The 115,343-nt window shown below is 38.5% G+C and carries 93 protein-coding genes and 1 tRNA gene (2 of these 94 running past the window's edge); 46 read left to right on the top strand and 48 right to left on the bottom strand.

Features of this window, described 5'->3' with window-relative positions:
* From RBH95_RS15670 to RBH95_RS15720, 11 genes are all read right to left on the bottom strand, one after another.
* On the bottom strand, nucleotides 1-1,115 hold the 5' portion of the coding sequence (locus RBH95_RS15670) for a DUF885 family protein (protein WP_307900503.1). The gene continues 631 nt to the left of window position 1, outside the view; only the first 1,115 of its 1,746 coding nucleotides appear in the window; it begins with the start codon at nucleotides 1,113-1,115; the stop codon falls past the left edge of the window.
* A 1-nt stretch (nucleotide 1,116) separates the two neighbouring features.
* Complete coding sequence (locus RBH95_RS15675) at nucleotides 1,117-2,700, bottom strand: aldehyde dehydrogenase (NADP(+)) (protein WP_307900504.1); 1,584 nt, start codon at nucleotides 2,698-2,700, stop codon at nucleotides 1,117-1,119.
* A 461-nt stretch (nucleotides 2,701-3,161) separates the two neighbouring features.
* Nucleotides 3,162-3,740, bottom strand: a complete 579-nt coding sequence (locus tag RBH95_RS15680; protein ID WP_307900505.1) for an alkylphosphonate utilization protein — start codon at nucleotides 3,738-3,740, stop codon at nucleotides 3,162-3,164.
* 92 nt (nucleotides 3,741-3,832) lie between these two features.
* Nucleotides 3,833-4,660, bottom strand: coding sequence for a hypothetical protein (locus RBH95_RS15685; RefSeq protein ID WP_307900506.1), 828 nt, complete (start codon nucleotides 4,658-4,660; stop codon nucleotides 3,833-3,835).
* A gap of 210 nt (nucleotides 4,661-4,870) precedes the next feature.
* On the bottom strand, nucleotides 4,871-5,230 hold the full coding sequence (locus RBH95_RS15690) for an MmcQ/YjbR family DNA-binding protein (RefSeq protein WP_307900507.1): 360 nt from the start codon (nucleotides 5,228-5,230) through the stop codon (nucleotides 4,871-4,873).
* A 2-nt stretch (nucleotides 5,231-5,232) separates the two neighbouring features.
* Nucleotides 5,233-5,580: a DUF4260 domain-containing protein gene (locus tag RBH95_RS15695; protein WP_307900508.1), complete on the bottom strand. Its 348-nt coding sequence runs from the start codon at nucleotides 5,578-5,580 to the stop codon at nucleotides 5,233-5,235.
* 1 nt (nucleotide 5,581) lies between these two features.
* Complete coding sequence (locus tag RBH95_RS15700; RefSeq protein WP_307900509.1) at nucleotides 5,582-6,328, bottom strand: cyclase family protein; 747 nt, start codon at nucleotides 6,326-6,328, stop codon at nucleotides 5,582-5,584.
* A gap of 111 nt (nucleotides 6,329-6,439) precedes the next feature.
* Nucleotides 6,440-7,576 carry a radical SAM family heme chaperone HemW gene (gene hemW / locus RBH95_RS15705; RefSeq protein ID WP_307900510.1) on the bottom strand — a complete coding sequence of 379 codons (1,137 nt, stop codon included), beginning with the start codon at nucleotides 7,574-7,576 and terminating at the stop codon, nucleotides 6,440-6,442.
* Nucleotides 7,577-7,618: 42 nt separating this feature from the next.
* Nucleotides 7,619-7,972, bottom strand: a complete 354-nt coding sequence (locus tag RBH95_RS15710; protein WP_307900511.1) for a four helix bundle protein — start codon at nucleotides 7,970-7,972, stop codon at nucleotides 7,619-7,621.
* A 19-nt stretch (nucleotides 7,973-7,991) separates the two neighbouring features.
* On the bottom strand, nucleotides 7,992-8,549 hold the full coding sequence (gene ruvC / locus RBH95_RS15715; protein ID WP_307900512.1) for a crossover junction endodeoxyribonuclease RuvC: 558 nt from the start codon (nucleotides 8,547-8,549) through the stop codon (nucleotides 7,992-7,994).
* Between the two features lie 7 nt (nucleotides 8,550-8,556).
* Nucleotides 8,557-9,195: an outer membrane beta-barrel protein gene (locus RBH95_RS15720; RefSeq protein ID WP_307900513.1), complete on the bottom strand. Its 639-nt coding sequence runs from the start codon at nucleotides 9,193-9,195 to the stop codon at nucleotides 8,557-8,559.
* 27 nt (nucleotides 9,196-9,222) lie between these two features.
* Between RBH95_RS15720 and RBH95_RS15725 the strand changes: the two genes are divergently transcribed.
* The 3 genes from RBH95_RS15725 to RBH95_RS15735 are packed head-to-tail and all read left to right on the top strand — an operon-like array spanning nucleotide 9,223 to nucleotide 12,250.
* A complete protein-coding gene (locus RBH95_RS15725) occupies nucleotides 9,223-10,194 on the top strand; it encodes a hypothetical protein (protein ID WP_307900514.1) in 972 nt (323 codons plus the stop codon).
* Nucleotides 10,191-11,315, top strand: a complete 1,125-nt coding sequence (locus RBH95_RS15730; RefSeq protein WP_307900515.1) for a glycosyltransferase — start codon at nucleotides 10,191-10,193, stop codon at nucleotides 11,313-11,315. Before RBH95_RS15725 ends, RBH95_RS15730 begins: the two co-directional genes overlap by 4 nt.
* Nucleotides 11,316-11,368: 53 nt before the next feature.
* Nucleotides 11,369-12,250 carry a hypothetical protein gene (locus tag RBH95_RS15735; RefSeq protein WP_307900516.1) on the top strand — a complete coding sequence of 294 codons (882 nt, stop codon included), beginning with the start codon at nucleotides 11,369-11,371 and terminating at the stop codon, nucleotides 12,248-12,250.
* A 7-nt stretch (nucleotides 12,251-12,257) separates the two neighbouring features.
* Here RBH95_RS15735 and RBH95_RS15740 read toward each other — a convergent pair whose 3' ends face one another.
* Nucleotides 12,258-12,734 carry a hypothetical protein gene (locus tag RBH95_RS15740; RefSeq protein WP_307900517.1) on the bottom strand — a complete coding sequence of 159 codons (477 nt, stop codon included), beginning with the start codon at nucleotides 12,732-12,734 and terminating at the stop codon, nucleotides 12,258-12,260.
* Nucleotides 12,735-12,989: 255 nt separating this feature from the next.
* On the opposite strand from RBH95_RS15740, the gene RBH95_RS15745 reads away from it, so the two are divergent.
* Nucleotides 12,990-13,490, top strand: a complete 501-nt coding sequence (locus tag RBH95_RS15745) for a DUF456 domain-containing protein (protein ID WP_307900518.1) — start codon at nucleotides 12,990-12,992, stop codon at nucleotides 13,488-13,490.
* A 229-nt stretch (nucleotides 13,491-13,719) separates the two neighbouring features.
* Here the strand turns inward: RBH95_RS15745 and RBH95_RS15750 are convergent, their stop codons facing one another.
* The 3 genes from RBH95_RS15750 to RBH95_RS15760 all read right to left on the bottom strand — a co-directional run bounded on the left by RBH95_RS15750 (nucleotide 13,720) and on the right by RBH95_RS15760 (nucleotide 16,738).
* The gene (locus tag RBH95_RS15750; RefSeq protein ID WP_307900519.1) at nucleotides 13,720-14,391 is read right to left on the bottom strand and encodes a response regulator; all 672 of its coding nucleotides are present in this window, start codon (nucleotides 14,389-14,391) and stop codon (nucleotides 13,720-13,722) included.
* Nucleotides 14,392-14,395: 4 nt separating this feature from the next.
* Nucleotides 14,396-16,318 carry an ATP-binding protein gene (locus RBH95_RS15755; RefSeq protein ID WP_307900520.1) on the bottom strand — a complete coding sequence of 641 codons (1,923 nt, stop codon included), beginning with the start codon at nucleotides 16,316-16,318 and terminating at the stop codon, nucleotides 14,396-14,398.
* Nucleotides 16,319-16,570: 252 nt separating this feature from the next.
* The gene (locus RBH95_RS15760; RefSeq protein WP_307900521.1) at nucleotides 16,571-16,738 is read right to left on the bottom strand and encodes a hypothetical protein; all 168 of its coding nucleotides are present in this window, start codon (nucleotides 16,736-16,738) and stop codon (nucleotides 16,571-16,573) included.
* Between the two features lie 495 nt (nucleotides 16,739-17,233).
* Here RBH95_RS15760 and RBH95_RS15765 point away from each other — a divergent pair, with 495 nt between their 5' ends.
* The gene (locus RBH95_RS15765; protein WP_307900522.1) at nucleotides 17,234-18,166 is read left to right on the top strand and encodes a glycoside hydrolase family 5 protein; all 933 of its coding nucleotides are present in this window, start codon (nucleotides 17,234-17,236) and stop codon (nucleotides 18,164-18,166) included.
* A 41-nt stretch (nucleotides 18,167-18,207) separates the two neighbouring features.
* On the opposite strand, the gene RBH95_RS15770 is transcribed toward RBH95_RS15765, so the two are convergent.
* From RBH95_RS15770 to RBH95_RS15800, 7 genes are all read right to left on the bottom strand, one after another.
* Nucleotides 18,208-19,218 (bottom strand): LacI family DNA-binding transcriptional regulator, encoded by a 1,011-nt coding sequence (locus RBH95_RS15770; protein WP_307900523.1) that lies wholly within the window; start codon nucleotides 19,216-19,218, stop codon nucleotides 18,208-18,210.
* Nucleotides 19,219-19,250: 32 nt separating this feature from the next.
* The gene (locus RBH95_RS15775) at nucleotides 19,251-20,456 is read right to left on the bottom strand and encodes a glycoside hydrolase family 27 protein (RefSeq protein WP_307900524.1); all 1,206 of its coding nucleotides are present in this window, start codon (nucleotides 20,454-20,456) and stop codon (nucleotides 19,251-19,253) included.
* An 84-nt stretch (nucleotides 20,457-20,540) separates the two neighbouring features.
* The gene (locus RBH95_RS15780; RefSeq protein WP_307900525.1) at nucleotides 20,541-23,024 is read right to left on the bottom strand and encodes a glycan-binding surface protein; all 2,484 of its coding nucleotides are present in this window, start codon (nucleotides 23,022-23,024) and stop codon (nucleotides 20,541-20,543) included.
* A 51-nt stretch (nucleotides 23,025-23,075) separates the two neighbouring features.
* Nucleotides 23,076-24,161, bottom strand: a complete 1,086-nt coding sequence (locus tag RBH95_RS15785) for a hypothetical protein (RefSeq protein WP_307900526.1) — start codon at nucleotides 24,159-24,161, stop codon at nucleotides 23,076-23,078.
* Between the two features lie 10 nt (nucleotides 24,162-24,171).
* Nucleotides 24,172-25,755, bottom strand: coding sequence for a RagB/SusD family nutrient uptake outer membrane protein (locus tag RBH95_RS15790; RefSeq protein ID WP_307900527.1), 1,584 nt, complete (start codon nucleotides 25,753-25,755; stop codon nucleotides 24,172-24,174).
* Between the two features lie 11 nt (nucleotides 25,756-25,766).
* The gene (locus tag RBH95_RS15795) at nucleotides 25,767-28,868 is read right to left on the bottom strand and encodes a TonB-dependent receptor (protein WP_307900528.1); all 3,102 of its coding nucleotides are present in this window, start codon (nucleotides 28,866-28,868) and stop codon (nucleotides 25,767-25,769) included.
* 354 nt (nucleotides 28,869-29,222) lie between these two features.
* Nucleotides 29,223-30,101 (bottom strand): AraC family transcriptional regulator, encoded by an 879-nt coding sequence (locus tag RBH95_RS15800; protein ID WP_307900529.1) that lies wholly within the window; start codon nucleotides 30,099-30,101, stop codon nucleotides 29,223-29,225.
* Nucleotides 30,102-30,259: 158 nt separating this feature from the next.
* Here RBH95_RS15800 and RBH95_RS15805 point away from each other — a divergent pair, with 158 nt between their 5' ends.
* From RBH95_RS15805 to RBH95_RS15830, 6 genes are read left to right on the top strand one after another with little or no spacing between them, the layout of a single operon-like run.
* The gene (locus RBH95_RS15805) at nucleotides 30,260-31,390 is read left to right on the top strand and encodes a glycoside hydrolase family 26 protein (protein WP_307900530.1); all 1,131 of its coding nucleotides are present in this window, start codon (nucleotides 30,260-30,262) and stop codon (nucleotides 31,388-31,390) included.
* Nucleotides 31,391-31,393: 3 nt separating this feature from the next.
* Nucleotides 31,394-33,232, top strand: a complete 1,839-nt coding sequence (locus RBH95_RS15810; RefSeq protein WP_307900531.1) for a sodium:solute symporter family protein — start codon at nucleotides 31,394-31,396, stop codon at nucleotides 33,230-33,232.
* A 1-nt stretch (nucleotide 33,233) separates the two neighbouring features.
* Nucleotides 33,234-34,421: a glycosidase gene (locus tag RBH95_RS15815; RefSeq protein ID WP_374047797.1), complete on the top strand. Its 1,188-nt coding sequence runs from the start codon at nucleotides 33,234-33,236 to the stop codon at nucleotides 34,419-34,421.
* On the top strand, nucleotides 34,421-35,608 hold the full coding sequence (locus RBH95_RS15820; RefSeq protein WP_307900532.1) for an AGE family epimerase/isomerase: 1,188 nt from the start codon (nucleotides 34,421-34,423) through the stop codon (nucleotides 35,606-35,608). Before RBH95_RS15815 ends, RBH95_RS15820 begins: the two co-directional genes overlap by 1 nt.
* Before the next feature lie 4 nt (nucleotides 35,609-35,612).
* Nucleotides 35,613-37,160 carry a glycosyl hydrolase gene (locus RBH95_RS15825; RefSeq protein WP_307900533.1) on the top strand — a complete coding sequence of 516 codons (1,548 nt, stop codon included), beginning with the start codon at nucleotides 35,613-35,615 and terminating at the stop codon, nucleotides 37,158-37,160.
* A gap of 10 nt (nucleotides 37,161-37,170) precedes the next feature.
* Nucleotides 37,171-38,514, top strand: a complete 1,344-nt coding sequence (locus RBH95_RS15830) for a beta-mannanase (protein ID WP_307900534.1) — start codon at nucleotides 37,171-37,173, stop codon at nucleotides 38,512-38,514.
* 36 nt (nucleotides 38,515-38,550) lie between these two features.
* Here RBH95_RS15830 and RBH95_RS15835 read toward each other — a convergent pair whose 3' ends face one another.
* From RBH95_RS15835 to RBH95_RS15845, 3 genes are read right to left on the bottom strand one after another with little or no spacing between them, the layout of a single operon-like run.
* Nucleotides 38,551-39,918 (bottom strand): sialate O-acetylesterase, encoded by a 1,368-nt coding sequence (locus RBH95_RS15835; protein ID WP_307900535.1) that lies wholly within the window; start codon nucleotides 39,916-39,918, stop codon nucleotides 38,551-38,553.
* On the bottom strand, nucleotides 39,911-40,909 hold the full coding sequence (gene mgrA, locus RBH95_RS15840; RefSeq protein ID WP_307900536.1) for an L-glyceraldehyde 3-phosphate reductase: 999 nt from the start codon (nucleotides 40,907-40,909) through the stop codon (nucleotides 39,911-39,913). Before mgrA ends, RBH95_RS15835 begins: the two co-directional genes overlap by 8 nt.
* 6 nt (nucleotides 40,910-40,915) lie before the next feature.
* Complete coding sequence (locus tag RBH95_RS15845; protein WP_307900537.1) at nucleotides 40,916-42,016, bottom strand: SGNH/GDSL hydrolase family protein; 1,101 nt, start codon at nucleotides 42,014-42,016, stop codon at nucleotides 40,916-40,918.
* 175 nt (nucleotides 42,017-42,191) lie between these two features.
* On the opposite strand from RBH95_RS15845, the gene RBH95_RS15850 reads away from it, so the two are divergent.
* From RBH95_RS15850 to RBH95_RS15860, 3 genes are read left to right on the top strand one after another with little or no spacing between them, the layout of a single operon-like run.
* Nucleotides 42,192-42,785, top strand: a complete 594-nt coding sequence (locus RBH95_RS15850; protein ID WP_307900538.1) for a YceI family protein — start codon at nucleotides 42,192-42,194, stop codon at nucleotides 42,783-42,785.
* Between the two features lie 36 nt (nucleotides 42,786-42,821).
* The gene (locus RBH95_RS15855; protein WP_307900539.1) at nucleotides 42,822-44,114 is read left to right on the top strand and encodes a hypothetical protein; all 1,293 of its coding nucleotides are present in this window, start codon (nucleotides 42,822-42,824) and stop codon (nucleotides 44,112-44,114) included.
* Between the two features lie 43 nt (nucleotides 44,115-44,157).
* Complete coding sequence (locus tag RBH95_RS15860) at nucleotides 44,158-44,745, top strand: YceI family protein (RefSeq protein WP_307900540.1); 588 nt, start codon at nucleotides 44,158-44,160, stop codon at nucleotides 44,743-44,745.
* On the opposite strand, the gene RBH95_RS15865 is transcribed toward RBH95_RS15860, so the two are convergent.
* From RBH95_RS15865 to RBH95_RS15885, 5 genes are all read right to left on the bottom strand, one after another.
* Entirely contained in the window at nucleotides 44,738-45,601 is an 864-nt protein-coding gene (locus tag RBH95_RS15865; protein ID WP_307900541.1) for an N-acetylglucosamine kinase, read from the bottom strand. The genes RBH95_RS15860 and RBH95_RS15865 overlap by 8 nt on opposite strands.
* 1 nt (nucleotide 45,602) lies before the next feature.
* Nucleotides 45,603-47,582, bottom strand: coding sequence for a beta-N-acetylhexosaminidase (locus RBH95_RS15870; RefSeq protein ID WP_307900542.1), 1,980 nt, complete (start codon nucleotides 47,580-47,582; stop codon nucleotides 45,603-45,605).
* 69 nt (nucleotides 47,583-47,651) lie between these two features.
* Complete coding sequence (nagB, locus tag RBH95_RS15875; protein WP_307900543.1) at nucleotides 47,652-49,580, bottom strand: glucosamine-6-phosphate deaminase; 1,929 nt, start codon at nucleotides 49,578-49,580, stop codon at nucleotides 47,652-47,654.
* 94 nt (nucleotides 49,581-49,674) lie between these two features.
* Entirely contained in the window at nucleotides 49,675-51,264 is a 1,590-nt protein-coding gene (locus RBH95_RS15880; RefSeq protein WP_307900544.1) for a RagB/SusD family nutrient uptake outer membrane protein, read from the bottom strand.
* Nucleotides 51,265-51,270: 6 nt separating this feature from the next.
* A complete protein-coding gene (locus RBH95_RS15885) occupies nucleotides 51,271-54,360 on the bottom strand; it encodes a SusC/RagA family TonB-linked outer membrane protein (RefSeq protein ID WP_307900545.1) in 3,090 nt (1,029 codons plus the stop codon).
* Between the two features lie 240 nt (nucleotides 54,361-54,600).
* Here RBH95_RS15885 and RBH95_RS15890 point away from each other — a divergent pair, with 240 nt between their 5' ends.
* From RBH95_RS15890 to RBH95_RS15960, 15 genes are all read left to right on the top strand, one after another.
* Nucleotides 54,601-55,641, top strand: a complete 1,041-nt coding sequence (locus RBH95_RS15890) for a sensor histidine kinase (protein WP_307900546.1) — start codon at nucleotides 54,601-54,603, stop codon at nucleotides 55,639-55,641.
* Complete coding sequence (locus RBH95_RS15895) at nucleotides 55,638-56,360, top strand: LytTR family DNA-binding domain-containing protein (protein ID WP_307900547.1); 723 nt, start codon at nucleotides 55,638-55,640, stop codon at nucleotides 56,358-56,360. The genes RBH95_RS15890 and RBH95_RS15895 overlap by 4 nt, the downstream gene beginning before the upstream one ends.
* 21 nt (nucleotides 56,361-56,381) lie before the next feature.
* Complete coding sequence (locus tag RBH95_RS15900) at nucleotides 56,382-57,710, top strand: sugar MFS transporter (protein WP_307900548.1); 1,329 nt, start codon at nucleotides 56,382-56,384, stop codon at nucleotides 57,708-57,710.
* Between the two features lie 11 nt (nucleotides 57,711-57,721).
* On the top strand, nucleotides 57,722-58,807 hold the full coding sequence (locus RBH95_RS15905; protein WP_307900549.1) for an acyltransferase family protein: 1,086 nt from the start codon (nucleotides 57,722-57,724) through the stop codon (nucleotides 58,805-58,807).
* 257 nt (nucleotides 58,808-59,064) lie between these two features.
* Nucleotides 59,065-59,520: a 50S ribosomal protein L13 gene (rplM, locus tag RBH95_RS15910; RefSeq protein ID WP_053976244.1), complete on the top strand. Its 456-nt coding sequence runs from the start codon at nucleotides 59,065-59,067 to the stop codon at nucleotides 59,518-59,520.
* The gene (gene rpsI / locus RBH95_RS15915; protein ID WP_307900550.1) at nucleotides 59,520-59,906 is read left to right on the top strand and encodes a 30S ribosomal protein S9; all 387 of its coding nucleotides are present in this window, start codon (nucleotides 59,520-59,522) and stop codon (nucleotides 59,904-59,906) included. Before rplM ends, rpsI begins: the two co-directional genes overlap by 1 nt.
* Nucleotides 59,907-60,049: 143 nt before the next feature.
* A complete protein-coding gene (rpsB, locus tag RBH95_RS15920) occupies nucleotides 60,050-60,820 on the top strand; it encodes a 30S ribosomal protein S2 (RefSeq protein ID WP_307900551.1) in 771 nt (256 codons plus the stop codon).
* 90 nt (nucleotides 60,821-60,910) lie between these two features.
* Entirely contained in the window at nucleotides 60,911-61,885 is a 975-nt protein-coding gene (gene tsf, locus RBH95_RS15925; RefSeq protein ID WP_307900552.1) for a translation elongation factor Ts, read from the top strand.
* Between the two features lie 195 nt (nucleotides 61,886-62,080).
* Complete coding sequence (pyrH, locus tag RBH95_RS15930; protein ID WP_307900553.1) at nucleotides 62,081-62,788, top strand: UMP kinase; 708 nt, start codon at nucleotides 62,081-62,083, stop codon at nucleotides 62,786-62,788.
* A 47-nt stretch (nucleotides 62,789-62,835) separates the two neighbouring features.
* On the top strand, nucleotides 62,836-63,393 hold the full coding sequence (frr, locus tag RBH95_RS15935; protein ID WP_307900554.1) for a ribosome recycling factor: 558 nt from the start codon (nucleotides 62,836-62,838) through the stop codon (nucleotides 63,391-63,393).
* Nucleotides 63,394-63,503: 110 nt separating this feature from the next.
* Nucleotides 63,504-64,724 (top strand): hypothetical protein, encoded by a 1,221-nt coding sequence (locus RBH95_RS15940; RefSeq protein WP_307900555.1) that lies wholly within the window; start codon nucleotides 63,504-63,506, stop codon nucleotides 64,722-64,724.
* 73 nt (nucleotides 64,725-64,797) lie between these two features.
* On the top strand, nucleotides 64,798-67,191 hold the full coding sequence (locus RBH95_RS15945; RefSeq protein ID WP_307900556.1) for an RND family transporter: 2,394 nt from the start codon (nucleotides 64,798-64,800) through the stop codon (nucleotides 67,189-67,191).
* A gap of 227 nt (nucleotides 67,192-67,418) precedes the next feature.
* Nucleotides 67,419-68,852, top strand: coding sequence for an asparagine--tRNA ligase (gene asnS, locus RBH95_RS15950; protein ID WP_307900557.1), 1,434 nt, complete (start codon nucleotides 67,419-67,421; stop codon nucleotides 68,850-68,852).
* 93 nt (nucleotides 68,853-68,945) lie between these two features.
* Nucleotides 68,946-70,412, top strand: coding sequence for an RNA polymerase factor sigma-54 (gene rpoN, locus RBH95_RS15955; protein WP_307900558.1), 1,467 nt, complete (start codon nucleotides 68,946-68,948; stop codon nucleotides 70,410-70,412).
* A 197-nt stretch (nucleotides 70,413-70,609) separates the two neighbouring features.
* Nucleotides 70,610-71,167, top strand: a complete 558-nt coding sequence (locus tag RBH95_RS15960) for a hypothetical protein (protein ID WP_307900559.1) — start codon at nucleotides 70,610-70,612, stop codon at nucleotides 71,165-71,167.
* On the opposite strand, the gene RBH95_RS15965 is transcribed toward RBH95_RS15960, so the two are convergent.
* The 8 genes from RBH95_RS15965 to RBH95_RS16000 form a co-directional block, all read right to left on the bottom strand.
* Nucleotides 71,162-71,857, bottom strand: coding sequence for a porin family protein (locus tag RBH95_RS15965; protein ID WP_307900560.1), 696 nt, complete (start codon nucleotides 71,855-71,857; stop codon nucleotides 71,162-71,164). The genes RBH95_RS15960 and RBH95_RS15965 overlap by 6 nt on opposite strands.
* A 116-nt stretch (nucleotides 71,858-71,973) precedes the next feature.
* Nucleotides 71,974-72,453, bottom strand: a complete 480-nt coding sequence (locus tag RBH95_RS15970; RefSeq protein WP_307900561.1) for a biopolymer transporter ExbD — start codon at nucleotides 72,451-72,453, stop codon at nucleotides 71,974-71,976.
* 21 nt (nucleotides 72,454-72,474) lie between these two features.
* Nucleotides 72,475-73,077: a biopolymer transporter ExbD gene (locus RBH95_RS15975; protein WP_307900562.1), complete on the bottom strand. Its 603-nt coding sequence runs from the start codon at nucleotides 73,075-73,077 to the stop codon at nucleotides 72,475-72,477.
* Between the two features lie 2 nt (nucleotides 73,078-73,079).
* Nucleotides 73,080-73,529 carry a hypothetical protein gene (locus RBH95_RS15980; RefSeq protein ID WP_307900563.1) on the bottom strand — a complete coding sequence of 150 codons (450 nt, stop codon included), beginning with the start codon at nucleotides 73,527-73,529 and terminating at the stop codon, nucleotides 73,080-73,082.
* 22 nt (nucleotides 73,530-73,551) lie between these two features.
* Nucleotides 73,552-74,331, bottom strand: coding sequence for a MotA/TolQ/ExbB proton channel family protein (locus RBH95_RS15985; RefSeq protein ID WP_307900564.1), 780 nt, complete (start codon nucleotides 74,329-74,331; stop codon nucleotides 73,552-73,554).
* Nucleotides 74,332-74,404: 73 nt separating this feature from the next.
* Nucleotides 74,405-74,492, bottom strand: a tRNA-Ser gene (locus RBH95_RS15990).
* A 73-nt stretch (nucleotides 74,493-74,565) separates the two neighbouring features.
* Nucleotides 74,566-75,597 (bottom strand): asparaginase, encoded by a 1,032-nt coding sequence (locus RBH95_RS15995; RefSeq protein ID WP_307900565.1) that lies wholly within the window; start codon nucleotides 75,595-75,597, stop codon nucleotides 74,566-74,568.
* Between the two features lie 2 nt (nucleotides 75,598-75,599).
* Nucleotides 75,600-76,367, bottom strand: a complete 768-nt coding sequence (locus RBH95_RS16000; RefSeq protein ID WP_307900566.1) for a TatD family hydrolase — start codon at nucleotides 76,365-76,367, stop codon at nucleotides 75,600-75,602.
* Between the two features lie 51 nt (nucleotides 76,368-76,418).
* Between RBH95_RS16000 and RBH95_RS16005 the strand changes: the two genes are divergently transcribed.
* Nucleotides 76,419-76,862 carry a TIGR02281 family clan AA aspartic protease gene (locus RBH95_RS16005; protein WP_307900567.1) on the top strand — a complete coding sequence of 148 codons (444 nt, stop codon included), beginning with the start codon at nucleotides 76,419-76,421 and terminating at the stop codon, nucleotides 76,860-76,862.
* Nucleotides 76,863-77,660: 798 nt separating this feature from the next.
* Here RBH95_RS16005 and odhB read toward each other — a convergent pair.
* Both odhB and RBH95_RS16015 read right to left on the bottom strand, forming a co-directional pair.
* Entirely contained in the window at nucleotides 77,661-78,878 is a 1,218-nt protein-coding gene (gene odhB / locus RBH95_RS16010) for a 2-oxoglutarate dehydrogenase complex dihydrolipoyllysine-residue succinyltransferase (RefSeq protein ID WP_307900568.1), read from the bottom strand.
* Nucleotides 78,879-78,907: 29 nt separating this feature from the next.
* Nucleotides 78,908-81,664 carry a 2-oxoglutarate dehydrogenase E1 component gene (locus RBH95_RS16015; RefSeq protein ID WP_307900569.1) on the bottom strand — a complete coding sequence of 919 codons (2,757 nt, stop codon included), beginning with the start codon at nucleotides 81,662-81,664 and terminating at the stop codon, nucleotides 78,908-78,910.
* 137 nt (nucleotides 81,665-81,801) lie between these two features.
* On the opposite strand from RBH95_RS16015, the gene RBH95_RS16020 reads away from it, so the two are divergent.
* On the top strand, nucleotides 81,802-82,323 hold the full coding sequence (locus tag RBH95_RS16020) for an alpha-ketoglutarate decarboxylase (protein WP_307900570.1): 522 nt from the start codon (nucleotides 81,802-81,804) through the stop codon (nucleotides 82,321-82,323).
* Here the strand turns inward: RBH95_RS16020 and RBH95_RS16025 are convergent.
* Together RBH95_RS16025 and RBH95_RS16030 are read right to left on the bottom strand one after the other, a co-directional pair.
* Nucleotides 82,320-82,670: a hypothetical protein gene (locus RBH95_RS16025; RefSeq protein WP_307900571.1), complete on the bottom strand. Its 351-nt coding sequence runs from the start codon at nucleotides 82,668-82,670 to the stop codon at nucleotides 82,320-82,322. The two genes, RBH95_RS16020 and RBH95_RS16025, sit on opposite strands and share 4 nt — an antisense overlap.
* Nucleotides 82,670-83,644, bottom strand: a complete 975-nt coding sequence (locus RBH95_RS16030; protein ID WP_307900572.1) for a polyprenyl synthetase family protein — start codon at nucleotides 83,642-83,644, stop codon at nucleotides 82,670-82,672. Before RBH95_RS16030 ends, RBH95_RS16025 begins: the two co-directional genes overlap by 1 nt.
* Before the next feature lie 123 nt (nucleotides 83,645-83,767).
* Here RBH95_RS16030 and RBH95_RS16035 point away from each other — a divergent pair, with 123 nt between their 5' ends.
* The 8 genes from RBH95_RS16035 (at nucleotide 83,768) to RBH95_RS16070 (ending at nucleotide 94,663) form a co-directional block, all read left to right on the top strand.
* Nucleotides 83,768-84,376, top strand: a complete 609-nt coding sequence (locus RBH95_RS16035; RefSeq protein WP_307900573.1) for a TetR/AcrR family transcriptional regulator — start codon at nucleotides 83,768-83,770, stop codon at nucleotides 84,374-84,376.
* Nucleotides 84,376-85,722 (top strand): TolC family protein, encoded by a 1,347-nt coding sequence (locus RBH95_RS16040; protein ID WP_307900574.1) that lies wholly within the window; start codon nucleotides 84,376-84,378, stop codon nucleotides 85,720-85,722. Before RBH95_RS16035 ends, RBH95_RS16040 begins: the two co-directional genes overlap by 1 nt.
* Before the next feature lie 30 nt (nucleotides 85,723-85,752).
* Nucleotides 85,753-86,925, top strand: coding sequence for an efflux RND transporter periplasmic adaptor subunit (locus tag RBH95_RS16045; protein WP_307900575.1), 1,173 nt, complete (start codon nucleotides 85,753-85,755; stop codon nucleotides 86,923-86,925).
* Between the two features lie 10 nt (nucleotides 86,926-86,935).
* A complete protein-coding gene (locus tag RBH95_RS16050; RefSeq protein ID WP_307900576.1) occupies nucleotides 86,936-90,472 on the top strand; it encodes an efflux RND transporter permease subunit in 3,537 nt (1,178 codons plus the stop codon).
* 86 nt (nucleotides 90,473-90,558) lie between these two features.
* Complete coding sequence (aspS, locus tag RBH95_RS16055; protein ID WP_307900577.1) at nucleotides 90,559-92,313, top strand: aspartate--tRNA ligase; 1,755 nt, start codon at nucleotides 90,559-90,561, stop codon at nucleotides 92,311-92,313.
* Between the two features lie 46 nt (nucleotides 92,314-92,359).
* Nucleotides 92,360-94,147, top strand: a complete 1,788-nt coding sequence (locus tag RBH95_RS16060; protein ID WP_307900578.1) for a chloride channel protein — start codon at nucleotides 92,360-92,362, stop codon at nucleotides 94,145-94,147.
* A gap of 3 nt (nucleotides 94,148-94,150) precedes the next feature.
* Nucleotides 94,151-94,381, top strand: coding sequence for a hypothetical protein (locus RBH95_RS16065; RefSeq protein WP_307900579.1), 231 nt, complete (start codon nucleotides 94,151-94,153; stop codon nucleotides 94,379-94,381).
* A gap of 90 nt (nucleotides 94,382-94,471) precedes the next feature.
* Nucleotides 94,472-94,663 carry a cold-shock protein gene (locus RBH95_RS16070; RefSeq protein ID WP_307900580.1) on the top strand — a complete coding sequence of 64 codons (192 nt, stop codon included), beginning with the start codon at nucleotides 94,472-94,474 and terminating at the stop codon, nucleotides 94,661-94,663.
* Between the two features lie 62 nt (nucleotides 94,664-94,725).
* Here RBH95_RS16070 and RBH95_RS16075 read toward each other — a convergent pair whose 3' ends face one another.
* Nucleotides 94,726-95,175, bottom strand: a complete 450-nt coding sequence (locus tag RBH95_RS16075) for a nucleoside deaminase (RefSeq protein WP_307900581.1) — start codon at nucleotides 95,173-95,175, stop codon at nucleotides 94,726-94,728.
* 59 nt (nucleotides 95,176-95,234) lie between these two features.
* Between RBH95_RS16075 and RBH95_RS16080 the strand changes: the two genes are divergently transcribed.
* Nucleotides 95,235-97,016, top strand: a complete 1,782-nt coding sequence (locus RBH95_RS16080; protein WP_307900582.1) for a 1-deoxy-D-xylulose-5-phosphate synthase — start codon at nucleotides 95,235-95,237, stop codon at nucleotides 97,014-97,016.
* Here RBH95_RS16080 and RBH95_RS16085 read toward each other — a convergent pair.
* Together RBH95_RS16085 and RBH95_RS16090 are read right to left on the bottom strand one after the other, a co-directional pair.
* A complete protein-coding gene (locus tag RBH95_RS16085; RefSeq protein WP_307900583.1) occupies nucleotides 96,994-97,164 on the bottom strand; it encodes a hypothetical protein in 171 nt (56 codons plus the stop codon). The two genes, RBH95_RS16080 and RBH95_RS16085, sit on opposite strands and share 23 nt — an antisense overlap.
* Nucleotides 97,165-97,359: 195 nt before the next feature.
* Entirely contained in the window at nucleotides 97,360-98,703 is a 1,344-nt protein-coding gene (locus RBH95_RS16090) for a deoxyguanosinetriphosphate triphosphohydrolase (RefSeq protein WP_307900584.1), read from the bottom strand.
* A 180-nt stretch (nucleotides 98,704-98,883) separates the two neighbouring features.
* Between RBH95_RS16090 and RBH95_RS16095 the strand changes: the two genes are divergently transcribed.
* Nucleotides 98,884-101,688: a TonB-dependent receptor gene (locus tag RBH95_RS16095; RefSeq protein WP_307900585.1), complete on the top strand. Its 2,805-nt coding sequence runs from the start codon at nucleotides 98,884-98,886 to the stop codon at nucleotides 101,686-101,688.
* Between the two features lie 122 nt (nucleotides 101,689-101,810).
* A complete protein-coding gene (locus tag RBH95_RS16100) occupies nucleotides 101,811-104,027 on the top strand; it encodes a hypothetical protein (RefSeq protein ID WP_307900586.1) in 2,217 nt (738 codons plus the stop codon).
* Between the two features lie 71 nt (nucleotides 104,028-104,098).
* Here RBH95_RS16100 and RBH95_RS16105 read toward each other — a convergent pair whose 3' ends face one another.
* Complete coding sequence (locus tag RBH95_RS16105; protein ID WP_307900587.1) at nucleotides 104,099-104,452, bottom strand: toxin-antitoxin system YwqK family antitoxin; 354 nt, start codon at nucleotides 104,450-104,452, stop codon at nucleotides 104,099-104,101.
* 390 nt (nucleotides 104,453-104,842) lie between these two features.
* Here RBH95_RS16105 and RBH95_RS16110 point away from each other — a divergent pair, with 390 nt between their 5' ends.
* Nucleotides 104,843-106,042: a porin gene (locus RBH95_RS16110; RefSeq protein WP_307900588.1), complete on the top strand. Its 1,200-nt coding sequence runs from the start codon at nucleotides 104,843-104,845 to the stop codon at nucleotides 106,040-106,042.
* 77 nt (nucleotides 106,043-106,119) lie between these two features.
* Complete coding sequence (locus RBH95_RS16115) at nucleotides 106,120-108,435, top strand: inorganic phosphate transporter (protein WP_307900589.1); 2,316 nt, start codon at nucleotides 106,120-106,122, stop codon at nucleotides 108,433-108,435.
* Nucleotides 108,436-108,507: 72 nt separating this feature from the next.
* Here the strand turns inward: RBH95_RS16115 and RBH95_RS16120 are convergent, their stop codons facing one another.
* Together RBH95_RS16120 and RBH95_RS16125 are read right to left on the bottom strand one after the other, a co-directional pair.
* The gene (locus tag RBH95_RS16120; RefSeq protein WP_307900590.1) at nucleotides 108,508-111,000 is read right to left on the bottom strand and encodes a ribonucleoside-diphosphate reductase subunit alpha; all 2,493 of its coding nucleotides are present in this window, start codon (nucleotides 110,998-111,000) and stop codon (nucleotides 108,508-108,510) included.
* A gap of 210 nt (nucleotides 111,001-111,210) precedes the next feature.
* Complete coding sequence (locus tag RBH95_RS16125) at nucleotides 111,211-112,191, bottom strand: ribonucleotide-diphosphate reductase subunit beta (protein WP_307900591.1); 981 nt, start codon at nucleotides 112,189-112,191, stop codon at nucleotides 111,211-111,213.
* A gap of 703 nt (nucleotides 112,192-112,894) precedes the next feature.
* On the opposite strand from RBH95_RS16125, the gene RBH95_RS16130 reads away from it, so the two are divergent.
* Nucleotides 112,895-113,629, top strand: coding sequence for a LytTR family DNA-binding domain-containing protein (locus RBH95_RS16130; protein ID WP_307900592.1), 735 nt, complete (start codon nucleotides 112,895-112,897; stop codon nucleotides 113,627-113,629).
* 1 nt (nucleotide 113,630) lies between these two features.
* Nucleotides 113,631-115,343: the 5' portion of a tetratricopeptide repeat protein gene (locus RBH95_RS16135; protein WP_307900593.1), read on the top strand. It continues 279 nt past the right edge of the window; only the first 1,713 of its 1,992 coding nucleotides appear in the window; it begins with the start codon at nucleotides 113,631-113,633; its stop codon lies beyond the right edge, outside the window.

The raw sequence follows: 115,343 nt of genomic DNA on the forward strand, positions 1-115,343 counted from the left end.
TATCGTCCAGTCGTGTATTTTGGTGCAATGGCCTCTGGCACCGCTGCCACCCCATAAGGCTTTCGCGGTAAAGTTTTAAAATACCTTGGTAACTGAGCATCAATGCGCTTGGCCATATCACGAGCAATCATCAACAACTCGCGTGGTGTTTTGGCAAAAAACTGAGGATCTGTCCTTAAAAACTTCAAAAATTCAGCAAAGCTACCTTTATAGCCCAAATCAGTAATAATTTGTTCCATTTCGGCTTTGATTCTAGCGACTTCACTCAATCCAATTTCATGAATATCTTCAGCCGTATATTCTGTGCTTGTGGTATAGAAATTAATTCTATTTTGATAAAAAGCTTCACCATTAGGCGTCTCAGACACCCCTAAAGCAGCTCTCGTTGCCGGGAAATATTCAGTTTCAAAAAAGGTTTTGATACGCTTGAATTCTGGAATTACATTTGTTTCAATAGCAATTTGAGCTACCTCCAAAACCGAATCCTTTTGCTGCTCCGTTAATTCATTTGGTAAATTTTTGAATGGTGAGTAATAATAACTGTCCTCAAAATGTTCAACAATATTATCATCATACGTAGATTCATATCCTTTAAAAATTACCAAAGGTTGCGACACTCCTTTCTTCAACCCTTCCCTTAAATTTTCAAAATGCTGATTTACAAATTCAGGTATGGCATTTAGCGTATTCAAGTAATCCTTTACCTGTTCATAATTGGCCAAAGGTCGTACCTCATAGGTTAAATTGGCATGAAATCCCGTATCGGAAAGTAAGGGATTGAGGTACTGCTCAAATTCATAATAATCTATAATATCTTGAAGTTCAAAGCCAAGCAATGCTGTCGAAATTTGATCTGTCTCACTCAAACCTGAAACATCCAATGCATTTAAAGCCTCAAGTTGTAATTGTGCAAACTCAGCTTCAGCTTGATAATAGGCTTTCGTATAAAGCCCTAAGGGGTATTTTGCTTCATCATAGCCCTTATGCTCTTCATAATGTTTGATTATGGTATCCAGTTGTTGTTTGGCCCTAGGCTCGTGAGATACGGTACTTGATTCTTTTTGGCAACCAAGCAGAACACTTATCAAAAGCAGCCCTATATACTTATAATTCATACTATAATTTTCTATTGGTTTGGATATTATTGACCAGTCGGGAAATATTCAGGGGATTATCATTTTTCAATGCATCGGGCAGTAATTGATCTGGCCAATTCTGAAAGCAAACGGGACGCACCCAACGTTTTATGGAATTAACGCCCACAGCTGTAAATCGGCTATCGGTAGATGCAGGATAAGGCCCTCCATGCACCATAGACGGACAAACCTCAACTCCTGTTGGCACGCCATTATAAATTAATCGTCCTACCCTATTCTGCAAGGCAGAAATGATTTGCGGATACGCTGCGGCTTCCTCTTCTTGAGCTATCAACGTTCCCGTTAGCTGCCCTTCCAATTTCAGAATAAGCATCTCCAGCTGTGCGATATTTTCACATTGTACCACCATTGTAAAAGGACCAAACACCTCCTGATGCAAGGTCTGATTTTCCAAAAACACTGCACCATCAACAGTAGTTACTACTTGCTGTGCGTAATTAACCTGTACCTCCTCCCCATAGTTTGCCGTCACTTTCAAACCATCTTGTTGTATTGCCGATTCTTTATTTCTAACATAAGCGCCTTTAATATTAGGATGCAGCATACATGAAGGTTCTATCCTTAAAATTTCTTCAGAAAGTGTCTCTATAAAATTGTTTAATGCAGTTCCTTTGATACCTAAAATCAAGCCTGGATTTGTACAAAACTGTCCCGTTCCCAAGGTCACCGAATTAGCGTAGGTTTTCGCCAAACTTTCGCCCCTTTCCTTCAAAGCTTCAGGCAACAATACTACAGGATTAATACTGCCCATTTCAGCAAAAACTGGAATTGGTTCGGCACGTTTGGACGCCAAATCAAACAGGGCCCGTCCTCCTTTGATACTTCCCGTAAAGCCAACCGCCTTTACCTGTGGATGCTTGACCAATTGCGCTCCAACTTCAACCCCTCTGCTATTTAAATTTGAAAACACCCCATTGGGCATTCCTGTTTTTTTGGCAGCCTTAATTACCGCTGTAGCCACCAATTCTCCAGTTCCCGAATGCATTGGATGGGATTTTACAATGACTGGACATCCTGCAGCCAAAGCTGCAGCTGTATCCCCCCCTGCTGTAGAATAGGCCAAAGGAAAATTACTAGCTCCAAACACTACTACCGGCCCTAAAGGAACCAACATTTTTCGTAAATCGGGCTTGGGGTTGGGTGTTCTATCTGGCATGGCAGTATCTATGGAAGCCTCCACCCAATTGCCTTCTTCCAATAATTCGGCAAACGAATGCAATTGCCAAATGGTTCTTGCCCGCTCACCTTCAGCCCTGTCTTCTGGCAATCCCGACTCTGAACAGTACATTTGGATGAGTTCTTCTCCCAAGTCCAAAATTTCATCGGCAATCGCATTTAAAAACTTAGCTTTTTTTGTGCCAGATACCGATTTGTAAATTTTAAAAGCTTCCGTAGCCAATGTCATTGCTCTGTCGATTTCCTGTGTTGTCGCTTCGGTAAATTCCTCCGGGTTTTCTAAATTTACCTTTGGATTGAACGTTCTATAAACTAAAGCTCCTTCGGCAGAAAGCGTGTTTCCTATATAATTTTTCCCTGTAATCATCCTATTCGTATTCAATATCCTCCATGAATCATTAATAGCCCTAATCTTGAGGAATATTTATATTTGAATCCAGAAACTTTAAAGTTTAGGCCTACATGATTTGTAGTACTAATTTAGGATTTATATCCAACTCTAACAACGGGAAGCCTCGTCAGAATAACTTTTAAAGTTACAACCAAGGTATATTACAGCTTATTTCAATAAAGATTTTAATGCACAGATTAATACACCCTTTAAGGCTAAAGCTTCTTGAATAAAAAGACAGCTCCCACTTGCAAAAGGGAAGCAAAATAGTAACTTGAAATATTTAAATAGTTATGAAAACCAAACACCTTTACATCCTCTTGGGCATTGCTCTACTAGTCACCCTTTATGGTGTTATTACAGGTAAATTCTTCTTCCTATTTTTAATACTTCCTTTCGGCTTGGGGCTTTTCAATCGAAAAAAAGACGAAGATTGACTATATTTTTTTAACGTATTTAGTGATGATTACAATTTGCTGACCATCCACTTTTCCTTCAATGTACTCGGCATTTTCATGATCTAGGGAAATACGTCTTACGGCAGTTCCCTGTTTAGCCACCATACTAGAACCTTTCACCTTTAAATCCTTAATCAATACCACAGAATCTCCAGCTTCCAAAATGGCTCCATTAGCATCGCGATGTACAATTTTATTGCTTTCATCCTCATGTTCTCCCGTAGCCCTAGCCAATGCCAAAGCATCATCATCTAGATACATCATATCCAACAAATCTTGTGGCCACCCATGACTGCGCAAACGTTGCAACATTCGCCAAGCCATAATTTGAACGGCAACATGCTCATTCCACATACTGTCGTTAAGGCATCTCCAATGGTTAACGTCCATTTCAGCATTACCTTCAATTTGATCTAAACAAGTTTTACAAACCAATACATCATTAGCTACATTTTCATTCAAGGAAGGCGGGATGGTATATTGACTTAAATTATCTGATGCTCCGCACAACTCGCATGTATTGTTGCTTCTTTCCTGTAACGTCTGTAATACTCCCATGGGTTTAAAGTTTAGATTTCGACAAAAATAGTGTTTAATAAAAAAAGGAGCCTTTTAAAAAGCCCCTTTTTACAACAAAAGTTTAATCACGGTTACTTCCGCAAACCGGCAACAACAGTGTAGACTGCATCGCTATGAACTGGAGTAAAGTATTTTTCTACTAATTTATTCATTTTTTCTCGATCGGCTTCATCTTTCCAATGAGACTTGACAAGTTCATCGTTCCTGTCAAACATCTTTTCTAGGTCTGCCATAGAATCAAGAATAAAAGCCTCTACAAACACCGTTCTATCGGCTCCATAAGCATGTGCTTGGGGGTAATAGCCCTTGATATATTCATTTTTGTGAAATACATGTAAAGCATAATCGTCAAATGCCTTTCTAAATTCATCCCCATTTCCATCTTTTGGATATGCAAAATGTCCTGTCCTAACATACAGGATTTTATTCTCTGTCATATTATCATCGTTGAACAATTTTGCATTGGGCATTGTAGCATAAATTTCATCGGAATGGTAAGCCGAATAATATTTGTTTCTCTTATCAAAAAAGGCCTCCCTGGCTTTTTCATTTGGCCATGCCGCCTCAATAAGGTCCCCATTCTTTTTGGCCGCCAAATCAATATCATTCCATGTTGGAAAGGCTTGAACATATAACAATTCTGTATTGTCTGGGGTCATTCTATGTAGATAAAACCCTGCTGACACCACATGCTCATTTTTACTGGTGACCTTATCTAAAAACTCCTTTTCAACAGCTTTCCATTCATCCATTTTAAAGTCTTTTAGATCCATGTTCCAATGCATCGTCGTTACCGTTATGTATTGGGGTCTTTCAGGGGCCTCTTGGGCATACGTCATGCCTACTCCTACGATTAACAACATTGCTAAAAGTAGCATCATCCGATTGGTCGTTTTCATAATTAATTAAGTTTTAAGATTACTATATTGACAACAAAAAAATTCTTAAAAAACTCAATCTGGGACAACCAAACTTTTGGGGGAAGTCTTTATAAAAGTCTGGGGACAATTATGTTCAAGCGAAGATTTGTCTTACTAATATACAATAATAAATTAACATCCTAAATGTTAACAGCTTGTAATCTTATAATTACTTTATTAAATACTATTTTACAACTGCTCCCGTAACTTTTTTGGCATGGCCTTTACCACCATGTCATAAGAATGATCTATTAGCTCCAAAACCAAGGACTTTGAAACTTCACCGTTTAGGTATACTGTATTCCAATGCTTATTGTTTAAATGGAAACCCGGAACAATCAGTCCATCGTATTGCTCCCGAAGCTCTATGGCATATTCCGGATTACATTTCAAACTAATGGCCTTTTGACCACTTTCCCATTTTTCTAAAGAAATCAAGGCAAACATTTTGCCTAGCACCTTAAACACCAGAGTGTCCGCATCAAAAGGAAAATCTTCTGTGGCTTTATGTTTGCCCAGGCAATAGGCATGCAACTGTTCAATATCCATAATTACAGCAACTTTCCTAGATGGGTATTTTTAAAATCATCAAAATACTTAAGGCCATAACCAAATATTCGATCAAAAGAAGCGTGCGAAAAAAGGATAACTCCAATTAACTTCCACATTTCCAAATCCGTATATACTCCCAATAAAAATAATGCCACCGCAATAGCTTTGTGGTGGCATAAATTATAGGTAATTGCTCCAATTCTAGGGTTAAACAAATACCCCAGCATACCCAAATCTGGGAGCAGAAACAAGGCTAAAAACCACCACCAACTGTAGGTTAAAGTGTGAAATGCATATACTCCCATAAGGAGCATCAGCAATTCTTCAATTTTCAGCGACCATTTCATGCTATTCTATTTTATATAAAATGGGCTTGCTTGGGGAAGCATCGTTTTCAAAAGGCGCTATTTGTAGATTTAAAAAATAGGAGCCATCCTCTACTGAGTTCGGCACAAAAATAAATTCGGTAATAGTGGCATCCAACCTTAACTTTCCATTAGTATTCCAAAACGCATTATGAGCCAAAAGCTCTCCATCATCCTTTTCTTTATCAACACTTGGTAGGTCTACCAACAAATGTTTAATTCCTTTTTTCTTCAAATAAATGGCTACCTCCTCCAACAAATAAGTTGGGTTGGTATGCGAATATTGTCTGGATAGTTTTTCCTTGGTATTAGGAATCGTCCTTAGCACTACGGCATCCCGCTTTTTATTACCCAAAGCTGTTTGCACCTGCTTTTTGGATATCACAAAATCGTCTCCCAATTTTTCTGGAGCAACCGTAATTACCTCTGCCATAAAGAAAAACTGTTTTAGGTTTTTATTAATGGAATGTACTTTCGGGGTAATATGTCCAACACATTCGGTATGGGTACCATGGGAATGAGGATTAAACGAAATATTATTAAAATTAACCACTGCTCCATCTTCTACGCTGGCCACCCAATCATCTTCCTTTACGGGCTCAATTTTTGGCGGCCCCAAATACCAAGCATTCACATTGCTTTCAGAAGAAATTAGGGGGATTGAAATGTCTATAGGTTGGGTTAAGTCTATTTTATATTTTTTGGAATTGTAATGTATTGTTGCAATCATCAATTATTAATTTAACAAGGTAATCTCTAAAGTTTTTTTGCTTTAGTTTCAAATATAAGCCTTTTAATTGAAGATTTTTTTATTTCTGCTTTTGGTTTGAAGACTTAAGTATTAAGACACGAAAAACAAGTCTGAAGCAATGCCATCTGCCAAGAATTTTCCCTTTGAAGTAGTACATAAACTAGCTTCATCACCCTTGGAAAAAGCCAACACACCGTTTTCCAAATGAGGTTTAGCCGCTTTAAGGATGTACTCCTTGAAGTTAGCACCAAAATCGCTTTCAATTTTATCCAATGACACGCCCCAAATGGTTCGCAATCCTGTCATGACATATTCATTATATTGGTCTTCCACGCTCAATTCCTCAACTGTAGAAGGCAACTCACTCTCTATAATAGCTTTGATGTAAGCTGAGTTATTGGGCACATTCCAACTGCGTCTTTTAGCATTGAAAGAATGCGCCGAAGGCCCTATCCCCAAGTACGGCTTACCCTGCCAATAGCTGGTATTGTGTTTGGAATAAAAACCAGGTTTTCCAAAATTGGAAATTTCATAATGTACAAAGCCTTCTGCTGTAGTGCGCTCCATTAAATGGTTGAAATGCTCAAGAGCCAAGGCTTCATCCACAGGGGGATATGTTCCTTTTTTCACAAAAGAATCCAATGCCGTTTTGGGCTCTACCGTAAGTGCATAACTTGAAATATGCTGAACACCAAAATCAAAAGCCATCTGCAAGTTTTGATCCCATTTCTTAAGATCCATGTTTGGAATTCCATAAATTAAATCGATGGTAATATTATCAAATAACTGGGCTGCCAATTCTAGTGCTTGCTTGGCCTCATAAGCATTATGGGCTCGATTCATCCCCTTCAAATCTTCATCAAAAAAAGATTGAATTCCAATACTCAGCCGGTTGATGCGAGAAGCGGCCAATGCTTCTATTTTTTCAGGGGTTAAATCGTCTGGATTGGCTTCCAAAGTAATTTCAGGAGATTCAGCCACTTTGAAATTGCCATAAACAGCATTTATAAGCAATTGAAGTTCTTCTACCGTCAATAACGAAGGCGTCCCGCCTCCAAAATAAATGGTTTCAACCATTTCGTTTTGGAATTCGTCATGACGTAGTTGTAACTCTTTGGTCAAGCATTGCAATAATGCATCCTTCTTCTTTAAAGAGGTTGAAAAATGGAAGTCGCAATAATAACACGCTTGCTTACAAAATGGAATATGGAAATAGATACCTGACAATTAACGATGATCAATTAGCAATAAACAATTAACCTTCACTGATTATTTGTTTAAACGGGTTTTCTTTAATATTGAAAATAAAATTTTGGATGTTTCATCTGTTTTCGAAAATAAATCATCAAAAACTTTAATAGAAATATAATCTGAGTCTTTTAAAAGCTTGAGCCAATATTTGGTTTCTAAACTTTCCTTATAAGCTATTGAAATTTTTGCTGAGAAGTCAGCTGTTGATATAGCGCCATTGGCTTCTGCGACATTGGCTCCTATACTAGTACCACATCTCAACAATTGTTTAGAAAGCACAAATTCTTTATGATTAGCTAAAATGTCTTTATAAACACAAACAATAGCTAAAGCCAATTGATATGATTTATCTTTCAAAGGATTTTCAACCATAACTATTTCTGCTAATTGGTTATTGCTTATTGATCTTTGATTGATTTTGCTTTACAAAACTGGCCCATCCAGAATAGCTTTTGCCAACTTCTACGCGTCCTTGATTATAAAAATGACACACTGCTGCCGCCAATCCATCGGTGGCATCCAAATTTTTAGGTAAAGCTTTTAAGCCCAATAAACTTTGTAGCATTTTGGCCACCTGTTCTTTACTTGCATTACCACTTCCTGTAATGGCCATTTTTATTTTTTTGGGTGAATACTCAGTAATAGGCACTTCCCTGCTTAAACCTGCTGCCATAGCAACCCCCTGTGCCCTTCCCAACTTGAGCATACTTTGGACGTTTTTCCCAAAAAAAGGAGCTTCAATGGCTATTTCGTCAGGGTGATGGGTTTCAATCAACTCGATGGTACGCTCAAAAATGAGTTTCAATTTAAGGTAATGATCATCATACTTCTTAAGATCTAGCTCATTGAGCTGCAAAAAAGACATCTTGTTTCCTACAACCTTAATTAGACCAAACCCCATGATGGTGGTTCCGGGATCAATTCCCAAAATAATTTTTTCCTGCTTCATAAATTCATTAACAATAAGCACAGCCACTTAAAGATATAGATATTCCTATAGTGAAATACATCATATCTCCATTAAACGAATAGCCCTCTATGTGTGGATCGTACTTATCTTCTCCGGAAAAGGAAAATACATAACCTACATCTCCATAAACAGACAAGGTTCTTGAGAGTCCATAATGAACTTCCAAACCTGCCAGAGCATTAAGAAACGTGTAGGTATTGTCGGCATAATTACCCAATGGTTTAGTAAAGCTTACCCCCGGGCCAGCATGTGCTACTATAGCTATGGGTTCTGGCCAAAACCAAATCAACCGATTAAAATCGTACACTGCCTGAACATTTATGCGAGTGTAATTCAATTTAAATTCTGAAGAACTTTCAGCATTTGAAGCCCTGTTGAAACCACCGTCCAATTTCGCCCCCCAAGTTTCCGTAAACATATGCTGCAATCCTATGTTTACCGTTGGAAGGTTGACATACTCCGTGTAGAAAATAGGATCCTTTTCATTATCAATGGGGTTATTAAACCCCACAGCCAACTGTAACTTCCATTCACTAGTGGCATTTTGGGCCTCCATAAAGGAAGATACAAACACCATACACATTAACATGAACAGGAATTTTTTGTATTTAAAATTTGAAGTCATCTGGTAATATTTGGTTTAATTTGCACTATGCCAACCATAGCTTTTCCCTACAAAACTAAGCAATTCTTCATTGCGCTTCTGAAATTGGGCGTGGTTCTTGGTGTTTTTTATTTTATCTACCATAAATTAGGAAACAACAATTCATTTGATTTTACTGAATTCATCCTCTTTTTATCCCAAAAAAGCTTTTTTTCGCTCCACAACCTCCTAATTCTTGTTGTTCTAAGCAGTTTTAATTGGTGGTTTGAAATCTACAAATGGCAAAGTTTGGCCAGTACTATAGAGCCTATTTCCATAAAAACTTCCGCAGTACAAACCTTCGGTTCCTTGACAGTTTCATTGTTAACCCCAAACCGCATTGGCGAATATGGAGCCAAAGCCATTTATTTTACTCCTTCTATACGTAAACGCATAATGGGCTTAAATCTTATAGGAAACTTAAGTCAAATGTGTATCACAACTATTTTGGGTACCATTGGCATATGTTTCTTTGTGATTTTATACGATCTACCTTTATTAACCAAAAGCCTAAAATGGCCACTACTTCTAGTAATACTTGTTGGTTCCATTATAGGAGTGTTTTGGGGTTTAAAAAAATTGACAACAACCAAGCAAAGCAAAACACTACAGTTTTTAAGAGAGCTTCCAAAATTAGTATTCTTGAAAACCTTAGGACTTTCATTTCTAAGATATGCTAGTTTCTCCTTTCAATGGCATGTATTACTTTACTTATTTGGCATTTCATTATCATTTGGTGAAGTCATGGCGGTTGTGTCCAGCATGTACCTATTAGCCTCCGTAATTCCTAGTTTCGCTATTTTTGATGTAGTAATCAAAGGCGGGGCTGCTGTCTATTTATTCGGATTATTGGGCGTACCCGAAATTCATATAATTACCATTACAACCATAATGTGGCTTCTTAACTTGGCAATCCCTGCTATTATTGGCAGTTATTTTGTACTGATTTTCAAACAACCCAAAACCGAATATTCCCTATGACCTTTATTGCTCTATTTATTGGCGTTGCTTATTTGATCATCATTGCAAAACTTATTGTAGGATTTGACAAGGTCCCAGATTTCCTTCTTCAGGATAACAGCCCTAAAACGCGATTTTCCATTGTCATTCCTTTTAGGAATGAAGAACAAAACTTGCCCAAACTTTCAGAATCACTATACAATCTTAACTACCCTAAATCTCTTTTTGAAATCATCTTTGTAAATGATGAATCCACCGATGATTCTGTTAGCCTTATTGAAACCTATTTTTCAGGAAAACAGGTTGATTTTAAATTGATTCCGAACCATCGCAGCTCCAATTCACCTAAAAAAGACGCTATTTCCACTGCCATTGGCTCAGCAAAAAACGAATGGATTGTTACCACCGATGCGGATTGTATAATACCAAAATATTGGTTGGATTGTTTTGATAGTTTTATCCAAACCAATGATACCCATTTTATTGTCGGACCTGTTTCCTATCATCATGTCACCTCCTTTTTGGACCGCTTTCAACTTTTGGACATTCTAAGCCTTCAGGGGGCTACTATTGGAGGTTTTGGAATTGGCCATCCTTTCCTTTGCAACGGCGCCAATTTGGCCTACAAAAAAGAACTTTTCAATACGCTTAATGGCTTTGAAGGCAACAACGGTATTGCCAGTGGCGATGATATTTTTATGCTAGAGAAAGCTACCAAAACAGGTTTGGACCATGTACATTACTTGAAAAGCACCGGTGCCATGGTAACCACAACAGCTGAAAAAAGTTTAAAACTCTTAATATCGCAACGCATCAGGTGGGCTGCAAAAACATCGAAATATTCAAGCTACTTTTCAAAAATTACAGCATTGTCGGTTTTTGCCATGAATGCCATTTTGGTTTGTCTATTACTGTTTTGGATTATGGATATTTCATCCTTAAGAACGCTTGTATATCTGTTCACCTTAAAATTCTGTATTGATTTTCTGCTCATTTTTAAGGTCTCCCGCTTTTGGGAGCAAGAACAATATTTAGGCACCTATGTTCCTTCCAGTTTTTTATATCCATTTTTCAGTGTCTACGTGGCCGTAAATTCCATTTTTAAAGGATACAAATGGAAAGGCCGCTCATACAAAAAATAGGGCGACTATAGTTTATTTTTACTAGCTTTACTCCAATATTAAGTATCAACCCAATGAAACAAGCACTTCTTATTATTTGTCTGTTGGTTAGCAGTCTCATTTATTCCCAAAATTCGTACACTGTAAATGGAGAAACTTTGGAACTCAAAACAGAAATTGAAGGCACACTTGATTTACTTTGGACCATAGACAATGGTACTTACCGCTATTTTATAAAAACCACCGACAACACTATTGTTGAGCTAAAAAACACCAAAAATCCAGATACCCGTAAATATCAAAACGAATATAAAACCACTTTAGAACAAGCTACAAAAGGTTCTGGTATGTCCACTAAAAATGTGAACCTCACCATACCTAGCTTGAAAAAATTTGTTGACAGTTATAACAGCACTTCGGATGCCTCTTACCAAACACAGGATATCAAAGCCCAACCAGAAATGCGACTTGGTGTGTTTGGAGGCATTACCAACAGCCCTTTCATCTACAACCCAGAGAATTACACCTCTTCGGTTTTGGGTGCCGAATTGGAAGTGATTACCAATGCCGAAAAACAGAGACATTCTGGATTTTTGCAATTCCGACATACTTTTGAAAACAAAGATTTTGAATATCGCACAACCGAAATTTCTTTGGGATATCGCTTTAGAGCGCTTAAATTTAGAAGACTTGACATCTATGCCGATGTGAAATTTGCGACTTTGAATCTTTCGGACAGGGCTTATACTTATACTGACGACAATGATAATGTTGTGAGCGCAAATGAAAAAGAAACTATTTTCGACGCTCCTTTTATTTTTGGAATTGGAGCTGATTACCGCATTTCCAACAGGAGTTACATCATGTTTGGATTCAATAATCTTGCTGCCATTAGATTGGAAAACGGCAAACATTTTTCTACCGATTTCACCCTAGGGTACAAACTTAAACTTTAGGTTCTTTTTATTGAATATTCACCACAATTGGCAAGCTAAACTGCGTGGCCACCTGTTGGCTTCGCTTGATGGCCGGATATATTTTTGGCAGGGAATCGAAACTTTGAAGTAATAGACTATCCAAATCTGGAATTTGTTGTCCCGTCATTGGCTTATAACTGATGTCATTTATGGTGAATTGCCCCTTATTATCTATGGTAATTTTCAGTAGAATGGTATCCGATACATCTTGTGACACTATAATGTGCTGTTTAGACAATTGCGTAGCCACAATGTTTTGAAGCGTTTGTTCAAAACACTGCTTTTTCACATATTTCCCCGATGAGGAATCACAGGAAGCAAATGTAGGGTACTCGTCTACATCCTTCCAATTAAACGTTTGCAACTCTTCCTCCAAAAGCTCATCCGAAGAGATCTTTTTTTGTTCAAAGTAGTTACAGGACGTTAACAAAACAACACAAAATACTAGTAATAAGTGCTTCATTTATATATTACTGAACTCGAAAAGTACAATTTTTCAGCGATTTAAAATACAATTATACTACTTCAATCGTTTCAATAATATACAAATAAAATCAGGAATATCTCTACCTCCAAAAACAACTACACAAAATACCTTCAACCTATTAAATATCAAAGCAAAACATCTTTAAAATATTTAAATTTAAAGGATCCCATATTTTAGAATTGTAACTTTAAATCATCAATTTCGTCATACAAACCAATACTACTTTACTATATGGACATATTTTTAATTACAATTGCATCCTTGTGTATGATTTTAGGAATTGCGGGAAGCTTTTTACCCATTCTACCAGGACCATTACTAAGCTGGATAGGTTTATTGCTTATTGGCTTTTCAAAAAACATTCCACTAAGTCAAACTTTTTTAATACTCACATTTATTATAGCAACCGTGATTATGATTTTGGATTACATTATTCCTGCCGTTGGCACCAAACGATATGGAGGTAGTAGAGCTGGCATTGTTGGCACCTCAATAGGACTTATTATTGGCTTGCTTTTTCTTGGCCCCTTCGGAATTATTATTGGGCCATTTATAGGAGCCTTAATAGGAGAACTAATCAACAAAAGCTCTTTGAACACCGCCATGAAAGCGGCTTGGGGATCGTTTTTGGGTTTTTTAGCCTCAACCTTTATGAAGTTTGTTATCTCCATAGTGTACTTAGGCTTCTTTATTGCCAAACTGGTTGATAATTGGAGCAGTATCACCTCGTAAAACAAATAAGCCTGATAACGGGTTATCAGGCTTAAGTTCTTTGCTATCAATTCAACAAATTACTTAGAGGGATTAATTAATTCTGTTGACTAATTCAAATATAGGCTAGTCTTTTCTTTTAAAATTGCGGAAAAACCTCAAACTTGATGCGGAAAAACCGTAAAACACAGCGGTTACAAGGCTTTACAAGAATTTTAAAACATCAGAAAATTATAGTTTTTCCATTTCCCTATAAAAATCCTTTATCACGTGCTTCCTTTAAAAGTGTTTCATCTTTGCCATCTTCCACCGAAAACAACAATTTCATCTGTTTTTTGCGCTTTTCGATGGCACTCATAGAAAGGTCTATATATTCTTTCAGGCTTCTGGTTTTAATCCCTTGCGAAAGCAAATGGAGTATTTTCCTGTTGATATCGTCAATATAAACATCACTGGAAACAGTCTTCTTCAAGTAATTATTTACGGTACTGCTGTAATAAGGTGGTGATACCAAGATATGCTGAAAAGCTTCTGCCAACTCTATTGAGGTTAGGTCACTCTTAATCAAAAATCCATCAGGTTGTACTTCCTTGATTATATTGTGAATTCTATACGATTCATTGAACATGGTAAGAATAATGATTTTAGAATGAGGCATAATATCCCGGGCAATTTTCGCCAAATCTTCGCCTGAGGTAATTGTACCATCTGTCGAACTAGGCAAACTGATATCAAAAAAACAAACGTCATAAGGTCGTTCATTTGCCGAACGTTGCAACAGTTCGTTGGCGGTATCGCAGTTATTTGCAGTATCAATTAAAAGTACTTGATCATCATTTTTTGTTGCCATCAAAGTATTTTGATATCCTTCAATAATCATTGGGTGATCGTCTACCATTAAGATATTTATCTGCTGCATCATAGTTTTAGTTTATATATGGAATTTCTATTTTAATTTTTGTTCCCTGTTTTGGAGCTGAACTGATGGATAATTTACCATCAACTTCCGCAATTCTGGAGTTGATATTTTTTAAACCTATACCCTTTCGGCTTCTATTTATATCAAACCCTCTCCCATCGTCTTTAAGGGTCACAACAATGGTATCTTCTTGTAAATCCACTTCTATGTTTACCAACTGTGCCTCGGCATGTTTGTATATATTTTGAAGCGATTCCTGAATGATTCTATAAATATTGATTTTGGTTTTATTAGGTACATTTTCCCAATTAATATCATCTGTATAATCAAATGTATATTTTAACTGATAAGCATTAGCCTGTTTTTCTACGAGCTCTCCAACAATATCCATAAATCCAGAACCAGACACAAAATCGGTATTCAAATCATGGGAAATTTTTCTTATATCTTCTTCAATCTTCTTGAGCTCAGAAATATACCCAATTCTACTTTTAGCAGCTTCCTGCCCCTCACTAAAGCTCAAACTATCTAGACTAAGCCTAGTCCCAAACAAGCGCCCTAGAATCCCATCATGCAACTCCTCGGAAATACGCTTCTTTTCATGTGCTCGAGCCTCTTCTACTTTATCTTGTTGGGAGAGCATCAAGTTATAGATTTCCTCATTAGCCTTTTGCTGATCCTGTTTAAATCTTAACTCTTTGTTTTTTGCTCTTTGGGTGGCTATGATATACAATAGAAAAAGTGTAAACAATAAAACAATAGACACTACAAAAAGCCAAAATCGTTCCCTTGAAATCCTTTGATTCTCCTGTTCAATGAGGTCGGTTTCAAATTCAATTCTAGCAAATTTGTTGCGCACATTCCGTTCAACATTCAGCAAACTGTCACTTAATTTTATATGCTCATTTAAATAAGCTTTACCAGAATCGCCTTCTTTCAACTCAGAAAGGACCATTAAGGCATCAAGATATATCTCGTTTGAAGAAGTCTCTCGACTCAATTTCCTAGCCTCTTGAGCATATACCAGAGCGGAATCCTTTTGCTGCAATTTGGCATAGAACTTAGAAATATCCAAACATACGGCCTGCTTAGTACCAGGATCTTCTAGACTGTCAGACATTTTGTAAGCCTCCTTAAACATGACCTCCATGGCATCATAATCGGTATGACCGGCCTCTAGTTTGGTATATGCAATGTTATCAACAATCAAAGCATAGAAAGAAGGATCGTAATCTTCAAACTCCAATCGATATGGCAGTAAACTCTTGTAAAGCTGCAAAGCTGTTTTATAGTCTCCTTTTTTCCGGTAAACAAAAGCCTTATTATTTTTAGAAATGCACTTCTCTACAAAACCGTCTTCCATTTCATTAGCAATATCAATTGCCCGATCATAATACTGGACAGCCTTATCAAAATGCTGTAGTTTATTGGAAACAATACCTATTAAATTGTGAAGCATCCATTGATTTCCCAAATTATACTTACTTTTTGGTTGCTTCTCTAGTAATTTAATAGCCTTAATTGCATTTTCCTCACCGCTCATATAATCCTTCTCCATCACCTGCATCTCAGCAATGTTCGTTAAAACATCAGCCTGTCCCTCTTTATCCCTAAGCACTACGGCATAATCTAAAGCCTTATTGAGGTAAAAATAAGCACTATCAATCTTCTTATCATAATGATAAAAATACCCCAAATTGGAACTGGCCACTCCAAGTGAAACTGTATCATTTAACTTTTTGGCCAGTTTAACATTCCTCTGGTTAATCTTCACATACTCCACATATTCTTCTGTCAAAAAGTACATTAAAGACAACTTTCTATTACTAGCTAAAATCGTGGAATCTACTCCTTCAATTTCAGCCATTTTAACCGATCTTATTGCAAACTCCAAACGTTCCTGCAATGGATAGTCCTCATTTTGGGACATTTCCCTTAGTTCAATAATACTGTCTAAAATGGAAAAATTCTTCTTATCCTGAGCAACAGAAATGATACTAATGAAGAAAACGAATAAGAAAAGGTAGGGCCTTATCAAAATTTGAAATATTATATTCTACTCTCAAATTTAGAATAATTATTAAGAAATAAATATAGATTCTCTACTTATAAACAACAAAAGCCCCTTACCAATAAAATTATTGATAAAGAGCTTTTACAAACTATACAGGGAGAAATTTATTTATCCGTTGGTCTTAAGTCTTCCCAAAGATCTTTCATGAGCCAACAAATTTTTCTTGTTATATTCTTTATAGGTCGGTGTGTTATCATTACTTACATCACTGGTTTGTCCAGATACAGTTAATAATAAAACGGCTAACAATAATAATGTAATTTTTAGGGCTTTCATGTCTCTTAATTTTGGTTGTACAATAGTTAATATTTCTGTTCAGTTAATTACAGTTTACAACGCACCGTTAAATGCCATTGGAGGGAAGAATGGATTAACAATCACACACAGATGTGCAAATTCGTAACTAGTTGAGGGAATAAAATTTAGTTACTTTAATTAAGATTCAATGAATTAAAATTACCTCGATAAGTATTTGGGGCTTAAAGAAGTACAGCTAAGATATAATCAAAAGGAGCAAGACTTAAAATATACACGTTAAAACACTAAATTTACTCGACAAAATACATTTATGTAGGAAATTACTTTAAAATAAATGTTAAATATCGGCAATATCATAGCATACTTTGACAAAATAATATTTCAATTTACCAGAGAAAACTTATAATTTGCTGTAAGAAATCATCAATTTTATATTTAATCAAAATGACTACCAAAAACTATTTGTTAATCATATTCACATGCCTCACCCTTACCCTGCATGCTCAAAGTAAAATGTCACGAATTAGTGTTACAGGAAATAGCTTTACCACGGAAGCTGGGGATACAATTATTTTCAGAGGTTTAAACACTAGTGATCCTGACAAGCTGAAGAAGGATGGTTATTGGACCAAAAGTTATTTTAAGGAAATCAAAAATTGGGGTGCCAATTTAGTTAGATTTCCTGTGCATCCCCCCAGATGGAATGAACGAGGCCATGAAGCTTATCTACAACTTTTAGACGACGGGATTAAATGGGCAGGGGAATTAGGCATGTATGTTATTATAGATTGGCATAGCATTGGCAACCTTAGAACCCAAATGTACCAATCAGACATTTATGATACCACACCAAAGGAAACCTATGATTTTTGGCGTAAGATTGCCAAGCGCTACGGAAATAATCCAACTGTGGCATTTTACGAACTTTTTAATGAGCCCACTACCTACAACCATGAGCTTGGCACCATTACCTGGGAGCAGTGGTCTGATTTCAATAAAGAAATGATAACGATTATACGCGCCAATGGAGGTCAGGGTATCCCTTTGGTTGCTGGATTTAATTGGGCCTATGATCTCACCCCCGTCCAAGACGCCCCATTAGACATTGAAGGCATTGCCTATGTTAGTCATCCCTATCCGCAAAAAAGAGAAAAGCCCTGGGAAGCTAAATGGACTGCTGATTGGGGATTTGTAAAACACAAATACCCCATAATACTCACAGAAATTGGTTTTTGCGGCCCCGAAGACCCTGGAGCACACCAACCGGTTATTAGCGATGAAAGTTACGGAGATGCCATTACTAAATATTGCGATGAACGCGGCATATCCTATATGATTTGGGTATTTGACAAAGAGTGGGCACCACGGTTATTTACAGATGATAAATACACCCCCTCAAGACACGGCACCTATTTTAAAAAGAAACTTCAGAGCTACAAGTATTAAACAAGTGGCTCTGAAGTTAAATATATCTTGAAAATAGCTTATTAAACTATTTTTTTAGTCGAATTTCTGTGAATAATTGTAGTTTCTACAACGTGATGCGTTGTCTCTGTTGTATGCCCCTGTATTCTATCTAACAAAGCTTTTACAGACTCCCTACCAATTTGCTCCGCATGCTGACTTACAACCGTTAATGAAGGAATGGAATGTTCTGCCATAAGTCCATTGGTAAATCCTATTACGGAAATTTCATCGGGAATTTTATAACCGTTCAATCTAGCAACATTTAAGGCCAAAACCGCCGAGTATTCATCAGCTGCAAGGATAGCATCCACTTTGTTTGTTCTTAAAAACTCAGACAGCTCCCTTTCAATTGTATTGTAGTTCTCTACATTCAATATCATGGGAGAGATTTGAAGCTCGGACAAAGCATCTAAATACCCTTTTTCACGATCTTGCCCCACACTAATAGTTGGAATCGGGTTTACAAATACGATGTTTCTACATCCCGTTTCATATAAGAACTTCGTAGCCTTGAAAGCCCCATGAAAATCATCAACCGTTACTTTATCACATTGAATCTCATCTGAAACCCTATCAAACATTACCATTGGAACATGATAATTCATACTGCGATAAAAGTGCGAGTAATTTTTGGTCTTTTGGGTTTCTTCAGCCAACGAAAGTATAATACCGTCAACACTTCCATTAATGAACGTATCGATGCTCTCACTCTCCTTTTGTTGAAGTTCATTTGACAAGCATATAATAATTTTATAGCCGCGAGAAGTAGCTTCTTTCTCAATACCATAAAGCACTTTACAGAAAAATTCCAGCAAAATTGCCGGAATTACAACTCCAATGGTTTTGGTCGATTTAGACTTTAAACTTTGAGCGATATTATTCGGAACATATCTGTATGATTCCGCCAGCTCCTTAATTTTTGTCCTGGTCTCAACACTAATCTCAGGATTGTCATTTAAAGCCTTTGAAACCGTTGATACCGACACATTCAATATTTTCGCTAAATCCTTTAGCGTTATTTTTGTACCCATGGTTTAAATTTACTAAATCTTTTAATTCGTGATTATTTTTTTTCAAGTTTAATCATCAGAACATCGTGAACCCCAATTTTGGCCTTCATATTTTTTGAAGTATCTCCCAAATTCTTGTGATTAAATAAGTCTCTAATGTTATAAACATTGTGTTTTGGATCTAACATTCTACCGTGTACATCATCACCAATATCATGCTTAGCGAAATCAAAATCTATTTCAACCTCTTCATCCTGCATATTGACAAACACCATGGCCCATGCATTATTTGCTAATGGCTTCAACCAAATTTCCAGGCCATTTTCGTTAGTAAAACGAAACCCTTGGATTCCTAATTTATCCTGATTAATGGCAACAACCTCTTTATTGGATAATGTTTTTATGGTTTCCTTGGAAGCACTTCTCAAATCATTCCCCATAATTAAAGGAGACGTCATGATACTCCACATAGCAAAATGACTTCTGTCTTCAGCATCTGTCATTCCGTTTCCAACCTCCATCATATCCAAATCATTCCAATGACCAGGGCCAGCAGCACCACGAATATCCTTACGCATATCAATGATTTTCCAAATCCCCCATGAAGACCAAGAGCCATGTCCTACCTCACAGTCCCAACAGTTAATGATGTCCCCTGTAACACGCCACAAATGTCCGATATCTTTAGCCCATTTCCAAGGCTCATTGTCACCCCATTCACAAATACTGAACACAACAGGTCTGCCAGCTGCCTTTAATGCGTCACGCATAGTCATATAGGCTCCTTCAGCATTTAATTTTTCTGTGTTGCACCAATCATATTTTAAATAGTCTACATCCCAAGAGGCATAACTTCTAGCATCTTGATACTCGTACCCTCTACTTCCAGGATATCCCGCGCAGGTTTGCGCCCCTGCACAATTGTACAATCCAAATTTCAAACCTTTGGAATGTACATAATCTGCAACTGCCTTCATACCATTGGGAAATTTTATTGGATCTGGCACCAAATTTCCATTTTCGTCGCGCTCTCTGGCCATCCAACCATCATCAAGCACAATATATTCGTAACCTGCATCCTTTAAGCCAAGCTCTACAAATTTATCAGCTATATCCTTTACCAATTGTTCATTTATATTGGTACCAAACGTATTCCAACTGTTCCACCCCATTGGAGGTGTTTCTGCCAAACCTTCAAATTTTTGAGCTTGGATCTGTACTGTAACAAATAGCAAAATAAGGGCAAAAATCTTTTTCATATCTATAAATATTTTAAAAAATATTCCCTGCAAATTTATTTTACAGGGAATAAAAAAACTAATTCAAATTATTATTAATCAATTTTACTGCGCTTCAAATCGAACGTTGTCAATAGCAAAATTCAACAGGACATCGGCTCCTTCAAAAGCCATTCCAAATTCCTGGTCAATCAAACTAAAATCTGGCACTCCCAGGACAGAACAAGGAATAGTAATAGTCATCCAATTACCCTCCGTATCAAAAGCTTCACCTGTATCCACCCATGGCTGCCAATTATAAAAAGCATCCACACCATCACCGTCATGGAATCGAATTCTAAACATTCCTGCGGTAAGCGGTTCGATAGTATTAATATCAAACTTCAAAACGTAATCATTAATATTATCAGCAACCACATTCTGGCCGTTAAGAGTAGAACCATTCCTCCAAAACAAATCCTGCCATCCGGTACCGCCCGTTTGGAAATTAGCTCTACCGTAGCTAGATCCATCCAAACTAATTGCTGCATCGTTTTCGGCATTTACATTACCCCACCAAGGACCATTGGCATCCCAATCGAAGAATACCAAATCGGTATCATCCACAGGATCAACACCACCACAACCAGCAGTATCAAAACGCACATTGTCAATAGCGAAGTTCAACAAAACATCAGCGCCTTCAAAGGCCATTCCGAATTCTTGATCCACTAAACTGAAATCAGGCACACCCAACACAGACAAAGGAATTTCAATGGTTTCCCATCCATCAGTTTCTAAAGGCTCACCGGTATCCACCCATGGCTGCCAGTTGTAAAAGGCATCGACTCCATCCCCGTCATGGAAACGAATTCTAAACATTCCAGCTGAAAGCGGCTCTATGGTTCTCAAATCGAATTTCAATACGTAATCATTCACGTTACTTCCAACGACATTTTGACCATTTAAAGTAGAACCGTTTCTCCAGAATAAATCTTGCCATCCTGTCCCTCCTGTTTGGAAATTGGCTCGACCATAACTAGATCCATCGATACTCAAGGACGGATCATTTTCGGCGTTTACATTACCCCACCAAGGACCATTGGCATCCCAATCGAAAAACACCAATTCTGGATCTCCAACAGGACACAAGCCACTCTCCCCTGTTTCAATTCCAAGAGCACCTACTAAGGCATCAGGGACCAAGACTCTATTAATTTCATGAACCATTCCATTAGTAGCCCCAATATTTGTAGTAACCACCAAGGAAGGAATTGCTGCATCAAAAGTCGGCAGCAGCCTAGGGTCATCCCCACTTAAATCGACTGTAATAACGTCTCCATAAACCGTACTCACATCTCCACCATCAACAAACTCACTGGACATTAATGTTCCAGCATGCAAATGATAATTTACAATATCTGTCAATACTGCCAATTCCTCAGGAGTATCAAAATCTTCTAAACTTTCAAAGTTACCAGCAATGGCAAACAAAGCCAAAAAGGCATCGTTGTTAGGTGCAAAAACAGTTAGCTCATCCGCGGTTAAAGTCTCGGTCAAGCCCACCATCTCAACAGCGGAAGTAAATGACGTAAAACCTCTATCATTACAGCGTTCTACAATATTCAAAGTGGCACTCAACACTGTTTGGAACACAGAATCTGGCAACAATACTTTATTGACACCATGCACCATACCATTTACAGCTTGCACATCGGTCATTACAATTTCACCATTATCGTAAGAAGCATCATCAATTAAATTATCATTAATTGAAAACGTTTCACCTTGCATCGTTGTTTGGGTAGTGCCATTCACTTCTTCTCCTAAAATATTTTCACCAGTCACAACATGGTACATCAAAACTTCCTGCAACACTTCTACCGGAACTTCACTTAAAGAAGTCCACCCAAAAGCGCCATTAAGTTGCGCCATCAAACTTTCAAAGGCGTTATTATTTGGAGCAAACACCGTAAATGGATAGTTTTCATTTTCAGGATCTGACTCTGCCAACGCCTCTCCCAATCCAGCCAATTCTATAGCTTCTGCCAAGGAAGAGTAGTCTGGATTAGCTGCAATATGATCTACAACTGTAGGCGGCAATAATACCGCATCGACTGTGTGAAGCACTCCATTGGTAGTACCTATGTCGTAAGCACCATCGACTAAAGAGGCTACACCATTAAACATCAATTCGGTATTTGCGTTGGTAAAAAAGCTCAAATTGCGATCATCTGGGCCAATTGCCATAGTGCTTCTATAGCCTGTTGCCATCGTAGATGTAAAATCTGGAGTTACTGTACTAATGACATGATTCAACAGAGCATTTTGCAATTCTTCCTCGGTCAATGCAGACGTATCCACATTTCCAAAGGCCGTATTATTTGGAGCAAAAACGGTGTAAGTAGATGTAGTCCCTAGAGTTTCATCCAAACCCGCTTGTACCAAGGCATCGTTCAACAAGGACAAATCCGGAGTTTCAGAAATTACTTCAGAAATACTTCTTGGGTCATTTCCCAAACTAGGAAACTGGTCATCATCGTCCTTACATGACGAGAAGCATACCAAGATTACAAACAAAACCGTAGGATATATTTTGGACACTTTCATTCTATTTCTTTTTAGTTAATATGTTTTAGTTACTATAATACCGAGAATGAATTACAGGAATCCAAAATCATCGATATAAAAAATATACTGAGCCAACCCTGTATTCGAGGATTCTTGGAAATCCAACCTGAAAATCGAACTAGGAGCCCCTCCGTTTGGATAGAAATCCGACAATGGAATCACCACTTTATTCCATTCTCCCGGAATCAATTGTATAGGTTGATGCGTTGCCGCTCCATCAAAATCGTTGATTGCCAAGGTTACGGTATCTCCCGGCGCTCCAGTTCCATAAACCGACACCGTAATAGCATCGTATTCATCAAAAGGTATATTAGGCACCCAGAAGGTAAATCCGGACCAAGCTTCCCTGATACATTTTATGGAATACTGCCCGATTGCATGCTCTGTTGAATATAATTCATGGGTTCCTCCCCACTCTCCTACCGTCCAATCTGGATGTAGATCATCTATATAGATGGAATATGAAAATCCATAGGAATCCGATCTCGCTACCGCTCCTCTGGTAGTTGCCAAATATATATAAGCCTGCTCCACTCCATCGGGAACTTTTACAGTAACCAATTCTGGAGCAATGGATACTATTTCAGCTTCCAGCTCTACAAGGTTTCCGTCTTCCTCTGTACCACTTACAAAGGTCACTGTAGCTGTATCGGTAAAATCACCACCCATTAGGTGTACCAATTTTACACCGTCTACAGTTTCCTCTGTAAAGTCTGTAATGGTTAACAGGGAAAAATCATATTCAACAGATCCTCCCAAAGTTTCCAAACGCAAAATATTAGGTTGATTTACATAAGGTGCTTGCTCAGGAACCGTTACAAAAGCAACATTGTCAGTTACTAATGCTGGATTAAATCCAGTTTGATATCCGTTAAAGTACACTTTAAGCAAACTACCGAGATATTCTCCCCTTATAATATAAGTGCTATTTAAAACCCCTTGGGTCACCACAACATCTTCAGACACTTCACTCACACTGGTAATCACCGGCGGTTCTGAAGCATCAGGTGTTGGGGCATCCTTAAAGTCGTTCTCGCAAGATGTTAACTGCAATGCTGCAATTATCATTACCACAAACCATCTTGCCTTCTGTAAGTTTATATGCATTGTTTTCATAGTCTTCTTTTTATTCAAAATCGTAAGGTACTGGCGGCTCCAAAAGCGCTGGGTTATTCTCAATTTCATTGTTTGGATACGGGAACAACAAATCATCCATTGTTGCGGTATAAGTTTCCGACCAAACCGAAGGCGGGTCAGTGTCATTGTTATATGTTCCTCTTTCGGTATTGCTTAAGAAATTCAAGGCGAAATCTGGCCCTCTTCTTACCACATCGTACCAAAATTCAGACTCATAAGCCAACTCAATACGTCTTTCATTGAACACATCATCCAAAGTTGGATTTGGTTTATCTTCCAATCCTGCTCTGCGTCTCACTTTATTAAATGATGCAATTCCATCAGCCATTGAACCACCTCCGCCTAAAGCGGCCTCAGCATGAATAAGCAACAACTCCCCATAACGTAAAATATAGGTATTGTTGGGATAACTTTGTTGGGCTCCACCTCCATTGGTTTCAGCGTTTCCAACTACATATTTCTTCACTCCAGCATTGGTTCCTTGATGGCTGATATTTTCAGACACCGTATAACCTCCATTTAAATCTGGATAATAGGCTTCTGGCGCCATTATGGTTGCATAATATCTCTCATCCAACTCAGTATCTTCATAAGCCTCTTGCAAGTCAATAGAAGGCCCCACAGCAGACCACCCATCAGAGAACCCTGTTACACCGGCCGGAGCAAACAAAGATTGCACTCCGTTTCCTTCTGCATATACCCCAGTATTGGTCCATTGCAAAGCAATAATCGATTCTGGATTATTGTCATTGGCCGTTAAGAACAAATCGTAGTAGCTTCCTGTTGGATCTCCATCTTCAGCATCGCCTCCATAAAGTTTAAATTCACCGGAATTAATCACCTCACTCGCCAATTGATAGGCCATGGTATAGTTTTGCTCATACAAATACACCTTCGCCAATAGAGCTTTAGCAGATCCGCTAGAGACTTTAGCATTGGCATCATAATTAGAACCTCTTACTTTTTCATAACAATTGTCGATGGCAAACTCCAAATCTCTTTTGATAAACTCATACACATCAGATTCAGGATTACGCGGAACTACAGGCTCCAAAACATATTCGTTATTATCAGCAATAATCGGAATAGATCCAAAAATTCTTACCAAATAAAAATAAGCGGCAGCCCTAATTACGCGAGCTTCCCCTATAGCATTATTAACTACATCTACCGGAACATCTGCACCCACTTTTTCTGGCAAGGTGTTAATTACGGCATTACTTTGTGCCACCACAGCATATAAAGACTCCCAAGCTTGGGTTAAAGTTCCATGCTCACCTGTAATGGCAAAATTCATAAAGTCCCCATTTCTAGGGTCCCAAGTACGTCCATTCCCAGAACTGATCTCTCCAATACACCAAGACACATTGGTAACAAAATTGTACCAAGGCCTTGTATAAAGCGCATTGGTTGCTGCATTAACCTGCTCGGTAGTTTGATAAAATTCATCAACATTATATGAATCCTCCGGTGGCCTATCCAAGAAATCTCCCGTACAGGACGACAAGCCCAACACCACCGTTAATACGGCTATAAGTTTCATTTTAAATAGTCTGTTTATATATGTATTCATAGCTGATGTTTTTAAAATTCTAAATTAAATCCTAGCGTAAAAATCCTTGGGGTAGGGTAACGTCCGTTGTCCACTCCCATAAGCAGCGCATTCTGGTTATACACCCCAACTTCCGGATCATATCCCGAATAGTTGGTGAAGGTGTAAAGGTTTTGGATCATTCCATAACATCTCAATCGGCTAATACCTACAGATCTTGTTACATCATGTGGCAAAGTATATCCAAGGGTTACGTTTTGAATTCTCAAATACGATCCATCTTCGATATAACGGTCTGAAATATTAATATTTGGGGTATCATTTCTTGCCAATCTCGGAGAATTAGCATTTGGATTATCCATAGACCAATAATCTAAAACGGAAGGTGCTTGATTAGTATATGTAGCATTTCCTGCCGTAAGTTGTCTTGCCACTGCATTAAACACATCATTTCCATAAGATCCTTGCATGAAAATGGAAAGGTCTAAGTTTTTATAGTTGAAAGAATTTTGGAATCCAAATGTAAAGTCTGGATGTGGGTTACCAATTACGGTTCTATCATTAGTATCAATCACACCATCACCATTTACATCCTTAAACTTCAAATCCCCTAACCAAGTAGCAGAAAATAAAGCATCTTCAAAAGGACGCCCAAATTGTATAGGAGCACCTTCCATGTCCTCTACTGTTCTAAACATACCTTCAACCTCGTAACCGTAAAACATCCCAATTGGTTCACCTACCTCGGTAATGGTTATAATTTGATTGGAAGTATTCATGGTAACCGTACCATAAATAGTCAAATCCCCCAGTAGTTCGTTGACTCTGTTCTCATACTTCGAAAACGTTAAAGCAGAATTATATGAAAAATCACCGCTCCCAATGGTTTTATACGTTAAGGTAACATCAACCCCTTTATTTTGCATTTCCCCCAGATTTACCCAAGGAGCTCCAATAGCCCCTGGTGAATTACCACCGGTAATAAAATCTGTAACCGCCAATTGATACAAAAAGTCTTTTGATACTTTGTTGTACACTTCAACCGTTGCCCCAAAACGAGAATCAAACAAAGAGAAGTCCAAACCAAAGTTGGTTTGTTGCGAAGATTCCCATTTTAAATCTTCATTAGCAAAATTGGCGAATTCAAAACCTGTTCCCACACCCGTAGATATAGTATTCAATCTTGCGCCATAAGCAAAGTTTGGAATGGCCTGATTACCTACCTCTCCATAACCACCATATAACTTGATATTCTGTACGGCATCAAAATCACTCATAAAGCTTTCATTAGACAATCTCCAAGACCCAGAAATAGACGGGAAATACCCCCATTTTTTACCATCGGCAAATTTTGAAGACCCATCCGCCCTTAAAGAAGCGGTAATATTATAACGGCTATCGAAGGAATAAATCACCCTTCCAAAGAAAGAGGACAATGCCGCGCTACCTTTGTATTGCTCGTTATTATCGTTAGCATCACCGGTACCCAAAATTGGTACATCATTGCTCACAAAATCCCCATCGCTTCCAATAACACCTTCCCAACTGGACTCTTGAGCCTCCTGCCCTAAAAGCACTGTTAAATCATGTTTATCATTGAAACGATCATTATAGGTAACTAAGTTTTTAACAATCCAAAAATCGTTATTCTCTCTTCTTACATTCAGCGAACTCTCCCCTCCAGTAATTTCGCCATAAGTAAAAGTAGGCTGAAATCTGTCACTTAAATTGAAACCAAAGTCCCCTCCAAACTCAGCCCTATAGGTAATTTTATTTCCCAATTGAACTTCGGCAAACATATTTCCAAAAAGACGGTTACGAGTCAAGGTATTTTTAAGGCTTAAGGCCTTAGCTATTGGGTTTTCATTTTTAAAGTCATCATCTTCATCTGGACCAGCAAAAGATCCATCCGGATTATAAACCGCGGTAGCTGGGTTGTTCAATAAAGATAAGAAAACAATACCGTTTGTCGCATTATTCAATGTTAATTGATCTTTAGTCCTACTAGCTGTTAGATTAGCCCCAACCGTAATTTTATCGGTAACGTTCGCCGAAATATTAGACCTGATATTGATTCTGTCAAACCCAGAACCTATTACGGTTCCTTCTTGATCCAAAAACCCTGCAGATATGAAGTAATTCATATTGTCGTTTCCTCCTGAGAAAGACAGTTCATGACTTTGCATCAAGGCATCATCAAAAATGGCGCTTTGCCAATTAGTACCTTCACCCAACAAACTTGGATTCGCAAACTCCGGCTGAAGATTCAAACCATATATAGTCCCTATTTCATTTTGCAATCTTGCATATTGCTGCAAGTTCATGACATCAATAAAGTTGGTAGGACGTTGGATAGCCATAAATGTATTATACTTAAGCGATCCCTTTTTATTTTTACCACTTTTAGTGGTAATGATTACTACCCCATTAGCCCCTCTGGAACCATAGATAGCTGTAGCAGAAGCATCCTTTAAAACGTTCAACGTTTCAATATCATTTGGATTAAGCGCCGCCAAGGGACTTACGTCTGTAGCCCCATCCCCTTGACCTATATTATTATCAGCTATGGACCGTCCACTGGTTGCAATATTGTTGGTATCACCAGAAATAGGCACTCCATCTATTATATACAATGGCTCCCCCGACCCTGAAATGGTATTTACCCCACGAATCCTTACAGACACTGCACTACCAGGCTGTCCAGAGTTAAGCGTAACGTTTACCCCTGAAGCACGCCCCTGAATCAATTGATCCACACTTACCTGAGGCATGTTTTGAATTGCTTCCGTGTCTACAGTTGCTACAGAACCACTCAAGTCTTCCTTTAACTGCGATCCATAACCAATCACAACAACCTCTTCAAGACTCTCTAAATTTTCTTTTAAAACTACGTTCACAGCAGTCCGTCCCGACACAGGCACTTCTTGGGTAACAAAGCCCACATAACTAAATACTAATGTTGCATTTTGCTTGACATTAATTACATAGTTGCCATCAAAATCTGTAACAGCTCCGTTGGTTGTACCCTTTTCTAAAATGTTCACGCCCGGGAGGGCCATCCCATTTTCATCGCTGACCGTTCCTGTCACCTGTGACTGCGCAAAGGCAAATTGTCCAGCTAGAAAAAAGAACAAAAAGGCGTAACAATATTTTGTACACCTATAAATGTTTTTCAGATTAAATTTTCGCATGTTGTTAAAGTGTTAGTACAGTATATTTAAGTAATTTTGATTTTAACTGCCTTATAATTGATATTAATACAATTAATTAATACCTTTTTTGCTATATCCAAATTTAAAGCAAATGTTAAGCTACTGTTAATATTATTTTGTCATTTACCTGTATAATATTTCACTTACAGCTAAAATAAATAAGCCGAAACACTCCAAAAGCACACAAAATACTCTCCCACAAAAGCTTACACTTCACTTTAAATTCAAAAAATCAAATACACTTAATACTGCACCACACTAAACACCAACCAACGCTTAGAGGATTCTTTTGATGCCAGAAAATTCGTTCTTATACTGAGTAGGCGTACAATTTTTAAGTTTTTTAAATACTCTATTGAAATTAGCAATGTTGTTAAACCCGGAATTAAATGCGATTTCGGAAATACTCATATCCTTCTCCAAAAGCCACATCGAGGCATAACCAATCCTAACATCATTCACATAATCTACAAAGGTTTTTCCAGTTCTCTTTTTCATAAAACGGTTAAAGGACACATTGCTCATATTCACCAATTCTGCTACTTCAGAAAGAGATATTTTCTTTTCAAAATTGTCCTGCACAAACTCATACACAATTTTAATTTTATCACTATTCTCAAAATTGTCCCGATTCACAGTATAAGTAGACAAAAGCCTTTGATTTCTGGAGTTGGCGAGGTCGTGAAGAATAGATACCAACTCCAAAAAATAGTCCATCCCATCCAATTTGGACACCTGCCCCAGACGCTCCCCAATTTCGGCAGCCGTCTTTTTGGAAAACAGGATTCCATGAATGGATCTTTCAAACATATCCTTAATGGACTTCATTATTTTTCTGGACAACAACTCCTTGTTCAAAAGGTTTTCATGAAACTGAATGGTCACCTCATGAATGGCTTCACTTTTACAATCATGAGTCAACCAACCGTGATGCAGATTGGGCCCAACCAGCACCAACTCCACATCATCAATCACCTCTACACTATCCCCAACAACACGTTTCACCCCCTCACCATTGCTGATAAAGTTGAGCTCGTATTCTGGATGGAAGTGAATAGGAAAATCAAAATCATTCTTAATTCTGTCAAACACTAAGAAGCTATCTTCTGGAGATAAGGGCGTAATCTCGCGATGCACCTTTTTGAGTATGTCCATTTAATTTGCAATTATATTGTAACATATTGATAAAATAATATCATGAATATGTTAGCTGTATGTTTAATTTTGAATACTGTAATTTTTACTTAACAAAAATAAATATTTTACAATTATACCGCATAAAAATATCAAATAACTAAATCAACTCATAAAAAATGCAGATTATCATTAATAAAAATGCATTCATAGAGAAATTTGCAATTCTATTTTTAGCTCTCAACTTCGCTTGTGCGCAAGCCCAACACAACGAAGTTCCAGAATTGCAACTTTCTGACAAAAAAGTATCAAATAGTGTAAAAAATCTTTATTATAAATTGAAAACCATTTCAAAAAATGGCTTTGCAATAGGACACCAAGATGCTACTTCATATGGCATTGGTTGGAATTACGAACACAATACAGCACCAGTTAAAAGTGACGTCTATGAGGTCTGCGGAGATTACCCCGCTGTTTATGGTTTTGACATAGGCCATCTTGAACTCGGCAACGACAGAAACCTTGACGCTGTTCCTTTTCAATCGATGAGAGACCTTATCATAGACGCCTACAAAAAAGGAGGCATCATTACAATTAGCTGGCATTTGGACAATCCCACTTCTGGAGGGAATTCATGGGATAAAACACCTGCCGTTAAAGACATTATTAAAGGAGGTAAACATAGGGACACCTATGAACTTTGGGTGTCAAGGGTAGCCGATTTCATGAAATCACTTAAGACTGAAACCGAAATAGTCCCTATTATTTTTAGACCGTTCCACGAAATGAACGGCTCTTGGTTTTGGTGGGGAGAAGGGAACTGTAGCCCTGAAGATTATAAAACGCTTTGGATAGAAACTCTAGAACTTTTAAGAGACAAGCACGAAGTTCATAACCTGCTTTACGCCTATTCCCCAAACAAACTCAACCCTACAGACGATTACCTTAAATACTACCCTGGCGACGATTATGTGGACATATTGGGAATTGACATTTACGACTTTAAAAATTCGGAAGACTATATAAAATCAGTTGTGAATGATTTAAAAATCGTAAAAGATATTGCCAGCCAAAAAAGAAAAATCTATGCTTTTACGGAAACTGGTTTAGAAACCTTATCCACCCCAAATTGGTTTACCGAAGTATTGTACCCTGCTATAGAAAATTCAGGAATTGCCTGGGTATTGTTTTGGAGGAACGCCCGAACCGACCATCATTATATGCCCTACAAGGGCCACCCTAGCGAAAATGACTTTAAAACCTTTAAAGCCCTCCCCAAAACTTTATTTTTGCAGGACATAAAAAACTAACTTATGAAATTATTGCACACCGTTGATATTATTATCATCCTATTGTATTTGGCCACCATTGTATTTATTGGGCTTTACCTTAGAAAAAGAGCACAAAAAAGTAAAGACGATTATTTATTGGGAGGAAAATCCATTCCATGGTACATGCTGGGCCTATCCAATGCCTCAGGAATGTTCGACATTTCAGGAACTATTTGGCTGGTAACCCTCATGTTTGTGTACGGAATTAAAAGTGCGTGGATTCCTTGGCTATGGCCCGTGTTCAACCAAATATTCTTGATGGTCTATCTTTCCAAATGGCTCAGACGATCCAATGCCACAACCGGTGCGGAATGGATTGGGACGCGCTTTGGATTCAAAAAAGGCGCAAAACTTTCTCATATAATTGTCGTGATTTTTGCCCTGATCATGTGTTTAGGCTATCTAGCCTATGGCTTTATAGGCCTAGGAAAATTCATCGAAATTTTCATTCCATGGGAAATGGTCAGCAACTATGTGCCATTTAATGTCACCCCAGAATACGTACCACATTTCTACGGAACCATCTTCACCCTGTTCGCCGTATTCTATTCCCTATTGGGAGGAATGTCCGGAATTGTTTGGGCCGATGTGGTGCAATTTGCCATCATGACCATTGCCGCTTTAGTTATTGGATATCTAGGATTCCACGCTGTAGGCACCCAAGGACTCACAGTTCCAGAAGGATGGGACAGCCCGTTCTTTGGTTGGGAACTTAATTTAGACTGGAGTAATATCATCCCAGAAGTTAACCAAAAAATCAAGGAAGACGGTTTCGGGCTCTTTACTATTTTCTTTATGATGATGGTCTTCAAAGGTGTGCTAGTGAGTGTTGCTGGGCCTGCCCCAACCTACGACATGCAAAAAATTCTTTCCACAAAATCACCTGCCGAAGCTTCTAAAATGAGTGGATTTGTATCGGTTATTTTAATGCCAATCCGTTATTTAATGATCGCTGGGTTTGCCGCTTTAGCCTTGATCTACTACGAAAAACTAAACTTGGAAAATGCCGCTGGAAACATCGACTTTGAATTGATCCTTCCAACAGCTATCATGCAATTTGTTCCAGTAGGACTTCTTGGATTACTATTGGCCGGGCTGATCGCTGCTTTCATGTCCACTTTCGCAGGCACTTTAAATGCTGCTCAAGCCTACCTGGTAAATGACATCTACCTAAAATACAAGGCGCCAAACGCCAGTGCTAACCAAATCAAGAACATGAACTACCTAACAGGTATAGTGGTTGTCCTAATCAGTATTGTTTTAGGCTTCTTCGCTAAAGATGTCAACTCGGTACTGCAATGGATTGTTTCCGTGCTTTACGGAAGTTATGTTGGTGCCAACATCCTAAAATGGCACTGGTGGCGCTTTAACGGAGAAGGCTTTTTCTGGGGAATGGCTGCAGGTTTGCTATCGGCCGCCATCATTCCTGAACTGTTCCCTAATGTTTTAGGCCTTTACCTATTCCCAATCCTATTAATCATTTCTTTGATAGGTTGCGTTATAGGTACCTACACCGCACCTCCAACCGACGAGGAGGTATTAAAAACTTTTTACAAAAACGTGCGTCCTTGGGGATTCTGGAAACCAATTCACGATAAACTGGAAGCAGAAACTCCTGGATTCAAAAAAAATACAGACTTTGGAAGAGACATGTTCAATGTGCTTATTGGCACCATTGCCCAAACGGTTTTGGTAATCCTTCCAATGTACCTCATTTTCAGACAGACATTACCAATATACATTTCAATAGCCATTTTAATTGTTTGTGTGTTCCTATTGAAAAAATATTGGTGGAATAATTTAGAAGAAAAATTAGACTAAGATGATGCAAAACGATGTTTACCCTGTTGGCTCCAAACTTCAAAAAGTTAAGGAAGAATTTGACGCATTGATCGCTCAAAAAAACGAGCCAATTTTCAGCCATAACGGTATATATAATCGCTATAAAAATCCCATTGTAACAGCTGCCCATGTGCCGTTACATTGGCGATTCGACTTAAACGAAACTACCAATCCAAATGCTTTGGAACGCATTGGCTTTAATGCCACTTTTAATGCAGGCGCCATCAAATGGAAGGACAAATACGTGTTATGTGTAAGGGTTGAAGGAAATGACAGAAAGTCCTTTTTTGCCATGGCTGAAAGCGCTAACGGGATTGATAACTTTCAGTTTTGGGACCGACCTTGCGTGATTCCTCAAATTGAAGGCAATCCAGACACCAATGTTTACGACATGCGCTTGACCCAACATGAGGACGGCTGGATCTACGGCATCTTTTGCACCGAACGCAAAGACTCCGACGCTCCTGCTGGAGATACAAGTGCAGCGGTAGCCAATGCAGGAATTGTCCGCACCAAAGATTTAATGACTTGGGAACGCCTTCCTGACCTTATTTCCAATACAGGACAACAGCGCAATGTGGTAATGCACCCAGAATTTGTAAATGACAAATACGCACTTTACACCAGACCTCAGGACGGTTTCATCAGTGTTGGAAGCGGCGGAGGCATTGGCCTTGGTTTCATTGATGACATGAACAACCCCGTGGTAGAAAATGAAACCATCATCAATAATAAAGAATACCATACCGTTTACGAATTGAAAAATGGTTTGGGGCCAGCCCCAATCAAAACCGATAAAGGATGGCTACACTTGGCTCATGGTGTTCGTAACACTGCAGCTGGACTGCGTTATACCTTGTACATGTTCATGACAGATTTGAATGATATTTCCAAGGTAACGCATCAACCCGCGGGTCATTTTATGGGACCTATCGGCAACGAGCGAGTAGGAGACGTTTCCAACGTTTTGTTTGTAAACGGCTGGATTGAAGATGCGGATGGAACGGTTTATATCTACTATGCCTCTTCAGATACCAGAATGCATGTTGCCACTTCTACCGTTGACAAATTGGTCGATTATGTCACCAACACTCCCGAAGACACCTTTATTTCGGCAGGATCGGTGCAAAACATCATTGACCTCATCAATAAAAATAAGGCATTATAATGCTTGAGGCATATAAAAATTTACAACAGGAGCTTGCTGCTGAACTGAAACACATTCTCAATTATTGGGTAGATAATACGCTCGATATGGAATTTGGTGGTTTCGTTGGAACAAGAAATCATTTCAATCAGTTAGTCCCATTGGCTTCCAAAGGAATTATTTTGAACACGCGCATTTTATGGTCATTTTCAGCAGCCTCCAATCATTTAAAAACAGACACTTACAAAGACATTTGCGATAGAGCCTTTACATACCTAAACGACTATTTTAGGGATACAATTCATAAAGGTTTGTTTTGGGAACTCGATTATACGGGAGCTCCCACCAACAAACGTAAACAGGTATATGCACAAGCATTTGGTATTTATGCGTTATCTGAATATTATGTAGTAACTAGTGACGAAGCCGCCAAACAATGGGCTATTGAATTGTTTCAGCTTTTGGAAACCCACGCCAAGGATAACGAGCGCAAGGGCTATTTAGAAGCTTTCAATGAAGATTGGACGCCTATTGAAGACATGCGCTTGAGCGAAAAAGACATGAACGCCGCTAAAACCATGAACACCCACCTTCATGTATTGGAAGCCTACACTTCATTACTAAAAATTTATGACCACCCAAACTTAAGAGCTTCGCTTTACGAGCTGATAATATTATTCAATGACACCTTCTTAAACAAAACCAATCATTACGATTTATTTTTTGATGAAGAGTGGAAACTCTTGAGCAACACCATTTCCTATGGGCACGATATAGAAACTGCTTGGTTGGTAATTGAAGCCGCAAAAGCACTTGGAGATGACGTACTGATTAAAGAATGTGAAGCCATTGCTATTCAAGTAGCCGATGCTTTTCTTTCCGAAGGCATTGACAAAGAAGGCGCAGTTATCAATGAGAAGAACCTAAGTACCAATCATATTGACCATGACCGTCACTGGTGGCCACAGGTCGAAGCTCTAGTTGGTCTCAATTATGCCTATCATATAAGCAAAGATCAAAAGTATCTTTCAGCTTCCCTGCCTATTTGGGAATTCACCAAAACCCATTTGATAGACCACAAAAATGGAGAGTGGCATTTTAGGGTTGATGACAATGGAACACCTTATGAAAACGAGGACAAAGTCAGCATGTGGAAGGCACCATACCACACATCGCGTGCCTGCATCATATTGAGTCCAAAACCATAACACCATGAAAACACTTGCCAAATTAGCAATGCTAACCACTATCTTTTGGACGCTGTTCAATTGTTCAAACGATAGCGACTCCGATGGAGATGGAGACACCCTTCCAAAGGTGAGTATTGCCGCTACAAACAGCACCGCAGAGGAACCAGGCACCAACAGTTCTTTCAAACTAACACTTACGGGAGCCTCCAGTTCCGCCACCACGGTTACATTAAGCATCAACGGAAGCGCCACCAACGGAGAAGATTATCAAACCATTTCCAACACGGCAACCATTCCTGCAAACACTACAAGTTTCACCATTCCTTTAACCATAATCGACGATCTCGAAACCGAAGGCGATGAAACCGTAGAGATTGAAATTATAGAGGTGAGCAGCAATGCAATTATCGGCAATCCAAATTCGGCTACGATCACCATTTCGGAAATTCCAGAAGACTTTATTTTACAGGCACAGGATACCCCAAATTACATGGTCAATCCAAACGCCACGGCCGAAACTGTAGCCTTGTTCTACAACCTAAAGACATTATCCAGAACCAAATTCATTATTGGACAACAAGACGCTTTTAGCAGTTTTTACAATAACAATTCTGGAGATTCGGATATCAAGAAAACTACAGGAAGTGACCCTGGATTAATTGGATTGGATTTTATGTTTATTACAGACGACCAAAACGATGGCTCCTCTGGAAATTGGTTTTACCAACAAGAACAGCAAATAACTTCACACGCCATTGAAGCCTACAACAAAGGCATGGTTGTTGGTTTTACATGGCACCTAAGAGAGCCTTACGAAGGTGAGCATTTCTACACTAGTGAAATGACCGAATTTCAAAAAAACAACGCCTTTAAAAGCATCCTTCCCGGAGGCGCAAATCATGACTATTATAAGGAAAAACTTAACAAAGTAGCCGAAGTGGCCAATAATATGATTGGTTCAGACGGAAAGAAAGTCCCATTTATCTTTAGGCCTTTCCACGAATTTGACGGCAATTGGTTTTGGTGGGGAGAAGCCTATTGCACGGCCCAAGAGTTTAAAACGGCATGGCAGTTTACCGTCACTTACCTTAAGGACACTTTAAACGTGGACAACATTTTATTTGCCTTTGCCCCAGATAATCAATTTAATTCTTCCGTAGAATATTTGTCTAGATATCCTGGCGATGCTTATGTTGACATCTTAGGAATGGACAACTATGGCGATTTCAACAATCAAGGGCAAGGTGGTGTGACCGCTGCCAACAACAAGCTTAAAATCGTTTCGGATTTGGCTAAGGAGAAGGTAAAAATTGCCGCCCTCACGGAAACTGGCTATTTTGTAACCCCTGGAGAAAACAATCCAATTTCCAACTTCTATTCTACAAATCTATACAACGCCATTTCCGAAAACAACAACCATGTTGCGTATATGATGTTTTGGAGCAACAGCGAAAATACGTATTGCACCCCTGTACCTGGACAATCGGACGTGGCAGATTTTATAGAATTTACAGACAAGTCTAAATCTACGCTGGAAAGCGAACTTCCAGACATGTATTCATTACCATAACCATTAAACAATGCGAATTTACCCAACTCTATTACTATCATTGCTCATGGCTTTTTCTTGTAAAGAGAATGCCAAAGAGCAAACTGTTGCAGAAGACAACAAGTCCACTAGCGAAATTGCCCTTAACGACGTGCCTTTAATTCAGGTTAAGGATTCAAAATTTTACAAAGGCGACCAACCCTACTATTTCGTAGGCGCCAATTATTGGTACGGACCGCTTATTGGTGCCAAAAATGGTGGCGACAGAGAGCGCTTGATCAAGGAGCTCGACCTCATGAAATCTATAGGAATTGATAACCTTAGAATTTTAGCTGGCGCCGAAGGTGATGGTGGCGACTCTAGAGTGCATCCTGCCCTGCAGCCTGAACAAGGTGTTTACAACGAGGATTTGCTGGACGGCCTTGATTTCCTTATGGCCGAAATGCGCAAACGCAACATGTACGCCATTTTATATTTGAACAACAACTGGATTTGGTCCGGAGGAATGTCCGAATACTTGAAATGGAACGGTTACGGCGAAGTTCCTAACCCATTCTTGGAACAATATACTTGGGACCAATATATGAACTATACCAAGCAGTTCCACAGTTGCGAACCATGTAAAGAAGCTTTTTACAAGCATGTGAAATTCATCATGAGAAGAACCAACGCCTACACCGGTTTGAAATACACCGAAGACAATACCATTATGTCCTGGCAGGTTGCCAACGAACCTCGTGTATTAATGACTCCAGATCATGAGGAAGCTTTTTCTGGCTGGCTCAAACAAACTGTTGATCTTATGGAATCTTTGGATTCTGTACACCTCATCTCAACCGGGGCTGAAGGAAAAGCAAGTTACCTGCAAGATCTTGCAATGTATGAGAGATTACACGACAATCCAAACATCGATTACTTGACCATGCATATGTGGCCAAAAAACTGGGGATGGTATGATATTAACAATGAACAAGTAACCACACAAGAATCCATTGAAAAAGCCAATGCCTATATGAATGAACATATTGCTATTGCCCAAAAACAACAAAAACCAATCGTGATGTCGGAGTTTGGATTTCCAAGAGAAAAAGAAAGTCTTTCTCTAGACGCTTCCATCGAAAATAGAAATACCTTCTATAATGCCATTTTCAATAGAATTGCGGACAGCAAAGCGAAACAAGGTGTATTGGCCGGCTTGAACTTTTGGGGCTTTGCAGGCTACGCCAAAACCAATCCTTCAAACGGAAAATGGCAACATGGCGACGACTTTAGTGCCGATCCTCCACAAGAACCACAAGGTTTGAATTCGGTGTTTGCCTCAGACACTTCAACTTTAGAATTGATCAAAAAAGCAAATGACAGTCTACTTAAATAGATAAAAAAATCCCCGAATAATGTTCGGGGATTTTTTTTATTCTGTAGTAAAACAAGAAGCCGGCAACTGGGCACCGTTAAACAAATTGGATTGATAGGAATTGTTCCAACCAAACCTTACATATTTTGGCGTTTTAACTTCCTTCGATTTTAATTCCACTTTTCCATTCACCAACTTTACGTTTGCCTTGTAAAACACTTTATCGTCTCCAGCAATTTCAAACAAAGATTCCGAGGATGACAGATAGAGACCATCATTATTTTTAAAAATCAAAACAGCCCTTTTTCCATCAAAATCTACTTTTTCAAACAAAGGTCCTTCTGCAACCACATCAATTGCATTATAATGCTTGTTTAAAGCTAAATTGGCCAACCTCACCCCAACAGACTTTTTATCCTTAGGGTGAATATCATCTACCGTAGACACATCATCAATGACCACCATTCCGATATTGGAAACACGGTGCAAAACCTTGCGTTGAGCGTTTCTAATTTTCACTGCCGAATAGATATCCTCCCCATAATTATAAGGCGCTATTTGCACATAGTAAAATGGAAATTCGGCACTCCACAATTTTCTCCAAGATTGAATCATCGCTTCTAGAGACGTATCATAGATATCGGCCCCAACATTGGCTTCTCCTTGATACCAAAGAGCACCCGCCAATTGATAGCCTACCAAAGGCTGTATCATAGCATTAAAGATCCGTGCAGGCTCCACTGGTCCATAAGGCACAGGTGTTAATTTTTGAGCCGCTTCTCTTAAAACAGGATTTTCAAGTATAGTTTCTTCTGGAGTCCATGCTTCAATAGGCGTTCCTCCCCAAGCGGACACTACCAAACCAACAGGAGTATCTAGTATTTTACTTTGGAGCTGTTGCGCAAAGAAATAGGCCACGGCACTGTTGTTTTTCATAGTCTCAGGCGTGCACACCTCCCATCTTCCTGGAAGATTATTTTGAGGGTAGATAGACGTTGTTTTGGTCACCCTAAAAAAACGTATGTTAGGCACATTGGCCTTAGCTACCTCATCATTGTTTTTAATACCCCAGGCGGGAGACATTTCCATATTGGACTGCCCGGAGCACAGCCAAACCTCACCAATCAAAACATCTTTAATTTCAATGGTATTATATCCTGAAATAACAATAAAATAACCTTCTCCAGCCTTAGGTGTTTGAATCTCCATTTCCCATTGGGCCTGAACATTGGCTTTTACCTTATAGATTTCAGAAGTCCACGATGGCTGGATCACCACTTCTTCATCTGGCGCCGCCCAACCCCAAAATTTCACATTGGCATTTTGTTGCAAGACCATATGCTCTGAAAATATGGCCGGCAAACTGATATTTGCCCAAATTCCCTGAACAATCAAAAAACTCGCAATAAAAAATAAGTTACGCATTTGTATCATTTAAAATGGTTTCAATCGCTTCCAATTCCGAAGTTAAAAAGGTTTTATTTTCCAAAGCTCCGAGATTGTCCAATAACTGTTTTTCACTGCTAACCCCTACCAAAACAGAAGTCACCCGCTCATCCTTCAACAACCAAGCAACCGCCATTTGCGCCAAGCTTTGCCCTCTATCTTCAGCAATTGCGCTCAGTTTTTGGGCCTTGGACACTTTTTCAGCTGTAACCTGATCCAACTGAAGGAACCCGGTACTTTTAGCCGCTCTGGAATCCTCAGGAATCCCTTTCAAATATTTAGAAGTCAAGATACCCTGTTCCAAAGGAGAAAAAGGAATACAACCTACTCCTTCATCTTTCAAAACCTCCAACAAACCACCCTCAACCCAACGGTCCATCATGTTATATCTTGGCTGATGAATCAAACAAGGCGTTCCCAAATCCTTCAATATTTCAACCACTTTTTTGGTATCCTCAGCACTGTAAGAAGAGATTCCCACATACAAGGCCTTTCCTTGCCGTACGATTAAATCCAAAGCCTTCATAGTCTCCTCTAAAGGCGTGTTTGGATCTGGCCTGTGACTATAAAAAATGTCCACGTACTCCAAGCCCATTCGCTTTAAGCTTTGATCTAAACTAGCCACCAAATACTTTTTGGATCCCCATTCTCCATAAGGCCCCGGCCACATTAAATAGCCTGCCTTGGTAGAAATAACCATTTCATCTCTGTAGGAAGCGAAGCTTTTCTTCATGATTTTCCCAAAGTTCTCCTCGGCAGATCCTGGAGGTGGACCATAGTTGTTGGCCAAATCAAAATGGGTAATCCCTTTATCGAAAGCTGTGTGCAAAATTTGCTTTCCCTTGTCAAATTGGTCCACATGCCCAAAATTATGCCACAAGCCCAGTGACAATTCAGGCAACAACAAACCACTGTTTCCACATCTACGATACTCCATGGTATCATATCGTTTTTCGGAAGCCGTATACATAATCTTTTAGTTTTTATTCAGAATTTCTTGATAGAACGGCACTAACTGTTGTGCCATGATTTCATTTTCTTCAACACTTGGGTGGTAGTTACAGCCATTAACATACAAGGTGTCGAACTGAAAAACAGCAATCTCCTTTTGCATATTTTCCTTGAAATAAGATTGCACTTTTTCAAGACAATTGACCAAAACCTCATTGTTTTCTCCCTGAATCATCGGGCTATTGAGCAATGCAATTTTTGTATTGGGATAATGACCGTAAATCATTTTCACGAAGTTAATGTAATTGTCCGTAAACTTTTCTGCATTAAATGGCAAACGCTCTTTCACGCCATCTCCACTGGACATATCGTTCGTGCCCAAACAAATGCTTACCAAGTCTGGTTGAAACGAAAAATCATAGGGTTTTGAAGCATCTCTATTGAGATATAAATTTTCATAGACCTGCGGCATAATAGGCTCGTCTATATTTTCATCATTCCAATTACGGTACATTCCCATACCAGACACCGAACTTAGCACAAAATCAGCATTCAAAGCTCTTGCCACTCTTGGCCCATAAGCCAAATAGGCATTATGTTGATCGATATATTCTCCTTCATGACAAGGAATGCCACTATTATCGGCTAACGCGCCACAGGTAATAGAATCTCCAATAAACTCAATGGATAAGGATGCTTTATTTTCAATAGGAAGCAATGCTTCGGCTTCGATTCCTTTAAATATCACTTCACCACTGGCCGCTTCGGTGGCTTTAAAAATTTCTATGTAATGGCTTTCTTTTCCATCTAATTTAAGCACCATTTTGTTAACACTATCGCCTTTAATAGTATACCTTTCTTGATATTCCCCATCAATAGTAATCACCACATAATTTCGCGGCCTAAATTGAGACTTCAAATACACCGTCACCGAATCTCCCTTTACTCCAAAAGCCACTGAAGACGCCGATCCTACCAAGGCTCTGTCCCCATTATCATGCATGGCTACCCGGCCCTTATATTCAAATCGAGCATTGGAAGGCATAAATTTCTTCTCCGTATTTTGTTCGGGTTTACAACTCACAAACATGAGCCCTAACAGCCCCAAAATATATTTTAGTTTCATGTAACTTTTTTAGACTATAAAGCTAATCAAAAGGTTAAAGTTTTCCTTCCTATATATCTTCAAAAGCCTAAAATATTGATAACCTTTCAAAAACATCTCATAACAATTTGAAAACATGTAAATACTTAGTATTCAATATATTTACTATCTTTAGAACACTTTTAATCCATCAGTTATGAAAAAAATTACTTTTACAAGCAGCATTTTAAGCATTGTCTTGGGACTTTTCCTTTGTTGTGCTTCTTTTAATGCATCAGCCCAAACATTTACGTTAAACAATTCTTCTTCAAAATTGACTGTGGAAGGAACTTCAAGTTTACATGATTGGGAAGAAGTTGCCGAAAAGCAGAAAGGCAGCATTGTTATTAACAATTCAGGCTCGGAACCTTCGATTAGTTCCCTTGCAATTGAAATTGAAGCCGAAAGTTTAAAAAGCGGTAAATCTGCTATGGACAAAAACACCTACACGGCTTTAAAAACCAAATCGCACAAAACCATCAGTTTTAAACTCACCAAAGTAAAAAGCATTTCAAAAGTGAGCGATGGCAAATTCAAAGTTAGCTCTACGGGAGATTTAAGTATAGCCGGGGTGACCAACTCAACCGATTTGGACTTCACTATGGAAATAAGTGGCAACACGGTAAAACTTAACGGGGCAAAATCCTTTAAAATGTCCACGTTTAAAATTGACCCTCCCACAGCGGTTTTTGGCACCGTTAAAACAGGAGATGAAGTAACCATTAAGTTCAATTCTGTTCTAAGCCAATAATTTCCATCCATTTTTCAACCACTAATTTTAAACACTATGAAAGCAACCATTAAATGCTTAGGAATAGCTATTATGCTATTGGGCAGTATTTCTTTACATGCCCAAAAACGACATTTAGACAACTTTAGGTACCCAGACCAATCAGGGATCAACGTATTTGAAGATCCAAAGGACAGCATTTTAACTTTTGACGGTATAAAAGTACGCGTTGGAGGTTCCTTTGCTTTGCAATTTCAAGCCTTGGACCATGAAAATTCCGGAGCAGCGGAATTGGAATCTATAGGCTACAACTTCAATTTAGCAACCGCCAACCTCGACTTAGACGTGGCTTTAGCACCTGGAGTAAGAATGCACTTAAGAACCTATTTATCGTCTCGCCACCATCCAGAACCTTACGTAAAAGGTGGATACTTTCAAATTGACAACTTAAACTTCATTAGTGATGGCCTTATGGACGGTTTTATGAAATATACCACTATTAGAATTGGTCATATGGAAAACAACTACGGGGATGCGCATTTTAGAAGGACAGACAATGCCCAAGCCATTTACAATCCGTTTGTTGGAAACTTAATCATGGATTCCTTTACGACAGAAGTTGGGGCCGAAGTGTACCACCAAAGAAATGGCTTTTTAGGAATGATAGGCGTTGCCAATGGAAAGCTTAACCAATCGGTAGTGGAAGGCTCCAACGGAAAAACCGGAGGCCTTTCCTTTTTGGCAAAATTAGGATATGACAGTCAAATAACAGAACGTATCCGAATAAGGCTAACAGGCTCCCTTTACAACACTGGGTATGTACCAAGTCTTTATCTATATTCTGCAGACCGTGCTGGTTCAAGATATTACAGTATCTTGGAGGCTCCCGGGTCCAGCGCATTTAGGTCCGGACGCTTTTCGCCTAGTTTTAGAAACAGTATCACAGCCATTATGTTCAATCCTTTTATTAAATTTGGGGGATTGGAATTGTTCGGAACTATTGAAAGTGCTTCGGGATCCACCAACGCCACCACAAGTATTGTAGATGATGTTGTTGTAGTAACTCCAAGAAAGGACGGAAAGACCCAGCAATACGCCGCCGAATTAATTTATCGCTTTGGTCACAAAGAAAATTTTTATCTTGGTGGTCGATATAACGTCGTAAATTCAGAATACGACGGCACCGATGATATTACCGTTGAAAGATTTCAGGCCGCTGCGGGTTGGTTTATGACTAAAAATATTTTAACGAAAGTAGAATATGTGACCCAAAACTATGACGGGGCCACTGGAAGACTTGAAGATGGTAAATTTGATGGCGTCATGGTAGAGGCCGTCATAAGTTTCTAAAGTAGAAACACCTTAAGTCTATTATTTAAAGTGAATACTATTAATGAAAAAGTTTGTATTACCTACGCTAGTTTTTTTATGCATTTTACTCTGTGTATCGTCCTCAACCGGAAATTACAAAATCAATGTAAAAATACACCCAGATAGCAAACTTACTATCGTAGGTAACACAAACATCAATAAATTTAATTGTGGCTTCGACTCAAAAACCTTAGAAGAAGCCATCCCAGTTGAGTTCAGAAAAAAGGGAGATAATATCCTTTTCAAAAAAGCAAACCTTAAGCTGAACACTTATCTTTTTGACTGTGGAAAAAAACTCATCAACAAGGATTTCCAGGATTTAATCAAAGCAGAAACCTATCCAGATATTTATTTAATCTTAAAAGAAGTCATTCCTTCTGCATCCGATAAAAAGCTGGTAGAAGCTAAAGTAGACTTTAAAATTGCAGGCAAAACTAAGGAATACACCGTTCCTGTAACCTACGACGGAAAAGACGACTTATCCATTTCAGGAAAATTGCAATTGAATATTCGCGACTTCGACTTGGAAAACCCTAAAAAACTTATGGGATTAATTAAAGTTGATGATGTTATCACCATCAATTTCAATTTGCATATCGACACTATTTAAGTTGCACTGAATTGCCGCTTAACATCGCTTGAACCAAATTATCCATAGGACATTTTACAACGCCCTGGGCCTTAAAACCATATCCAGAAAGAACTTCCTGTAGAATATCTTGTGCATAGAACGCTATCGAGCCTACAAAGTAAAGCCGATTAGTTTTCAGTTCTTCCGAATATTGAATCAATTGGTTATCAATAAACGCTGAAAAGCCGTGAACCAATAACTCTCGTGCAAACTCATGCGACTTATGTTCTACTAAAAATGGAGCAAATTGCGCTAAGTATTTGTTAGGCGCATCACACTTATACAACCTATGGAGCACATCCTTCTCCTCCAGAGAAAATTGCTTCGAAAATGCCATTCTCAAATCTTCCGGCATTCGTTGATAGTAATAATGTTTTAATAGCTCCCTACCAAAATAATTACCGCTGCCTTCATCCATCAAAACATATCCCAACGAAGGCACTTTGGTTATAATTTCAGTACCATCAAAATAACACGCATTAGAGCCCGTCCCCAAAATGCACACAACTCCCGGTTTGCCGTTCACAGTAGCTTTTACAGCCGCCATGACATCTTCTTCCACATCAAAAACAGCATTAGGGAACACTGCCACCAAAACATCTTTCATCATATTTTTGCTCTCAACCGTATTGCATCCGGCTCCATAAAAATAAACTTGACGCACCTTTTCCCCATACAACAAAACCTCATGAGTTTTCTTTAAAATATCCAACAAGGCATTTTTGTTGGATATAGATGGGTTTAATCCCCGGGTTCTAATCTTGATGGGCTTACAGCCAATTTCATAAAATACCCAATCACATTTAGAAGAACCACTGTCTGCAATAACGACCATGCTATTTTCTTAAGTAGTTTTGTTCAGCGAACAGCACCAGTTCTTCCAAATCTTCAGCAATCACAAGTTCCACATCCACATATGGCGCTTTAAGTGCTTGTATTAATGCCTTTAGTTCCCCCAACTGCTTTTGGGAAACCTGCTTATCATTAAGGATTTTAGCCAACAATGACGCTGTTTCACTTAAAGATTCAGACAATGGGAGAAGTGGCTGAACATTTGGCAAATTTTGAATTTTCTCCATTTCCTGATGATTTACCTCCCAAACATGCAACCACTCCAACACGCTTTGTTTAGACTTATCGGAAGGATTCGCTACGAAGTTTTGAACACTTTTCTTAATTGCAAACTTGTCTACTGCATCGGCAACACAAGCATCTGCAAACAAAGTAAATGGCGAATAGGTTTTGTACTCGGTACCGTTTTCATTTCTTGTATAAATTTCTAAAGGCTCACAAATATTTGACATTTCAACCAACGGCTGAATATTTTGATTATTGGTCATCATTCTTAAAATGACATCACGGTTTTTGAGATGTGTGATCCCCAATTCCTCCAATCTAAAACTCACCTCATCAAGACGAGGTAACATCAAATCAACATCATTCACTTCCTTTGGTGACCAAAATCGTTCAGCAATAGCTGCCGTTCTTGGCCAAATTCTAGAATCAATTGTCAACGGTGTTACCAATTCACTCCACATCGTTACTTCACCACCCAAAATACGTTTACGCTCTTCAGTAGTCAATTTGGCATCGCCAATGGGCTCTACCGAATAATGCTCCACCACAGATTGCATCCTATCGATATAAAATCCATCGGACAATACCGTATTGTAGCCCGACTTGGCTGCAGCAATCATTGTTTCTCCTTTTGAAAATCCTTCATTTTCGCCTCTCCAAGAATGAATTACCGCCGTTGTTGGCATGTTTTCTGTCATGATTTCATCCCAGCCCATCAACTTTTTGCCTAATTTATTCAGAATAACCTCTAACTTAATATTGAAATAGGTTTGAAGATCATGATTCGTCTTCAATTTATGTTTTTGCTTAAACTTTTGAATTTGCTCATTCTCATCCCAATGTTTGCCTTCATTCTCGTCTCCACCAATATGAAAATAGGCATCCGGAAACAAAGGAGTCATTTCTGTAAACAAACGCTCCAAGAACATATAGGTTTTATCATTTGTCGGATCCAACGTAGGGTCAAAAACTCCAGAATAACGTTCCACCTCATACACATACCCAGGCTTACTCCCTAGTTCTGGAAAAGCCGTTAAAATAGCCGAGGCATGCCCGGGTACATCAAATTCAGGCACCACGCGAATCCCTAACTTATCTGCATATGCCACCACATCCTTGATTTGTTCTTGGGTATAAAACAAACCATCTGAAGCCAATTCCGTAAGCTCAGGAAACACCTTAGACTCTATCCGAAAACCTTGATCATCTATCAAATGCCAATGAAACACATTCATTTTCACGGAAGCCATGGCGTCTAAATTTCGCTTTAAAACATCTACTGGCTGAAAATGTCTCGCTACATCAATCATCAAACCTCGCCAAACAAAACGCGGCTGATCATTAATGGAAAGCCCTGGAAAGTAGTATTGAGTTTCATTGGAAGCCACTGTTTGCAGCAAGGTTTCCAAGGCCCTCATAGCACCAACATCGGTTTTGGCTTTTATCAAAACATTATTCTCCTTAATCTCCAAAGAATACGATTCGTCTGTTTCAATGGTTAAATTGGAAACCTCATCAAATGCAATTTGAATCGTTCCCTGAGCATCTTCCACAGGAAATCCTTGGTCAAGGAACACACCTGTTCTCCCAGACAATCGTCTTAAAAACTTTGTAGCCGTCGTATAAACACGTCCCTTACTATTTCCGTTAATGGAAATAGTAAGTTCTGAGTCAACAACCAACCTAGTATTATGTTCCCTAATCTCTGATGGCCAAGGCATCAGATTGTATGTTTCCATGAGGCTATTTTGGGAATATCCCACAAAGGCCATTAGGAAGAAAAAAATCCTTAATAATTGTTTCATAAACTAAAAGTGGTATCGCTTAAAAGCTTCTATAGCGGCGTATTCCGCCAAGCCTAAATCGTTATATTTTTTGGCAGTCAATCGATTTCTGTCCTCTACCCTCACCCAAAATTCCCTGGAGTCATCCCCTTGAAACATCACCCCGTCCTTTTGTGTTTGGTGATAGAAAATTGCATGACGTTTTCTGAGTACTTGGTCCGGACTTAAAGGCACTGCCATCTCTATTTGATAGGTTTCCCATTCATGCCAAGCACCACGGTACAACCAAACCCAACAGTCTTTCATGTAGTCCCTTTGTTTTAATACATCCAAAGCTTCAAACAAAACATCCAAACACACTTTGTGGGTTCCATGCGGATCGGCCAAATCACCTGCGGCATAAATTTGATGCGGTTTGATGTTCTCTATAAGATTGCACATGATTTCCAAATCATCTTGAGACAAATTGTTCTTTTTAATAGTCCCCGTTTCATAAAAAGGCAAGTCCAAAAAGTGTACTTGATCATCGGGCAATCCCAAATACCTAGTCGCTGCCAAAGACTCACTTCGACGAATCATAGCCTTGAGCTTTCTCGCTTCCAATGAATCAACATCATTTTGAGTTTTCTTCTTTAAAAACTCAATGATAATATCAGCTCCGTTAGAATGCGAATTCAAGGCTTTGGAGATTTCTGCAAACTTTAAAGCTTCTTCATCAGACACTGCAATGTTTCCTGAGGTTTGATAAGCAATATGAACCTCATGCCCTTGCTCCACCAATCGATCGAAAGTGCCGCCCATAGAAATGACATCATCATCAGGGTGCGGACTAAAAATTATGACCCGTTTCTTAGGAATATTAGCACGTTCTGGCCGATTGGAGTCATCTGCATTTGGTTTCCCTCCCGGCCAACCGGTAATGGTATGCTGCAACTTATTGAACATTTTAATATTCAAATCGTAGGCGGTGCCCTCTTCAGTAAGCAATCCTGACATCCCATTATCGTTATAATCCTTATCGGTTAACTTCAAAATAGGCTTCCCTGTCAACTCACTTAACCAAACTACTGCTTTCAGTTTAAGTTCTTCGGTCCACACACAGGACGTTACCAACCATGGTGTTTTCACACGTGTTAATTCTTCCGAAGCGCCTTCATCAAGCACAAAAGTAGTATTGTCGTGCTCCTGTAAATAAGTAGCAGGAACATGGGCCGTAATTTCCCCTTCTATAGTTTTTTTGATGATTTCCGCCTTACTCACACCCCAAGCCAACAGGACGATTCTTCGGGCATTTCTAACCGTTCCCACGCCCATGGTGATGGCTTTTCTAGGAACATTGTCGATTCCAAGAAAGGAATGCGCCGCATCACTTCTAGTTAAGTGATCCAAGGTAATACTTCGCGTAGCAGAATTATAATGCGATCCTGGTTCGTTAAAACCAATATGTCCCGTTCTTCCAATTCCCAACAACTGAAAATCTATACCACCAACAGCTTTAATTTTCAATTCATAATCAATACAATATTGATACAGTTCATCCGGACTTACTTTACCGTCTGGAATATGAACATTCTCTGGCAAAATATCGACATGATCGAACAAGTGCTGGTGCATAAAGTAATGGTAACTTTGAATATTGCTTTTATCCATAGGATAATACTCATCTAGGTTGAATGTAATCACATTGACAAAACTCAACCCCTCCTCTTTGTGCATGCGAACAAGCTCCTCATACACCTTAATGGGAGACGACCCTGTTGCCAACCCCAACACACAAGGTTGGTTTTTGGCCGCCTTCACCCGAATCAAATCAGCAATTTCATGAGCCACCAAAATGGAGGCCTCATTGGAAGTTTTAAAGATAACGTTGTGGATTTTTTCAAAACGGGTTTCCTCAAACTTCCCCGCTTCCCTATATACGATACTGTTATAATCTGCAATATCCAGTTTCATGCTAAATTTCTTTTTAAATGATATGTTGATAAAACAAGCGGAAAATTGAACTCCCGCTTGCCTTTCTGCTAACTTAAATGAATATGAAAAAAATTTAAAAGTTAGATCCTCCCGTATCCCACCATAAACGCGTCCCTCCTGTATCGGGACCATTAAGATAGCCTACCGCAGTTTGGACATTCTCCCCATTGGTATTGATTTCATTGTCCACGAAATTGATACGTCTAATTTGAATATCCGTATCTATTTCACCGCCGCTGTTATTTACCACTACAGGGAACACTCTTGGATATCCTGTACGTCTAAATTCGCTCCAGGCCTCTTGTCCATCAGGGAACATAGCAATCCATTTTTGGGTAATGATTTGCTCCAATTTTTCCTCATTGGTTCCTGCCGCATTAAAGGCCACGGTCACGTCACTTGGATAGGCGTAGTCATTATCAGGATTTAAAGCATCTATAAAATCATTTGGAGTACTTGTAGCATCCGCTAAATAAGCATCAGCACCACCAACACCAAATTGTGCAAAAGATGCCATCACACCCGCTTCATAATTAGCCTGAGCATCTCCTGCACCAGTCCAACCCCTAAGAGCCGCTTCAGCTTTTAAGAAATGAATTTCAGCTGCCGTCATCCATACTTTTGAATCGCCTTCAACTGCTTCGCCAATTAAAGAGTGGCTTCCGTATTGCGCTTTCGCTTCAATTTCAATTCCCTGTCTGATGCCCTTGTAATCCCCTAAGGCTTCATCCAAAGGCGCATCAAAAAATTTGGCAATTCTTGGATCATTGAATCCCTTTAGAATCGATTCCATTTCAGCACTCATACAGATATCTCCCCAAACTTTACTGATGGTATAGATTGGGTGCACAAAACCTCCCATATCAATGGTCATAGTTTCATCTAATAGTCCTGCATTACTGTTAAATGCTTTTTCACCTTCTGTTTGTGCCAAAGTTGGATTCACTTTAGACACTCTAATTGCCAAGCGCAATCTCAAGGAATTCGCAAAAGTTCTCCATTTGGCAATATCACCAGCAAAACTAGATTGATCGAAAGCTACAAATTGAGCATCACCTACATATGCCTCCAAGCCATCGATAGCCTCATCCAAATCAGCAAAGAACGCAGCATAAGCTTCTTCTTGGGAATCATATTGCCCAGTGGTTTCGTAATCGTTGTATTTTGTATAACGAATAGGTCCGAAGACGTCGGAAACACGATGCATAGCCATTACCTTAATGATGTTTGCCAAATACACAAATTTGTAGCCACTCTCATCTCCCGATAATTCCACTTGCTGCCAGATCTCACGAGCATATGGCATGACACCATTTCCGTTAGCCGCATCATACGCATCGCTCCAAATAAATCCGTTCCACCCATTTACCAAGGCGTAGGTTTGGTTATTGATGTTTCCTGCAAAAGGTGTTGGCGCCGTCATGTAACCAGAAAACACATCGGCATTCAAGTTTTGTTGCAATTGGTAGTTCCAAGCTGGCTCTACACGAATGACATTTGAAAAAAGTGGTGAAAAACGAGATCCAATATGGTTGTTTTGTTGTGTTAAACTGGCCTGTGAGATCCCATTTGGATCGGTATTGATATCCTCAAAATCCCCAGTACAGTTTATCAAACTCATAGCCACTAGAGAGGCTAGGGTATATTTTGTTATGTGTTTCATAGCGTTTTAGAAATTTACGTTAATGTTTAACCCGATACTTCTTGTAGAAGGTTGGTTATAGATATCCACTCCCTGAAGCCCCAAACCTGTACTAGCAGCCACATTAGGATCGAACGGTGCATCTTTATAAAAGAAGAACAAGTTATTGGCAATCAAAGAGAAGCTTACATCGTCAATAAACTTGTCCTGAAGATTTAGTCTATACCCTAAAGACAATTCTCTTAAGCTCACATTGGTAGCATCATATACATATTCACCTAACATACCATCTCTTCCGCCAATAGCATTGAAATACTCCTGTGCTGTGATTTGAGAAGCCACACCACTTTCATCAACCACATCAACCATACCTCCGTTGGTATTTCTAACATCAGCTGAAGCTTGAGACACTCCATACTTATCATTTACTGCTTCGGTAACACTCATAACATCACCACCAAACTTCCCGTCTATCAAAACATTTAAAGTGAAGTTCCCAAATTCAAACGTATTGTTCCAACCAAGAGTAAAATCTGGCTGGGCGTGCGCCACAGTTTCAAAATCGGTTGACATTAGGGTTCCTGAAGAATTAATTACAGGTGTGCCATTTTCGTCTCTTACCAAGGAACGCGCTTTAATGCTTCCAAAATCTTCTCCTTCAATTAAGGAATACTCATATCCGTTCACTCCTCTAGCCGTAATAATTGCCTCACCATCCTGTAGAGATGGATGTACAGAAATCACTTCATTATTGTTTTGGGCAAAATTCACAGAAGACTCCCAAGAGAATTTATCTGTCTGTACCGGCGTTGCATTCAACACAATCTCAAAACCTTCATTTGAAATCTCACCGGCATTTACAATGTTTTGTGAATATCCATTTGGATTTGGCTCCGCCTGAATGTAAAAGATTTGATTGAAAGTATTGGTGTTGTAATAAGTAAAGTCGAATCCTAAGCGATTGTTGAAAAAGCGCCACTCGGTTCCAATTTCAAAGGACTTTTGTCTTTCAGGATCTAATGTTTCCCCTTCCAAAGGTGCAAAAGGCGCTGTTCCAATTCCCGTATTGGTAGCATTGATAGAATTAAGAGGAATAGTAGCATACACCGGAATATCCGATCCAACTTCGGCATACGATCCGCGAAGCTTCGCAAAGGAAATACCATCTGGCATATCGAACATTTCAGATAGTACAGTGGTTAAACCAATCGATGGATAAAAGAAGGAATTCGAATCGGTATTCACCAAGGTTGAAGACCAATCGCTTCTTCCGGTAACATCCAAGAATATCATATCCTTGAAACCAAAGTTAGCCGACCCAAATACCGACTGCACCTCTCTTCTTCCTACAGATTGGCGAATATTGTTGGTATTGGCAAAGTTGGCAATTGTAAAGACATTAGGATAAATCAAGCCAGCACCATCTCTTCCTGAATCCAAATAAACCTGATCGCCAATCGTGTATTTCGTCAAACTAGATCCTAAAATTCCACTAAAGGTGAAATTCTCCGAAAAATCTTTATTATAGTTTAAAATGAAGTCGATGTACTGTTGTGAGTTTTCTGTTTTCTCAAGAATATAACGACCATTATCCCCTGAGTTCACAGGATCTGTTCCCGCATATTGTCTCTTATCAAAAGTGAAAAACGACTTATCGTAACTTCCTCTAGACTGCAAGGAAAGCGCATTTGTAATTTGATACTTAACAGATAGGTTTGCATATACACGCTGCGCAATATCCTTACTCGGACTTCTATGAATTAACCAATATGGGTTTTGTTGAATATTCTCATCAAAAGACGTAGCATATTGATCCATTTGGTTCAAAGCCGTATTGAAATATTCATATTTGTTTTTGTAGATATCTCTATCAATCCCTACAGGATGCAAATACACGCCAGTCAATGGGTTTGAATACAAACCATTTGTTGGACGGTTCCAAATACGTTGGTCTGATAAATTAATACTTGCAGATACATCAATTTTTTCATCTAGAAACTTAGCTGTTTCCCTAAGAGTAATATTATTTCTCACCAAACGGTTCTCAGGAATCACGCCTTCTCCAATAGTATTAGCATAAGAAAAATAGGTTTGGGCCTTTTGGTTCCCCGCTGTTAGCGACATGGAACTAATAGAAGTAAATCCAGTATTGAAGAAGTCTTTAGGGTCGTTAGACAAACCACCTTCTTTATCTCCCCAAGATTTAGCATCTACTACCCTTCCATTTTCAGCTATGGGTTGTCCAACAGAAACACTTTGGTATTCCGATTGCAGCTCAGGCAAAGACATCACATTGTCCACAGTAAAATTAGAAGTAAAGTTTACAGCTAAAGTTCCCTCCTTACCTTTTTTAGTAGTAATTAAAATCACACCATTTGCTCCTTGACTTCCATACAAAGCCGAAGCCGAGGCTCCTTTTAAAACCGTCATGCTTTCTATATCGTCAGGGTTGATCATGGACATGACATCTCCTCCATCACGGTTTCCTGTCTGGCTACCAAAAATATCTGTACCGGGTTCATTTCCGTTAGAACCGTTTCCACTATTAAGCATTGGAATACCATCAATTACATATAATGGATCATTATCACTTGTAGAGGCATTACCTCTCAAAACCACTTTTACAGCACCACCCAAACCAGAAGAACTTCTTGAAATAGTAACCCCGGCAGACTTACCAGACAAACTATTAATAGGGTTGGTTTGTTTCACTTTGGTAAGCTCATCACCACTTACCTCTTGCGCCGAATAAGTCAAGGCCTTTTTCTCTTTGGAAATCCCCAAAGCCGTTACAATAACTTCTCCCAACATCTCCGTATCTTCCGCCAATTGCACATTTATAACATTGCTATCTGCAACTGTGACCTTTTTGGTGGTCATTCCCAAATAACTAAAAGTAAGTACGTCACCAACCGATGCCGTTAAGGTATAATTACCATCAAAATCTGTTTGCGTCCCATGGGTAGTTCCTTCAACCAACACATTGACACCTGGAATAGGCATCCCGTTGGCCTGGGAAGTAACAGTTCCGGTCACTGTTTTTTCCTGCGCAAATGTGAAGTTTACAGCAAAAAATAACAATGAACACAAAAACGTCATTTTTAAATTGTGTTTCATAAAATGAATTGTTTAGTTGTTTATTGATGTCCAAAGTAACTAGGATGAAAAATATTAAGAAAAAAAATATATAAACGACAAGAATTAACACACAGACAACATTCTATTAACGATAAACGATTTCCTACAAATAAACAATTGTCATTTTTATTGCTAATCACATAATATATTTCTAAAATTGTCATAATTATTTAAAGAATCAACAACACAAATATTCATTTAAAACAAAAACCTCAACTCTTGCTAAACAAAAAAATAGCTAACAATATTCCTTTAAAGTATCATATCCTGTTTTGGTTGCTGTACTTTACCTTTAATGTGGTACGATGGGGAAGCTATTTTAATGACTATTGGTACTCCTTAAAATCCAACCTTGTTGAATTCCCAATCCACATTATTGTGGTGTATATCAATGTATATTATCTCATTCCGAAATTCATTTTAAGGCGGAAATACAAAACCTACATAGCATGGCTCTTAGGGATCCTTATCTTGGTTTATTTGGTGAGAACAGGACTCAACTATCTTTTGGTTACCAAGGAAATTTGGCCAGAAGCCGAAGAGGCCGGAAAGTTCCTTGAAACCAACCACCTCATTGCTGTAATTTTGGGAGAACTGTATGTTTTGGCCTTTGTAACCGCCATACAACTGCTTATTGATTGGCCAATCGAACTGCGACGAAATGAAGACCTTGCCAAATTACAACTGAGCACGGAGTTGAAATTTTTGAGAACCCAAATACAGCCACATTTCTTCTTCAACACCTTAAACAACCTTTACGCGCTCACTCTACAAAAATCGGATGACGCTCCAAGGCTGGTGATTAAACTTTCGGACATTATGCAATATGTACTGTATGAAGTGAACAGCTCCAAAGCCAATTTGCTGGAAGAAATCAACCATATCAACAATTATATCGACATAGAACAAATTCGTTTTAAGGACCGCATAGATTCTGAACTTGACATTACTGGAGATATTGAAGATGTTCAAGTACCACCTCTACTGTTTTTATCATTTATTGAAAACTGTTTCAAACATGGCCTCAAAGGAAATGACAATATCAAGATTAATATGAGTTTTGAAATTCTCAACAAACACTATTTGGAATTCAAATTATCCAATACGTTTAACCCAGAAGTTGTTCAAGAAAACAACCACGGTATTGGGATTGCCAACACCAAACGAAGGTTAAATTTATTATTTTCCAATGATTATGTCCTTGAAACTGATATTTTAGACGACACTTATAACATTTACTTAAAAATTCCTATCCAATGAAAATTAAGTGCGTAATCATAGATGACGAATCGTTGGCCATTGAAGTGATCGAAAGTCACCTAAAGAACTTTGACCATGTAGAAGTTTTGGGCACTTTTAATAATCCACTGAAGGCTTACAGCCTCTTGGAACAGGAAAAAATAGATATTGTTTTTCTGGATATCAATATGCCACAAATGTCCGGCTTCACTTTTATCGAAAACCTAAATCACAAACCTCTTATTGTCATTACCACCGCTTACCGGGAATATGCCGTAAAGAGTTTCGAACTCAATGTTTTGGATTATTTGGTCAAACCAATTCCTTTTACACGCTTTCTAAAAACCATGAATAAGGTATACCAGCAGGTTTATCTTAACAATGTAAGCAATGATTCCAACCTTCAACAGGAACCTCATATTTTTCTTAAGGTAAATAAAAAACTGATTAAGGTGAATTTGGGAGACATTCTGTATATAGAAAGCTTAAAGGACTATATAAAAGTCATCACAACCATGGGCGATTATGTGGTTCACAAATCCCTTACAGCTATTAGTGAAGAATTGCCACAATCCAATTTTATTAGGGTACACAGGTCCTACACCATTTCAATCAATAAAATTGTGGCCCTTGAAGGAAATACTATTGAGATTTCAAATAAAAAAATACCCATTGGGAGAAACTACCTAAAACAAACCAAGGAGCGCATTTTCAACACCACCGAAGATATAGAGAACTAACTCAAAATTAAAACCTAACTTATGTCTAAAGCTATAGATATGCCCGTTTCACAAAAACAAAGCAGCTTATTTCCTATTCTGGTCATTGCCGGATTGTTTTTCATTTTTGGATTCATTACCTGGATCAACGGGGCCTTGATTCCATTTATGAAAACCATCAACGAATTAACCGATGCCCAATCCTATTTGGTAGCCTCGGCCTCCTATATTTCCTTCGTGGTCATGGCACTTCCCTCCTCTTTTATCATTGGTAAAATTGGCTATAAAAAAAGTATGTCACTTGGACTAATCATCATGGCCCTAGGAGCCCTATTGTTCATACCCGCTGCCGAAGCCAGAACTTATTGGGTGTTTCTTACCGGAATTTTTATTCAAGGTGCAGGTATGACCTTATTACAAACAGCCTCCAATCCTTATATTACCATTTTGGGACCTATTGAAAGTGCTGCAAAACGTATTGCTATTATGGGGATTGCCAACAAAGTTGCCGGCGCTTTGGGGTCGGTGATTTTTGGAGCCCTTTTACTTTCAGGAATTGATGACATTAAAGAAAAATTAAGCATTGTAGACGCCACTGAAAAAGCTTCTTTGCTTAATCAAATGGCCGATAGCGTTGTCATGCCATACATTGTTATGGCTGTTGTTTTATTCATTTTGGGAATCTTGATAAGAAAAGTAAACCTTCCACATGTTGAAGCAGAACAAGAAGAATTAAAGGAAGGTGAAACCGCCAAAACAAGCATCTTCCAATTCCCTCATTTATGGTTGGGCGTAATCGCACTTTTTGTTTATGTAGGAGCCGAAGTAATTGCAGGTGACACTATTATTTCCTACGGACTCTCCTTGAATTTACCTGTTGAAGAGGCTAAATTCTTCACGCTTTTTACCTTAATGGCCATGGTATTCACCTATGCCTTAGGCGTCTTTTTGATCCCTAAATATATGAGTCAGGTTTTTGCCCTAAAAGCCAGTGCTGTTTTGGGGATCTTGTTTTCCATATGCATTTTATGGACCAGTGGTTTTACTTCTGTGCTGTTTGTGGCAGCCCTAGGAATTGCCAATGCTTTGGTATGGCCGGCTATTTGGCCTCTAGCTTTAAAAGGCCTTGGAAAATTCACCAAAACCGGATCGGCACTTTTAATTATGGCGATCTCAGGAGGGGCCATAATTCCGCCATTGTACGGAACCTTGGTTGACCATAAAAAGGAGGCCTTATTAGCCAGTGGTGCGGATGCCGTAAATTCAGCTGCGGAAGCTTCCACCTCTAGCTATTGGATTTTAATTCCATGTTATGTTTTGATTCTTTTTTACGCCCTTTACGGACACAAAATAAGATTCAAAAACAGCTAATATTTTCTTTGATGAAAAATAGAATTGAAGCCGTTGACCTCTTACGGGGATTCACCATTGTGGCCATGATTTTGGTCAACACCCCCGGAGATTGGAGTCATGTCTACCAACCACTATTGCATGCTGAATGGAATGGACTCACACCAACAGACTTGATATTTCCATTCTTCCTATTTATTGTGGGCATCTCCATCTATTTTTCGTACAAAAACAAACCCAACACAGTCCCAACCTATCGAAAAATAACCATTAGAAGTTTAAAACTGATTAGCTTGGGACTCTTTCTAAATCTATTTGTCCCATATCTCCCATTTATTACTGACTTAAGCACCTTCAGAATTCCGGGTGTTTTACAACGGATTGGAATCGTCTTTTTGATTTCCTCTATCTTATATCTGAATTGCAAACCAAGAACGCTGCTTTTTATCAGCATTGCCATTTTAATATCCTATTCCATTTTTTTAGGATGGATTCCTTTTCCAAACGGTACTTTATCAAGCTTGGACCGAACACCAAATAATTGGGCCAATTATATAGACCTTAAAGTTTTTGGGCAACATATGTGGCAAGCAGATTACGACCCAGAAGGATTACTGAGCACATTGCCTTCAATCGTGAGTTGTGTTACTGGAATTCTCATCGGGAAACTTTTAGACGGACCAACACCCTTAAGGTATTTGACCCGAGCAATTGTGATACTTTTGGCAACGGGATATTTATTGAGTATTTGGATTCCCATCAACAAAGCTTTATGGAGCAGCAGCTTCGTTTTAGTCACCTGTGGTTGGGGTACACTTATCCTCACCATTATATATTATATTACCGATGTGAAGAAACTATCTTTCGGAGCGATATTCAAGCAGGTCGGCATGAATGCCATAGTCATCTACTTTCTATCTAGTTTGATTTCAAAGTCGTTTTACTTGATTCCTATTGGTGAATCACATAATGTACATTCATGGCTTTACCATAAGGTCTTCACTTTTCCTATCATTTCCCAAGAGTTATCATCTTTATTGTACGCATTAACCGTAGTCATGTTTTATATGGTATTGGCACATATTCTATATACAAGAAAGGTCTTTATAAAAGTATAATCCAAACTTCAAGCGGTCTTAACCTCGCCAAAAGAATTTTTAAGCTTCTGGTAAGAAAACAAACCCTTTGACCAGGTGTTAACAAGAAAATCGCCCAAACAGACCTAACATATTGAAAGTGTTCAACTAATGTGAAGCTACTATTCTATTAAATTGACTGATAAAATTTAAGCTCGCACTATTTGGTAATCAAATATATAATCGTAAATTTGCAAACTCTTTTTGAGAGAGGAATGTTTAATTTAAATTAAGTAAGTGTGGACACATTAAGCTACAAAACTATTTCAGCAAACAAAGCTACTGTAAACAAAGAGTGGGTTTTGGTTGACGCTGAAGGTCAGACTTTAGGTCGTTTAGCTTCAAAAGTTGCAAAACTTTTAAGAGGTAAACATAAGCCTAACTTCACACCACACGTTGATTGCGGAGATAACGTAATTGTTATCAATGCAGAAAAAATCAACTTGACAGGAAACAAGTGGAACGACAAAACCTACATTCGTCACACAGGTTACCCAGGTGGTCAAAGAAGTTTAACTGCTACCGAGATGTTTGGAAAAGATCCAGCAAGGTTAGTAGAAAAATCAGTAAAAGGAATGTTGCCTAAAAACAAATTAGGAGCAAACTTATTCCGTAATCTAAATGTTGTTGTTGGTGCAGCTCATACTCATGAGGCTCAAAAACCAAAAACAATTAACTTAAACGAATTCAATTAATGGAAGTAATTCACAAAATCGGCCGTAGAAAGACGGCTGTTGCTCGTGTGTATGTAGCCCAAGGATCTGGGAACATCACGGTTAACAAAAAAGACATGGCGGTTTATTTTCCTACTGCAACGTTACAGTACAAAGTAAACCAACCTTTGGCCATGACTAACAATGATGGCAACTTTGACATTACTGTTAATGTATATGGCGGTGGTATTACCGGTCAGGCAGAAGCAATCCGTTTGGCAATTTCTCGCGCTATGTGTGAGCTAGATGCAGAAAACAGATTGGTTTTAAAACCAGAAGGTTTATTGACAAGAGACCCAAGAATGGTAGAGCGTAAGAAATTCGGTCAGAAGAAAGCTCGTAAGAAATTCCAGTTCTCTAAACGTTAATCCCACAGTAAAAGAAACAAACCAGTTTTTGTTGTCCATAGCCTGTTAAGGTTAGGATTTAGTTTAGCATCTAAATGGATAAGGCGAATGCCCAGCATGACCACTTAGCCATTGCTAATCAACAGAACGTAAACTATTACAAAATGGAAAAAGTAGAAGTAAAAGAATTATTAGAAGCAGGTGTACATTTTGGTCACTTGACCAGAAAATGGGATCCAAACATGGCTCCTTACATCTACATGGAGCGTAACGGCATCCATATCATCAATCTTTACAAGACAGCTGCAAAAATCGAGGAGACTGCTGAAGCCCTTCACAAAATTGCTGCTTCTGGAAAGAAAATCTTATTTGTTGCTACAAAAAAGCAAGCAAAAGACATCGTTGCTGAAAAAGCAGGCGCTGTAAACATGCCATACATCACCGAAAGATGGCCAGGTGGAATGTTGACCAACTTTGTAACTATCAGAAAAGCTGTTAAGAAAATGGCTTCTATCGATAGAATGAAAAAAGATGGAACTTTCAACACGCTATCTAAAAAAGAGCGTTTACAAGTAGATCGTTTAAGAGCCAAGTTGGAGAAAAACTTAGGATCTATCAGCGACATGACTCGTTTGCCAGGAGCTTTGTTTGTAGTGGATATCAAACGTGAGCACATTGCAATTAAAGAAGCTCAAAAATTAAACATTCCAATCTTTGCAATGGTAGATACCAACTCTGACCCACGTCAAGTTGACTATTTGATTCCTTCAAATGATGATGCTTCGAAATCTATAGATAAAGTTTTATCTCTTGTAACTTCAGCTATCGCTGATGGTTTGGCCGAAAGAAAATCGGACAAAGTTGCCAAAGAAGAAGGTAAAACTTCAGCAAAGAAACCAGCTAAAGCTAAAGTTGCTGGTGACGAAGAAGAATAAGATAACATTTACAAAACACAAATAAGTCGTTTAATTCTTTTCTTTGTTGAAAATTAATTGAACGACTTTTTTTAAAAAATTAAAATACTTATGGAAGGTACAGTAAAAATTACAGCTGCTGAAGTAAATAAGCTAAGACAGGCTACTGGAGCCGGTATGATGGACTGTAAAAAAGCTTTGGTTGAGGCTGAAGGTGATTTTGACAAAGCTATCGAGGTTTTACGTAAGAAAGGTCAAAAAGTAGCAGAAAAGAGAGCTGACAGAGATTCTTCTGAAGGTGCTGCTGTTGCTAAAGTAAACGACGACAACACTGTAGGTGTAACTATCGTTTTAGGATGTGAAACTGACTTCGTTGGTAAAAACGAAAACTTTGTGGCCCTTGCCAACCAATTGGCTGACTTGGCACTTACCGTAGATTCTAAAGAGGCTTTATTGGCTGCTGAGATCGACGGCATGACTGTTGCTGACAAATTAACTGAGCAAACTGGTGTAATTGGTGAAAAACTTGACATCACTGCTTTTGAAAGATTGGAAGCTCCATACGTTGGACAATACGTTCACATCAACAAAATTGGTGCTTTAGTTGGATTGTCTGCTAAAGTGGATAATGCTGATGTATTGGTAAAAGATGTAGCAATGCAAGTAGCTTCTATGGGAGCAACTACTTTGTCTTACAAAGACTTTGACCCTGCATATATCGCTTCTGAAACTGAGGCTAGAATTGCAGTTATCGAAAAAGACAATGAAGAATTGGCTCGTTTAGGTAAAACGCTTAAAAACGTACCTAAATTTATCTCTATGGCGCAATTGACTGATGAGGCATTGGCTCAAGCCGAAGAAGATGCTAAAGCACAATTGAAAGCTGAAGGTAAGCCAGAGCAAATTTGGGACAAAATTTTACCAGGTAAAATGGAGCGTTTCATCTCAGACAACACTACTCTAGACCAAGAGAAATGTTTGTTGGATCAAAACTTCATTAAAGATGAAAAAATCAACGTTGCCAAATATGTTGAGTCTTACGGTGATGTAAGCATTACAGATTTCAAACGTGTAACAGTAGGATAATCCTATTCCTGTTCATAAAATTTAAAAAGCTTCTCCTCTACGAGAAGCTTTTTTTATAACCCAAAAACAAAAAAATATTGTAGTTTTGCTAAACTTTCAAAAGTACTGGAATTTGGGTGTCTTTGGCTTTCATATCCACTGACCAAAAGGCACTTAAAGTTTACAGATTCTTTTTAAAAAAATCGTCTCAAACTAATGAAATACAAAAGAATACTTCTAAAATTATCCGGAGAAGCACTAATGGGAAGCCGTCAATATGGTATTGACCCTGAAAGATTGGCTGAATACGCCAATGACATTAAATCTATAACAGACAAAGGTGTCGAAGTAGCCATTGTTATAGGCGGAGGAAATATTTTTAGAGGTGTAGCAGGAGCAAGTAACGGTATGGACCGCGTACAGGGAGACCATATGGGCATGTTGGCCACGGTAATCAACGGATTGGCTTTACAGAGTGCCTTGGAAAATGCAGACATCCCAACACGTTTACAAACTGCTATCAAAATAAATGAAGTAGCCGAACCTTTTATACGTCGTAAAGCCATGCGCCATCTAGAAAAAGGCCGCGTAGTTATTTTTGGTGGAGGCACAGGAAATCCTTATTTTACTACAGATTCTGCTGCTGTATTGCGTGCCATTGAAATAGAAGCGGATGTAATTCTTAAAGGTACCCGTGTAGATGGAATTTACAATGCCGATCCAGAAAAAGACGACACTGCGGTTAAATTTGACCATATCACCTTTGAAGATGTACTCCAAAAAGGTTTAAAGGTAATGGATACTACAGCCTTTACCTTAAGCCAAGAAAACCAATTGCCTATTATTGTATTCGACATGAACAGAAAAGGCAATCTTTTAAAAGTGGTTTCTGGCGAAAACATTGGTACTAAAGTAAATTTATAGCCCTTACCATAAAGCTTATTTTTTGTAATCACATTAAATTTCATAAAATGAACGAAGACATTCAATTTATATTAGATTCAACCAAAGAAGCAATGGATAATGCCATTAAGCATTTGGAAAAACAATTCGTGAATATTAGAGCTGGAAAGGCTAGTCCAGCTATGCTTGGAAGCGTTATGGTGGATTATTATGGTTCTCAAACCCCATTAAACCAAGTTGCCAATGTAAATACCCCAGATGGTAGAACCATTACGGTACAACCTTGGGAGAAAAGCATGCTACAGGAAATTGAGCGTGGCATTATGTTGGCCAACCTAGGGTTTAACCCCATGAACAACGGAGAGACTATTATCATTAACGTTCCGCCTTTAACAGAAGAACGCCGTAGAGATTTGGTAAAACAAGCCAAAACGGAAGCTGAGGATGCCAAAATTGGTGTACGAAGCGCAAGGAAAGATGCCAACAATGACATCAAAAAACTTTCGGATGTTTCTGAAGATCTTCAAAAAAATGGTGAAATAGACGTACAAGAAATCACAGATAGATACGTTAAAAAAATAGATGACCTTTTAGCTGTAAAAGAGAAAGAAATCATGACAGTATAAAAAAAGCGACATTGGATGTCGCTTTTTTTAAATTTCATTTTAACAACTATTTTAAGCTCTACATGCGTAAGCTCTGCATTTTTCTATTTTTTGTTGTATCCGCAATAACCATGCAGTCGCAAACCGCAGCCAGTGAGTCCACAGCGCAGCAAGATTCTTTAAGACGGAGAGCCTTTATCACCAACATTGGTAACGGTTATTTTCCTACTAAATACTTCAACTTCGACTTACGCTATTTAATAAAATTCAACCAATACGAAGGTTTCCGAACCGGTCTAGGAGCTATAACCAATGATGCCTTTTCCAACAGATATCGTGTTACTGGTTATCTATCTTATGGCTTTCGGGACGCCAAGTTCAAATATAGCATTGGAGGAGGCACTAGAATAAGACCACGTTCCAACACTTGGATTAATGTTGCCTACACAGACGATCTTCAAGAAACTGGTAGTTCCACATTTTTGACAGACAAACGATTTTTCACAATATTTCAGCCAAGACTTCTAAATATCGATCTATTCCATCGATTCATTAACCGAACCATTTCTTTGGAACATCGTATTTCTCCTCACCTGCTATCAGAAATTCAATTGGCTAGGACCGATGTACTTCCAACCTATTCTTACATTTTTTATATAGACGACACATCCTATCACGATTTTAATCTATCCACTTCAATTGTTTCCTTGCAATGGAGCCCTTTTAGTCGATACGAATATGTTAAGGACAAATTAAAGGAACTTAAAAAGGGATTTCCCCAATTCACATTACAATACACGCAAAGCTATAAAAACTTATTTGGCGGCGATTTTAACTTTCTGAAACTGGATTTTAGAAGTGTCTATCAATTAGAACACGCAAACAATGCCTTAACGACAGTTACCATGCGAGCGGGCATTGCCAAAGGAAAAACTCCTTTAACCCATTTGTACCATACCTATCCCAATAATATTACCAAGGAAACCATTTTGCAACGTTTTTCTGTTGCGGGACTCAACAGTTTTGAAACCATGTACTTTAACGAGTTCTTCTCGGATAGGTTTACAACTTTACAATTAAAGCACTTTTTCAAACCATTTAAAATCACCGAGCGCTACCAACCTCAATTGGTATTAATTACGAGATATGCTTTGGGAGATATGAACCATATAGAAAGACACCAAAACGTAACATTTGGAACATTGGATAAAGGCTATACGGAATCAGGTGTGGAAATCAACAAATTGCTATTTGGTTTTGGTCTAAGTTTTGCCTACCGCTACGGAGCGTATCATCTACCAAGAGAAGAAGATAACATAGCTTTCAAGTTCACTTTCAACCTCACGCTTTAACAGAATTAAATAATCTAATTTGCAACCTAATCCTTAGGTTTTTCCTACCTTTGTCGCCTGTTTTTATCAAGCTATGCTCAAACTATTTACAACAGGCTTTTGGGAAGTCATTGCGAGACTAATTTTACGTAACAAAATTGCCATTTTAATTGGTATCGTAGCAGTTACGTTATTCTTCAGCTACCAATGGAAATATATGCGCTTCACCTATACCGAAGCCAATCTGTTACCAGACGACCACGAGGTTAATGTCACTTATAACAAGTTCCTTGATATCTTTGGAGAAGAAGGCAACCTTATTGTAATTGGAGTAAAGGATTCTACCCTATTCACTGTTGACAAACTAAACGCTTGGAACAACCTATCGGAAAGTTTTAAGCCCTATGATGAAGTAGAAACGGTAGTTTCCATAAAAGATCTTCAAAAGCTTGTAAAAAACAACGACGCCCAGAAATTTGATTTGGAGCCCTTCATTAAGGATTCCATTCATTCCCTGGCACAAATCAATAGCCTGAAGCAGGAACTCTTTGAACAATATCCCTTTTATGACAATTTCCTTTTCAATAAGGATACCAAAACGGTGAGAACAGCCATCTACATGAAAAAGGACATTGTTAACACCTCACTAAGAAAAGATTTTATAGAACAAATACTAGAACCCAAAATACAAGAATTTGAAGCTGCCAACGACCTGGATGTAAGGGTTTCGGGAATGCCTTATATTAGGACTTTAAATGCTAAAAGTATTATTGATGAAATTGGGCTGTTTATAGGAGCGGCACTTTTAGTGACGTCTTTAATATTCTTTTTCTTCTTTCGATCATTTAGGGCCACCTTTATATCGCTAATTGTAGTATGCATTGGTGTAATGTGGACCTTCGGATTATTAGGCTTGTTGAAATATGAAATCACGGTTTTAACGGCTTTAATCCCGCCATTAATCATCGTTATTGGAATTCCTAATTGTATTTTCCTGATCAACAAATTCCAGCATGAGGTAAAATTGCACGGAAACAAGGTGAAATCCCTGCAACGGGTAATCACCAAAATTGGGAATGCTACCTTAATGACCAACATTACAACCGCTTCTGGTTTTGCTACTTTTATCTTAACGGAAAGTAAACTTTTAAAGGAGTTCGGTATTGTTGCCTCACTGAGTATTTTAGGGATTTTTGTATTGTGTTTATTAATCATTCCTATCATCTACACCTTTTTGCCTTACCCTAAGGAACGTCATTTAGAGCACCTTAACAAACGTTGGATAGGCACTTTTGTAGAATGGATGGTACGCATGGTAAAAGAGCACAAAATTGCTATTTACTCCATTTCATTGGTGCTAATGATAGCAAGCATCATTGGTATTTACCAAATAAAAATTTCCGGAAGCTTAATTGAAGACATGCCAAAGGACACGGAATTCTTTGATGACATCAGATTCTTTGAAAGCGAATTCAACGGTATCATGCCTTTGGAAATCATGATAGATACCAAACGTAAAAAAGGAGTGATGAAATTGAGTACACTCAAACGTATGAACGAGTTGGAAGAAGTCATCAATGAAACACCTGAATTCTCTAAGCCTATTTCGGTAGTAAGTTTATTAAAATATTCTAAGCAAGCTTATTATAACGGCAACCCAAAATACTACCAGTTGCCTACCAGTCAAGAAAACAGCTTTATTTTATCATATGCCAAAAACTCATCATCGGATGTAGATTTATTAAAAAACTTTGTGGACAGTACTGGTCAATATGCACGTATTACCACATTTATGAAAGACATAGGTACGGATAGAATGGAGCGCATAGAGGAAGATCTACAAGCAAGAATTGACAAAGTTTTCCCTGAAGAACAATATACCATTACACTTACTGGTAAAGCCTTGGTGTTCCAAAAAGGAACCAAATATTTGGTTAAAAACCTGATTATTTCATTGTCTTTGGCCATTTTCTTGATATCCTTGTTTATGGCATATATGTTCCGTTCTTTTAGAATGATTATAGTCTCCTTGATCCCTAATTTGTTACCACTATTGGTAACTGCCGGTTTAATGGGATTCTTGGGAGTGCCTATCAAGCCATCTACCATTTTGGTATTTAGTATTGCCTTTGGAATTTCGGTAGACGATACCATTCACTTTTTGGCTAAATACAGGCAGGAGCTGCAGGCCAACCACTGGAAAATCAGAAAATCGGTATTTGGTGCCCTTCGTGAAACGGGAGTAAGTATGTTCTATACATCTATAGTACTGTTCTTTGGATTCTCAGTATTTACTATTTCAAGTTTTGGAGGAACCGTGGCTTTGGGAGCATTGGTATCTGCCACATTGTTATTAGCAATGCTATCCAATTTGTTACTGTTACCATCCTTGTTATTATCCTTAGAGAGAAGTATTGCCAATAAGGAAGTATTGAGAGAACCTTCTATCAATATCATTCCGGAAGAGGACGACGAGGAAGACATTTAAAAACATAGGTATACTTCCCTTTGAAGAATTGTTTCCAAAATTGAAGAAATGGGTTAGAACGGAGATGGTACCGGCGTATTTAAATAATGATAATCCATAAAAATGCCGTTTGGCTTTTTTATCTTTGCAGTTCAAAACATAAAACCAATAATCTATTTGCATTTTAAATGTGACTTTACAACAATCACTTCCATGCAAATACGCTTTAAAATAATATTGATTAAGAAATGAAATCACATACAATTGCCGACTTATTATCGCAGGATATCACATTTCATGACATAGAAATAAAAGGTTGGGTTCGCGCCTTTAGAGCCAACAGGTTTATTGCATTAAACGATGGTTCTACAATTCACAACATTCAATGTGTTGTAGATTTTGAAAATACTGATCCATCCACCTTAAAACGCATTACCACGGGTGCTGCCGTTCACATTGTTGGAGAATTGGTAGAAAGCCAAGGAAAGGGACAACGTGTAGAAATACAGGTAAAGACCATTGAGATTTTAGGAGATTCCGATCCAGAAACCTACCCTATTCAGCCTAAAAAACACACTTTTGAGTTCTTACGTAAAAATGCACACCTACGTACAAGAACCAATACGTTTAGTGCCGTAATGCGTTTGCGTTCGTCTTTGTCTTTTGCCATTCACAAGTATTTTAACGAGAATGGTTTTTACTATATGCACACCCCTATCATTACAGGAAGTGATGCTGAAGGGGCTGGGGAAATGTTTAGGGTATCTGCTTTGGATGCCAAAAACCCACCATTGAATGAAGAAGGAGAGGTTAACTATAAAGAAGATTTCTTCGGAAAAGAAACCAACCTAACGGTATCGGGACAATTGGAAGCCGAAACCTACGCCATGTCTCTAGGAAAAGTGTACACATTTGGCCCTACCTTTAGAGCGGAAAATTCAAACACTTCAAGACACTTGGCCGAATTCTGGATGATCGAACCAGAAGTTGCCTTTATGGATTTAGCAGGCAATATGGACCTTGCAGAGGATTTCATGAAGTCTGTTATCAACTATGTGTTGGAGCACAACATAGACGATCTTAAATTCTTGGAGCAACGATTGTTGGATGAGGAAAAAACCAAACCTCAAGCGGAACGTAGCGACATGAGCCTTATTGAAAAACTGAGGTTTGTTGCAGATAATAATTTCAAACGAGTAAGCTATACTGAGGCTATTGACATCCTGAGGAACTCAAAGCCAAATAAAAAGAAGAAATTCAACTATATCATTGACGAATGGGGTGCAGACCTTCAAAGTGAACACGAGCGTTTTCTTGTTGAAAAGCACTTTAAGTGTCCCGTAATCTTGTTTGATTATCCGGCCAATATCAAAGCCTTCTACATGCGTTTGAACGACGATGGAAAAACGGTTCGTGCCATGGACATTTTGTTCCCTGGCATTGGAGAGATTGTGGGTGGCTCACAACGTGAGGAACGTTTGGAAGTATTGAAGGAAAAAATGAAGGCCTTGGATATTGAGGAAGAAGAATTATGGTGGTACCTTGACCTGCGCAAATACGGAACTGCAGTTCATTCCGGCTTCGGACTTGGATTTGAACGTTTGGTGATGTTCGCTACTGGAATGACCAATATTAGAGATGTTATTCCTTACCCAAGAACGCCTCAAAACGCCGAGTTTTAATAAAAAATTAGCATAAATTATTTCAAAACAGCCTATGTTTACATTTTAATATAGGTTGTTTTTTTTACCTTTATCCGAAAGCAATTTTAAGCTATGCTCAAGCAGTATTTACAGTTCAAATTATCCCAAAAACTATCGCCGCAACAAATTCAATTAATGAAATTGATACAATTGCCTACACAAGCTTTTGAGCAGCGTTTAAAACAAGAACTGGAAGAGAATCCTGCCTTGGAAAGCGGTAAGGAGAAACATGAAGACTTTGAAGATACTTTTGAAGAATTCGACAATTCTGCCGATGAAATAAATGACAATGAATCCATCAATGCAGAGGATATTAATGTCGATGATTATTTAAGTGACGACGACATTCCAGACTACCGTACACAAAGCAACAATTACAGTAGTGACGATGAAGAAAAAACCATGCCCTATGCAGCCGGAACGTCCTTTACGCAGCACCTAACCAATCAGCTAAACACCTTTAGGCTTACGGATGAGGAAATGGACATTGCCGAGTTCTTGGTGGGAAGCATAGACGAAAGCGGTTATATAAGACGTTCACTAAACGATATTGTGGATGACCTTGCCTTTACCCAAAACATTTTTACCGATGTTGAATCTGTAGAAAAGGTACTCCATAAGGTTCACTTATTGGATCCTGCAGGAGTTGGTGCACGCAATCTACAGGAATGTTTAAGCATTCAATTGCACCGTAAGGAAAAAAATCCAGATGTTGCATTAGCCATTGAGATTATTGACAACGCTTTTGAGCAATTCACCAAAAAGCACTATAAAAAACTGCTTCAAAAATTTGATGTTACAGAAGAGCAATTGAGGGATGCCATAGAGGAAATTGAACACCTCAATCCAAAACCTGGAGGCTCCTACTCAGGTAACAACAAAATGGTAGAGCATGTAGTGCCAGATTTTGCCATTAGAATTGTTGATGGCGAATTAGAACTGACCCTAAATGGCAGAAATGCTCCAGAGTTACATGTATCTAGAGAGTATAGCAACATGATGAAAGGCTATAAGGAGAGCAAAGATAAATCGAAGCAACAGAAAGATGCTGTTTTATTCATCAAGCAAAAATTAGATGCCGCAAAATGGTTTATTGAAGCTATAAAACAACGCCAACAGACGCTTTTTGTTACTATGAGCGCCATTATGAATTACCAAGAAGAATACTTCCTTACAGGTGATGAACGCAAGTTGCGACCAATGATTTTAAAAGACATAGCCGATGAAATAGGTATGGATGTGTCTACTGTATCCCGCGTGGCAAACAGCAAATATGTTGACACACCTTACGGGACCAAACTTATCAAGGAATTCTTTTCAGAATCTATGACCAACGATCAAGGAGAAGAAGTCTCAACCAGGGAAATCAAAAAAATTCTGGAAACGGTAATAGAAGAAGAAGACAAGCGCAAGCCTCTCACTGATGAAAAATTGGCTTCCATTCTTAAAGAAAAAGGATACCCTATTGCCAGAAGGACGGTAGCAAAATATCGAGAACAATTGGATCTTCCCGTAGCTAGGTTGCGCAAAAAAATATAATCTTCTCGATTCTTAAGATTCTGCCATCGCTAATTATATAGGTGTATCAATACTATTTTTTAAATTCAAAGAGTTTCTTTAAATAGCTTGAAAGTCAATAATGAGTATTATCTTGTAAGCACATTTTGAAAGTACAAATTACAAGACGGCTATTTTGTATGCTAAAAGCTATATCGTTTATATTTCACCCAGTAATAATGCCCTTATTAGGTGTGCTGTTTTATTTTTTCAAAACACCTAGATATATTCCAGATCCCATTATAAAGGCAAAGGTATTTTCGGTTACTATCCTAACAATCATCCTACCTATTTTACTGTTCTACCTTTTGAAAACATTAAAACAAATAGATTCCTTTTACCTAAAGACCACCAAAGAGCGTATTGTTCCGTTGGTATTACAATGTGCTATTGTTATTCTAATATTCACCCGAGTATTGCCTCAAAATGAAATACCGGAACTTTACTTTTTCTTTATTGGTATTCTCTGCTCAACATTAACCTGCCTGATTCTAGCTTTAATGGATATAAAAGCAAGTATCCACATGATTGCGGGGGCCGGACTATTTATGTTTGCAGTAGCCATTGGTATCCACTTTCAAATAAATATTAACGGCAGTATTGCCTTAATGAGCATTTGTCTAGGAGCTATCGCTACATCAAGACTTCACCTAAAGGCCCATACACCAATAGAATTGATAATTGGTTTTTTTATAGGTTTTTTACCCCAATTGATTATGTTGAATTACTGGTTATAGAAAGAAAAACATCAGTCCAATTTTAAAGGTAGTCATATCCAAAGCTTCATTGGCAACCTGAACGTCATTAAAAATTGAATTAAGTGCATAATACAAATGAAGATTGAAATCGTCATACCCTGCACTTAAAGTAACCCCGTACTGAAAGGTATTAAAATCATCATTATTCCTGTATCTAAGCGTCCCTAAACTACCATCATACATTGATGTATCATAAAATACATAGCCTAGCTTAAATCCAGTATAAATACGCCAAAAGTCGTAGGTTACTGCGGTTGAAGTACGCCAACGAATTTCAAATGGCATTTCAAGCACGTAAGTAGTAAACCTGTTTTTTGAATAAGGCTGTTCACTTTCATCGATAATACTATACCCAAAATCCCTATCACCAGACTTGGTAATGGCCATATTTTGATTGTAATTGTTCAAAGCAAATCCCAACCCCAATCCAAACGCCACATTACGGCGCTTGTTAATTGGCATATCTCTAATAAAACCTAAATGCAACCCATAAGAAAATCCACTTTGTGATAAGCCTGCAGGTTCTTTGACCAACCAATTATAAGTAATGCCGGCATAAAACTGATCCTCTCGATATTTAGAATCTACAACTAATGAATCAACCAACGATTGCCCAAGGCTCGTCATGGCAAAAAGGAATATAGGGAGACAGCTAAAAAGACGTTTCATAATAACAAATATAGAAGAATAAACCTATTCCTAGTGCGTGTTGAAATAACAACATAAAAAAAGATCCCGATGCAAGCACCAGGATCTTTTCCAATATATTTAACAAATAAAATTATTTACTCATTTTGTGAGATATCACCGTTACGAGTTGTATAGTTGATTTTTAAAGCGTTTACTTTTCTAAGTTCGGTTTTAATATCACTTACAATACCCATATTAACCTCCTTATCCACTTTTAAAGCTGTAGTTAAGAAAGGTACCAATTCTTCACGCTTAGAAGCTCTTTCCGCCTCAATGAAAGCTTGAATGTCACTAACATCGGCAAACTTATCGTTGAGCTGGATACGGGCTTCTTTACCAAACGTACTTTGAAATCTTTCAGACGGCTTTCCGGCATAGATATACATGATCAAGTCCTTTTTGTCAAGTTTCTCAACTTGGTTTGCAAACGGCAAATCATTTTTGACTTTTAATGTAGTATCACGCATTACCGTAGCAACCATGAAAAAGAACAAAAGCATAAATACAATATCGGGTAATGATGCTGTTGAGATCGCTGGTAAATCGCCTGATTTTTTCTTATTAAATTTAGACATAAAATTGTGTTTTCTAAATTACTATTGAACTTCAGATAACTTTTGAGGATACTCAACCTTTATCTTCTCAATTTTTTCCTTTAGCTTTTCACTTTTGAACTCTGGTGAACGAGAATCGTCATAGGCCAATTCCATTTCGTGGAATGGTCTTCCAAATAATTCTTGGGCACGACGGTTTCTAAGCTCGTTATAGGCTGCCACCAACTCGTTTTGTACAGAAATATACATCGAGTAAGATGTTTCCCTCTCATTTTTAAGAGAGATAATTGCCTTGTCAGGATTATCAGAAGATTTTGGATCTCTTTTACCTTTACAATAGCCACAAGCATCATCGCCTGTACCACCACCATTATCCAAAAACTCAACAGCTGCCTTTCTTAAATCCTTCAACTCCATCAATTCGTCCTCCACCAACAACTGATCATTTTTGTTAATTAAAACTGTAAAAATGTTCTTTTGCTTAATTACAGGTGGTTCAACATTTTGATCATCTATTGGAGGCAACTTTCTACTCAAACCAGTATCGGTTTCAATAGTGGTTGTCACCAAGAAGAATATAAGAAGTAAGAACGCAATATCAGCCATGGATCCTGCATTTACTTCGGGTGCTGCTCTTTTTGCCATAATTACTTAATCATTTTTTTAACTCCAGACAACAACATAGATGCCGCTGCTGTGATAATTAGGATGTAGAAGGCGATCAATCCTGCGCCTGCCATGTGAGATTCGGCCTCTGTAGCCAATTTATTATTGTATTTGTATTCCATAGGATCTCCTCCTGATACGGCATACGATACAATCAAAATAGCGGCAAAAAGCCCTACTCCTATTAATGTTCCTTTTAGGGAAGCTGTATGTGTAACTAAATTCTTTAAAACAAAGAATACTACAAATAACAATATAATCCCTAAAACAATGTAAGCTACCCAGGCCATAGGATCAACAATTGATGAATCACCTTCCAAAGCCGCTGCCTTAATGGCCTCATCACCTTCTCCGATAATTCGGACCAAGAAAATGACACCTAAAACGCTTAAGATAGCTACTAATATTCTTAAAATTTTGTGTAAACCCATAGTTAATAAAAATTATTGCGGATTATTTTTTGTATCTGATTAACAAATCCATCAAATTAATGGACGCATCTTCCATGTCATTTACGATGCTATCGATTTTTGCAATAATGTAATTGTAGAAAATTTGAAGGATAATAGCCACGATAAGACCAAATACCGTTGTCAAAAGTGCTACTTTAATACCTCCTGCTACAAGTGATGGTTGCATATCACCAGCTGCTTCAATTTTATCGAATGCTTGAATCATCCCGATTACCGTTCCCATGAACCCTAACATCGGCGCCAATGCGATAAATAATGAAATCCAAGAAACGTTTTTCTCTAATTGTCCCATTTGAACACCACCATAAGCTACAACAGCTTTTTCAGCAGCATCGATACCTTCATCGTGTCTATCCAAACCTTGGTAGAAGATAGAGGCAACAGGCCCTTTAGTATTTCTACAAACTTCCTTAGCGGCTTCAATTCCTCCAGACTGTAAAGCATCCTCTACATTCTTAGTTAATTTCTTTGTATTTGTGGTAGATAAGTTCAAAAAGATAATTCTTTCGATTGCAATAGCCAATCCTAAGATCAAACAAAGCAATACAATCCCCATAAAGCCAGGACCACCTTCAATAAAACGCTTCTTAAGCTCTTGGTGAAATCCAAGTGGCTCGTCAGCAGGAGTAGCAGATTCTTCCTCTTGAGTTACGGTAGCAACAGTTGCAGTAGCTGCGCTGGTAGTAGTGTATGCGTTAGCATTAACAGTTCCGAAAGCCATGGTTCCTGCTATGGCTAGGATAGAAAATAGTCTTTTCATTGTTCTTAATCTTAATTTTATTAGTTAAAGTGTTAAAGATATAAAAAAATTGTAATTAAAAATAAAATAAGAGCAGAGAGGAAGGGATTCGAACCCTCGATACGCTTTTGGCGTATACACACTTTCCAGGCGTGCGCCTTCGACCACTCGGCCACCTCTCTGTTTATTGCTTTTTAATAAAGTTTAGCAAATAACCAAAAAACTTTTGAAAGCTAAAAATTTTACGAGTTAATTTTAAGACAATTCTCCTCGCAAAGCCGTTTCAAATATAGTTTTGAATGTTTTAACAGCTACTTTTTCACCTAGCAGATACATGAGCTTAGTAATTGCCGCTTCTGTAGTGATATCCTTACCTGAAATAACCCCAATACTTTGCAAATGAGAACTGGTTTCATACTGTCCCATGGCAACACTGCCTCCAGAACATTGGGTGACGTTTACAACGTGCACTCCATTTTTAATCAGCTTCTTGATAAACTCTACAAACCATGGTTCTGTAGTTGCATTGCCTGCGCCATAGGTTTCCATGATAATCCCTTTGATATTCGGGTTATGACACATACACTCCAAAACGGCCTTTGAAATTCCAGGAAAGAGTTTAATAAGTGCCACCCGGTTGTCAAAGGATTTATGGACCACCAACTTCTTTCTGGTATTTGGCTTGAATAAATAGTCATGATTGATTTTTAGATGCACACCTGATTCTGCCAAATGTGGATAATTCAACGAATCAAACGCCTCAAAATGTTCTGCGTTTATCTTGGTTGTACGATTGCCTCTGTATAATTTATATTCAAAATACAACCCCACTTCTCTTATTACAGGCCGATTCCTGTGTTGTAAAGAAGACATTTGTATGGAAGTAATAAGATTTTCTTTGGCATCTGTCCTTAAATCGCCAATTGGTAACTGAGACCCCGTTAGAATTACGGGCTTAGCCAAATTCTCCAACATAAAACTCAAGGCCGAAGCGGTGTAACTCATAGTATCACTACCATGCAGTACTACAAATCCATCGAATTCATTATAATGCTCTTCAATTATCTCAGCCAGTTGCACCCAATACTCGGGATTCATGTTGGAGGAATCAATGGGCTCATCAAACGAAACCGTATTGATGCCACAATCCAACAGTTTAAGTTCGGGGATTTGCTTGAGCAAGTTATTAAAATCGAATGCCTTTAAAGCTCCCGTATTAGGGTTCTTGATCATTCCAATAGTACCTCCTGTGTAAATTAACAGAATGTTTGGGTGGCCTTGCTCCATAATTAAATGCTAAAAATATCTTTTGAATTTTGGGTAGTAATACTTGCAACGTCGTCCTGAGAAACACCATACAATTCAGATAGTTTTTCCACGACCTTAACGATATACGCACTTTCGTTACGCTTACCCCTATATGGCTTTGGTGCCAAATATGGAGAATCTGTTTCCAAGACAATATGCTTTAAATCTATTTCACTAATAAATTTATCCAGTCCACCATTTTTAAAGGTAACAACTCCTCCAATTCCCAATTTCATATTATACCCAATTGCCTTATGCGCTTGTTGCAAATTACCTGTAAAACAATGAAATATTCCATAGAGGTCATCCCCGCTTTCCGTTTCCAACACCTCAAAAATTTCGTCAAAGGCCTCCCTGCAGTGTATTACAATTGGTAATTTATATTCTTTTGCCAATTGAATTTGATGACGAAACGCTTCCTTTTGAATGTCTAATGTAGATTTGTCCCAGTACAAGTCAATTCCAATTTCTCCAATCGCACAAAATGACCGCTTGGCTAACAGTTCCTCAACATGGCCCAATTCTTCTTTAAAGTTCTCTTTTACCGAAGTTGGATGCAGCCCAGCCATTAAATGAACATAATCCCCAAACTTGGCTTCAAGATCAAGCATCGCTTCTGTATAGGACGCATCTATGGCAGGAATAAAAAACCTTGACACGCCAGCCTCTAGAGCCCTAATCATCATCTCCTCCCTATCCTCTGCGAAAGCTTCACTATATAAATGCGTATGTGTATCTGTTATTATCATGCTGCAAAAATATATGTTTTACATCATTATCTTTGCACCAAACGGACACTAATGGAAAGATTACAGGATTTTTTAGTCGAAAAAGGTTACACTAAAATAAAATTACATCTCACGCAAACCAATCATTTTGAAATCAAGGCCACCATAAACGGTATAAAAGGGCTATTCATTTTAGATACAGGAGCTTCCAGCACCTGTGTTGGTTTTGAAACCATTGAAACCTTCAAACTAAAAGTAAAGGATTCCGAAATCAAAGCGGCAGGTGCAGGAGCAACAGACATGCTCACTCAAATTTCCAAAAAAAACAAATTAAAAATAGGCAAATGGAAAAAGGACAAAGTGCCCATAATCCTGTTCAACCTTGCCCATGTCAACAGTGCTTTGGTAAGTCACAACTCCAAACCAGTGGATGGCATTATTGGGGCCGATGTCTTAAAAAAAGGAAAAGCCATAATAGACTACGAGAAAAAATACCTTTATCTAAAGTTACCTTAAAACACTTTTTTTCAATAATTTACACTGACTATAAAAGTAACCTAAAGTATTAGAGAAAACAATAAAGTAGGTTCTTCCAAAATATTGCTTCCAGTTTAACTTTTCCAAAAAATACGTAGTACTACGTATTGTTTTACACTCCATTTTTAAAGAGTTTTACAAAGCTATTAATCGATTTATTTAGGAAGCCATAAAGCCTTGATTCAGTTCAAGGTTTTATTCCTATTAATTTCCTTTTAGGAATAACACCATTAAAAATGAAATCAAAATTCACCTTTGTTAACCTTGCGTTAATCATTGCCCTAATTTTGAGCTCCATCTTGATTATTACCATGAACATCTTTGTATGTTTTCATTGAATTTAACCTAAGGTTCATCAATCAGAAAATAATCAAATCAACCAAAACCAAACCAACCCAGAAAAGCGTAAATGTAAAGTTTACGCTTTTTTAGTTCAAAAAATACGTAGAACTACGTATTGTTTGATATTCTTTTATTCGCGAATTTTACAATGCTATTAATTAGTTCTTAGGGAGAATTATAAAAGCTCTCGGGTTATTGTTGACTCGGAGCTTTTATTTCAAAAGTCCTAACTTCTAATGATTTAAACATTGTCCCAATGAAAAATTCATATGAACAGCATCATAAAATTGTGGTTGCAAGTTTGATAAGTTGCGCCATCTTAATAATAATCGTAAATATTCTTGTTAATTTTTTTTAGTTATTAGTTAGTTATTTATCAAGAAAAAAAGGCGCTATTCTTCATAACGCCTTTTTGATTATTATTTAGAAAATATATTATAGCTCCAAAGCTTTTCTAACATCGTTGTTCATCAACAATTCTGTTGGGTTTTCAAGGGCTTCTTTAATTGCTACCAAAAATCCTACAGACTCTCTTCCATCAATAATTCTATGATCGTAAGACAATGCCAAATACATCATTGGGTGGATTTCAACCTTACCATCTACGGCGATAGGACGCTCAATAATATTGTGCATTCCTAAAATACCACTTTGAGGAGGGTTGATAATTGGTGTAGATAACATACTTCCAAACACACCTCCATTAGAAATTGTAAAGGTACCGCCTGTCATTTCATCCACCGTAATCTGTCCGTCACGAGCACGGAGAGCCAAACGTTTTACTTCGGCCTCTACTCCCCTAAAAGTAAGATTCTCTGCATTTCTTATTACCGGTACCATCAATCCTTTTGGTCCAGATACGGCAATACTGATATCACAGAAATCATAAGTAATCATTTCCTTACCATCAATCATAGAGTTTACAGCTGGATACTCCTTCAACGCCCTAACAACTGCCAAGGTAAAGAAACTCATAAACCCAAGACCAACACCATGTTTTGCCTTAAATTCTTCTTTATATTGGTTACGCAGCTCAAAAATAGGCGTCATGTTGGCCTCATTGAAAGTGGTCAACATAGCTGTTTCATTTTTAGCTGACACTAAACGCTCGGCCACCTTACGACGCAACATAGACAGTTTAGAACGAGTCTCTCCTCGACTACCTCCTGTCGGGGTTCCCATAGAAGGTTTAGCATTCACAGCATCTTCTTTTGTTACACGACCATCCTTTCCAGTTCCAGCCACTTCAGAAGCCTGCATGCCCTTTTCTGCCAAAATTTTCTTGGCTGCTGGACTTGCTGTTCCCGTTGCATAGGTTTTAGTTTCTGCAACCTCAGCTGGTTTTTGCGCCTCTTGCTTAGGAGCTGCTTCTTCTTTTACAGCTTCTTTGGCAGGAGCATCACCTTCCGGTTTTGCTGCACTGGTATCTATTAAACAAACCACTTCACCTACAGCTACCGCATCACCTTCTTCTGCCTTAAGCGTAATAATTCCGCTTGCTTCGGCAGGAAGCTCTAAGGTTGCTTTATCACTGTCAACCTCTGCAATTGCTTGGTCTTTTTCTACATAATCTCCATCTGCAACCAACCATTCTGCAATTTCTACTTCCGTGATGGACTCCCCTGGTGAAGGGACTTTCATTTCTAAAATCATTGTGTTATAATTTTATGTGTGGGATTTTATTATCTCTGGTTATTTTTTGATTTATCAAATACGAAGTCAATAACTTCTTGGTGACGTTTTTTGGAACGTACGCTACTACCTGCAGCCGGAGCCCCATAAGATCTACGGGTTGCAGCCCTAAAGGTTCTAGCCTCATCAAGATGCATAAGCATGTGACTGTAAGCCCCCATATTTCTAGGTTCTTCCTGTGCCCAAACAACGTCCTCAACACCTTTATATTTCTCCAATACCGCTTTAATTTCTTTCTCCGGTAATGGGAATAATTGTTCTATTCTTACTAGCGCTACATCGTTACGGCTTAGGTTTTCACGCTCTTCCAATAAATCGTAATAGAACTTACCTGTTACGAATACTAAGGTCTTAACGTTTTCAACTGCAACATCGGCATCATCAATAAGCATTTGGAAGCTGCCGTTGGCAAATTCTTCTACTGTAGAAACACATTTTGGATGACGTAAAAGACTCTTTGGGGTGAAAACAATTAATGGCTTTCTATACGTAGCCTTCATTTGCTTTCTTAACAAGTGGAACATATTGGCAGGTGTGGTACAGTCGGCCACAAACATATTGTCTTTAGCACATAATTGAAGGTAACGCTCCATACGTGCCGAGGAGTGCTCTGCTCCCTGCCCTTCATAACCGTGCGGCAACAACATTACCAAACCATTTTGTAATTTCCACTTATCTTCTGCCGCAGAAATATACTGATCAATCATAATTTGGGCGCCGTTACTGAAGTCACCAAATTGAGCTTCCCAAATAGTCAAGGTTTTAGGGCTGGCCATTGCATAACCATAATCAAACCCAACAACTCCGTACTCCGAAAGCAATGAGTTATAAACAAAGAAGCGTCCTTGCTCCTCGCTAATTGTATTCAACAATACAATTTCTTCTTCACTATCCTCTACTTTAACAACCGCATGACGGTGAGAGAAAGTTCCACGTTCCACATCTTGTCCTGAGATACGCACATCGTGTCCTTCTTCCAACAATGTTCCATACGCTAAGTGCTCAGCCATGGCCCAATCCAACTTGTTCTCTTCAAACATTGTTTTACGGGATTCAACAAGACGTTCTATCTTACGAATGAACTTTTTATCTTTTGGCAACGATGAAATAACGCCAACTATTTTCTCTAAACCTTCTTTAGAATAGGTGGTGTCCACTGGTTTCATCATTTCATCTTCCTTAACGGTGACGTAATCCACCCATTCATTTTGCATGAACGGTGTAATAACCGTTTTATCTTCTTTTCTTGAATCTTCAAGCTTTTCTTCCAATGAAGCTTTATACTGCTCTTCCAATTGAGCAACATGATCTTTGCTAATCACCCCTTCAGCGATTAATCGATCTGCATAAATATCTCTCGGGTTTTTATGCTTTGCTATTGCTTTATATAGTAATGGCTGTGTAAACTTAGGCTCATCCCCTTCGTTATGCCCATATTTTCTATACCCTAGTAAATCGATGAAGACATCACGCTTAAACTTCATTCGGAAGTCCAAAGCAAACAACATAGCATGTACCACTGCTTCGGCATCATCGGCATTTACGTGCAACACCGGAGACAGGGTTACCTTCCCTACATCGGTACAATAAGTACTGGAACGAGCATCTAAATAGTTGGTTGTAAATCCTATTTGGTTATTTACAACAATATGAATAGTCCCACTGGTTCCATAACCTTCCAACTGCGCCATTTGAACCACTTCATACACCAAACCTTGCCCTGCAATTGCGGCATCTCCATGCACTACAATTGGTAAAACCAAAGAAGGCTCTTCTGGATATTTGTCATCCTGTTTGGCACGGGTAATCCCTTCAACAACGGCTCCTACAGTTTCCAAATGAGAAGGGTTGGGAGCTATATTTAGATTAATTTTCTTTCCTGTATCTGTCACACGGTCACTGGTCCAACCTAAGTGATACTTTACGTCTCCATCAAATATTTCTTCTTCATAGTCCTTACCATCAAATTCACTAAATATGTCTTTAGCAGACTTTCCAAAGATATTGGTCAAGGTACTCAAACGACCACGGTGCGCCATTCCCATCACAAACTCCTTAACTCCATAGTCTGCAGCGCGCTCAATAACCGCATCCAAAGCTGGTATTAACGACTCTCCTCCTTCCAATGAAAAGCGCTTTTGCCCTACATATTTAGTATGCAGGAAATTTTCAAAAGACACTGCTTCATTTAACTTTTTGAGAATATGCTTTTTCTGATCCACAGAAAATTGAGGGTGATTGTCATTAATGTTCAACCGTTCCTGAATCCATTGTTTACGTTCAGGGTTTCGAATATACATATACTCAACACCAATGGCATCGCAATAGATGGCCTCTAGATGTCTAATAATTTCATGTAACGGTTGTGCGCCTATACCAAGAATATCACCTGCATTGAAAACGGTATTTAAGTCGGTTTTAGACAACCCGAAGTTTTCAATATCCAGGGTTGGCTCATATTTCCGACGGTCACGAACCGGATTGGTCTTTGTAAACAAGTGCCCTCTGGAGCGATACCCATCTATGAGGTTAACAACCTGAAATTCTTTTTGAAGATGCTCTGGTATTTGAGCGGAAACACCTTCTACAATCTCACCGTCCATTCCGTAGCTTTCGCTACCAAAATCATAACCTTGAAAAAAGGCTCTCCAACTAGGCTCAACTGAATCTGGGTTTTGTAAATATTGATCGTATAAGTCAGCAAAGTATGCTGTATGTGCTGCGTTTAAAAAGGAATATTTATCCATTATGTGTACTAACTGCTTTTCGCTTTTGCAAAATTTGTCCAAAAATACAACTTTTATAAAAATTAGTTATGCTTTTATTATATTTATAACACATAACCATATCAATTTAAATTATCATGAATTTAACCTCAAATCCCTTGAAGAAAATTCTATTGCCGCTACTTTTCACTTGTCTTTTTGCATCCACAAGTTTCTGCCAACAGACTGCTCCTAAGCAAAAAAGTGAGTTTTGGAGACATGTTCGATTTGGGGGAGGAATTGGCCTTGGTTTTGGTGATGGTTTCTTTAGTGGTACATTAGCCCCAAGTGCCATTTACGAATTCAACTGGCAATTTGCATTGGGTGTGGGACTCAATTTTTCTTACAACACTCAAAAGAACTTCTATAAATCAACCATCGTGGGAGGCAGTTTGATTGGGCTGTACCGACCTATAGAACAAATCCAGCTTTCTGCTGAATTTGAAGAAATGAACATCAGTAGAAACTATGATCGCCGATGGGACCTTCAAAACGAAAACTATTGGTATCCGGCCCTTTATTTAGGAGCTGGCTATAGCACTAGAAATGTGACTATAGGAATTCGCTATGATGTTTTATACGACCGGGACAAAAGTATTTACGCCGATCCTTGGGCGCCATTCGTAAGGGTTTATTTCTAAGAATATTGATTCCTAAACCACACCTTTTGCCATTCCCGTTTTAATATTAGAAAAGTCACCTCTTCAGAAAGTTTTAAAGTATCACTACCGTCAAGTTGCTTGATCTTATCTTCCGATACATCAATAATGTACAGTAAATTTAAATAATCGGCGAATTTTTCATGAATCAGTTTATAAACAGTTTCTTGAAGGAGCAACTTTAAACTGGAAGGCAACACCTGCTCATCAAAATCCAAATCGATGTTGGCATACAAAAAATCTTTGTTGAGTTGTCTAACTAACTTTTCATAGAGATTTTGCTCATTTGCCTGAGCAACCAAATCGTCATATGTGGCCGGTAACTGCACTATACTTTTCTATCCATTAACTGTTCGCCAAACACTCTCAAAATATCCTTTCGCTCTTGCGGAATTTTCAACTTCTCAAGAACAGCAAATGCCATATTTGTATAGTGCTTAATTGCCTCCTTAGTAGCCTGAGCTGCACCCGTAGATTCAAAAAATTGTTTGACGGTTTTAATTTTCTCAGACGCATCTGTAGGCTGAATACCATACAAATGCTGTAACTGCAAACGGTCACTTTCTGAAGAAAACTCCAATGCCTTCAAATAAAGATAGGTCTTCTTGTTTTCAATAATATCGCCTCCCACCTGTTTTCCAAAACTTTTGGGATCTCCAAACGCATCCAGATAGTCATCTTGCAATTGAAAAGCGATTCCGAGGTTTTTTCCGAATTCATAAACCCCCTTTTGATCGTCCAAAGAAGCCTCTGCAACAATGGCTCCCATTTGCATGGCGGCCCCAACCAAAACAGCCGTTTTATACTCAATCATTTTTAAATAGTCGGGAATGGACACGTTATCCATTAACTCAAAATCCATATCGTATTGCTGCCCTTCACAAACTTCCAATGCAGTTCTACTAAACAGTCTTGCCAAAGCCTGAAATACGTGGGGCTCATAATTTTCAAACAATTGATAAGCCAAAATCAACATAGCATCACCAGATAAAATACCGGTATTCAAATCCCATTTCTCATGTACCGTTTCATTCCCCCTTCTCAAAGGGGCATCATCCATAATATCGTCATGCACTAAAGAAAAGTTATGAAACACCTCAATACTCAAAGCCGCATGCAAGGCTTTTTCAACATTACAACCAAACATTTCGGCCGTCATTAGGGTAAGTACAGGGCGTAATCGCTTACCACCTAAATTGAGAATGTAATTAATTGGATTGTATAAAGAAACGGGCTCCTTTTGAACCGTAAAAGTCTGTAAATACTTGCTAAAAGTATCCTGATAATGTTCTACGTTTTGCATCGGACAAAAATAAGGCAATTGTCCTGATAGACACAAATGTTTCTTTTTAATATTAATAATATGTTAAAACTTAGGAAACTTTTTTTGTTTTTAAAGTTTCCAAAAGTATCTTTGCCGCTTCTTATGAAGGACGAAATTTTAAAAACCGCCGCAGAACTCTTTTTAACCTATGGTTTTAAGAGTGTTACAATGGACGAAATTGCCAACACACTTGGCATGTCCAAAAAGACCATCTATCAATACTTTGCCAACAAAAATGTATTGGTAGAAGCTACGACCCTTTATATGTTCAACATCATATCCAATGGCATTAACGATATAAGGGCCCAAAAGCTAAACCCTATCGAGGAAATTTTTGAAATAAAAAGATTTACAATGCAACACTTAAAGAATGAGAAGTCTTCACCTCAATTCCAGTTGCAGAAGTATTACCCTAAGATTTTTGAATCTTTAAAGACCAACCAGTTTTGCGTCATGGAGGATTGCGTCACCTGCAACTTGACAGAAGGAGTAGAACAGGGACTTTACCGAGATACTATTAATGTACAGTTTATCTCAAAAATGTATTTCCACTCCATGATGGCCTTAAAAGACAAAGAACTTTTTCCACTAAATAACTTTTCCATGCATGAATTAATGAACCACTATTTGGAATATCACTTGAGGGGAATTTGCACAGAAAAAGGCCTGGAAACATTAAAAAAGTACACAAACACAAATCGATCAACATAATGAAACACAATCTCATCTTAACCCTAAGCCTATTGTGCTCCCTTACCTTTTTTGGACAGGAGGAGACGCAAGTCTTCAGTCTTCAGGAAGCCATAGACTACGCTTTGGAGCATAACCGCGCTTCCATTAATGCGTCCAGGGATATTGAAGCAGCTGAAAAACAAAAATGGGAAACCACCGCTAGTGGATTACCTCAAATTGACGCAACCGTAGATTACCAAAATTGGATCAAACAGCAAGTATCACTTTTGCCTGGTGAGCTTGCAGGAGGTGAACCTGGAACATTCATTCCGGTAACTTTCGGCACTAAACATTCAGTAAATGCTACCGCAACTTTAAACCAAAAGATCTTTGACGGCTCTTATTTGGTTGGCCTGCAATCGGCCAAAGTGTATTTGGAAATCTCCCAAAACGCCAAAGTAAAAACAGATCTTGAAGTACGGCAAGCAGTTATTAACGCCTATGTCAATGTGTTGTTTTCAGAAGAAGCTTTGGACATTTTGAATAAAAACTTAGCCGTGCTTCAAAAGAATTTGGAAGAAACCACCAAGATTTTTGAGAATGGTTTGGAAGAAGAGGAAAGTGTTGAGCAATTGCAAATCACACTGTCCGGCATTGAAAGCCAATTAAACAATACCAGACGCCTAAAAGTGCTCGCCTATCAAATGTTTAATATAACCTTAGGTTTAGACTTGAATACCGACACCACTTTAACAGATGATTTGGCCATGCTTACCGAAGAAAATATGGACTTGGGGATTTTACAAGCCGATGAGAACATTGAAAACACCATCGACTACAAAATCGCCAAGAACGATATGGTTTCAAAAGAATTGTTACTGAAATTAGAAAAAAGCAAATTTTTACCCACCCTAAATGCTTTTGTAAATGGAGGGTATTTAGGCTTTAATGATGAATTTGGCTTTTTAAGAGGTGATCAGCAATGGTTTGGTACTTCCCTATTTGGGCTAAGCCTCAGAGTGCCTATTTTCAGTTCAGGAATGCGAAGTGCCTCTACACAAAGAGCCCGCATCAATTATGAAAAAGCACAAACGGACCTTACGGAAATAGAACAACAATTAAAACTTCAAATTGCCTCTGCAAAAAGCGACTACCAATTGGCAATGGAAGAATACGAAAACAAAAAGAAAAACCTCAACTTAGCCGAACGTATCGAAACCAAAAACGAAACTAAATTCTTTGAAGGGGTTGGCTCAAGTTTTGAATTGAGACAAGCACAAACACAACTATATACGGCACAAGAGGAATACCTTCAAGCCATGATGCAGGTCATCAACACAAAAGCCGAATTGGAAACCTCACTTAACACCGTCCTTATAAACTAATCAATCATAAACACACAGAACATTCAAATCATGAAAAACATATTTACCATCATAACACTAGCATTTCTTATTGTTTCCTGTGGAGGCGAAAAGAAAAAGAATTCTGTAGAAAATGTTTTAAGCTCTAACAACTTAGAATTAATAAGGACCAAAAGAGCCGAAGTTGTTGCAGAACAGCAAGAAATTGCAGGCAAGTTAAAGCAACTTGACGATGCCATTGCAAAATTAGACACTGTAAAACATGTTCCACTTATCACCACTTTTACCGCAAAACAAGAAGAATTCAAACACATGTTAGACATTCAAGGGAATGTGACGACTAAAAACCTATTAGTGATTACGCCAGAATTCAACGGAATTCTAACCGATATTTATGTTAAGGAAGGGCAACAGGTTAGTAAAGGTCAAATTTTAGCAAAAATTGATGATGGCGGATTAGGTCAGCAATTGGCTCAATTACAAATTCAAGCTGAATTGGCCAAAACTACTTTTGACCGTCAAAAACGTCTTTGGGATGCCAATATTGGTAGTGAATTGCAATACCTACAAGCAAAATCCTCATACGAGGCACAAACCAAAGCCATTAACCAATTGCAACAGCAAATAGCCAAAACAAGAGTAACGGCTCCATTTAGCGGAACCATCGATGATATCATCACAGAAAAAGGAAGCGTGGTTGCAGCGGGACAATCCCAATTAATAAGATTGGTAAACCTTAAGGACATGTACATTGAAACAGACGTTCCGGAACGCTACATTACCGACGTAACCAAAGGAAAAGAAGTAATTGTTGAATTCCCGGTATTGAACAAAACAATCAATACAGAGATTCGCCAGGCGGGAGATTATATCAACCCTGCCAACAGAACGTTTAAAGTACAAGTGGATATTCCTAATAAAGACGAATCTATCAAACCTAACTTGACTGCACGTTTAAAAATTAACGATTACACCAATGAAAATGCCTTACTAATTCCGCAAAGTATCATTTCTGAAAATGCCAATGGAGAGCAATATATTTATGTTATCAAGGATAAAAATGGTAACGGAGAGGGACAGGCAAACCGTGTAATCATTAAAACAGGAAGAACCCAAGGAGATGTCATTGAAGTTCTGGACGGTATAGAAAACGGAGCCGAAATCATTCAAGAAGGTGCTCGTAGCGTTAAAGATGGGCAAACAGTTAAAGTAATCACCTACTAAACCAACAGCTATGACAGAAAAAAATCAAAAACTAGTCAATAAAGAATTCCGTTGGTCTTCTTGGGCTATTGACAATAAAACCACCATGTATGTTCTTATTGTGGTGATTTTCTACCTTGGAGTTGGCGCTTTTTTCGACATGCCAAGAGAAAACTTCCCAGAAGTGAACGAGACCAAAATTTATGTAAGCTCTGTATTCCCTGGGAACACTGCAGAAGATATCGAAAAACTGATAACCGACCCTCTTGAAGATCGACTAAAAACAGTAAGTAATGTTGTTGAAATCACCTCAACCTCGCAAGAGGATTATGGAATGGTGATTGTGGAGTTTGATGAAAACATCACTGTTGAAGAAGCCAAACAAAAGGTAAAAGACGAAATCGATCAGGAAACCTCAAGTGAAGATTGGCCTACCTTTAACGGTGCCAAAGTAGAACCTGACGTATTTGAATTGAGCCTTTCAGAAGAAATGCCCATCCTGAACATTAACATTTCGGGAGATTATCCAATTGAAAAATTAAAGGAATACGGAGAATACCTTCAAGACGAAATTGAAGACTTACTCGAAATCAAAAAAGTTGATATTCGTGGGGCACAGGAAAAAGAAGTGGAGGTTGCTGTAGATATTTATAAAATGATGGCTGCAGAAGTAACCTTCAATGATGTTATTAATGCCATTAACAATGGTAACGTTACCATTTCAGCAGGTAACTTAAAAGCTAGTGGGCAACGTCGTACCATTCGTGTTTTGGGCGAGATAGAATCTCCAGATGAATTGGAAAATTTTGTTGTAAAATCTGAAGGTGGACACGCTATCTATCTTAAAGATGTAGCCATTGTAGCTTTTAAAGAAGAGGACAAAACAACCTTTGCAAGAGAATTTGGTGAACCCGTTGTCATGTTGGACGTTAAAAAACGTGCAGGTAAAAACATGGTGGACGCCGCCGAGCAAATTAACACCATTGTAGACCATGCCATTAAAGATGTATTTCCTCAAGACTTAAAGGTAACCATTGCCAACGACCAATCTTCAGTAACCATTGGTCAAGTAGACGATTTGGTGAACAACATCATATTCGGGGTAATCTTAGTAGTAACCGTTTTGATGTTCTTCCTTGGCTTTAAGAATGCTATTTTTGTTGGGTTCGCTATCCCTATGTCCATGTTTATGTCTTTGATGATTTTGAATTTCTTTGGAATCTCATTGAACACCATGGTATTGTTCGGTCTTATCATGGGCCTTGGTATGTTGGTTGATAACGGTATTGTAGTAGTTGAAAACGTATACCGCCTCATGGATGAAGAAGGCATGAGCCGAATGGAAGCTGCCAAAAAAGGAATTGGTGAAATTGCATTCCCCATTATCATTTCCACAGCAACCACGGTAGCAGCATTCATCCCATTAGGTTTATGGCCAGGATTGATGGGAGAATTCATGATGATTTTACCGCAAACACTGTCCATAGTTTTAGGGTCTTCGTTGTTTGTAGCTATCTTTTTCAACTCTGTATTGGTTTCTCAATTTATGAGTACGGAAGACAAGGACATGCCTTTAAACAAAATCATAAAGCTTAGCGCTATTATGGCTGTATTAGGAATTTTGGTCTACTTATTTGGTGGTACGTACAAAGCTTTAGGATCATTAATGGTATTTTCGGCCATCATGCTTTGGGTATATCGATTATTTCTAAGAAAATGGGCCAATAGTTTCCAAACAAAAACCTTGGTAAAACTGGAACGTTGGTATGAAGGGCAATTACGTTGGGCACTCTCTGGAAAGAAACCTGCCTTGATAACGATTGCCACCTTTTCTGCTTTGATTGCTTCCTTTATAGCCTTCGGAATCTCATTGAAAGAACAACGTACCAAAGTGGAGTTTTTCCCAGACAACAAGCCTAACCAGATTATTGTCTACATAGAATACCCTCAAGGTACGGCTATTGAAAAAACCAATGCCATCACCAAAGAGATTGAAAAACGGGTATATGATGTACTGGATACCAACCAATATAAAGAGGGTGACTATAACTTTATGGTAGAAAGTGCCGTATCGCAAGTTGGTGAAGGGGCCGGAAACCCTCAAACCGATGGTGGGTCGGCAGCAGAAATGCCACACAAAGCAAAAATCACGGCTTCCATGAGGGAATATAAATACCGAAGAGGAGAAGATAGTGAATTGTTGCGCCAAAAAGTTCAGGAAGCTCTGGTAGGTATCTATCCTGGGGTATTGATTTCGGTTGAAAAAGATGCCGCGGGTCCGCCTGCAGGTTCCCCTATCAATATTGAAATAGAAGGAGAGGACTATGACGAGTTGATTGCCACAGCCGAAAACATGAGAGAGTTTATCAACTCCAGAAATATTCAAGGAATTGATGAACTTAAAATCGATGTCAACAAAAACAAGCCTTCCATGAAGGTCGTTATCGATAGAGAAAAAGCTGGAGAACTTGGTATTAGTGCCGCTCAAGTTGGACAACAATTACGTAATTCCATCTTTGGAACCAAAGCTGGCATTTACAAAGAAGGAGGTGATGATTATGACATCTATGTACGATTTAATGAGGAAAACAGATACAATACCAGTGCGTTATTTAACCAAAATATCACCTTTAGAGATAATATGGGTAAAATCAAGAGCATTCCGGTATCAGCTGTGACCAAACACGAAAACAACTCTGGTTTTAGCGCGATAAAACACAAAGACACCAGACGTGTTGTTACCGTATATTCGGCATTATCTCCCGGGTTTACTGATGCCGGAGCCATTGTAGCGCAAATTCAGAATGAAATGAAGAGTTATGAAGGTTTGCCAGAAAACATCAAAATTGATTACACTGGGCAAATTGAAGAGCAGAACAAGCAAATGAAATTCTTGATGGGAGCGTTCTTTACCGGTTTGGGATTAATTTTCTTCATCCTGATTTTCCAATTCAACTCCATCTCCAAACCGGCTATTATCATGCTAGCCATTTTCCTAAGTTTCATTGGGGTGTTTGGAGGGCTTGTAATCACCGGTTGGGCTTTCGTTATCATGATGACCATGGTAGGAATCATATCCCTGGCGGGTATCGTAGTAAATAACGGAGTAGTCCTTTTGGATTATGCCCAACTTTTAATTGACAGAAAGAAAATTGATAGAGGCCTGGATGATGACGAATACCTATCGATTGAGGATCTTTTCGAAAGTATTGTAAGAGCAGGAAAAGCACGTTTACGTCCCGTATTGCTAACGGCAATTACTACAATACTTGGATTGATTCCATTAGCTATAGGGCTGAACATTAACTTCTTTACACTCTTTAGTGAATTCAATCCTCACATCTACATGGGAGGAGATAACGTAGTGTTCTGGGGGCCACTGGCATGGACCGTAATATTTGGACTTTTCGTTGCAACGTTCTTAACCTTGATTGTGGTTCCAGTACTGTTCTTCCTATCCATGAAGCTTAAAATGTGGATTAGAAGTAAAATTGCTCCTACCGAATCTAAAACGGAAGAATCATTTTCGTTACAAAAAGAAATTGACGCTCACCCGAGCATTGATTAATAGCGGAGAAGGCCCTGACAAATGTTAGGGCTTTTTTATTTTTTAATCAGTTATGTTCATTAAATTTGCACTTCAAAATTTAAGGTATGTACAGAAGTCATAATTGTGGTGAATTGAATGCATCACACATCAATAGTGAAGTTACTCTTGCAGGTTGGGTACAAAAAGTGAGAGACAAAGGTTTTATGGTATGGGTAGATTTACGTGATCGTTACGGGATTACCCAACTTATTTTTGATGAAGAGCGCACGCCAAAGGCCATTATGGAACAAGCCCAAAAGTTAGGTCGTGAGTTTGTAATTCAAGTAAAAGGAACCGTTATAGAACGTGCTTCCAAAAACCCAAACATGGCTACTGGTGATATTGAAATTTTGGTTTCGGAACTTACCTTGTTGAATGGTGCCAAACTACCGCCTTTTACCATTGAAGATGACACAGACGGGGGTGAAGAATTACGTATGAAATATCGTTACCTAGATATTCGACGTAATCCAGTAAAAAACAGTTTGATTTTTCGTCATAAAGTAACCCAAGAGGTTAGAAATTACCTCTCAAAAGAAGGGTTTATAGAAGTTGAAACACCTTATTTAATAAAATCTACGCCTGAAGGTGCCCGCGATTTCGTAGTACCAAGTAGAATGAACCCTGGACAATTCTATGCCCTTCCTCAATCGCCACAAACTTTTAAGCAATTGCTTATGGTAGGTGGTATGGATAAATACTTCCAGATTGTAAAATGTTTTAGGGATGAAGATTTACGTGCGGACAGACAACCAGAGTTTACACAAATAGACTGCGAGATGGCCTTTGTTGAGCAAGAAGATATTCTTAATGCTTTTGAGGGGCTTACAAGACACTTATTGAAAGAAGTCAATGGAGTTGAAATTGACCAGTTCCCAAGAATGCTTTACGATGATGCGATGCGTTTGTACGGAAACGATAAACCAGACATCCGTTTTGGAATGCAGTTTGGAGAGCTAAATGAAGTAACCCAACATAAAGATTTCCAAGTTTTCAATGCTGCTGAATTGGTTGTAGGTATCGCTGTTCCTGGAGGAAATGCCTTCACAAGAAAAGAAATCGACAAGCTTATTGCTTGGGTAAAGCGTCCACAAATTGGCGCTATGGGAATGGTGTACTGTCGTTACAATGAAGATGGGTCTTTCAAATCTTCCGTAGATAAATTCTATGATCAAGAAGATCTAGCCAAATGGGCAGAAGTAACGGGAGCTAAACCGGGGGACTTAATCTGTATCTTATCTGGAAACACCCATAAAGTAAGAACACAGTTAAGCGCCTTAAGAATGGAATTGGCCGAACAGCTAGGGTTACGTAAACCAGACGAGTTCGCACCGCTTTGGGTAATGGACTTCCCACTTTTGGAATGGGACGAAGAAACTGAGCGTTACCACGCGATGCACCACCCGTTTACATCACCTAAACCAGGGCAATTGGAATTATTGGAAACCAATCCTGGCGAAGTAAAAGCCAATGCCTACGATTTGGTATTGAATGGGAATGAAATTGGTGGAGGTTCCATTAGAATTCACGATAAAAAAACACAGTCTTTAATGTTTGACTATTTAGGGTTCACTCCTGAAGAAGCCAAAGCTCAGTTTGGATTCTTGATGAATGCTTTTGAATACGGTGCCCCTCCACACGGTGGTTTGGCCTTTGGGCTTGACCGATTGGTTGCTATTTTGGGTGGACAAGAAACTATTAGAGATTTTATAGCCTTCCCTAAAAACAATTCCGGCCGAGACGTCATGATTGATGCTCCTGCACCAGTCGACAATGCCCAACTGGATGAGTTAAGCTTAAAACTAAATCTAAATTCATAAAAAATTAAATCCTGCAAATTGCAGGATTTTTTAGTAGTTTTAGGTTATGCCTGCAAAATCGTTGTACAAAAGCTTATTGATTTGGAGAGCCAAACATATCTCTCACAAGCAATTTGTTTATTTCCTTAGTATACTGGTTGGTTTCACTTCGGGAGTTGGAGCTGTGGTTCTAAAAAACTTGACCCACTTTATCCAACATTTACTGGAGGGCCGTTTGGTACAATATTACCACCATGCCTTTTACTTTTTATTTCCCATCATCGGGTTCACTTTGGTGTATCTTATCATTAAATACATCATAAGAAATAAAGTAAGCCACGGCATCCCTTCCACGCTATTGGCTATTGCCAAGCGCAAAGGAGTGATGAAACAGTACCAAATGTTTGGGTCTATTTTAACCGCTCCGATTACCGTTGGTTTTGGAGGATCGGTTGGACTGGAGGGACCAACTGTAGCCACTGGAGCCGCCATAAGCTCCAACATTGCACGCATGTTCCACATGAACCAAAAAACAAAAAATTTGTTAATTGGTTGTGCTGCCGCAGGTGCCCTATCATCAATTTTTAAAGCGCCAATTGCTGCTATTGTATTCGCCATTGAAGTATTTAGTCTAGACCTTACTATCGCATCCATGCTTCCTTTGCTATTGGCATCCCTTTCGGCAATTATGACGTCTTACTTTTTCTTTGGGAGCGACATTCTATTGCCCTTTAGAATTGAAGATCATTTCAAGGCCTCCGACGTACCCTTTTATGCTATTTTGGGTGTTTTTGCTGCCTTTACTTCTATTTATTTCACCGAAGTTTATGAACGTATTCAAAAGCTTTTCAAAAAAATAGACTCGCCTGTTAAGCGCCTTTTGGTAGGGGGAGCTGCTATAGGAGTTCTCATTTATTTTATTCCTCCTTTATATGGAGAAGGATTTGACGTAATGAACAACCTTATTGCCGGAAAACCAGAAAAAGCATTGGTAAACAACTTTCTTCATTTAGACCTTACCAATGTTTGGATTGTTATTGGGCTTTTGGCAGGTTTGGTATTTTTCAAAATTATTGCCAGTGCCATCACTTTTGGAGCCGGTGGGGTTGGAGGTATTTTTGCCCCTACCCTTTTTATGGGAAGTATCATGGGAAACTGTATTGCCAAAGTCCTCAATCATACAATTTTGATAAACAACCCTGTTTCCGAAAGTAATTTTACACTTGTAGGCATGGCCGGATTAATGGCCGGTGTGCTCCACGCCCCACTTACCGCCATCTTTTTAATTGCTGAATTAACTGGGGGCTACGAACTTTTCATTCCCCTAATGCTTACGGCAACTATTTCTTTTGCCATTACTAAATATTTCTACCCACATTCCGTTTATAGTATGGAGCTTGGTAGAAAAGGCGAATTAATTACCCACGATAAGGATCACGCAGTGTTAACACTTATGGACATCAACAAGGTAATAGAAACCAATTTCATACCGGTTAACCCTGAAATGACACTTGGTGATATTGTCCACAAAGCAGTTGTAAAATCCAGTAGAAATATTTTTCCGGTGGTACGAAGTAAAGACCAAACCCTAAAGGGAATTATTTTATTGGACGACATTAGACAAGTGATGTTCGACCAAAGTCTTTACAATGAAATTAAGGCTGAAGAGGTCATGCAAAACCCTCCGGAAATCATCGACATTGAAAAGGACAAGATGACTGATATTATGAAGAAGTTCCAAGACAGTAATGCCTGGAACCTCCCCGTGGTTAGAAACAATGTGTACGTAGGCTTCATTTCTAAGTCAAAATTATTGACAGCCTATCGTCGAAAATTAATCAATATTACCCATTAAAACATGAAATACATTATTGCTATATCCTGCATACTTTCCGTGCTAAGTATTGCATGTGGATTTCTTTTAGAGGTCGAATATTCCCAAAAACTTATTGGTTTTGGGGTAGTTGGACTTTTTGTAGTTGTGTTTCCTCTGTTTTCATACTACCGATGGAAGGACAAAGACATGAAGGACTATATGATTAATAAAGAGAATCTCGAAAAAATGCGAAATCACAAAAAAAAATACTGATAATCAATTTTTTAAATAAAAATACAATTCCTTAATGCTTGGTACAATTATAAATCATACATTTATGTTTTAATAATAATTTTTTTTACCATGACTGGAACAGTTAAATTTTTCAATGATTCAAAAGGATTTGGATTCATTACAAACAACGAAACAGGAAAAGACATTTTCGTTCACGTATCGAACTTGAACGGTATCGAGTTACGCGAGGGCGACAGTGTAGAGTACACAGAAGAAGAAGGAAGAAAAGGACCAGTTGCTGCAAACGTGCAAGTGGTTTAACGAGATATATCTTTAAACACAGTTTCAACGCTTAACACTATTGTTAAGCGTTTTTTTTGCAATTAATTGAGATTTCGCTTCTCAATAAAAAAGCGTTTCATCAATCTGGAAGCCTCATCTTCCAATACCCCACCAACCAGTTTGGTTTTTGGGTGCAGTTTGGTTTTCAAATTGATACAACCGCGCTCCTCGTCTCTAGCCCCGTATACAATTTTTCCTATCTGGCTCCAGTACAAAGCGCCACCACACATCTGGCAAGGTTCCAAAGTCACATAAAGGGTACACTTGTTCAAATACTTTCCACCTAAAAAATTAGCTGCAGAGGTAATTGCCTGCATTTCGGCATGAGCCGTAACATCATTCAACAGTTCCGTTAGGTTATGGGCTCGTGCAATAATTCTATTGTCTACCACAATTACCGCCCCAACAGGAATCTCTCCTTTATCAAAAGCATCTTCCGCTTCCTGCAAGGCTTTCCTCATAAAATAGACGTCATCAAAGGGGTTTTCCATGAGTATAAAATTGAATTCCGAATCCCAAAAATACGATTTCAAATGGTACATTTGTAATTATGTCCAAGTTAATAAATCAAATAGAATCTCCAGAGGATTTACGGCTTCTAGACCAAGGTCAATTACCTCAATTAGCAAAAGAATTAAGGGAATTTATCATACATATTGTAGCAACCAAAGAAGGTCATTTAGGAGCTAGTCTAGGCGTTGTTGAACTTACAATTGCCCTACACTACATATTTAACACACCAGAGGATCTTTTAATTTGGGATGTTGGACACCAAGCTTACGGTCATAAAATATTAACAGGACGTCGGGACATTTTTGACACCAATCGACAATTTGGAGGCCTGAGCGGTTTTCCAAAACGAAGCGAAAGTCCTTATGATACTTTTGGGGTTGGACATTCTTCTACATCTATTTCTGCGGCCCTTGGAATGGCTCTTGTTTCCCAATTGAAAGGTCAATTCAACAAGCAGCATATTGCTGTTATAGGTGACGCCTCCATTGCCAGCGGCATGGCCTTTGAAGGCCTTAATCATGCCGGGGTAACCAATGCCAATTTATTGGTTATTTTAAACGATAACGCCATTGGTATTGATCCCAGCGTAGGTGCACTAAAACAATATTTAACCAACGTTAAAAAGGGAACTCAAAAACACGAGAATGTTTTTGAGGCTTTAAATTTCAACTATTCAGGCCCTATAGATGGCCATGATTTTGAAGCTTTAATTTCACAGTTAGAGCGTTTAAAAACTATTGAAGGCCCAAAGCTATTGCATGTTATCACCACCAAAGGGAAAGGCCTAAAACAGGCAGAAAAGGATCAAGTTAAATACCATGCACCTGGCAAATTTGATGCCCTTACGGGAGAACTTATAGCTAAAAACAATACCGCTCAACCACCAAAATTTCAAGATGTATTTGGGCATACCATTGTAGAACTAGCGAAAGGCAACAAAGATATTATAGGCATTACCCCGGCAATGCCTACAGGTAGCTCCTTAAAGTACATGATGCAAGAATTTCCTGAGAGGGCCATTGATGTTGGTATTGCAGAGCAACACGCGGTAACCCTTGCGGCAGGGATGGCAACCCAAGGAGCTATTGTGTTTTGTAATATTTATTCAACTTTTCTACAACGTGCCTACGACCAGGTAATCCATGATGTAGCCATCCAAAATTTACCTGTAATCTTTTGTTTGGATCGTGCCGGATTGGTAGGCGAAGATGGAGCCACCCACCACGGACTCTATGATTTAGCATATCTAAGATGCATCCCTAACCTCATTATTTTCGCCCCTCGCAATGAAATTGAGTTACGAAACATTATGTATACGGCACAACTAGGACTGCAGCACCCTATTGCCATTCGCTACCCTAGAGGAAGGGGTAACACTTTGGAATGGAAACAACCTTTTGAACCAATTGAAATTGGACAAGCAGTGCAAATAAAAAGCGGACGCAATATTGCGGTTCTTAGTCTAGGATTTATTGCAGACAATGTTAGCCGCGCCATTGCTACTTTGGAAATGAAAGATGATGTAGCCCATTTTGACATGCGATTTTTAAAACCTTTGGATCAAGCCATGTTACATCATATATTCCATAACTATTCAGAAATAATTACAGTGGAAGATGGTTGTGAAAAAGGTGGATTTGGAAGCGCTATATTAGAATTTGCTTCACTTTACAACTACAAAAATAACGTGAGCATTATGGGGGTTCCAGATATTGTCATGGAACATGGAAGCATGGTAACTTTGCAACATCTAGCAAGAATAGATGCTAAAGCAATTACAGAAAAACTAGAAGCAATTATTCAGCGTCAGTATCTGTAGTAGCCATGTTAGGCTGTTCTGTGGCATTGTAGATATCTACACTTTCGTTGAGTTGCGAATTTTTGCTAGAACGCATATCATCAAGCATTAATAAAAATGCCACGGTAACAAAAAAAATAACAAGAGCTCCTAAAAGGTTCTTTTTCATCTTTGTAAAGTTAAATATAAACGACAAGACAAATGTAAGACTTTATCGATAAAATCCAAATTTCTTCGACAAAATACATTTTAGTGTCCTAAAAATCCAGATTAACCGAATTTTTAAATCAGCTCAAATTTAACTTAAAAACCTTCTGTTTTTCGCTGTTCCGTAAAAATTATCAACAGGTTATTAACAAGCGAATTATATGTAATCCCCCCTCAATTTTCGATAGGCAAGTATGGCATTACTATCGGAAAGTTTCGAAACATAATTTGACACCGCCATAAGACTGTCATAAGTAGTTCCCTGAGAAGTGCGCACTGTTTCCGGGAGCATTTTCAATACCAACTTGTTGTAGTTGGAGGCTGTTCCATTGGCACAGTTACAAACCGCATCCGTAAAGGCCGTAAGCAGCCCGTTGATAACCTCATACCCTGAAACCTCCTTATCTATAACCTCGGAAGATTCATATATATTTTGGATACTAATTTTTATAATATCACTAATTTGCGCCTCAAACCTACTCTTATCCAATAAACCTTGGGTGAATTCATCCTTTAAAATGGCCTCTTCATTCGCCATGAATATGTCCACAGCTTCATTAATTAGCGTATTTATGGCAAGTGCCCTTAAATAACTAATGCGATCTTGGGTATTAGAAAGCGCATGGTATTTTTCAGTATTGATAGAATGCCTTACTAAGTTTATTAGATATTCTAAAGCAAATTCTTCTTGAATCAACCCTAAGTTAATCCCGTCCTCAAAATCAATAATGGTATAACAAATATCATCTGCAGCTTCTACTAAAAAAGCTAAAGGGTGTCTCGAGTATCGCACCTCATCTTTAGCTCCGCGAGTCAGCAATCCCAAATCCTTGGCTACATCTTGGAAAACATCTTTTTCTGACTGAAAAAAACCGTACTTTTTATCAACGATATGCTTTGTTGGCTTTTTAGGCAAACTTTCTTTGGGATACTTCATAAATGCCCCTAAAGTTGCATAGCTCAATCGAAGCCCTCCTTCTCTGCCGCTTCTTGTCTCGGTTAATATTTTAAAACCATTGGCATTTCCTTCAAAATCACATAAATCTTGATACTCCTTTTCTGTAAGCGCCTCTTTATATTGAATGCCTTTCCCATTTTTAAAAAATTCCCCAATAGCCTTCTCTCCCGAATGCCCAAATGGAGGATTTCCAATATCGTGTGCCAGTGCTGCTGCAGCAACTATAGCCCCAAAATCATTAGCCTGATAGCCATGTACCGTATGTAAATAGGGATACTTTTCTAGAATCCTTTGGCCTACCTTTCTTCCTAACGAGCGCCCAACAACACTTACCTCCAAACTATGGGTAAGCCTTGTATGCACAAAATCGGTCTTGGACAAGGGAATCACCTGGGTTTTATCCTGCAGACTTCGAAACTCTGCCGAAAAAATAACGCGATCATAATCTACTTCAAACCCCAACCGTGTTTCATCTTGTTCCCTGCGTAATCGTTTATGGGTATCCCCATAACGCTTCAAGGATAGTAAGTCCTCCCAATTCATCTAAAAAATTTTAATCGACGCAAGATACTGTTTTCATTGTTAAATTAATGTTTCCAAACTTTAAAAAACCCTTCATTCCTTAACATTACCCTAACCTTTTTATTACCTAGGTTTAATTGTGAGTTAACATTGACTTTACAGTATGAAGGTTTCTTTGCAGCGAATTACAACAACTATAATATGAGACAATTACTATTTGTATTTTCGGTGCTTTTCACCACCTTTTTCTACGCACAAAACACTGGTTCTGTGGCAGGAAAATTAACGGACATTGACTTTAACAACGAACCGTTGGCCTTTGCCAACATTTTAATTAAAGGTACCACTACTGGTACCACCTCAGATTTTGATGGTCTATACACCATAGACAACCTGGATCCGGGAAGTTACACACTTGTATTCAGCTTTGTTGGATATGAAACCCAAGAAATAACTGTAGATGTAATTGCGGGTAAAGTAACTGAAGTAAATGTGCCTATGGGAGCCAGTGCGGCTTCATTGGACGAGGTAATCATTACCACTACTACCAGAAAAGAAAGTGAAGCTGCTTTGCTATTGGAACAAAAGAAAGCTACTGGAATAAAAACATCTATTGGCGCCCAAGAGCTTTCTAGAAAAGGTGTTAGTGACGTTGCCACCGCGGTAACCAAAGTTTCTGGAATCTCTCAACAGGAAGGTTCAGGAAGCGTATTTGTTAGAGGTTTAGGTGATAGATACAACATTACCACTTTGAACGGCCTACCATTACCTTCAAACAACCCAGCAAATAAAAACATCGATTTGGATATCTTTAGTACTAATATTGTTGAGTTTATTGGTATTGACAAAACTTACAATGCAGCCAACTATGGTGACTTTGCCGGAGCAAACATCAATATTACTTCCAAAGATTATACAGGATCAGGATTTTTACAATTAGGATTGAGCAGCGGTGCGAACACCGAGGCCATCGGAACCAATGATTTCTACCTACACGAGGGCCCTAACTATAGTGGTTTTTATGACATAGACTACCCGGAATACCCTCTAAACAACTATAACTTTACAACTAGTTGGGACAGAGAAAAAGGACCTATGCCTGTCAATTCAGGAATCTCACTTATTGGAGGTGAGATGTTAAGATTAGGGGATGAAACTAAATTGAGTTTCTTTGGTGTAGGTAATTACAGTAATGGATTCACTTATAAGGAAGGAATTTCCAGAGGTGGTGTGAATGCATCTGCTGTGCCATTGAGCGATTTTGACTTTGAGAACTACGAGTATAAGACCAATACCACTTTAATGGGAAATATTGGCTTGAAACACAAACAACAATCCATAAAATACAACGTACTTTACCTAAACTCTACAAGCCAGAAACAATTGGAATACGACGGCGTGATCAACATATTTGATGACGCTCCCGAAGGTGGAGGAATCATTCAACGTTCGGTATTTGATAGAACCGAATTATTTGTAAATCAATTATTGGGTGACCATGCCATTGGTGAGCAATTTGATGTAAACTGGGGAGTATCTTACAACATGCTTCACAACAATGTCCCTAATAGAAGGCAGACAACTTTTCTTCCTGTAGATCCAAATGATCCAGAAGGACCTAAATCTACGCAATTGGTTTCTGCTGCGTCAGACAACCACAGATTCTACCAAGATTTGAATGAAGATGAATTGGCTGCAAACATTGCAACAACTTTCAAATTCAGCAAAAATGAAGATGACATGTATGTTGGAAAAGTGACTTTGGGTTACAATGGTAGAATGAAAAAAGTAGATTTTGAAGCCACACAATTCAACTTTAGAATCTTGCTTAGAGACGCCAACAACAACCTTATCACGCAACCTGTTGTAGACCCTTACAATGCAGATGCCTATTTTAATCAACAAAACCTTAATGCGGGCTTATTTAGAATAGAAACCTTTAGAGGTAACGTGAACACACCAAACGCACTAGACCCTCAATTTTACAAAGGAGAGCAAAACATCCATGCTGGGTTTATTAATTTCGAATATGCCTTTTCATCAAAATTCAGTTTGATTGCTGGAATTAGAGGAGAACAAATAAGCCAAACAATTGGATGGGACACTTCCATAAGCCAAAGTGACGAAGACAACGAATATGACACTTTCGAAATACTTCCTGCACTATCCTTAAAGTATGCCCTAAACGAAAAGCACAACTTAAAATTTGCGGCTAGTAAAACGTATACCTTACCACAATTTAAAGAACGTGCTCCTTTCCTATACCAAGAGGTGAACCAAGATTATATAGGAAACCCAGATTTGTATGCGTCTACAGATTACAATGCTGATATTATTTGGGAATTCTTCCCAGAATCTGATGAGATTTTCTCTCTAGGGGCTTTTGGAAAGTATATAGAAAACCCAATCAACCAAGTTACCATTGCCTCGGCTTCCAATGATATTAGCTGGGTTAATTCTGGAGATTACGCTATGGCACTTGGGGCCGAGCTTGAAGTACGTAAAAACTTGTTCAAAAGTGAAGTTGAAACCGACGACAGTACCTTGGCAACCGTGTTCTCTGCAGGCCTAAATGCAGCCTACATGTATACCGACCAAGAATTGAATGATGAAAAAGTATCTGAAGAAACTTCTGGACTTTCAACAGTCTTTACAAATGAAAACGATCGTCTTTCCGGAGCATCAGACTTTATCATGAATGCCGATATCAGTTTCAACAAAGACTTTTCAGAAGACCGAAACTTCATGACAACTTTAGCCTTCAACTATTTCTCTGACCGTATTTACGCCCTGGGAATTCAAGGAAAAGGAAACATGGTAGACAAAGGTTATGGCACCTTGGATTTTGTAACTAAATATCAAGTAAACGAGCATATCACTCTAGGAGCCTCTTTTAAGAACTTGTTAAACCCTTCTATTGAACGTTACCAAGACACACAAAATGTTGACGTAATGAGCTACAAAAAGGGAAGAGATTTTAAATTATCCTTGTCATACCAGTTTTAAGCAATTGTTAACAAATCAAAGAATTAACAAAATATATTCATATTAAGTTAACCATTCTGTAAACTTCAATTTAAAGCTGTTGCCGTATTTCGCTTTAAATTTTTAAAACAACAAAAAACACAATGAGAAAAAATTTATTTACTTTAATTCTTACAGTAGCAACATTGATTTCTGTTGTATCCTGTTCCAGCGATGACGACAATGGTGGAGGAGCTACTTGTAATGACGGAATTCAAAATGGAAATGAAACAGGTATCGATTGTGGAGGTGATTGTGCACCTTGTGAGACCTTAAGCATTTTGGAAGGAGAAATTTCAGATGACGTTGCATTAGACGCTTCTATTGAGTACGAATTAACAGGAGCATTGGTAGTTCTTAACGGTGGGTCTTTAACCATTCCTGCTGGAACGGTAATCAGAGCTACTGGAGGAACTTCAGCTTATATCGCAGTTGCTCAAGGCGCTCAAATATTTGTTAACGGTACAGCTGCCAACCCAGTAGTAATGACCTCTGCCGCCAACTCTCCAGCTGCTGGAGATTGGGGTGGATTAATAATCTGTGGTAATGCACCTACCAACAAAGGAACTTCTGTAACCTCTGAAGTTGGTGATTTAATTTATGGTGGCAGTGAAGTTAATGACAACTCTGGTTCTGTTCGCTACTTAAGAGTTGAGTATACTGGAGCTACCTTCTCAAACTCAAAAGAGTTCAACGGGGTATCTTTATTCGGTGTTGGTGCTGGCACTACTTTTGAATATGTACAGTCTTACAACGGTGGCGATGACGGTATCGAGTTCTTTGGTGGAACTGTAGAAGGACGTTATTTAGTGTCTATCAACAGTGGTGATGACTCTATCGACTTTGCTGACGGATGGGCTGGAAACGGTTCTAATTGGTATATCGCTGGAGGCGCTAAAGCGGGTATTGAAGGATCCAACAACGGAGATAACGGAAATGCAACCCCTGTTACTACCACTACACTTTCTAACATCACTGTAGTAGGCCCTGTTACTGAAGGAGCGCTTTACTACAAAGAAGGTGGAGGTAACTTTACTATCGACAACTTTTATGTTAGTAATGTTGACCTTGGCGTTAAAGTTAAGGATACCGATGCTGAAGCTGGTGCAAGAATCGAAAATGGCGACTTGACTATTACTAATCTACAGTTTGCAGATACAGCTGAAGGGTTCATGGTTACTGATTACACAGGAAGCAACCAATCTTTCTACACAGAAGGTATTTCTCAAGGTGCCGGTAACGGTGCTGCTGCTCCAGATTGGGCTGCTGGATGGACTATTGGTCTTGACAACAGTGGTTCTGCTACTGAAAACTTGGCTGGGGAAATTACAGGTACTGTATCCCTTAACGCTAATACTGAATATACACTTACTAGTAGCTTAATCGTTAAAGCAGGAGGAACCTTAAACATCGCTGCTGGAACTGTAATTAAAGCTACTGGTGGTACTGCTTCCTTTATTGGAGTAGAACAAAATGCTACTATCAACATTAACGGAGAAGCTAACAACCCTGTAGTAATGACTTCTGGCGCAGCATCTCCTGCTGCTGGTGACTGGGGAGGTTTGGTTATCTGTGGTAACGCACCTACCAACAAAGGGACTTCTGTAACTTCTGAAGTTGGTGATTTAATCTACGGAGGAAACGATACAGATGATAGTTCTGGATCGATCCAATACTTAAGAGTAGAGTACACTGGTGCTACCTTCTCAAACTCTAAAGAATTCAACGGTGTATCATTATTTGGTGTTGGTGCCGGAACTACATTTGAATATGTACAGTCTTATAACGGTGGTGATGACGGTATCGAGTTCTTCGGAGGATCTGTAGTAGGTAACTACTTAGTTTCTATCAATAGTGGAGATGACTCTATCGACTTTGCTGATGGTTGGACTGGATCTGGATCTAACTGGTACATTGCCGGAGGTGCTAAAGCTGGTATTGAAGGATCTAACAATTCTGACAATGGAAATGCTACCCCTGTAACCACAACTACTTTATCTAATATTACTGTTGTAGGACCTGTTACCGAAGGTGCCCTATACTTCAAAGAAGGTGGAGGTCACTTTACTATCGATAACTTCTATACAACTGGAATTAACTTAGGTATCAAAGTAAAAGACACAGATGCAGAAGCTGCTGCAAGAATTGAAAACGGTGACTTAACCATGACCAACGTAATGTTTGAAAACATTGCCGAAGGATTTATGGCAACTGATTATACTGGTGCTAACCAAACATTCTATACCGAAGCTACTGCTACCGGTGCTGGTAACGGTGCAGACGCTCCTGATTGGGCTGCTGGTTGGACTACTGGATTATAATAAGAACACTCTACCAAACAAAAAAAGCACCCTAAATAGGGTGCTTTTTTTTGTTATTAATTATATTATTATCATTTAGATGCCAGAGCATCTTTGGTAGTCCATTCATTTACGTTGGCCACTCTATTGTTAAGATAATCTACCTCTTTTAAAGTATCTTCTTCCCAAAAGAACCACTTACCAGTTTTAACACCATTGTCATACTTTGCTGCCGCTATTTTTGTTCCATTTACATCATAACTATACCAATCACCCTGTAGCTTCCCGTCAAACGTATAACTACCCGTTTGGCTAATGGTTCCGTTGTCATGATAATACACGACATCAATCACATTGGTTTCTTTATTTAACGTTAAAGTTCGTTCACTCTGTGCAAATCCAAGACTTACAAAAAGCAATGCTGCAAGTACGACTATCTTTTTCATGTTGCTTTGGGTTTAAGGTTCATATATACTCAAAGTTACAAAAAATTTACATTCAATAAACGTTTTGGTAACATTAAATTAACATTGAAGCGTAATATGCCTGTTTTTATGATAGTTATCACTTTTTGAATATTAAATCTTATTAATAATTAGTTAATATTATCGTTACATTAAAGTCATTTTATATTGGCAGATTTGCAGAGTCTTATGACAAACAATGAGAGATTCATATAATCTATTAGTTTTTGTCGACTATATTATAGTGAATTCTAGAGGCTACTTTTAACAAAGTGGCCTCTTTTTTTTAATGTTACAAACTTAATCTTCACGTAACATTAAGTTAACATAGTTTTTAGTTCTTTGCCGCCGACAAAAACTAATACCCCTGATATGAAACTTAAACTTACTGCCTTGGCAGTTATGCTATGTTGCATGCTTACCTCTCATGCACAAGAAACAAACAGTCCTAAATTCGGAAAAGGCCTTTTTAACCTAGTTGGTAAAGACAGCTCTTGGACGATGAAAATTGGAGCTCGTGTGCAGCTATTAGGATCTACTACCTGGACGGAAAATGATGGAGATCTAGGAAACCTTCAATCTAGTATGCTCGTAAGACGTTCCCGTTTAAAGTTTGACGGTTACGCCTTAACCCCAAAATTAAAGTACAAATTAGAGTTCGGTCTTTCAAACCGCGATATGTCCGGCGCTTCCTATTACACACACAATTCCCCTCGTTTTGTTATGGATGCCGTAATGAAATGGAATTTCCACGGCAACTTTGTACTGTGGTTTGGACAAACCAAACTGCCAGGAAACCGTGAACGTGTTATTTCATCGGCCAATTTACAATTTGTGGACCGTTCCATCCTTAATGCAGGTTTTAATATAGACCGTGACATGGGGATCCAATTACACCACCAAATTGCCATCACCAAAAAGTTTGTCATCAAAGAAGTTTTGGCCATTTCTCAAGGAGAAGGTAGAAACGTAACCACAGGTAATTTAGGTGGACAACAATATACTGGACGACTAGAAATGTATCCATTTGGAACCTTCGAAGGAAAAGAAGATTATATGGGAAGTGACCTTAAACGTACAAAGTCCCCTAAATTAGCTCTAGGAGTATCCTACGATTTTAACGATAACGCCGTAAGAACCCGCAGCAATATGGGCACCTATATGGAAACAGACAACGGTTTGTTTGAAACAGACATCACAACCCTATTTGTAGATGCCATGTTTAAATACAGAGGCCTTTCAATCATGGGAGAATATGCCAACAGAGATGCAGACACTCCGGTAGCCGTAAATAGCGATGGTACACCCACTGGTGATATTGTACAAGTTGGAAGTGGTTACAATCTTTCGGCAGGTTACCTTTTCAAAAGCAATTGGGAAGTTGCAGGACGTTATGCCAACACAGATTTTAAAGAAATTACAGGAAGAGACACTACAAATGAGTATACTCTAGGAGTTTCTAAGTATATTGTAGGTCATAAACTTAAGGTGCAATCGGATATCACTTATGCAGACTTCGCAGTCCAATCGGATAAATTGGGTTGGCGTTTACAATTTGAAATCCATTTTTAACCACCAAAATGTTAACAATTAGGTAACGCACCTAATAAAAACACTATAGATATTTGCAAATTATTTGAAATTAAATTATGGATAATATTTATTTATTAATGATAGTTGCCCTAGGCGTTTTGGCCATTGCTGATTTAGTTGTTGGGGTAAGTAATGACGCGGTAAACTTTTTAAACTCGGCTATTGGGTCTAAAGCGTTTTCCTTTAAAACCATTATGATAGTTGCCAGTATAGGGGTAGCTGTTGGAGCTATATTTTCCAGCGGAATGATGGAGGTTGCCCGAAAGGGAATCTTCAACCCCGGCCAGTTCATGTTTAGTGAAATCATGATCATTTTTATGGCCGTCATGATAACAGACATCCTCCTCTTGGACTTTTTCAATTCTGTTGGGATGCCTACATCAACCACGGTTTCTATTGTATTTGAATTACTTGGCGCTTCCGTAGCCATGGCATTGATTAAGATTGCCAATGACGGAGGAACCTTCAGCGATGTCGTTAACTACATTAACACCTCGAAAGCTACCGAAATTATCTTCGGTATCCTGCTCTCGGTAGTCGTCGCCTTTACAATAGGCGCCATCGTACAATGGGTCTCAAGATTATTGCTGTCTTATGATTTTGAAAGAAAGGCGAAATGGGTTGGCGCTTTATTTGGAGGCTTTGCTTTAACAGCCATCACGTATTTCATCTTCATGAAAGGTATTAAAGGAACCAACTACGCCAAAGAAAGTTTTGATATTTTGGGAGGAGAAACCATTAGCCACTTCTTAGAGCATCAAGTACTAATTATTGTTGCCATTAGTTTAGTGTTTTGGTCACTACTATCCTTTGCATTAATAATGTTTGCCAAAACAAACATTTACAAATTAATTATCCTTGTAGGGACCTTTGCATTAGCCTTAGCATTTGCTGGAAACGATTTGGTAAACTTTATTGGAGTTCCAATTGCAGGTTGGCAATCCTTCCAAGCTTGGACAGCTTCAGGAGCTGCTCCAGAAACTTTTGCCATGGCTAGTTTAGCCTCTAAAGTCCCTACCCCTACATTCTTATTGATGGCCGCAGGTTTAATTATGGTAATTACCCTTTGGTTCTCCAGTAAAGCTAAAGATGTTGTCAAAACCTCTCTAGACCTTTCAAGTCAAGAAGAGACAAAAGAGCGCTTCCAACCAAACTTCCTATCGCGAGGATTTGTAAGAACAGCTATCTTGATGTCTCAAATTTCAGCTTATATTTTACCAGAATCTTGGCAAGCCAAAATTGATCAGCAATTTGAAAAACCAGTAATTACCCTTAAAAAGGACAAAACATATGAATTACCTGCTTTTGACTTGGTAAGAGCAGCTGTAAACCTAATGGTAGCAGCCGTATTAATCTCCATAGCTACTTCAATGAAGTTGCCATTATCTACGACATATGTAACTTTTATGGTTGCCATGGGTACTTCTTTGGCAGATAGAGCTTGGGGAGCAGAAAGCGCCGTATATCGTGTAGCAGGTGTAATAAACGTTATTGGAGGTTGGTTTTTCACCGCACTTATTGCCTTTGTATCGGCCGCTGTTATTGCTTATTTCCTTAATTGGAATGTAAAAGTAATGGTACCTGTACTATTGTTATTGGCAACCATTATTTTGGTTCGCAACTACTTATCACACAGCAAAAAATCAAAAGAGCAAAAAGCTGAAGACCGCCTATTAAAAGCGGAAAGCAGCTCTGTACAAGGTGTTATTTACGAAAGTGCAGACAATATTGCCAACGTAGTTAACAGAGGGAACAGAATTTACACCAATGCCATTAACGGTCTTGCAAAACAAGATTTGGCAATGCTTAAAAAGAATAAAAAGCAAGTCGTTAAATTATCTGATGAAATTGACGAACTACGTGACAACATTTTCTATTTCATAAAAAATTTGGACGAGTCCAGCGTTGGCGCCAGTAATTTCTACATTAACGTTTTAGGTTACCTACAAGATATGACGCAGTCTTTGGAATACATCTCCAAGGCAAGCCACAAACATATCAACAACAATCACAAGAAACTAAAATTTAGTCAGATTAAGGAGTTGAAAGAAGTGGACGAGCGCTTTGAAAGACTATTTCAAAACACCAAACATGCTTTTGAAACCAATTCATTTGAAGAAATTGGTCAAATCTTGAACAGAAAAGAAGAAATCGTTTCTCTAGTAACAGATAAAATCCAAAAACAAGTGGAGCGTACTCGAACCGAAGAATCGAGCCCTAAAAACACGACGCTTTACTTCAGTATGTTATTAGAAACAAAAGACCTTCTTAATGCTACAATGAACTTATTGGAAGAGTATTACAACGCCCATGACAGTTCAGTAAAACCTGCAACCTTAAGTAAATTATTTGCCGGTAGCGAAGAGGAATAAAAGAGTTAGTAACAACTAAAAAGGCCATCTCATTGAGATGGCCTTTTTTATTTACATTCAACTTATTCAAAACTAAGAACCGCACATCAAGCAATCATCACCTTCATTGGCCTTAGCAGCCTCAATCAACGCTTTCATTTCTTCTGCACTCATTGGCTCCACTTCCACATCGGAGGTTTCCTTGGCAAATTTAGCAGCTGTTTTGGCCGCCTGCTCCTTTTGCTGAACCACAACAGGCTCCTCTTTTACTTCTTCCATTTTTTCCTTTTTAGCCTGCGGTATCGCTTGCTCTTTTTTCTTATTGTCTAAAGTAAATTTAATAGCGTCTACAGCACTTTTGGTACGCAGGTAATACATTCCTGTTTTCAACCCGCTTTTCCAAGCATAAAAGTGCATAGAGGTCAATTTAGCCATCGTAGCTCCTTCCATAAATAAGTTTAGAGATTGAGACTGATCGATAAAATAGCCTCGGTGACGTGCCATATCAATTATATCCTTCATACTAAGCTCCCAAACTGTCTTATACAACTCTTTGATATCCTCGGGAATTTCATCTATATTTTGGATAGATCCGTTAGCCCTCATTATTTCCTGTTTCAAATTCTCATTCCATAGACCAAGCTCAACCAAGTCTTCCAATAAATGCTTGTTCACCACAATAAATTCTCCAGACAATACTCTTCTGGTATATATATTGGAAGTGTAAGGCTCAAAGCACTCGTTATTGCCTAAAATCTGAGATGTGGAAGCCGTTGGCATTGGCGCCACCAATAAGGAATTCCTAACACCATGCTTTAACACATCCTGCCTCAGTTTGTCCCAATTCCAGCGACCACTCAATTCTTCATCCTTAACCCCCCAAAGATTATGTTGAAACTCGCCCTTACTTATAGGAGACCCCTCATAACTTTGGTATGGACCATCCGCCATAGCTTCTTCCATACTTGCGGTAACCGCAGCAAAATAGAGCGTTTCAAAAATTTCTTGGTTCAACTTTTTGGCCTCATCACTTGTAAAAGGCATACGCAGTTTAATGAACGTATCCGCCAAACCTTGCACACCTAAACCTACAGGTCGATGCCTAAAATTGGAGTTCTGAGCTTCGATTACTGGATAGTAATTTCTATCAATAACCCTATTAAGGTTTTTAGTAACACGTTTGGTAATTTTAAACAGTTCCTTGTGGTCAAATTCCCCATTTTTAATAAACATTGGCAAGGCAATAGACGCCAAATTACATACCGCCACTTCATCCGGAGCCGTATATTCCAAAATTTCTGTACATAAGTTTGAAGAACGGATAGTTCCAAGATTTTGCTGATTAGATTTACGGTTTGCAGCATCCTTGTATAGCATATATGGTGTCCCCGTCTCTATTTGTGACTCTAATATTTTCTCCCACAACTCACGAGCTTTGATGGTTTTGCGCCCTCTCCCCTCTGCTTCATACTTTAAATAAAGCTCTTCAAAGGCTTCACTGTGGGTTTCATCCAACCCGGGACATTCGTTAGGACACATTAAAGTCCATTGACCATCCTCCTGCACCCGTTTCATGAACAAATCCGAAATCCACATGGCATAGAACAAATCGCGCGCACGCATTTCCTCTTTTCCATGATTTTTCTTTAAGTCCAGAAAATCAAAAATGTCGGCATGCCAAGTTTCAATATAAATAGCAAAACTACCTTTTCGCTTGCCGCCACCTTGATCTACATAACGTGCCGTATCATTAAAAACACGCAACATTGGAACAATCCCATTGGAAGTTCCATTAGTTCCTGAAATGTAACTTCCCGTTGCCCTTACATTATGAATAGCCAATCCAATACCACCAGCGGATTGCGAAATTTTAGCCGTTTGTTTTAGGGTATCGTAAATACCATCAATACTGTCTTCTTTCATAGTCAATAAAAAACAAGACGACATTTGAGGTTTAGGGGTGCCCGAGTTAAAAAGTGTAGGCGTAGCGTGTGTAAAATACTTTTTAGACATTAACTCATAAGTCTCTACAGCAGCATCCAAATCATTAAGATGGATTCCAACAGCTACCCTCATGAGCATATGCTGCGGACGCTCGGCGATTTTACCGTTCAATTTAAGCAAATAGGAACGCTCTAGTGTTTTAAACCCAAAATAATCGTAACCAAAATCGCGATTGTAAATGATGGTAGAGTCCAACTTGTCACGGTTATCCATAACAACCTTGTACACTTCTTCAGAAAGCAATGGAGCCTTTTGGCCAGTACGAGGGTTTACATAAGTATACAGATCATGCATTACCTCACTGAACGTCTTTTTTGTGTTTTTATGTAAATTGGATACCGAAATTCTTGCAGCCAACCGAGCATAATCCGGGTGAGCCGTAGTCATTGTAGCAGCAATTTCTGCTGCTAAATTATCAAGTTCACTGGTGGTCACACCATCGTACAACCCTTCAATTACTCGCATTGCTACTTTTACCGGATCGACCAATTCGTTCAATCCGTAGCATAATTTTCTAACTCTTGCAGTGATTTTGTCGAACATCACCGGCTCCTTTCGGCCATCTCTTTTTACAACATACATATGTTTACACGTTTTTAGCTTCCTGAATTGCTTCAGAAAATGGGTTAATTAGTTAGCCCAAACTTTGACAAATGCAAAATTCGGTAAGATAGGCTCTGAAGTTTTCAAGAAAACAAACCCTAAAAACTGCAGAGCTTTGTATTATAAATAAGTATTGATTACCCCTATGGAAAAGGGCTATATTTTAGATTTAAGGAAGATACCAATCGTTTAAAAATCGGCGTCAAACTTGAATTTATCTTCTTCTTCCTCTTTGTTAAGGACACCTGCCTTTTGATATTCCGACACGCGCTTTTCAAAGAAATTGGTTTTCCCCTGTAGGGAAATCATATCCATAAAGTCAAAAGGATTTGTCGTATTATAAACTTTATCACACCCTAGTTCGCTCAACAGACGGTCTGTTACAAATTCCAAATATTGAGTCATTAATTTAGAGTTCATCCCAATCAAACTTACAGGAAGAGATTCTGTGATAAATTCTCTTTCAATATCCAACGCGTCCACCAGAATTTCCGTAATACGTGCCTTGGGCACTTTATTTACCAAATGATGGTTATGCAAGTGCACAGCAAAATCACAGTGCACCCCCTCATCCCTAGAAATAAGTTCGTTTGAAAAAGTAAGCCCTGGCATTAACCCGCGCTTTTTAAGCCAAAAAATAGAACAAAAGGCTCCAGAGAAGAAGATACCTTCCACGGCGGCAAAAGCAATCAATCGTTCAGCAAAACTTGGTGATTCAATCCATTTAAGAGCCCATTCGGCCTTTTTCTTAATAGCCGGAAAAGTTTCAATGGCATTGAAGAGCATCCCCTTTTCCTTTTCATCTTTCACATAGGTATCTATCAACAACGAATAAGTTTCACTATGGATATTTTCCATCATAATTTGAAACCCATAAAAGAATTTCGCCTCACTGTATTGCACTTCATTAACGAAGTTTTCGGCAAGATTTTCATTTACAATTCCATCGCTGGCGGCAAAAAATGCCAAGATATGCTTAATGAAGTAACGTTCATCGTCTGTCAATTTACTTTGCCAATCTGTAAGATCTTGATGTAAATCTATTTCTTCCGCGGTCCAAAAACTCGCTTCAGATTTTTTATACCACTCCCAAATGTCGTGATGTTGGATAGGAAATATTACAAATCGATCTTTATTTTCTTGTAAAATTGGTTCAGTAGCTTGAGACATTAGTATTTTGTTTTTTTGGTTTTTTGATGATTTAAATGAATATTTTCTGACGACTTGGGTTTAACAAATATTCAAAATTGAACCTGAAAAATAAAACTAATTTTATGAACATTGTCAACAAGTTTTTAACAAACACAAAACCCTCCACCTTCCAAAAGTTTACAAAAAAATCACACCAACCCCCTATACTACTGAACTTTAAATAATTTAACACCTGCAATTGTTTACAATTTTTACAAACAATACATAAAACGAAACCGTTAAATTTTGATTAACAAAAAGCGAAGACAAAAAAGTTAAAATGAAGCAAAATAAAAAGAGAGCCTGACCAGCTCTCTTTTCCCCAATAATTAACTAAACTAACTAAAACTATACTTTAAAGAAATAGTTACCTTAAATTTTGTGATGACGAAACTAGATTGCTCTAGCTTCATTTGATTAATAGCGTATAATCAAAAAAGTGAATCACAAAAATCACTTTTACTTTACAAAAAATTTATCCCTTTAACACTTCAAATATCTTCAATTCAATTCAACTTTATTACCCTAGTTGTATAGTTGGTTAAAAAAACTGTATAATTGGAACTTACATTAACTTAGACAAAAAAATGTATATTTCACACTTTTTTTGCACAATTTTGGGCAATTCGTAAATTATCAACAGCATATACTTCTATACTAGAATATTACTATATTTGAAGCTATGATAAAAGCCGTAATAGTAGACGATGAACCAAAAGCTATACAAAGTTTGTCTTGGGAACTTACAAACTTTAGCGATGACATAGAAATTGTCAAGACTTTCACCTCTCCAGAAGCCGCCATAGACTATCTTGAAACCAATCCACCAGATTGCTTATTTTTAGACATTCAAATGCCTACGATGGATGGTTTTCAGTTTTTGGACAACCTTCCAGCCAAGGATTTTGCTATCGTAATTACAACGGCATATAACGAATATGCCATAAAAGCACTAAAACACGAAGCAATTGATTATCTTCTTAAACCGATAGACTCCGACGATTTGGAAGACACCATCAAAAGGGTTAAAAAATTTAATTACCGACTTCTCAACTCCTCCAAAATTGAAGAGGTATTAATTAATTTTCACACAAAATTTGATCAGAAGAAAATCACGATCAATACAGACGGAAAGTTGATGTTTGTACCCGTAGATGATATCCTCTTTATAGAATCAGACGGCAACTACAGTACCATTGTCATGGCAGATGGCCAAAAAACGGTTATTACCAAAAAATTAAAGGAAGTATACAGTATTTTACCCAAGCAATTCTTCTTCAGAATACACAACTCGTTTATCATCAACCTCAACCGAATCAAGGAATACATTAAAAACGATGGCTACGTCGTCATGCAATCCAACCACAAAATACCTGTTGCCAGACAACGTAAATCAAATTTTTTAGAAAAATTTTAAAATGTCAATGTCATTTCAAATTGGATTCAGAAAAGAGAGCTTTCCTCTTAAAGGCTATGCCTTAGTATTGTTTACAATACTCCTGCTATGGTGCCCCCATACCTTTTCTCAATCCTCAGATGACTTTTACAACAAGGCCTCACACCTAATGAAAACCAGGCCAAATGACTATTCTGAAATTAATGAAACCTTTAAAAACTTTAGAAGCGACAGTATTAAAATGAAAACCCTGGCCACCATGGCCGAGGCCTCAAATTATCTAGAAGCCCAATGTTATGCCTACAATTCCCTAGGCATTATTTACAGGAACACATCCCTATACGAAAAAGCTATTATAACCCACAAGAAAGCCAACGAACTGGCTGTAAATGCACAAAACACAGAGCTGGAAATTATATCCCTAAACATGCTTGGCGTTGTATACCGCCGCATGGATTTGGTAAAACCCGCATTAGACTACCACAAAAAGGCATTAGACTTAGCCAACTCTTTTGAAACTCCATCTGAAGAAGTAAAACACAGCATTGCAGTCTCCCAAAACAGCATGGGAAATATTTACCTAGCTCTAAACCAATACGACTTAGCCTTAAGACAATTCAGCAAGTCCCTGGTCATAGAAAAAGAACAAAACAATACGCTTGGCTTAGCCATAAACTATCAAAATATTGGCTATGCCAATGAAGCCAAAGGCTTATTAGACGAAGCTCTCAACAACTATAAAACCTCTCTTGAGTACAATAACAAAATTGACTCTGAAATAGGCCGAATTATATGCAACAATAGCATAGCTCAAATCTACATCAAACAAGGAAAACCACGCGAAGCTAAAACCATCATAGAAGAAGCTCTCAAAAAGGCTTTACTAGAGGGAGACCAGCTATACATTGCCTCCTCCTTCATTAATCTGGGCTGGGCTCAAAACGAACTGGGAGAATTTGATGCCGCTGAAAGCAATTTAAAAACCGCTATTGATATTGGAAAAAAATACAGTCTAAAAAGCGCCAAAGTAGAAGCGAATAAACACCTAGCCGAACTTTATGAAAAAAAGGGCAATTATGAAACGGCCCTAAACCATTACAAAGATTATATCGCAGAAGAAGAAACTATATTAAACGAGCGTAACCTTCAATACGTTAACGATATTATTGTGCAATATGAAAGTGAAATAAAAAATCACCAAATTCGTGCATTAGCCAACGAAAATGAGCTCGTGAAATCCAAATTACTGCGTAATCAAAAAATATTTTGGTATTCATTAATTGCCTTAATCTTGATTGCCGGGGCCATAATAACCCTAAACAGACACCGCCAATTAAAACAAGAAAAACAAATCCTAACATTAGAACAGGACATGTTAAGAAGCCAGATGAATCCTCACTTCATCTTCAACTCGCTTAACTCTATAAAGCTATACATTATCAACAACGAGAAGGAAAATGCGGTTTATTACCTAAATAAATTCTCTAAACTTATTAGAAAAATCCTGATTGCCTCTACGGAAAAAGAAATTTCTTTGGAAGACGAATTGGATACCATGAAGCTCTACATGAATATTGAAAACATACGGTTTTCGAACGAAATTGACTTTCAAATAAAAATCGATAACAACATCAATACCAGCAATGTTAAATTACCTTCTTTAATATTACAACCCTTTTTGGAAAATGCTCTATGGCATGGACTCTCCTCAAAAAAAGACGACAAAAAAATAATC

The organism is Mangrovimonas sp. YM274, from assembly GCF_030908385.1.
Lineage (GTDB): Bacteria > Bacteroidota > Bacteroidia > Flavobacteriales > Flavobacteriaceae > Mangrovimonas_A.

Bases quoted from the DNA above. Each gene is read 5' to 3' on its own strand.
- RBH95_RS16000 (WP_307900566.1), bottom strand. From the start codon at position 76,367: ATGATAATAACAGATACACATACGCATTTATATAGTGAAGCTTTCGCA.
- RBH95_RS15740 (WP_307900517.1), bottom strand. From the start codon at position 12,734: ATGAAGCACTTATTACTAGTATTTTGTGTTGTTTTGTTAACGTCCTGT.
- RBH95_RS15680 (WP_307900505.1), bottom strand. From the start codon at position 3,740: ATGGGAGTATTACAGACGTTACAGGAAAGAAGCAACAATACATGCGAG.
- RBH95_RS16080 (WP_307900582.1), top strand. From the start codon at position 95,235: ATGTCCAAGTTAATAAATCAAATAGAATCTCCAGAGGATTTACGGCTT.
- RBH95_RS15710 (WP_307900511.1), bottom strand. From the start codon at position 7,972: ATGGTTGAAAATCCTTTGAAAGATAAATCATATCAATTGGCTTTAGCT.
- frr (WP_307900554.1), top strand. From the start codon at position 62,836: ATGAACGAAGACATTCAATTTATATTAGATTCAACCAAAGAAGCAATG.
- RBH95_RS15735 (WP_307900516.1), top strand. From the start codon at position 11,369: ATGAAACAAGCACTTCTTATTATTTGTCTGTTGGTTAGCAGTCTCATT.
- RBH95_RS15885 (WP_307900545.1), bottom strand. From the start codon at position 54,360: ATGAAACACAATTTAAAAATGACGTTTTTGTGTTCATTGTTATTTTTT.
- RBH95_RS16045 (WP_307900575.1), top strand. From the start codon at position 85,753: ATGAAAAACATATTTACCATCATAACACTAGCATTTCTTATTGTTTCC.
- RBH95_RS16060 (WP_307900578.1), top strand. From the start codon at position 92,360: ATGCCTGCAAAATCGTTGTACAAAAGCTTATTGATTTGGAGAGCCAAA.
- RBH95_RS15845 (WP_307900537.1), bottom strand. From the start codon at position 42,016: ATGAAACTAAAATATATTTTGGGGCTGTTAGGGCTCATGTTTGTGAGT.
- RBH95_RS16075 (WP_307900581.1), bottom strand. From the start codon at position 95,175: ATGGAAAACCCCTTTGATGACGTCTATTTTATGAGGAAAGCCTTGCAG.
- RBH95_RS16090 (WP_307900584.1), bottom strand. From the start codon at position 98,703: ATGAATTGGGAGGACTTACTATCCTTGAAGCGTTATGGGGATACCCAT.
- RBH95_RS15800 (WP_307900529.1), bottom strand. From the start codon at position 30,101: ATGGACATACTCAAAAAGGTGCATCGCGAGATTACGCCCTTATCTCCA.
- RBH95_RS15695 (WP_307900508.1), bottom strand. From the start codon at position 5,580: ATGAAATGGTCGCTGAAAATTGAAGAATTGCTGATGCTCCTTATGGGA.
- RBH95_RS15870 (WP_307900542.1), bottom strand. From the start codon at position 47,582: ATGGAAACATACAATCTGATGCCTTGGCCATCAGAGATTAGGGAACAT.
- RBH95_RS15905 (WP_307900549.1), top strand. From the start codon at position 57,722: ATGAAAAATAGAATTGAAGCCGTTGACCTCTTACGGGGATTCACCATT.
- RBH95_RS15975 (WP_307900562.1), bottom strand. From the start codon at position 73,077: ATGGCAAAAAGAGCAGCACCCGAAGTAAATGCAGGATCCATGGCTGAT.
- RBH95_RS15765 (WP_307900522.1), top strand. From the start codon at position 17,234: ATGTCACGAATTAGTGTTACAGGAAATAGCTTTACCACGGAAGCTGGG.
- RBH95_RS16005 (WP_307900567.1), top strand. From the start codon at position 76,419: ATGGAAAGATTACAGGATTTTTTAGTCGAAAAAGGTTACACTAAAATA.
- mgrA (WP_307900536.1), bottom strand. From the start codon at position 40,909: ATGTATACGGCTTCCGAAAAACGATATGATACCATGGAGTATCGTAGA.
- RBH95_RS15770 (WP_307900523.1), bottom strand. From the start codon at position 19,218: ATGGGTACAAAAATAACGCTAAAGGATTTAGCGAAAATATTGAATGTG.
- RBH95_RS15760 (WP_307900521.1), bottom strand. From the start codon at position 16,738: ATGAAAGCCCTAAAAATTACATTATTATTGTTAGCCGTTTTATTATTA.
- RBH95_RS15980 (WP_307900563.1), bottom strand. From the start codon at position 73,529: ATGGGTTTACACAAAATTTTAAGAATATTAGTAGCTATCTTAAGCGTT.
- ruvC (WP_307900512.1), bottom strand. From the start codon at position 8,549: ATGAAGCAGGAAAAAATTATTTTGGGAATTGATCCCGGAACCACCATC.
- RBH95_RS16015 (WP_307900569.1), bottom strand. From the start codon at position 81,664: ATGGATAAATATTCCTTTTTAAACGCAGCACATACAGCATACTTTGCT.
- RBH95_RS15675 (WP_307900504.1), bottom strand. From the start codon at position 2,700: ATGATTACAGGGAAAAATTATATAGGAAACACGCTTTCTGCCGAAGGA.
- nagB (WP_307900543.1), bottom strand. From the start codon at position 49,580: ATGAAACTGGATATTGCAGATTATAACAGTATCGTATATAGGGAAGCG.
- RBH95_RS16050 (WP_307900576.1), top strand. From the start codon at position 86,936: ATGACAGAAAAAAATCAAAAACTAGTCAATAAAGAATTCCGTTGGTCT.
- rpsB (WP_307900551.1), top strand. From the start codon at position 60,050: ATGGAAAAAGTAGAAGTAAAAGAATTATTAGAAGCAGGTGTACATTTT.
- RBH95_RS16105 (WP_307900587.1), bottom strand. From the start codon at position 104,452: ATGAAAAAGATAGTCGTACTTGCAGCATTGCTTTTTGTAAGTCTTGGA.
- pyrH (WP_307900553.1), top strand. From the start codon at position 62,081: ATGAAATACAAAAGAATACTTCTAAAATTATCCGGAGAAGCACTAATG.
- RBH95_RS15805 (WP_307900530.1), top strand. From the start codon at position 30,260: ATGCAGATTATCATTAATAAAAATGCATTCATAGAGAAATTTGCAATT.
- RBH95_RS15970 (WP_307900561.1), bottom strand. From the start codon at position 72,453: ATGTCTAAATTTAATAAGAAAAAATCAGGCGATTTACCAGCGATCTCA.
- RBH95_RS15940 (WP_307900555.1), top strand. From the start codon at position 63,504: ATGCAGTCGCAAACCGCAGCCAGTGAGTCCACAGCGCAGCAAGATTCT.
- RBH95_RS15850 (WP_307900538.1), top strand. From the start codon at position 42,192: ATGAAAAAAATTACTTTTACAAGCAGCATTTTAAGCATTGTCTTGGGA.
- RBH95_RS15780 (WP_307900525.1), bottom strand. From the start codon at position 23,024: ATGAAAGTGTCCAAAATATATCCTACGGTTTTGTTTGTAATCTTGGTA.
- RBH95_RS15810 (WP_307900531.1), top strand. From the start codon at position 31,394: ATGAAATTATTGCACACCGTTGATATTATTATCATCCTATTGTATTTG.
- RBH95_RS15985 (WP_307900564.1), bottom strand. From the start codon at position 74,331: ATGAAAAGACTATTTTCTATCCTAGCCATAGCAGGAACCATGGCTTTC.
- RBH95_RS15750 (WP_307900519.1), bottom strand. From the start codon at position 14,391: ATGATGCAGCAGATAAATATCTTAATGGTAGACGATCACCCAATGATT.
- RBH95_RS15995 (WP_307900565.1), bottom strand. From the start codon at position 75,597: ATGGAGCAAGGCCACCCAAACATTCTGTTAATTTACACAGGAGGTACT.
- RBH95_RS15855 (WP_307900539.1), top strand. From the start codon at position 42,822: ATGAAAGCAACCATTAAATGCTTAGGAATAGCTATTATGCTATTGGGC.
- RBH95_RS16125 (WP_307900591.1), bottom strand. From the start codon at position 112,191: ATGTCTCAAGCTACTGAACCAATTTTACAAGAAAATAAAGATCGATTT.
- RBH95_RS15820 (WP_307900532.1), top strand. From the start codon at position 34,421: ATGCTTGAGGCATATAAAAATTTACAACAGGAGCTTGCTGCTGAACTG.
- RBH95_RS15865 (WP_307900541.1), bottom strand. From the start codon at position 45,601: ATGGTCGTTATTGCAGACAGTGGTTCTTCTAAATGTGATTGGGTATTT.
- RBH95_RS15685 (WP_307900506.1), bottom strand. From the start codon at position 4,660: ATGAAAACGACCAATCGGATGATGCTACTTTTAGCAATGTTGTTAATC.
- RBH95_RS16065 (WP_307900579.1), top strand. From the start codon at position 94,151: ATGAAATACATTATTGCTATATCCTGCATACTTTCCGTGCTAAGTATT.
- RBH95_RS16095 (WP_307900585.1), top strand. From the start codon at position 98,884: ATGAGACAATTACTATTTGTATTTTCGGTGCTTTTCACCACCTTTTTC.
- RBH95_RS15745 (WP_307900518.1), top strand. From the start codon at position 12,990: ATGGACATATTTTTAATTACAATTGCATCCTTGTGTATGATTTTAGGA.
- RBH95_RS15725 (WP_307900514.1), top strand. From the start codon at position 9,223: ATGCCAACCATAGCTTTTCCCTACAAAACTAAGCAATTCTTCATTGCG.
- RBH95_RS15825 (WP_307900533.1), top strand. From the start codon at position 35,613: ATGAAAACACTTGCCAAATTAGCAATGCTAACCACTATCTTTTGGACG.
- RBH95_RS15720 (WP_307900513.1), bottom strand. From the start codon at position 9,195: ATGACTTCAAATTTTAAATACAAAAAATTCCTGTTCATGTTAATGTGT.
- RBH95_RS15965 (WP_307900560.1), bottom strand. From the start codon at position 71,857: ATGAAACGTCTTTTTAGCTGTCTCCCTATATTCCTTTTTGCCATGACG.
- RBH95_RS15815 (WP_374047797.1), top strand. From the start codon at position 33,234: ATGATGCAAAACGATGTTTACCCTGTTGGCTCCAAACTTCAAAAAGTT.
- RBH95_RS15785 (WP_307900526.1), bottom strand. From the start codon at position 24,161: ATGAAAACAATGCATATAAACTTACAGAAGGCAAGATGGTTTGTGGTA.
- rpsI (WP_307900550.1), top strand. From the start codon at position 59,520: ATGGAAGTAATTCACAAAATCGGCCGTAGAAAGACGGCTGTTGCTCGT.
- RBH95_RS16085 (WP_307900583.1), bottom strand. From the start codon at position 97,164: ATGAAAAAGAACCTTTTAGGAGCTCTTGTTATTTTTTTTGTTACCGTG.
- RBH95_RS16115 (WP_307900589.1), top strand. From the start codon at position 106,120: ATGGATAATATTTATTTATTAATGATAGTTGCCCTAGGCGTTTTGGCC.
- aspS (WP_307900577.1), top strand. From the start codon at position 90,559: ATGTACAGAAGTCATAATTGTGGTGAATTGAATGCATCACACATCAAT.
- RBH95_RS16110 (WP_307900588.1), top strand. From the start codon at position 104,843: ATGAAACTTAAACTTACTGCCTTGGCAGTTATGCTATGTTGCATGCTT.
- RBH95_RS16030 (WP_307900572.1), bottom strand. From the start codon at position 83,644: ATGCAAAACGTAGAACATTATCAGGATACTTTTAGCAAGTATTTACAG.
- RBH95_RS15945 (WP_307900556.1), top strand. From the start codon at position 64,798: ATGCTCAAACTATTTACAACAGGCTTTTGGGAAGTCATTGCGAGACTA.
- RBH95_RS16035 (WP_307900573.1), top strand. From the start codon at position 83,768: ATGAAGGACGAAATTTTAAAAACCGCCGCAGAACTCTTTTTAACCTAT.
- tsf (WP_307900552.1), top strand. From the start codon at position 60,911: ATGGAAGGTACAGTAAAAATTACAGCTGCTGAAGTAAATAAGCTAAGA.
- rpoN (WP_307900558.1), top strand. From the start codon at position 68,946: ATGCTCAAGCAGTATTTACAGTTCAAATTATCCCAAAAACTATCGCCG.
- RBH95_RS16070 (WP_307900580.1), top strand. From the start codon at position 94,472: ATGACTGGAACAGTTAAATTTTTCAATGATTCAAAAGGATTTGGATTC.
- RBH95_RS15860 (WP_307900540.1), top strand. From the start codon at position 44,158: ATGAAAAAGTTTGTATTACCTACGCTAGTTTTTTTATGCATTTTACTC.
- RBH95_RS16040 (WP_307900574.1), top strand. From the start codon at position 84,376: ATGAAACACAATCTCATCTTAACCCTAAGCCTATTGTGCTCCCTTACC.
- RBH95_RS15880 (WP_307900544.1), bottom strand. From the start codon at position 51,264: ATGAAACACATAACAAAATATACCCTAGCCTCTCTAGTGGCTATGAGT.
- asnS (WP_307900557.1), top strand. From the start codon at position 67,419: ATGAAATCACATACAATTGCCGACTTATTATCGCAGGATATCACATTT.
- RBH95_RS15960 (WP_307900559.1), top strand. From the start codon at position 70,610: ATGCCCTTATTAGGTGTGCTGTTTTATTTTTTCAAAACACCTAGATAT.
- RBH95_RS15895 (WP_307900547.1), top strand. From the start codon at position 55,638: ATGAAAATTAAGTGCGTAATCATAGATGACGAATCGTTGGCCATTGAA.
- RBH95_RS16120 (WP_307900590.1), bottom strand. From the start codon at position 111,000: ATGTATGTTGTAAAAAGAGATGGCCGAAAGGAGCCGGTGATGTTCGAC.
- RBH95_RS15690 (WP_307900507.1), bottom strand. From the start codon at position 5,230: ATGGATATTGAACAGTTGCATGCCTATTGCCTGGGCAAACATAAAGCC.
- RBH95_RS16100 (WP_307900586.1), top strand. From the start codon at position 101,811: ATGAGAAAAAATTTATTTACTTTAATTCTTACAGTAGCAACATTGATT.
- RBH95_RS15835 (WP_307900535.1), bottom strand. From the start codon at position 39,918: ATGCGTAACTTATTTTTTATTGCGAGTTTTTTGATTGTTCAGGGAATT.
- RBH95_RS15790 (WP_307900527.1), bottom strand. From the start codon at position 25,755: ATGAATACATATATAAACAGACTATTTAAAATGAAACTTATAGCCGTA.
- RBH95_RS15755 (WP_307900520.1), bottom strand. From the start codon at position 16,318: ATGTCCCAAAATGAGGACTATCCATTGCAGGAACGTTTGGAGTTTGCA.
- RBH95_RS15775 (WP_307900524.1), bottom strand. From the start codon at position 20,456: ATGAAAAAGATTTTTGCCCTTATTTTGCTATTTGTTACAGTACAGATC.
- RBH95_RS15830 (WP_307900534.1), top strand. From the start codon at position 37,171: ATGCGAATTTACCCAACTCTATTACTATCATTGCTCATGGCTTTTTCT.
- RBH95_RS15900 (WP_307900548.1), top strand. From the start codon at position 56,382: ATGTCTAAAGCTATAGATATGCCCGTTTCACAAAAACAAAGCAGCTTA.
- RBH95_RS15730 (WP_307900515.1), top strand. From the start codon at position 10,191: ATGACCTTTATTGCTCTATTTATTGGCGTTGCTTATTTGATCATCATT.
- RBH95_RS15700 (WP_307900509.1), bottom strand. From the start codon at position 6,328: ATGATTGCAACAATACATTACAATTCCAAAAAATATAAAATAGACTTA.
- RBH95_RS16130 (WP_307900592.1), top strand. From the start codon at position 112,895: ATGATAAAAGCCGTAATAGTAGACGATGAACCAAAAGCTATACAAAGT.
- odhB (WP_307900568.1), bottom strand. From the start codon at position 78,878: ATGATTTTAGAAATGAAAGTCCCTTCACCAGGGGAGTCCATCACGGAA.